Source organism: Streptomyces sp. B6B3 (genome assembly GCF_039871525.1).
GTDB lineage: Bacteria > Actinomycetota > Actinomycetes > Streptomycetales > Streptomycetaceae > Streptomyces.
This window is the reverse complement of record NZ_JBDPLU010000018.1, coordinates 115,344-204,376: the sequence shown is the minus strand read 5'-3', so window position 1 is coordinate 204,376 and position 89,033 is coordinate 115,344. Positions and strand designations below refer to the sequence as shown.

The following is an 89,033-nucleotide window of genomic DNA, read 5'->3' as shown; positions in this document are numbered from 1 at the left end:
GGGGGGGGCCCCGCGGGCCGGCGCCCCACCACCCACCCGTACTACTTCGAGTAGAGCTCCACGATGAGCTGCTCCTGCACCTGGGTGTCGATCACCTGGCGCTCGGGCAGCGAGTGGACCAGGATCCGCAGCTGGGTCGGGATGGACTCCAGCCACGCCGGCACCGTCTTGTCCCCGGCCTCCGCCGACGCCACCTGGAAGGGGGTGAGGTTACGGGAGGACTCGCGGACCTCGACGATGTCGTTCGGCGTCAGCCGCGCCGACGGGATGTCGGTCTTCCGGCCGTTGACCAGGATGTGGCCGTGCCGGACCAGCTGACGGGCGTGGTCGCGGGACTTGGCGAAGCCGGCCCGGTAGACCACGTTGTCGAGCCGCGACTCGAGGATCCGGAGCAGGTTCTCGCCGGTCTTGCCCTGCTGGCGGTTGGCCTCGTTGTAGTAGCCGCGGAACTGCTTCTCGAGCACGCCGTAGATGCGCGCGCACTTCTGCTTCTCGCGCTTCTGCAGCAGGTACTCGCTGTCCTTGGTGCGCCCGCGTCCGTGCTCACCCGGGGGGTAAGGACGGATCTCGATCGGGCACTTAGCGCTCTCGCACTTGGCTCCCTTGAGGAAGAGCTTCTGCTTCTCCCGACGGCAACGCTTGCAGTCGGCCCCGGTGTAACGCGCCATAGTTCTGTCTCGTCTCCTACTTCACCTGGTCGTCAGACGCGCCGGCGCTTGGGCGGGCGGCAGCCGTTGTGCGGGGTCGGGGTGACGTCCTGGATCGAGCCGACCTCGAGCCCGGTCGCCTGCAGCGAACGAATCGCGGTCTCCCGGCCGGAGCCGGGGCCCTTCACGAACACGTCCACCTTGCGCATGCCGTGCTCCTGCGCCCGGCGGGCCGCGTTCTCGGCGGCCATCTGCGCGGCGAAGGGGGTCGACTTCCGGGAACCCTTGAAACCGACGTGGCCGGCGGAGGCCCAGGAGATCACGTTCCCGCTCGGGTCGGTGATCGAGACGATGGTGTTGTTGAACGTGCTCTTGATGTGAGCGTGCCCGTGGGCGACGTTCTTCTTCTCTTTGCGGCGCACCTTCTTGGCGCCCGCGGTGCGTCCCTTAGGAGGCATCTGGTCAGTACTCCCTGGAGGTGGTCGGTCCTACTACTCGGACCCTGACGTGAGGACGGTGGTCCGAGCGGACTACTTCTTGCCCGGCTTCTTCTTGCCGGCGATCGCGCGACGCGGGCCCTTACGGGTGCGCGCGTTGGTCTTGGTGCGCTGGCCGTGCACCGGCAGGCCGCGGCGGTGGCGCAGACCCTCGTAGCAGCCGATCTCGACCTTGCGGCGGATGTCGGCCTGGATCTCGCGGCGGAGGTCACCCTCCGTGCGGAAGTTGTTGTCCACGTACTCGCGGAGCTTGACGAGGTCCTCCTCGCCAAGGTCGCGGACGCGGGTGTCCGGGTTCACCCCGGTGCTGGCCAGGGTCTGCTTGGCAAGGGTGCGCCCGATGCCGAAGACGTAGGTGAGTGCGACCTCCACGCGCTTCTCGCGCGGGAGGTCAACGCCTGCGAGGCGTGCCACAGTGTCCTTCTCTCGATTCTGTCGGGGAGGTCTGCCGCAGCACCGTTCCCGAGGCTCCGCGGATCGCTCCGTGGAAGCCGCTCGGGTCCCCGGCCTCCCGCCGGGGGTGTCGTCCCCGCGCCGCGTCGTGCGTGCGGTACGCGAGGGGTCGGGTGACTGCGATATCTACTTGTCGCGCGGTGAAGCTGCGAAGTGCGGAAACGTGGAAGCTGCGGTCAGCCCTGGCGCTGCTTGTGGCGCAGGTTCTCGCAGATGACCATGACCCGGCCGTGGCGGCGGATCACCTTGCACTTGTCGCAGATCTTCTTGACGCTCGGCCTGACCTTCATGGGCTTAAAGGGTTCTCCGGGTCGGTCGGTCTGCTGTATCTACTTGTGGTCCTACTTGTAGCGGTAGACGATCCGCCCGCGGGTCAGGTCGTAGGGAGACAGCTCCACCACAACCCGGTCGTCGGGGAGGATGCGAATGTAGTGCATCCGCATCTTGCCGCTGATGTGCGCGAGGACCTGGTGCCCGTTCTGGAGCTCCACTCTGAACATCGCGTTCGGGAGAGACTCGACGACGGTGCCCTCGATCTCGATGGCCCCTTGTTTTTTGGCCATGCCTGAGCGCTTCACCTTCCGGGATCGGCTACCTGGACAGCCCTGACACGCAGGTGCACCAGGACCGACGCACCAGTCTACGGCACCCCACCCGAAAAGACGAATCCATGATGTTTTCCCCGGTTGGAAGATCGTTATTCCCCAGGGATGCCGCGGAGCTTCGGCCAGGGCCGCGGGAGGGTCCTCAGGCGAGCGGGTCGGGGGCCGTCGTGACCCCGAGCTGAGCCAGTCGGGCGGCGCCGCCGTCGGGGGCGGTGAGCACCAGCGGGCCCTCCTCGGTGAGGGCCACCGAATGCTCCCAGTGCGCCGCCCAGGTGCCGTCGTCGGTCTTCACGGTCCACTCGTCCGGCAGCACGTGGGTGTGCGGCGTGCCCAGCGACACCATGGGCTCGATGGCCAGGCAGAGCCCCGGCACCAGCTTCGGGCCCCGGCCGCGCCGGCGCTCGACGTAGTTCAGCAGGTGCGGGTCCATGTGCATCTCGCTGCCGATGCCGTGTCCGCCGTACTGCTCGACGATCCCGTACTTGCCCGACGGGGGCAGCGGCTGCCGCCGGATGTACTGCTCGATGGCGCGCGAGACGTCGACCAGCCGGTTGCCCTTGCGGACCGCGGCGATGCCGGCCCACAGCGCCTCCTCGGTCACCCGGCTGAGCTCGCGCACTTCGGGCGGGTGCCCTTCGCCGACGAAGACGGTGATCGCGGCGTCCCCGTGCCAGCCGTCCACGATGGCGCCGGCGTCGATCGAGATGATGTCGCCCGAGGCGAGGACCGTGGTCCGGTCGGGGATGCCGTGCACCACGACGTCGTTCACCGAGGTGCAGATGGTCGCGGGGAAGCCGCCGTAGCCCAGGAAGTTCGGCTTGGCGCCGTGCTCGGCGAGCACCTTGGCGGCGACCTCGTCCAGGTCCTTGGTGGTGGCGCCGGGCACCGCGGCCGCGGCGCAGGCGCGGTGCACCTCGGCCACCACCAGGCCGGCCGCGCGCATCCTGGCGATCTGCGCGGGGGTCTTGATCTCCACCATCGGGTGTTCCCTCTAGCCTTCGAATATCCGTGCGGTGCTGGTCGGCGCGCGCGCCGGAGCGGGACGGCTAGGCGTCCCGCTCCGGCAGCGCGGCCATGGCCCGCTGGGTCACCTGGGGAACGGTGCCGAGCGCCGAGATCGTCACCACCAGGCCCTGGGCCCGGTAGTAGTCGATGATCGGCTCCGTCTCCTCGTGGTAGACGGCCAGACGCTTACGCACGGTTTCTTCCCGGTCGTCCTCGCGCTGATACAGCTCGCCGCCGCAGAGGTCGCAGACGCCCTCGCGTCGCGGCGGATTGTTCGGCACCGCGAAGATGTGCTTGTTGTCCTTCCGGCAGGTGCGCCGCCCCGCGATGCGCCTGACCACCTCGTCCTCGGGCACCTCGAGGTCGAGCACCGCGTCGAGCTTGTGCCCCCAGTCGCGCAGCATCGCGTCCAGCGCCTCCGACTGCGCGATGTTGCGGGGGAAGCCGTCCAGCAGGAAACCGTCCAGCGCGTCGGGCTGCTGCATCCGCTCCGCCGCCATCGCGATGGTGATCTCGTCCGGCACCAGGCCGCCCTCGCGCATGATCGACTCGACCTGCCGACCCAGCTCCGTGCCCTGATCCTTGTGGGCCCGGAAGAGGTCGCCGGTCGAGATGTGCGGGATGGCCAGTCGTTCGGCGAGCAGCGCGGCCTGCGTGCCCTTGCCCGCGCCGGGGGGTCCGGTGAGGACGATTCGCATCAGCGGAGGAACCCTTCGTAGTTTCGCTGGTGGAGCTGGCTCTCAATCTGCCGCACAGTCTCCAGGCCGACGCCCACGATGATCAGGATGGATGTGCCTCCGAACGGGAAGTCCTGTTGCGCGTCGAACATCACGAGGGCGACCGTGGGCACCAGGGCGATCAGACCCAGGTAGAGCGAACCCGGCCAGGTGATGCGGTTCAGCACGTAGCTCAGGTACTCGACCGTGGGTCGGCCCGCCCGGATACCCGGGATGAATCCACCGTACTTCTTCATGTTCTCGGCCACGTCCTCGGGGTTGAACGTGATGGCCACGTAGAAGAACGCGAAGAAGACGATGAGCAGGAAGTACGTGATGATGTAGTACGGGTGGTCGCCCCCGGAGAAGTACCGGTTGATCCAGTCCGCCCAGCCCGCGTCGGAACCGGCGAACTGCACCAGCAGCTGCGGGATGTACAGCAGCGACGAGGCGAAGATGACCGGGATCACGCCCGCCTGGTTCACCTTGAGGGGGATGTACGTCGAGGTGCCGCCGTACGAGCGACGGCCGATCATCCGCTTCGCGTACTGCACCGGGATCCGCCGCTGGGCCAGCTCGACGAACACCACGAGGCCGACCATGGCCAGGCCGCAGGCCACGACGACGCCGAACTCGATCCAGCCGTCGGCCAGCGTGCCCTGGGTCTTGATCTGCCACAGGGCGGCCGGGAAGCCCGCCGCGATCGAGATGAACATCAGCATGGACATGCCGTTGCCGATGCCGCGGTCGGTGATCAGCTCACCCATCCACATGATCAGCATCGTGGCGGAGGTCAGGGCGATGACCATGACGACCGTCGTCCAGATGGAGTCGTTCGGGATGATCTCGCTGTTGACACTGCACTGCGGGAAGAGGGTGCCACTGCGGGCGGTCGCCACCAGGCCGGTGGCCTGGAGCACCGCGAGCGCCAGCGTGAGATACCGCGTGTACTGGGTGATCTTCGCCTGCCCGGCCTGCCCCTCCTTCTTCAGGGCCTCCAGGCGCGGGATCACGACGACGAGCAGCTGCAGGATGATGCTCGCGGTGATGTACGGCATGATCCCGAGCGCGAAGACAGTCAGCTGCAGCAGCGCCCCACCGCTGAACATGTTGACCAGCCCGAAGAGGCCGGAGCCGGCCCCCTGCTCATTCATCTCGTCGACGCACTGATTGACGTTCGGAAAGCTGACGCCTGGCACCGGTACGTGCTGTCCAACGCGGAACAGCACCACGATGCCGAGGGTGAAGACCAGCTTCTTACGCAGGTCAGGCGTCTGGAACGCCCGGGCGAACGCGGTGAGCACGGCTCCTCCTGCGACCCCCGCGTCGCGCGCGAGAGGTGACGGTCTTGTGGTTCAACGGATACGGTTCAAAGCCTTACGGTGGCGACGGCCCTGGCCACGATACCGGCGTTATCGCCGGGCGGGAATGACCGGCCTTCACCCCCTGGCCCCGGCGGGATCAACCCGCCGGGGCCAGGAACTCACGAGCGACCGCTCAGGACTCCGTGATGGTGCCGCCGGCGGCCGTGATCTTCTCGCGTGCGGAGCCGGAGACGGCGTCCACCGTCACCGTCAGCGCCACGGAGATCTCACCGCTGCCGAGCACCTTCACCAGCTCGTTCTTGCGCACCGCGCCCTTGGCCACCAGGTCGGCCTTGGTCACCTCGCCACCCTCGGGGTAGAGGGAGGCCAGGCGGTCCAGGTTGACGACCTGGTACTGCTTGTGGGCGGGGTTGTTGAAACCCTTCAGCTTCGGCAGCCGCATGTGCAGCGGCAGCTGACCGCCCTCGAAGCCGGCCTTGACCTGGCGCCGGGCCTTGGTGCCCTTGGTGCCTCGGCCGGCCGTCTTGCCCTTGGACGCCTCGCCACGACCCACACGGATCTTGGCCTTCTTGGCGCCCGGCGCGGGCCTGAGGTCATGGAGCTTGATCGGGCCCGCGGCAGTGCCCTGCTCGCCGGCGCCCTCCTTGTCGAACTCCACCATCTCAGTCCACCTCCTCGACCTTCACCAGATGCCGCACGGTGTTCGCCATGCCGCGGATCTCCGGCCGGTCCTCCTTGATGACCGACTGGTTGATCTTCCGCAGGCCCAGCGAGCGCAGCGTCTCGCGGTGGTTCTGCTTCGTCCCGATACGGGACTTGAGTTGGGTGATCTTCAGCCGTGCCATCACGCACCCACTCCGGCGCGGGCCCGCAGCAGCGCGGCGGGAGCCACCTCTTCCAGCGGCAGGCCGCGGCGGGCGGCGATCTCCTCGGGGCGCTGAAGGCCCTTCAGAGCGGCCACCGTGGCGTGCACGATGTTGATCGGGTTGGAGGAGCCGAGTGACTTGCTCAGCACGTCGTGGATGCCCGCGCACTCCAGCACGGCGCGCACCGGGCCACCGGCGATCACACCGGTACCGGGCGAGGCCGGCTTCAGCAGCACGATGCCCGCGGCCTCCTCACCCTGGATCGGGTGCGGGATGGTGCCCTGGATGCGGGGGACCTTGAAGAAGTGCTTCTTGGCCTCCTCCACACCCTTGGCGATGGCGGCCGGCACCTCCTTGGCCTTGCCGTAGCCGACACCCACGGTGCCGTCACCGTCGCCCACCACGACCAGCGCGGTGAAGCTGAAGCGACGACCACCCTTCACTACCTTGGCGACGCGATTGATCGCGACGACGCGTTCGACGAATGCGGTCTTCTCGGCGGCACCGCCGCCGTCCCGGCCCTTGCGGTCCCGACGCTCGCCGCCACCCGCGCCGCCACCGCGGCGCTGTGGTCCAGCCATGGGTCTACCTTTCTCGATTCGTGTGACGGGACCGGCTCAGAACGTGAGCCCCGCCTCGCGGGCGGCGTCCGCCAGAGCGGCGACGCGCCCGGCGTACTTGCTACCGCCGCGGTCGAAGACGACGGTCTGGATGCCGGCGGCCTTGGCCCGCTCGGCGACCAGGGCGCCGACCTGCTTGGCCTTCGCGCTCTTGTCGCCGTCGACGCCACGGATGGACGCGTCGAGCGAGGACGCCGAGGCCAGGGTGTGGCCCTGCACGTCGTCGATGACCTGCGCCACCATGTGCCGGTTGGACCGGGTCACCACCAGCCGCGGACGCTCGGGCGTGCCCGAGACCTTCTTGCGGACGCGGAGGTGACGACGCTTCGCGGCGACCCGCTTGCGCGCGTCGCCCTTGGCGATCTTCACACCGTATGCCATGGCTTACTTGCCCGCCTTTCCGACCTTGCGGCGGATGACTTCGCCCTCGTACTTCACGCCCTTGGCCTTGTACGGGTCGGGCTTGCGCAGCTTGCGGATCTGCGCCGCGATCTCGCCGACCTTCTGCTTGTCGATGCCCTCGACCGTGAACCGGGTCGGGGTCTCCACCCGGAAGGTGATGCCCTCCGGCGGCTCGACCAGGATCGGGTGGCTGTAGCCGAGGGAGAACTCCAGGTTGGAGCCCTTGGCCTGGACGCGGTACCCGACGCCGTTGATCTCCATCCGCTTCACGTAGCCCTCGGTGACACCGGTGACCATGTTGGCCACCAGCGAGCGGGAGAGACCGTGCAGGGCGCGGTTCTTGTTCTCGTCGTTCGGACGGGTCACCAGGATGGCGCCCTCCTCATCGCGGTTCACCTCGATGGGCGTGGCCACGGTGTGCGAGAGCGAGCCCTTCGGGCCCTTCACGGCGACCGTGCGGCCGTCGATGGTGACGTCCACGCCCGAGGGAATCTGGATGGGCTGCTTGCCGATGCGCGACATGGCTTATCCTCCGTTCCCTGCCGTCACCAGACGTAGGCGAGGACTTCCCCGCCCACGTTCTTCTTCTGCGCCTGCTTGTCGGTCAGCAGGCCGTGGGAGGTGGAGATGATCGCCACTCCCAGGCCGCCGAGCACCCGCGGCAGGCTCGTGGACTTCGCGTACACCCGCAGTCCCGGCTTGGAGATCCGCTTGATGCCGGCGATGGAACGCTCGCGGTTGGGGCCGTACTTCAGCTCCAGCACGAGGCTCTTGCCGACCTGGGCCTCCTCGGTCCGCCATCCGGTGATGTAGCCCTCCTGCTGGAGGATCTCCGCGATGTGCGACTTGATCTTGCTGTGCGGCATCACGACGGCGTCGTGATACGCGGAGTTCGCGTTCCGCAGACGGGTCAGCATGTCCGCGATCGGATCGGTCATGGTCATGAAATGGCCTTCGGCCTCTCTCGCCGGGGTTTCCTCGCCCGGCACTCGGTGCGGGCGGGACCTACGGCGTAGTCAGGGTTACCAGGAGCTCTTGGTGACGCCCGGCAGCTCGCCGCGGTGCGCCATCTCACGCAGGCACACGCGGCACAGGCCGAACTTGCGGTACACGGAGTGCGGCCGGCCGCAGCGCTGGCAGCGCGTGTAGCCACGGACCGCGAACTTCGGCTTGCGGCTCGCCTTGGCGATCAGGGCCTTCTTCGCCACTGCTCACGCCTCCTTGAACGGGAATCCGAGGTGGCGCAGCAGGGCGCGGCCCTCATCATCGGTCTTGGCCGTGGTGACCACGGTGATGTCCATGCCGCGCACCCGGTCGATCGCGTCCGGGTCGATCTCGTGGAACATCAGCTGCTCGGTCAGGCCGAAGGTGTAGTTGCCCCGGCCGTCGAACTGCTTCGGCGACAGGCCGCGGAAGTCACGGATCCGCGGCAGCGCCAGCGACAGCAGTCGGTCGAGGAACTCCCACATCCGGTCGCCGCGCAGCGTGGTGTGCGCGCCGATCGGCTGGCCCTCGCGCAGCTTGAACTGCGCGATGGACTTCCGGGCACGGGTCACGGTCGGCTTCTGGCCGGTGATCGTGGCGAGGTCGCGCACGGCGCCCTCGATCAGCTTGGAGTCGCGGGCGGCGTCGCCCACGCCCATGTTGACCACGATCTTGGTCAGGCCGGGCACCTGCATGATGTTGGCGTACGAGAAGTCGTCACGCAGGCGGCCGACGATCTCCTCGCGGTACCGCGTCTTCAGCCGCGGCGCGGCCGTGGCGGTCTCTGGCTTGGTGGCAGTGGTCATCAGATGTCCTCACCGGTCCGCCGGGCAACGCGGATCTTGTTGCCGTTGTCGTCGAAGCGGTAGCCAACACGGGTGGTGACCTTCTTGCCGTCCTTCTCCACCACGAGCGCCACGTTGCTCACGTGAATCGGCGCCTCGGTCGTGATGATGCCACCGGTCTTCGAGCCGCGCTGGGTCTGACCGGCCTTGATGTGCTTCTTGACCCGGTTGACACCCTCGACCAGGACCCGGTCCTCGCGGGGGTAGGCCACGATGACCTTGCCCTGCTTGCCGCGGTCCTTGCCGGTGATGACCTGAACCAGATCACCCTTCTTGATCTTCATGGCTCTACAGCACCTCCGGCGCGAGAGAGATGATCTTCATGAACCTCTTCTCGCGCAGTTCACGACCCACGGGGCCGAAAATGCGGGTGCCGCGGGGGTCGCCGTCGTTCCTGAGCAGCACGGCGGCGTTCTCGTCGAAGCGGATGTACGAGCCGTCGGGACGCCTGCGCTCCTTCACGGCACGCACGATGACGGCCTTGACGACGTCACCCTTCTTGACGTTGCCACCGGGGATCGCGTCCTTGACGGTGGCCACGATGACGTCGCCGATGCCCGCGTAGCGGCGACCGGACCCGCCGAGAACGCGGATGCAGAGAATCTCCTTCGCACCCGTGTTGTCGGCGACCCGCAGTCGCGACTCCTGCTGGATCATTGGTTACTTCGCCCTCTCCAGAATCTCCACGACGCGCCAGCGCTTGGTCGCGGACAACGGACGGGTCTCCATCAGCAGCACGCGGTCGCCCACGCCGGCGGAGTTCTGCTCGTCGTGCGCCTTGAGCTTGCTGGTGCGGCGAATGATCTTGCCGTACAGGGCGTGCTTGACCCGGTCCTCGACAGCGACGACGACGGTCTTGTCCATCTTGTCGCTGACGACGAGACCTTCGCGGGTCTTGCGCCTGCCGCGCCCCGTCGAGTGCGCGTTCGTCTCGGTCACAGTCTTCTCACTCATCAGGCGTTCTCCACCGCCTCGGCCTGGTCGGCCTCGGCGGCCGCGTCGGACTCACCAACCGGCACCACCGTCTCGATGCCGAGCTCGCGCTCCCGCATCAGGGTGTAGACCCGGGCGATGTCCTTGCGAACGGCCCGCAGCCGGCTGTTGTTCTCCAGCTGTCCTGTGGCCGCCTGGAAGCGGAGCCGGAACAGCTCCTCCTTGGCCTCGCGCAGCTTCACGACGAGCTCCTCGTCGTTCAGCTCGCGCAGCTCGGAAACCTTGGTGCCCACGGCCATCAGGACTCACCTGCCTCGCGCCGGACGATCCGGCACTTCATCGGAAGCTTGTGAGCGGCGCGGGTAAGCGCCTCACGAGCGGTCTTCTCGTTGGGGTAGGAGAGCTCGAACATCACCCGACCCGGCTTGACGTTCGCCACCCACCACTCGGGCGAGCCCTTACCCGAGCCCATGCGGGTCTCGGCGGGCTTCTTGGTCAGCGGGCGGTCCGGGTAGATGTTGATCCAGACCTTGCCGCCGCGCTTGATGTGGCGGGTCATCGAGATACGCGCGGCCTCGATCTGCCGGTTGGTGACGTAGGCGCCGGTGACGGCCTGGATGCCGTACTCACCGAAGGCGACCTCGGTCCCGCCCTTGGCCATGCCGCGGCGCTTCGGGTGGTGCTGCTTGCGGTACTTCACCTTGCGAGGGATCAGCATGGTTCAGCTCTCCCCTCCGGCGGAGCCGGACTCGTTGGACCCCGCGGCCGGAGCCTCGGTGGCCGGCGCGGCGGGCGCCTCGGCGGCCCGCGCCTCGGCACCCCTGGACTCGGCGCCCCGCTCGGCGCGCCCCTCGCCGCCCTGCGGACGACGGCCACGGCCGCCGCGCTCGCCACGGCCACGAGCCGGACGGTCGCCGCCGGCGCCACCACCGCGCGCGGGACGGTTGCCCGCCCGGGCGGCCGCGTTCTCCGCGCGGACCTCGGCGATGTTCTTCACGTCGCCCTTGTAGATCCACACCTTCACGCCGATGCGGCCGAAGGTGGTGCGGGCCTCGAAGAAGCCGTAGTCCACGTTGGCGCGCAGCGTGTGCAGCGGCACCCGGCCCTCGCGGTAGAACTCGGAGCGGGACATCTCGGCGCCGCCGAGGCGGCCACCGCACTGGATCTTGATGCCCTTGGCGCCGGCCTTCATCGTGCTCTGCATCGACTTGCGCATGGCACGACGGAAGGAGACCCGGGAGGACAGCTGCTCGGCGACCGCCTGGGCCACCAGCTGGGCGTCCAGCTCCGGGTTCTTCACCTCGAGGATGTTGAACTGGATCTGCTTGCCGGTCAGCCGCTCCAGGTTGCTGCGGAGCCGGTCGGCCTCCGCGCCACGCCGGCCGATGACGATGCCGGGGCGGGCGGTGTGCACGTCCACGCGGACCCGGTCCCGGGTGCGCTCGATCTCCACCTTGGAGATGCCGGCCCGCTCCATGCCCTGGGTGAGCATGCGCCGGATCGCGACGTCTTCCTTGATGTAGTCCTTGTAGAGCTTGTCGGCATACCAGCGCGACTTGAAGTCGGTCGTGATGCCGAGCCGGAACCCGTGCGGGTTTACCTTCTGGCCCATTACCGGGTTCCTTCCTTGCTGCTGACGACCACCGTGATGTGGCTGGTCCGCTTGCGGATCCGATACGCGCGGCCCTGCGCGCGCGGCTGGAACCGCTTCAGGGTCGGACCCTCGTCGACGTACGCCTCCTTGACGTAGAGGTCGTCGATGTCCGTGTGGTCGTAGTTGTGTGCGGCGTTGGCGATGGCGCTGTCCAGCACCTTGCCCACCGGAACGCTCGCGGCCTGCGGGGCGAAACGCAGGACCGCCTGAGCCTCCGTGGCGTCCTTGCCACGGATGAGGTCCACCACGCGGCGGGCCTTCATGGGCGTGACGCGGAGATACCGCGCGCGGGCCCTGGCTTCCATGGTTGTCCCCTTGGTCTCTGTCAGAGAGTCGGTCATGGTGTCGTACGCACCCGCCTCAGCGGCGGCGCGCCTTCCGGTCGTCCTTCACGTGTCCGCGGAAGGTGCGGGTCGGCGCGAACTCGCCGAGCTTGTGGCCGACCATCGACTCGGAGACGAAGACCGGGACGTGCTTGCGGCCGTCGTGCACCGCGATCGTGTGGCCCAGCATCGCCGGGACGATCATGGAGCGGCGAGACCAGGTCTTGATGACGTTCTTGGTGCCGGCGTCGTTCTGCGCGTCCACCTTCTTCATCAGGTGGTCGTCGACGAACGGCCCCTTCTTCAGACTGCGCGGCATCGTGTCCTGCTCCTAGCGCTTCTTGTTCGTCTTGCGGCGGCGGACGATGTACTTGTTGCTCGCCTTCTTGGGCGAACGGGTGCGGCCTTCCTTCTTGCCCCACGGCGAGACGGGGTGACGGCCACCGGAGGTGCGGCCCTCGCCACCGCCGTGCGGGTGGTCGACCGGGTTCATCACGACGCCACGGACGCTCGGGCGGACACCCTTCCAGCGCATCCGGCCGGCCTTGCCCCAGTTGATGTTCGCCTGCTCGGCGTTGCCGACCTCGCCGACGGTGGCCCGGCAGCGCACGTCCACCAGCCGGATCTCGCCGGACGGCATGCGCAGGTGCGCCATCCGGCCCTCCTTGGCCAGCAGCTGCACCGAGGCCCCGGCCGAGCGGGCGAACTTCGCGCCGCCGCCCGGCTTCAGCTCGATGGCGTGGATGACGGTACCCACCGGGATGTTGCGCAGCGGCAGGTTGTTGCCGGGCTTGATGTCGGCGGAGGGGCCGTTCTCGATCCGGTCGCCCTGCTTGAGGGTGGCCGGGCAGAGGATGTAGCGCTTCTCGCCGTCGACGTAGTGCAGCAGCGCGATGCGCGCCGTGCGGTTGGGGTCGTACTCGATGTGCGCGACCTTGGCCGGCACGCCGTCCTTGTCGTGCCGACGGAAGTCGATCAGCCGGTAGGCGCGCTTGTGCCCACCGCCCTGGTGACGCACGGCCACCCGGCCGGAGTTGTCCCGACCGCCCTTGCTGTGCAGCGGGCGGACCAGCGACTTCTCCGGCGTGGACCGCGTGATCTCGACGAAGTCGGCGACGGAGGAGCCTCGGCGGCCCGGCGTCGTCGGCTTGTACTTGCGGATTCCCATTGTCTCGTCCTCGTCCGGTTCCGGACGATCCGGCGTCTCCTAGGAGACGTACGGACCGCCGAAGATGTCGATGCTGTCGCCCTCGGCAAGGGTCACGATGGCGCGCTTGGTGTTGGCGCGCCGGCCGTAACCGGTGCGGGTGCGCTTGCGCTTGCCCTGCCGGTTGATCGTGTGCACGCTGCTGACCTTGACCGAGAAGATGGCCTGCACGGCCTGCTTGATCTGGGTCTTGTTGGCGCGCGGGTCCACGATGAACGTGTACTTGTTCTCGTCGAGGAGCGCGTAGCTCTTCTCCGAGACGACCGGCTTGATCAGGATGTCGCGGGGGTCGGTGAACTCCTTGCTGGAGATCACCTCGGCGACGGAGGCGTCCGTCATCAGGCGTCGCTCCCTTCCGTCTCGGCCGCGCCCGTGGCCCGGGACACGAAGCTGTCGAAGGCGGCCTTCGTGAAGATCACGTCGTCCGACTCCAGCACGTCGTACGTGTTGAGCTGGCCCGGGTCCAGCAGGTGCACCTGCGGCAGGTTGCGCGCCGACAGCCACGCGGTCTCGTCGGAGCGCTCGGCGACCAGCAGCACCTTCTTGCGGTCGCTGATCTGGCCCAGCAGCGTCCTGGCGGCCCTGGTGGAAACGTCGCCGTCCACCACGCCGCTGATCACGTGGATGCGCTCGTTGCGCGCCCGGTCGGAGAGGGCACCGCGCAGCGCGGCGGCCTTCATCTTCTTCGGGGTGCGCTGCGAGTAGTCGCGCGGCACGGGGCCGTGGACCACGCCACCGCCGGTGAACTGCGGAGCGCGGATCGAGCCCTGCCGGGCACGCCCGGTGCCCTTCTGGCGGTAGGGCTTCTTGCCACCGCCGCGGACCTCGCCGCGCGTCTTGACCTTGTGCGTGCCCTGCCGGGCGGCGGCCAGCTGGGCGACGACGACCTGGTGCATCAGCGGAATGCTGACCCTGGCGTCGAAGATCTCCGGCGGCAGCTCGACCGTGCCGGTCTTCTCACCGGCGGGCGAAAGAATGTCGATGGTCTGTGGGGTACTCATGGTTAACCTCAGGCCCCCTTGGCCGCGGTGCGGACCAGGACGAGGCCGCCGTTGGGACCGGGGACCGAGCCCTTGATGAGCAGCAGGCCCTGCTCGGCGTCCACTGCGTGCACGGTCAGGTTCTGGGTGGTGACCCGCTCGTTGCCCATCCGGCCAGCCATCCGCAGGCCCTTGAACACGCGGCCGGGAGTGGCACAGCCGCCGATGGAGCCGGGCGAGCGGTGCTTGCGCTGGGTGCCGTGCGAGGCGCCGAGGCCCTTGAAGCCGTGGCGCTTCATGACGCCCGCGGTGCCCTTGCCCTTGCTCTTGCCGGTGACGTCGACCTTGACACCGGAGTCGAACACCTCGGCCGTGATCTCCTGGCCGAGGGTGTACTCGCTGGCGTCGGCGGTCCGGATCTCCACCAGGTGGCGGCGGGGGGTGACGTCCGCCTTGGAGAAGTGGCCCTTCATGGGCTTGTTCACCTTGCGCGGGTCGATCTCGCCGAAGGCGATCTGGACGGACTCGTAGCCGTCGCGGTCGTTCGTGCGCACCTGGGTCACGATGCAGGGGCCGGCCTTGACCACGGTGACCGGGACGATGCGGTTGTTCTCGTCCCAGACCTGGGTCATGCCGAGCTTCTCGCCCAGGACGCCCTTGATCTGCTTAGCCATGTCTCTTCCGCGCCTCTCAGAGCTTGATCTCGATGTCGACGCCGGCCGGAAGGTCCAGGCGCATCAGCGAGTCAACGGTCTTGGGGGTCGGGTCGAGGATGTCGATCAGGCGCTTGTGGGTGCGCATCTCGAAGTGCTCGCGCGAGTCCTTGTACTTGTGCGGCGACTTGATGACGCAGTACACGTTCTTCTCTGTGGGCAGCGGCACCGGGCCCGCGACCGACGCTCCCGTACGGGTCACCGTCTCGACGATCTTCTTCGCCGAGTTGTCGATGACCTCGTGGTCGTAGGCCTTGAGCCGGATGCGGATCTTCTGTCCCGCCATGGCTGCTTCGTGTTCCTGTCTCTTGGTGTCACGCTCTGGACCCGGTGGCCGCTCTCGTCCCGCTCCGTGCGGCTCCACCTCCGACCCACGCGGTCGGGCGTGTCGCGCGCCGCCCCGGATTTCACCGCAGGGGTTTCCTCGGGGAGGACTGAGGGGAGAACTTCCACCAGGTGCCTGGCCGGAGCCCCGCCCACGCTTCCCGGAAGATCCCGGTATTTCCGCCCCTCATCAGGGACGACGAATACAGTGAGACTCGCTTCCGGTCCTCCCGGCGGGAGGCGCGCAGCATCGGCTCTCAACCGAGCAACCTGGTTAGTGTGCCATACGCTGCGCTGTGCGTGCCAATCGGGACAGGTCAGCCACACCAGGCCCCTGCCACGGTTCCCATGCCCGCGTCAACCGGGCAGGTGCAGGCGGAGCACCGCGCGCCCCCCTTGCCGGGCCGACGCCACCGTACCGCCCTCTCCCCCGCGTCAACCGGGCAGGTGCAGGCGGAGCACCGCGCGCCCCCCTTGCCGGGCCGACGCCACCGTACCGCCCTCTCCCCCGCGTCAACCGGGCAGGTGCAGGCGGAGCACCGCGCGTTCTGACCAGTCGGGTGGGGTGCCGAGGCGGGAGACGCCCGCCATCACCAGGAAGGCCAGTGGCACCGTCCACGCCGCGGGCTGGGCCAGCAGCACCACCAGCCAGCCGGCTCCCGGGTCGGTCAACACCGAGGCCAGCGCGGCTCCGGTGGCCGCGCACACCCCCGTGGCGAGCCCGGCCGCCGCGCCCGCGACCGTCAGGCCCGACCACCAGATGCCGAGCACCAGCAGCGGGCAGAACGTCGAGGCGGCGACCGCGAACGCCCAGCCCACCAGCACGTTGATGTCCACGCCCTGGGCGGGCAGCGAGAGCACAACGGCGACCAGCGCACCGGCCGCGACCGCCTTGCGCAGCCGCGGCACGCTGGCCCGTGACAGGTCGTGGGACAGGCCGCCGGCCAACGCCATCAGCAGCCCGGAGGAGGTGGACAGGAAGGCGGCGAACGCGCCGGCCGCGACGATGGCGGTGAGCACCTCGCCCCCGCCGCCGCCCACGATGTGCTCCGGCAGCACCACCGTCACCGTGTCGGTGTCGCCCTCGTCCTCCAGGCTCGGCGTGAACACCCGGCCGAGCAGCCCGTAGACCGCGGGAAAGAGGTAGAAGATGCCGAGCAGCACGATGACGCCGACCGCCACCCGGCGGGCCATGAACGCGGTGGCGCTGGTGTGGAAGCGCATGATCACGTGCGGCAGGCCGACCGCCCCCAGCGTGGTGGCGAGCAGCACCGACCACGTGGCGAGCAGCGGCTGGCCCGAGTTGCTGAGGTCGAGCAGCGGACGGGTGAGCTCGTCGGCCTCCACCCGCAGCGCGGCCGCCCGCTTCTCCTCGCCGGCGTGCACCATCAGGAAGATCGCGGGGATCGCGATGAACAGCAGCTTGACCAGGTAGTGGAAGGCCTGCACGTAGGTGGCCGAGCGCATCCCGCCGACCGCGATGGACACGCTGACCACCGCCCCGGCGAGCACCACGCCGACCCAGTACGGGGTGCCGCTGACCAGGTGCAGCACCACGCCGGCGCCCTTGAACTGCGGCACCAGGTAGAGCCACATGATCACCAGCACGATGACGGCGCACAGCTTGCGGATGGTCTGCGAGCCGAGCCGGTAGTCGGCGAAGTCCGGCACCGTGTACGCGCCGGAGCGCCGCATCGGTCCGGCCACCAGGGTGGCGACGGCGACGTAGCCGGCGGTGAAGCCCACCGCGTACCAGAGGCTGCCGATGCCGTCCTTCAGCATCAGGCCGGCGAGGCCCAGCACCGAGGCGGCCGAGACGTACTCGCCGGCGATGGCCATCGCGTTCCAGCCGGGGCCCACCCGCTGGGAGGCGACCAGGAAGTCGGGGGTGGTGCGGGCGGCCGCGCGCACCCCGTAGACGCCGATGGCCATGCTCGCCGCCAGCAGGAGTCCGATCGCGAGCAGTCCGGTCACCGCTCGGCGCTCACGGTGCTCACGGCTTGGGCCCCCGCTCGATGCGCTCCGCGGCGCGGACGTGCAGCACCGCGATGAGCAGCAGCAGCGGGTAGCTGGCGGTCATCAGCAGCAGCCAGGAGGCGGGGATGTCCAGCACGGTCACGTCGTCCAGCGCCGGCAGGACGCCGAGCAGGCCGCTGAGGCCGAAGAGCAGCAGGCCGAGCACGGACAGCGTGCGCAACGCCAGCCGGCGCTGCCGGGCGAACAGGGCGCGCGCCGCCGCCGTGGTCGCCTCGTCGTCCGCCGAGCCGTCCCCGTTGCCGCTCCAGGCGCCGGGCAGCGGCGGCGGTCGCAGGTGCTGGGCCGGGCGGTGCCGCCGGGCGAGGGCGATCCGGGTCTGCGGGGAGGTGATCCGCACCCGGCGCGGCTGGCTCATCTCGCCTCGTCCCCGAGGCCGTCCCGCACGCCGTCGCGCACCGCCGCCATCAGCCGTTCCTTCAGCTCGCGGGCGTGCCGGCGGCTGACCGGCACGTCGCCGGCCGGGGTGCGGGCCAGCAGCCCGGCCGAGCTCGACACCCGCAGGTCGCGGATCCAGCGGACGGCGACCAGGTAGCCGCGGTGCGCGCGGACGAAGCCGGCCGGCGCCCACACCTCCTCCAGATAGGACAGGGACAGCCGGATCAGGTGGTTGCCGGCCGCGGTGTGCAGCCGCACGTAGTCGCCGTGCGCCTCGGCGTACTGGATGTCGTCGCGGTGCACGAAGAGGGTGTGCCGCCCGGTCTCGATCTGCACCACCGACAGCTCGTCCGCGGCCACCGCGCGCGGCGTCGGCGCCGGGCGGCGCAGCGCCCGCACCCGGGACACGGCCTCGGCCAGCCGCTCCGGGCGCACCGGCTTGAGCAGGTAGTCGGCGGCGCCGACGCCGAACGCCTCGACCGCGTGGTGCTCGGACGCGGTGACGAACACGATGGCCGGCGGCGCGGAGAGCATGCTGAGCACCCGCGCCACCTCCATGCCGTCGAGGCCCGGCATGGAGATGTCCAGGAAGACCGCGTCGAAGGTCTCGGTGCCGAGCCGGCGCACGGCGGCCTCGCCGCTGTCCGCCTCGTCCACGTCGCCGACCTCGGCGAGCGCGCCGAGCATGGCCGCGAGCTCCTGGCGGGTGGACGCCTCGTCCTCCACCACCAGGGCGCGCAGGCCCGCGGCCGTCGCTTCCGACGTCAACTCGCGACCACCCCTCGCATGAACCGGGGCACCCGGATGACCACCCGGGTCCCGCTGCCCGGCGCGGTCTCTATCACCAGGCCGTACTCGGGCCCGTAGACCGTGCGCAGCCGCTGGTCGACGTTGGCCAGGCCGACCCGCCCCCGGCCGCCGTCCGCCCGGGACCCCGGCGCGGGTGGTCTCTTGCCCGAGAGGAGGGCCCGGGCGAACTCCGGTTCCATGCCGACGCCGTCGTCCTCGATCTCGATCACGCAGAGCGGGCCCTCGCCGTATCCGGAGACGCTGATCGATCCCGCCCCCGGCTTCGGCTCCAGGCCGTGCCGTACCGCATTCTCCACGATGGGCTGGATGACGAGGAAGGGGATGACGACCGGGAGAATCTCCGGCGCCATCCGGACGGTGAGCTCCATCCGGTCGTCGAAGCGGGCCCGCTGGAGCTCCAGGTAGGTCTGGATGGCCTGGAGCTCGTCGGAGACGGTGGCGTAGTCGCCCTTGCTGGAGAAGCTGTAGCGGAGGTAGTCCGCGAAGTCGTGGAGCAGGGTGCGGGCCCGGTCCGGATCGGTGCGTATCCGGGCGCCGATCACGGACAGCGCGTTGTGCAGGAAGTGCGGCGATATCTGGGCGCGCAGGGTGCGCAGGTCGGCCTGGGCGATCCGGGTCCTGGCGCGGCGCAGCGCGGCGTGGTCCAGCGACCGGGCGACCTGGGCGGCCACCGCCTCCAGCTCCGCGTCGTCGCAGCCGGCCTCGTCGGCGCAGCGGACGGCCAGCGCGCCGGACAGCTCGCCGGCGACGATCAGCGGCACGGCCGACCAGGGCGGGCGGTGGGCGGTCACGGCGTTCTCGTAGGCGCGGCCGAGCAGCTCGGTCAGCTCGTCCTCGTCGGGCGCGGGTCCGGCGACGGCCACCGCGCCGTCCAGGTCCGCGAGCACCACGGTCTCGGCCCGCAGCAGCCGGCGCAGGCGCCGCGCGGCCTGCGCGCCGCCTCGTCCGTCGAGGCCGTCGTGCAGTGCGGCGTCGATCTGCTGAACAGCGGTGAGCACCCGCACGGTCTGCCCCGCGTCGGGCCGACCGTTGGCGCGCCGCCCGTGTCTTCGGTCCAGCATGGCCCGCACGCTAGCCCAGCAGGCGGCAGGGCTGTAGGGCCTGAACGCCTGCGGCACGATCAGTTGCCGTCCCGTCGCCATCGGTCGACGATTCCCGGCTCGATCACGGGATCAGTTGCCCTCGGCCGACGGTCCCCGGCAGGTGCACGGGATCAGTTGCCCTCGGTCGACGGTTCGTGTCCCTGGCGGGCGCACTGCGGGTCGTCGTCCGCTCCGCTCTCGCGCCGTTCGCGCTCCTCGCGCTCCTCCACCTCGGCCAGCGGCGGGTGCAGCCGCATCGGCCCGTACGGATCGGTGTCGGTGGTCCGGGGCGGCTCGGGGCCGTCGGGGCCGATGCGCATCAGCCGCTCGACCCGGATGATCTGGAAGCGTCGGCCGAGCACCCGCAGCTCGTCCCGCGGCGGCCCGGCCCGGTACTGCTCGGCCGCGGTGGCGTATACCTCGGCCTCTGCGTCGGAGATGTCCTGCTCCAGCTTCGGCAGGAATTCGGCCAGGTAGTTGTAGAGGGTCGCGCGGGCGTCCTGTGGGCTCGGGTGCAGGCCGGCCATGGGCTCCCAGGACGCCTGCTTGCGCTCGGCGAAGGTGAAGGTGGCGGGCAGCAGCACCACGCCCGGATGGGTCTGCAGGGCGCGCACCGAGTCCTCCCTGACGTCCCGGGGGATCCGCTCGGCCTGGTAGCGCAGCGGCAGCAGCTCCATGCGCTGGATGCTCTCCATGATCCCGGTGGCCCTGGCGTGGTCGATCACGAAGCCGGTGGTGCGGCAGGCGGAGTTGCGCCCGCGGTCGCCGATGTCCCGGCGGGAGTCGTCGGGGTCGGTGGGGCGCGGACCCTCGATGCCGTCGGCGCCCGTCCTGGCGAACTCGTCGCCCCGGACGATCCGGTACCGGGTGTCCCCCACCATCAGCTCGTCGACCGGTTCGGTCTCCAGGCGGGCGACGGCGGCGAGCAGCTCGTCGCGCAGCGGCTGGCCCGGCCGGGTCTCGTTCTTCGCGCGGAACCACAGATGGGAGTTAAGCCCGTCCCTGGAATGCTGAGGGAAGCCGTCGGATACATCGCTGAGCAGCCGCCAGCTCTCCCCGTCGTCCGGGGACTGGGTGGCGAACCCGAAGACGGGGCCGCGGATCACGACGTTGGGGAAGCGCTCGGCGGCGCGCATCGTGTCCTGCTCGGTGACCTCGGAGACCGGATCGTCCCGATGGGTGACCCTGATGGTCAGGTGATGCGGTGGATTCTTCCGGTGATCCTTCATGCGCCCAGTGTGACGGTAACGACCGCACCGGTCAGCTGTTTGCCGGATTCTCCGCCCCCGTACGCTCCCTGTGCGCCGGTGGTGCGCCCTCTCCCGCCCGGTCGACCGGAGGACGGGAAGGGCCCGGGGTCCTGAGGGGGCCGTCTCAGGACCCCGGGCTGGGGGCGCCGGGTTGAGGGAAGGCTTCCCGGCGGGCAGGGGACGGGGGTACGGGTCGGTGGGTGCGGTCAGTGCGGTCCGTGGGTCAGTGCTGGCTGGCCTTCTCGGCTCCCGCACCGGTGAGGGCCCGGACCTGGAGCCGGGCGAACCGGTCGGCGTCGCTCTCCTTCGACATCAGGGTCCCGACGATGGCGCACAGCAGGCCCAGCGGGATGGACACCAGGCCCGGGTTCTCCAGCGGGAACCAGGAGAAGTCCACGCTCTTCGGGAAGAGCGCCTGGTTGGCGCCCGTCTCCGGGTGCACCTTGCCGGACACCACGGGCGAGAAGAACACCAGGCCGACGGCGCTGATCAGGCCGCCGTAGATGCCGGCCACCGCGCCCTGCGTGTTGAACCGCTTCCAGAAGAGGCTGAGCAGCAGCGTCGGCACGTTGGCCGAGGCGGCTATGGCGAAGGCGAGGGCGACCAGGAAGGCGACGTTGAGGTTCTGCGCGAAGATCGCGAGCACGATGGCCACCGCACCGACTCCGATGGCGGCGAAGCGGGCCACCCGCACCTCCTCCTCGCCGGTCGCCTTCCCGTGCCGGAGCACGCTGTTGTAGAAGTCGTGCGCCAGCGAGGACGACGAGGCGATGGTGAGTCCGGCGACGGTGGCCAGGATGGTGGCGAAGGCGACCGCGGCGATGAAGGCGAGGAGGACGGCGCCGAGGAAGTCGCCACCCCAGTAGTCGCCGACCGCCTCCGCGAGCTGGGGTGCCGCGGTGTTGCCCGCCGGATCCTGGGCCGTGATGGCGTCCCTGCCGACGAGGACGGCGGCGCCGAAGCCGAGCACCAGGGTCATCAGGTAGAAGGTGCCGATCAGGCCGATGCCCCAGTTGACCGACTTCCGGGCGGCCTTGGAGTCCGGCACGGTGTAGAAGCGGATCAGGATGTGCGGCAGGCCCGCGGTGCCGAGGACCAGGGCGAGGCCGAGGCTGATCAGGTCCAGCTTGTTGACCAGCGTCTGCCAGGCGTCGCCCGGGACTTCGACGCCGTAGCGCAGTCCGGGTTCCAGGAAGGCGCCGCCGGCCCCGCTGGCGTCGGCCGCGTCGTTCATCAGCGAGCCGAGGTTGAAGTCGAAGATGGCCAGCGCCATGACCGTGATCAGTATGGCGCCGCTCATCAGCATCGCGGCCTTGATGACCTGCACCCAGGTGGTGCCCTTCATCCCGCCGTAGGAGACGTAGACGATCATCAGGATGCCGACCACGACGATGCCGACGATCTTGGCGGTGTCGGCGTCCATGCCGAGGAAGGTCTCCCCCTCCTCGATGCCGAGCAGCAGCGACACCAGAGCGCCCGCGCCCACCATCTGCGCCAGCAGGTAGAAGATCGACACCACCATGGTGGAGATCGAGGCGGCGGTCCGCACCGGACGCTGTTTCATCCGGTACGAGACCACGTCGGCCATGGTGTAGCGGCCCGAGTTCCGCAGGAGCTCGGCGACCAGCAGCAGCGCGACCAGCCAGGCGACCAGGAAGCCGATCGAGTAGAGGAAGCCGTCGTAGCCGTAGAGGGCGATGAGGCCGGCGATGCCCAGGAAGGAGGCGGCCGACATGTAGTCGCCGCCGATGGCGAACCCGTTCTGGACGCCGGAGAAGCCGCGGCCGCCGGAGTGGAAGTCGGCGGCGGTGCGGGTCTGGCGACTCGCCCACACCGTGATGCCGATGGTGACCGCGATCAGCAGCGTGAACAGGATGATCGTGATCGCCCGTTCCTGCCCGGTGGTCTCCTGTGCCAGCGTGATCATGCCGTGTCCCCTCCCTCGGACCTCGCCGGGCCCTCCAGTTCCGTGCGCAGCTCGTCGGCGAGCGGGTCGAGGCGGCGGCCCGCGAAGCGGGAGTACAGGATCGCGATGCCGAAGGTGGTGACGAACTGCAGCACGCCGAAGATCAGCGCGACGTTGGCGTCGCCGACCACGTCGGTGGCCATGAAGTCCCGCGCGTACACGGACATCACCACGTACAGCAGGTACCAGACGAAGAACCCGATGCTCATCGGCACCACGAAGCGCAACAGCCGGCCGCGCAGCTCGCGGAAGCGAGGGTCGTCGTGCATGACGACCGAGCGGGCCTCCAGATCGCCGTCTGGCGGCGTCCCGCTGGCGTCGGAGGATTTGTGCGTTGTGGACATCAGGGCTCCCGTCAGGTGGTCGCTGCGGGAAATGTAAGGAGCGTCACACCCACTGGGGCAGGGCACGGACCCGGCCACGCGGTGAACGCGGGAAAGCGGCGCCGAACGGTCGCCCGACCCGCGCCGAGCGGTCGATATCCACGACGAGCGGACGGCCCGGACCGCTCACGGCCGCCGGCGGGCATGCGAAAAGGGGCCCCGCGCCCGCCAGGTGACTGGCGGGAACGAGGCCCCTTCGGTGCGCTTGGCTGCGCTCCGGCCGCGTCAGATCAGTTGAGGATCTTGGTGACCTGGCCGGCGCCCACGGTCCGGCCACCCTCGCGGATGGCGAACTTCAGGCCCTCCTCCATGGCGACGGACTGGATCAGCTCGACGCGCATCTCGGTGTTGTCGCCCGGCATGACCATCTCGGTGCCGTCGGGCAGGTGCACCACGCCGGTCACGTCCGTGGTACGGAAGTAGAACTGCGGGCGGTAGTTGTTGAAGAACGGGGTGTGCCGACCGCCCTCGTCCTTCGACAGGATGTACGCCGTGGCCTCGAACTCCGTGTGCGGAGTGACCGAGCCCGGCTTGATGACGACCTGGCCGCGCTCGACGTCCTCGCGCTTGATACCACGCAGCAGCAGGCCGACGTTCTCACCGGCCCGACCCTCGTCGAGCAGCTTGCGGAACATCTCGATGCCGGTGACGGTGGTCGTCGCCTTCTCGTCCTTGATGCCGATGATGTCGACGGTCTCGTTGACCTTCAGCACACCGCGCTCGATACGGCCGGTGACGACCGTGCCGCGGCCGGTGATGGTGAAGACGTCCTCGATCGGCATCAGGAACGGCTTGTCGACGTCACGCTCCGGCTGCGGGATGGACTCGTCCACGGCCTTCATGAGCTCCAGGACGGTCTTCGCCCACTCCGGGTCGCCCTCCAGCGCCTTCAGCGCGGAGACCTTGACCACCGGAACGTCGTCGCCGGGGAACTCGTACTCGGTGAGGAGCTCACGGACCTCGAGCTCGACGAGCTCCATGATCTCCTCGTCGTCCACCATGTCGGCCTTGTTCAGGGCGACGACGATGTACGGCACGCCGACCTGGCGGGCCAGCAGCACGTGCTCCTTGGTCTGCGGCATCGGACCATCGGTCGCGGCGACCACCAGGATCGCGCCGTCCATCTGGGCGGCACCGGTGATCATGTTCTTGATGTAGTCCGCGTGACCCGGGCAGTCGACGTGGGCGTAGTGACGGTTGTCCGTCTGGTACTCCACATGCGCGATGGAGATCGTGATGCCGCGCTGCTTCTCCTCGGGGGCCTTGTCGATGCTGTCGAAGGCCCACGCCTCGTTGAGGTCGGGGAAGTTGTCGTGCAGCACCTTGGTGATCGCCGCGGTAAGCGTCGTCTTGCCGTGGTCAATGTGACCGATGGTGCCAATGTTGACGTGCGGCTTAGTCCGCTCGAACTTCGCCTTCGCCACTGGGGTCCTCCTGTGGACTGTGCTGTACGCCCCCCGCCTCTTGCGGGAGGTTTTCAGGTGGGTGACCGAACCGGTCAGGACCCCAAGGGGACGCCCTTGACCGTTTCGCTGTTAAGGGCCCGGCACCGGGGGCTTGACGCCCCCAGTGCCGCTGTGCTCCAGCCTAGGGCTACTCGCCCTTGGCCTTCGCGACGATCTCCTCCGAGACGTTCTTGGGAACCTCACCGTAGGAATCGAACTGCATGCTGTAGCTCGCGCGACCCGAGGTCTTGCTGCGCAGGTCGCCGACGTAGCCGAACATCTCGGACAGCGGAACCAGGGCCTTCACGACCTTGGCACCACTCCGGTCCTCCATGGCCTGGATCTGGCCACGGCGGGAGTTGATGTCGCCGATCACGTCACCCATGTAGTCCTCGGGTGTCGTGACCTCGACGGCCATCAACGGCTCCAGCAGAACCGGTGCGGCCCGCCGGGCGGCCTCCTTGAACGCCATCGAGCCGGCGATCTTGAACGCCATCTCGGAGGAGTCCACGTCGTGGTACGCGCCGTCGAGCAGGGTCACCTTGACGCCGGTCAGCGGGTAGCCGGCGAGCACGCCGAACTCCATCGCCTCCTGGCAGCCCGCGTCCACCGAGGGGATGTACTCCCTGGGGATGCGACCACCGGTGATCTTGTTCTCGAACTCGTACCCGTCGCCTTCCAGCGGCTCCAGGGCGATCTGCACCTTGGCGAACTGGCCGGAGCCACCGGTCTGCTTCTTGTGCGTGTAGTCGACCTTGTCGACCGCACGACGCAGCGTCTCCCGGTAGGCCACCTGCGGCTTGCCGACGTTGGCCTCGACCTTGAACTCGCGCTTCATCCGGTCGACCAGGATGTCCAGGTGCAGCTCGCCCATCCCGGAGATGATCGTCTGACCGGTCTCCTGGTCGGCCTTGACCTGGAAGGACGGGTCCTCCTCGGCCAGCCGCTGGATCGCGATGCCCAGCTTCTCCTGGTCGCCCTTCGACTTGGGCTCGATGGCGACCTCGATCACCGGGGCCGGGAAGTCCATCGACTCCAGGATCACCGGCTGGGCCGGGTCGGCCAGGGTCTCGCCCGTCGTGGTCTGCTTCAGACCCATGACGGCGACGATGTCGCCGGCGCCGACGCGCTCGATCTCCTCACGCTTGTTGGCGTGCATCCGGTAGATCTTGCCGATGCGCTCCTTCTTGTCCTTCACCGCGTTCTGCACCTGCGCGCCGGCCCGCAGCACGCCGGAGTAGATCCGGATGAAGGTGAGCTTGCCGAGGTGCGGGTCGCTCGCGATCTTGAAGGCGAGGGCGGCCAGCGGCTCTTCCTCGGACGGCTTGCGGGTGATGACCTGCTCGGGGTCGCGGGGGGAGTGACCCTCCACGGCCTCGACGTCGAGCGGCGACGGAAGGTACCGCACGACGGCGTCGAGCAGCGGCTGCACGCCCTTGTTCTTGAACGCGGTGCCGCAGAAGACCGGGGTGATCGTGGTGTCGGTCGTCCCGGTGGAGGCCAGGGTGACGCGGCGGATGGCCGCGTACAGCTGCTCCTCGGTGGGCGATTCGCCCTCCAGGTACAGCTCCATGACCTCCTCGTCGTTCTCCGCGACGGCCTCGACCAGCTTGCCGTGCCACTCCTCGGCCTGGGCCCTGAGGTCCTCGGGGATGTCGACGGTGTCGTACATCTCACCGAGCTTGGTCTCCTCGGACCACACCAGGGCCTTCATCCGGACCAGGTCGATGACGCCCTTGAATCCGGCCTCGGCGCCGATCGGCAGCTGCATGACCAGCGGGGTCGCCTTCAGGCGGTCGACGATCATGTCGACGCAGCGGAAGAAGTCAGCCCCCGTGCGGTCCAGCTTGTTCACGAAGCAGATACGCGGCACACCGTAACGGTCCGCCTGACGCCAGACCGTCTCCGACTGGGGCTCGACGCCGGCCACACCATCGAACACCGTGACGGCACCGTCCAGGACGCGCAGCGAGCGCTCCACCTCGATCGTGAAGTCGACGTGGCCCGGGGTGTCGATGATGTTGATGGTGTTCTCGACGTTGCCGACCTGCCAATTACAGGTCACCGCGGCGGAGGTGATGGTGATGCCGCGCTCCTGCTCCTGGGCCATCCAGTCGGTGGTGGCGGCGCCGTCGTGAACCTCACCGATCTTGTAGCTCATGCCGGTGTAGTACAGGATCCGCTCGGTGGTCGTCGTCTTGCCCGCGTCGATGTGGGCCATGATCCCGATGTTCCGGACCTTGGCCAGGTCAAGTGAAGTGGTAGCCATCTGGCTTCATCTTTCCCAGGTCTCGAGGGGGTAGCGACTACCAGCGGTAGTGCGCGAATGCCTTGTTGGACTCGGCCATCTTGTGGGTGTCCTCGCGCTTCTTCACGGAGGCACCGAGCCCGTTGGAGGCGTCGAGCAGCTCGTTCATCAGCCGCTCGGTCATGGTCTTCTCGCGGCGGGCGCGGGAGTATCCCACCAGCCAGCGCAGCGCGAGGGTGGAGGAACGTCCGGGACGGACCTCGACCGGCACCTGGTAGGTGGCGCCACCGACGCGGCGGGAGCGCACCTCAAGGGTGGGCTTGACGTTCTCCAGCGCACGCTTGAGCGTGATCACCGGGTCGTTGCCGGTCTTCTCCCGCAGGCCCTCCATGGCGCCGTACACGATGCGCTCGGCGGTGGAGCGCTTGCCGTGCAGCAGCACCTTGTTGATCAGCGAGGTCACCAGAGGAGAGCCGTACACCGGGTCGATGTGCACCGGGCGCTTCGGGGCAGGGCCCTTGCGAGGCATGCTTACTTCTCCTTCTTGGCGCCGTAGCGGCTGCGGGCCTGCTTGCGGTTCTTGACGCCCTGGGTGTCGAGGGAGCCACGGATGATCTTGTACCGGACGCCCGGCAGATCCTTCACACGGCCGCCACGCACCAGCACGATGGAGTGCTCCTGGAGGTTGTGGTTCTCTCCAGGGATGTAGGCGGTGACCTCGATCCCGTTGCTCAGCCGCACACGCGCGACCTTGCGCAGCGCGGAGTTCGGCTTCTTCGGCGTGGTGGTGAACACACGCGTGCAGACGCCACGGCGCTGGGGAGATCCCTCGAGCGCGGGCGTCTTGTTCTTCTCGACCTTGTCCTGCCGGCCCTTGCGGACCAGCTGCTGGATCGTTGGCACCGTTTCTCCGGTTTCTCTGTGCCGATCTCGGTAAGACTAACCTGGGACACTCCCCGACCCACGCGGTCGGGTGTGTCGGCGACTGCAAGGCTCCCGAACCGCGAAGATCTCGCGCGATCCGGTGAAAGATGCAGATCCCGGAGTCCCGGTCCGACGCTGAAAGAGCGCAGGGGACACCCCAGGCACAAGGTCAGAGCGTACCCAGCGCACGGGCTCCGGTCAAAACGGCCACCGGATCGCACACCTGCGCGCAGAATGGGCCGATGAGTAGCGAAGCGGACGAACCCCCGGCCGACACCGACGCGCCCACTCCCCGTCGCCGACGACGCCGCTGGCCGCGCGTCGTGCTGGGTTCGTTCGCCGGACTGCTGGTGCTGCTGCTGGCCGCCGGCGGATGGCTGTACTGGCGCACCGACCAGGCGCTCGACGCCATCCCGCGCATCCCCGACGCGCTGCCCTCGATGCCCGAGAACGAACAGCCGCCGCGCGCCGAGGGCGACGCCCTGGTCTTCCTGCTGGTCGGGCTCGACGCCGACGACACCGCCGCCTCCGGCGGGGACTGGGAGGCGGGAGCGGCGCGCAGCGACACCATGATGCTGCTGCAGATCTCCGGCGACCGGGAGACCGCGTCGCTGGTCTCGCTCCCCCGCGACACCTGGGTGCCGGTGCCGGGACACGGCGACGCGAAGCTGAACGCGGCGTACTCCTGGGGCGGTCCGGCGCTGATGGTCGAGACGGTGCAGGACCTCACGGAGATCCGGGTCGACCATGTGGCGCTCATGGACTGGACCGGGTTCCGGGCGCTGACCGACGCGGTCGGCGGCGTGGACCTGGCCGGCCAGCACATGAACGGCGAGCAGGCGCTCGAGTACGTGCGGGAGCGCACGTCCCTGCCCGGCGGCGACTTCGACCGGACCCGGCGGCAGCAGGCGTTCCTGCGGGCCCTGATGCGCCAGACGCTCAGCGCCGGCACGCTCACCAACCCGGGCCGGCTGACCGGGCTGCTCGACACGGTGGACGACGTGATCAGCGTGGACGACCAGCTCGGGAACGGCGAGCTGCGCGGGCTGGCCTGGGACCTGGGCGGGATGGGTGCGTCCGGGGTGCACTTCATGAACGCGCCGGTGGCCGGCACGGACTACGTCGAGGGGCAGTCGATCGTGCGGCTCGACGAGGCGGCGGCGGAGCCGCTGTGGGCGGCGATGCGGGAGGACCGGATGGCCGCGTTCCTGGACAGCGACCGGGCCCCGGAGGAGTTGGGCACCGACGTGCGCTGAACTCCGCTGGCACCCGGAGATGCCGCTGGGCGGCCCTCCCGAAGGAGAGACCGCCCAGCGGATGGAACGGACGGGACCGCGACTCAGCCCTGGTAGGGGCCGTAGTCGTAGTCCTCCAGGGGAACCGCCTGGCCGGAGCCCGTGCCGAAGGGCGAGTAGTCGATGTCGTCGTAGCCGACGGTCGAGTACATCGCGGCCTTCGCCTCCTCGGTGGGCTCGACCCGGATGTTCCGGTAGCGGGACAGGCCCGTGCCGGCCGGGATGAGCTTGCCGATGATCACGTTCTCCTTGAGGCCGATCAGGGAGTCCGACTTGGCGTTGATCGCCGCGTCGGTGAGCACCCGGGTCGTCTCCTGGAAGGACGCCGCCGACAGCCACGACTCGGTGGCCAGCGACGCCTTGGTGATGCCCATCAGCTGCGGCCGGCCGGAGGCCGGGTGACCGCCCTCCGCCACGACGCGGCGGTTCTCGCTCTCGAACTTCGAGCGCTCCACCAGCTCGCCCGGCAGCAGTTCCGCGTCGCCGGACTCGATGATCGTCACCCGGCGCAGCATCTGCCGGACGATGATCTCGATGTGCTTGTCGTGGATGGCCACACCCTGGGAGTTGTAGACCTTCTGGACCTCGCCCACCAGGTAGACCTGCACCGCCCGCTGGCCGAGGATCCGCAGCACGTCGTGCGGGTTGGCCGCGCCGACCGTCAGCGGCTGGCCGACGGTGACGTGGTCGCCCTCGCCCACCAGCAGCCGGGACCGCTTGGAGACCGGGTAGGAGGTCTCGTCGGAGCCGTCGTCCGGGGTGACCACGACCTTCTTGGTCTTCTCGGTCTCCTCGATCCGCACCCGGCCTGCCGATTCGGAGATCGGCGCGACGCCCTTCGGGGTACGGGCCTCGAAGAGCTCAACCACACGCGGCAGACCCTGCGTGATGTCCTCACCGGCGACGCCGCCGGTGTGGAACGTGCGCATGGTCAGCTGGGTGCCGGGCTCACCGATGGACTGGGCCGCGATGATGCCGACCGCCTCGCCGATGTCCACCAGCTTGCCGGTGGCCAGCGAACGCCCGTAGCACATGGCGCACGTGCCGACCGCGGACTCGCAGGTGAGCACCGAGCGGGTCTTGACGGTCTCCACGCCGTGGCCGACCAGCTCGTCGATGAGCACGTCGCCCAGGTCGGTGCCGGCCGGGGCCAGCACCTTGCCGTCGACGACGATGTCCTCGGCGAGGCAGCGGGCGTAGACGCTGGACTCGACGTCCTCCGCCTTCCGCAGCACACCGTCGGCGCCCCGGGCGGCGATCACCAGCTTCAGGCCGCGGTCGGTGCCGCAGTCCTCCTCGCGGATGATCACGTCCTGGGAGACGTCCACCAGACGCCGGGTGAGGTACCCGGAGTCGGCGGTCCGCAGCGCGGTGTCGGCCAGACCCTTGCGGGCGCCGTGCGTGGAGATGAAGTACTCCAGCACGGACAGGCCCTCACGGAACGACGCCTTGATCGGCCGCGGGATGGTCTCGTTCTTCGCGTTCGAGACCAGGCCGCGCATACCCGCGATCTGACGCATCTGCATCATGTTTCCGCGGGCCCCGGAGTCCACCATCATGAAGATCGGGTTGGTCTTCGGGAAGTTGTCGTTCATGGTCTCGGCGACCTCGTTGGTCGCCTTGGTCCAGACCGCGATCAGCTCCTGCGTCCGCTCGTCCTTGGTGATCAGGCCGCGCTCGTACTGCTTCTGGACCTTCTCGTCCTGCGCCTCGTAGTTGGCGAGGATCTGCCGCTTGGCGTCGGGGACCACGATGTCGGAGACCGCGATGGTCACACCGGACCGGGTGGCCCAGAAGTAACCGGCCGACTTGAGGTTGTCCAGCGTGGCGGCGACGATCACCTTCGGGTACCGCTCGGCCAGGTCGTTGACGATCTGCGAGAGCTGCCGCTTGCCGACCGACTGGTCGACGAACGGGTAGTCCTCCGGGAGCAGCTCGTTGAACAGCGCCCGGCCCAGCGTGGTGCGCATCCGGAAGCTGTCACCCGGCTGGTACTCCGCCTCGCCCTCGACGGGCTCCGGCGGGGTCCAGCCACGGGGCGGGATGGAGCCCACGGGGAAGCGGATGTCGACCTTCGCCTGGAGCGACAGCTCGCCCGCGTCGAAGGCCATGATCGCCTCGGCCGTGGAGGAGAACGACCGGCCCTCGCCGATCACCTCCCGCTCCTCCTCGTCGGTGGTCAGGAAGAACAGCCCGAGCACCATGTCCTGGGTGGGCATGGTGACCGGCCGGCCGTCGGCCGGCTTCAGGATGTTGTTCGAGGACAGCATCAGGATGCGGGCCTCGGCCTGCGCCTCCGCGGAGAGCGGCAGGTGCACGGCCATCTGGTCGCCGTCGAAGTCCGCGTTGAACGCGGTGCAGACGAGCGGGTGGATCTGGATGGCCTTGCCCTCGACCAGCTGCGGCTCGAACGCCTGGATGCCCAGTCGGTGCAGCGTCGGCGCGCGGTTGAGCAGCACCGGGTGCTCGGCGATGACCTCTTCGAGGACGTCGTACACCACGGTGCGCTGCCGCTCGACCATGCGCTTGGCCGACTTGATGTTCTGCGCGTGGTTCAGGTCCACCAGGCGCTTCATCACGAACGGCTTGAACAGCTCCAGCGCCATGGCCTTGGGCAGGCCGCACTGGTGCAGCTTCAGCTGCGGGCCGACGACGATCACCGAACGGGCCGAGTAGTCGACGCGCTTGCCCAGCAGGTTCTGCCGGAAGCGGCCCTGCTTGCCCTTGAGCATGTCGGACAGCGACTTCAGCGGCCGGTTGCCCGGACCGGTCACCGGGCGACCCCGGCGGCCGTTGTCGAACAGCGCGTCCACGGCCTCCTGGAGCATCCGCTTCTCGTTGTTCACGATGATCTCGGGGGCGCCGAGGTCGAGCAGTCGCTTCAGGCGGTTGTTCCGGTTGATGACGCGGCGGTACAGGTCGTTCAGGTCGGAGGTGGCGAACCGGCCACCGTCCAGCTGCACCATCGGGCGCAGGTCCGGCGGGATCACCGGGACGCAGTCGAGGACCATGCCGCGCGGGCTGTTGGAGGTCTGCAGGAACGCGGAGACCACCTTGAGCCGCTTCAGGGCACGGGTCTTCTTCTGGCCCTTGCCGGTGCGGATGATCTCCCGCAGCCGGGCGGCCTCCTCGTCCAGGTCGAAGTTCTCCAGACGCTTCTGGAGCGCGGCGGCGCCCATCGAACCGTCGAAGTACGTCCCGAAGCGGTCGCGCAGCTCGCGGTAGAGCAGCTCGTCGCCCTCCAGGTCCTGCACCTTGAGGTTCTTGAAGCGGGTCCAGACCTCTTCCAGGCGGTCCAGCTCGCGCTGGGCCCGGTCGCGGAGCTGCTTCATCTCCCGCTCGGCGCCCTCGCGCACCTTGCGGCGGACGTCGGCCTTCGCGCCCTCGGCCTCCAGCTCGGCCAGGTCGGCCTCCTGCTTCTTGGCGCGGGCCTCCAGGTCGGCGTCGCGGCGCTGCTCGACCTGCTGGCGCTCCACGGAGATGTGGGCCTCCAGCGACGGCAGGTCGCGGGTGCGACGCTCCTCGTCCACGTACGTGATCATGTACGCGGCGAAGTAGATGACCTTCTCCAGGTCCTTGGGCGCCAGGTCGAGCAGGTACCCCAGCCGGGACGGGACGCCCTTGAAGTACCAGATGTGGGTCACCGGCGCGGCGAGCTCGATGTGGCCCATCCGCTCGCGACGCACCTTGGCGCGGGTCACCTCGACGCCGCAGCGCTCACAGATGATGCCCTTGAAGCGGACGCGCTTGTACTTGCCGCAGTAGCACTCCCAGTCCCGGGTGGGCCCGAAGATCTTCTCGCAGAAGAGTCCGTCCTTCTCGGGCTTGAGCGTGCGGTAGTTGATGGTCTCCGGCTTCTTGACCTCGCCGTGGGACCACTGACGGATGTCGTCCGCCGTGGCCAGGCCAATCCGCAGTTCGTCGAAGAAGTTGACGTCGAGCACTCTCGTCAATCCCTCTCAGGGTCGTGTCAATCGATGGTCTGATCGGGGTCCGGGGACTATGCCGGGGACGGTGGAAACCCGTCCCCGGCCAGACCCGTCAGACCTCTTCGACGCTGCTCGGCTCGCGCCGGGACAGGTCGATTCCGAGCTCCTCCGCCGCGCGGAAGACGTCCTCGTCGGTGTCACGCATCTCGATGGACATGCCGTCACTGGACAGCACCTCCACGTTGAGGCAGAGCGACTGCATTTCCTTGATGAGCACCTTGAAGGACTCCGGAATGCCGGGCTCCGGGATGTTCTCGCCCTTGACGATGGCCTCGTAGACCTTCACGCGGCCGGTGACGTCGTCGGACTTGATGGTCAGCAGCTCCTGCAGCGCGTAGGCCGCGCCGTACGCCTCCAGCGCCCAGACCTCCATCTCGCCGAAGCGCTGGCCACCGAACTGGGCCTTACCGCCGAGCGGCTGCTGGGTGATCATGGAGTACGGGCCGGTCGAGCGGGCGTGCAGCTTGTCGTCGACCAGGTGGTGGAGCTTCAGGATGTACATGTACCCGACGGAGATCGGGTCGGGGAACGGTTCGCCGGAGCGCCCGTCGAACATCCGCGCCTTGCCGGACGGCATCACCATCCGCTCGCCGTCACGGTTCGGGATGGTGGACTCGAAGAGGCCGGTGAGCTCGTCCTCCCGGGCGCCGTCGAACACCGGGGTGGCGACGTTGGTGCCGGCCGCGACGTCGTCCGCGCCGATGGCCGCCAGCCGCTCCTTCCACTCCGCGTCCAGGCCCTCGACCTTCCAGCCCTGGGAGGCGAGCCAGCCCAGGTGGATCTCCAGGACCTGCCCCGGGTTCATCCGGGAGGGGACGCCCAGCGGATTCAGGATGATGTCCACCGGGGTGCCGTCCTCCATGAACGGCATGTCCTCCACGGGCAGGATCTTGGAGATGACGCCCTTGTTGCCGTGCCGGCCGGCGAGCTTGTCGCCGTCGGTGATCTTGCGCTTCTGCGCCACGTAGACGCGGACCAGCTGGTTCACGCCGGGCGGCAGCTCGTCGCCCTCCTCGCGGTCGAAGACCCGGACGCCGATGACCTTGCCGGTCTCGCCGTGCGGCACCTTCAGCGAGGTGTCGCGGACCTCCCTGGCCTTCTCGCCGAAGATCGCGCGCAGCAGCCGCTCCTCGGGGGTCAGCTCGGTCTCGCCCTTCGGGGTGACCTTGCCCACCAGGATGTCGCCGGCCTCGACCTCGGCGCCGATCCGGATGATGCCGCGGTCGTCGAGGTCGGCGAGGACCTCCTCGGAGACGTTCGGGATGTCGCGGGTGATCTCCTCCGGGCCCAGCTTGGTGTCCCGGGCGTCGACCTCGTGCTCCTCGATGTGGATCGAGGAGAGGACGTCGTCCTGGACGAGACGCTGGGAGAGGATGATCGCGTCCTCGTAGTTGTAGCCCTCCCAGGGCATGAAGGCGACCAGCAGGTTCTTGCCGAGCGCCATCTCGCCGCGCTGGGTGGAGGGGCCGTCGGCGATGACCTGCCCGGCCACCACCTGCTCGCCCTCCTCGACCAGCACCTTCTGGTTGTACGAGGTGCCCTGGTTGGAGCGGTGGAACTTGGCCAGCCGGTACGTCACGTGGGTGCCGTCGGCGTTCTGCATGGAGATGTAGTCGGCCGACACGTCGGTGATGACGCCGTCCTGGTCGGCCTTGATCACGTCTCCCGCGTCCACCGCGGAGCGGTACTCCATGCCCGTGCCCACCAGCGGGGACTCGGCCTGGATCAGCGGCACGGCCTGGCGCATCATGTTGGAGCCCATGAGCGCGCGGTTCGCGTCGTCGTGCTCCAGGAACGGGATCATGGCGGTCGCCACCGACACCATCTGGCGCGGCGAGACGTCCATGTAGTCCACCTCGGAGCCGGCCACGTAGTCGATCTCACCGCCACGGCGGCGGACCAGCACCCGGCCCTCGGCGAAGTGGTAGTCCGGGGTCAGCTTGGCGTTGGCCTGCGCGATGACGTACCGGTCCTCCTCGTCGGCGGTGAGGTAGTGCACCTCGTCCGTGACGACGCCGTCGGTCACCTTGCGGTACGGGGTCTCCACGAAGCCGAACGCGTTCAGCCGGCCGAAGGCGGCGAGCGAGCCGATGAGGCCGATGTTCGGACCCTCGGGAGTCTCGATCGGACACATCCGGCCGTAGTGCGACGGGTGCACGTCACGCACTTCGAGGCCGGCCCGCTCCCGGCTGAGGCCGCCGGGGCCCAGCGCGTTCAGGCGGCGCTTGTGGGTGAGCCCGGAGATCGGGTTCGTCTGGTCCATGAACTGGGAGAGCTGGCTGGTGCCGAAGAACTCCTTGATGGACGCGACCACCGGACGGATGTTGATCAGGGTCTGCGGCGTGATCGCCTCGACGTCCTGGGTCGTCATCCGCTCCCTGACGACGCGCTCCATCCTGGCCAGACCCGTGCGGACCTGGTTCTGGATGAGCTCGCCGACGTTGCGCAGGCGGCGGTTGCCGAAGTGGTCGATGTCGTCGGTCTCGACGACGATGGTGCGACCGCCGGCGACGGGCGTCTCGGTCTCGCCCGCGTGCAGCTTCACCAGGTACTTGATGGTGGCGACGATGTCCTCGACCGTGAGCACGCCGGCGTCCAGCGGCTCGGCCCCGCCCAGCTTCTTGTTGATCTTGTAACGGCCGACCTTGGCCAGGTCGTACCGCTTGGGGTTGAAGTACAGGTTCTCCAGCAGGGTCTGCGCGGCCTCGCGGGTCGGCGGCTCGCCGGGGCGCAGCTTGCGGTAGATGTCGAGCAGCGCGTCGTCCTGGCCCTGGGTGTGGTCCTTCTCCAGGGTGGCCCGCATCGACTCGTACTCCCCGAACTCCTCGAGGATCTGGTCGGAGGTCCAGCCCAGCGCCTTGAGCAGCACGGTCACGGACTGCTTGCGCTTACGGTCGATGCGCACGCCGACCATGTCGCGCTTGTCGATCTCCATCTCCAGCCAGGCACCCCGGGACGGGATGATCTTGGCGGAGAAGAGGTCCTTGTCGGACGTCTTGTCGATGGTGCTGTCGAAGTAGACGCCCGGCGAACGGACCAGCTGGGAGACCACGACACGCTCGGTGCCGTTGATCACGAAGGTGCCCTTGTCCGTCATGAGCGGGAAGTCGCCCATGAAGACGGTCTGGGACTTGATCTCACCGGTCTCGTTGTTGGTGAACTCGGCGGTGACGAAGAGCGGAGCGGCGTAGGTGAAGTCACGCTCCTTGCACTCGTCGATCGAGTTCTTCGGCGGCTCGAAGCGGTGGTCGCGGAAGGTCAGCGACATGGAGCCGGAGAAGTCCTCGATCGGGGAGATCTCCTCGAAGATCTCCTCCAAGCCGGACTTCGTGGGTACGTCTTGTCCGCTCTCCAGCGCTGCCTCGACACGGGCCTTCCAGGCGTCGTTGCCGAGCAGCCAGTCAAAGCTCTCAGTTTGCAGCGCTAGGAGGTTCGGGACCTCAAGGGGCTCTTTGATCTTCGCGAAGGAGACACGCAGGGGTGCGGTGCTGGTGCCGTTGTTGATGCTGGTATTCGAGGCGTTGCGCGAGGCGGCCAAGAGGGGGTCCTTCCGAGGGCTCGGACTCTCTGCGCGCGTACCGGCCCCCCTGGTGACGGGCAGGGGACAGCTAATAGGCAGCGCAAAGGGTCAGTGTAGCCACAAGACCCACTGATGTCCAATGCCGCTATCAAGCATCGAGGAGCCACCCTCGGTGTTCGTGCGGTCCGCTCCCGGTCGCCTCGAAACCGGACGCGGGCCCGTCTGCCGCATCACTTCCCGCATCGTCGCGAATCCATGCCTCGGTTCATGAATCGATCTGCGACGGACCTGAGAATCGCGCGCCTCGCGGCGATTCGTCAAGGCCCCGGCCTCTTCACCACCCGTCCCGGGGAGTGGCGGCCGTGGTTCACCATACCCGCCCGCGGCACCGCCGGGTCAGACGGTCACCACCCAGTGGGGGGCGACCACCCGACTGGGTGATCGCCCCCTCAGGCCGCGCTGAGCGGCGGGCTCGCGCTGGTCAGCTCGTGCCGATCGACCTGGGCCGATCCGCCTGGGCCGGTCAGCGGGTCACTTGACCTCGACGCCGGCGCCGACGCCCTCGAGCTTCTCCTTGGCCTGGTCGGCGGCCTCCTTGTTGACCTTCTCCAGGACCGGCTTCGGGGTGTTGTCGACCAGCTCCTTGGCCTCCTTCAGACCCAGCGAGGTCAGCTCGCGCACGACCTTGATGACCTGGATCTTCTTGTCACCGGCGCCGGTCAGGACGACGTCGAACTCGTCCTTCTCCTCCTCGGCCTCGGCGGCGGCGGCGCCACTACCCTGGGCCGGCATCGCCACGGCGGCGGGCGCCGCGGCCTTGACGTCGAACCTCTCCTCGAACTTCTTCACGAAGTCGGAGAGCTCGATCAGGGTCATCTCGTCGAACTGCGCGAGCAGGTCGTCCTGGCTCAGCTTCGCCATGGTGGCGGTCCTTCCACTTGGTGCGTGCGTCTGGGGTGTGATCTGGTCTGGGGCGGAGCGTCAGGGCGCGGGCGCGCTATTCGGCGTCGGCCGGCGCGGCCTCCGCGCCACCCTGCTGCTCGACCTTCTGGCGCAGCGCGTCCGCGGTGCGGGCGAACTGGCTGAGCGGAGCCTGGAAGGTCGCCGCGGCCTTGGCCATGGACGCCTTCATGCCGCCGGCCAGCTTGGCCAGCAGCACCTCGCGGGGCTCCAGATCCGCGAGCTTCTCGATCTCCTCGGCGGTCAGCGCCTTGCCGTCCAGGACGCCGCCCTTGATGACCAGGGCGGGGTTGTCCTTGGCGAAGTTGCGCAGGCCCTTCGCCGCCTCGACCGGGTCGCCGGTCACGAAGGCCACGGCCGTGGAGCCCGTGAGGAACGGGTCCAGCGCGGTGTAGCCGGTCTCGTTGGCGGCGATCTTGGTCAGCGTGTTCTTCGCCACACGGTAATGGGCGTTCTCACCGAGCGAACGACGCAGGTCCTTCATCTGCGCCACGGTGAGACCGGTGTACGCGGTGACGAGCGCGGCGGAGGAGGCCTCGAACTTCTCCTTGATCTCCGCGACGGCCGCGATCTTGTCGGGACTCGCCATACCTCGTGCCCTCCTTCCGGTTCCGGGGGTTTCCGGTGCGTGCGGACCGCACGGAAGGAGCCGAACACGACAAACGCCCTGGCGCGGGCGCACAGGGCGGACGGACCCGAGGGTCCACGTCTTCCTTGTCACCTGCGCAGGTCGCCCGCGAGCGGCGGATCCTTCGGTCGCCACGGCTCCGAGAAGGGCCACGGCGACGACCAGCGGTCTCTGGCTTCACCGGGAGCGTACGGGAACCGCTTCCCCGCAGGCAAATCGGGGCGCCGGCGGGGCCAGGGAGGGGCCTCGGCGGGGCGGCGGAAGGGCGTCGGGAGGAGCCTAGAAACCGGACTCCATCGCGCCGAGCAGGTCCATGAAGTCGATGACCGAGTCCTCCGGCGGCGGCTCGACGGCGACCTCGCTGCCGAGGTTGCGATAGGTCACCTCGGACTCGACGGGCCCCTCGTCGGTCTCGTACGACTGGTGGATCCGCACCGGGAAGTCGTCCTCGTCGACCCACACGTCGATCAGGTACTCCTCGGTGCCGGACGGGGCGTCCTCGGGGGCTATCGTGCCGCGGTAGTGCTCGACCGTGGCCCCGTCCAGGGTCTCCTCGCCGATCCGCTCCAGATCGGGGGACCCGAGCAGCAGGTCGAGCTGCTCGCGGGGGTCCTGGTCGGCCCGTTCCAGGCCGAAGGACATGACGTCCACGAGCGACTCGTCGCCGGTCTCCCGCGCGATGTTCGCCAGGTCCATCCGCAGCCATTCGCGGCCGTCGAACCCGGCCCCGAAGTCCTCACCCATCTCCAGGTACATCACGCCGTCGAGCCAGACCGCGGAGACCTCGTCGGGCACGCCGGGCGCCGTCGCCTCACCGTCCAGGGTCACGTCCATGGCGAGCTCGTCCGCCCAGGACAGCGAGCCGGTCATGGTGACCTCGCCGCCCGCCGCGTCCGGGGAGCTGACCACGGCGTCGAAGTCGGCCGAGGTGATCTCCTCGGTGCTCTCGGCGGCGGCCCTGACCGCCTCGGCCGCGGCCGGGGACGCCGAGTCGGCCCCGGAGCCGGCCTGCGAGCCCGCGGGGTCCGCCGCCGGGTCGCGAGACCCCGCGGAACCGGCGCAGGCGGCCGTGGCGGCGAGCAGGGCGGCCGTCGCGACGGCCGCCGGCAGGATCCTGGCTGTGGGACGCATGATCCCCCCGAACGGAAGTCTGTCGAACAGAGTTGGGATGTTCGCGGACAACGTCACGGTAACGTGCCGCTTATGCTCCAAAAACGCCTGCCCCCGCTCTGTGACAGAACGGGGACAGGCGAGGCGTGAGCCGGGGGTCGCGGTCAGGCCGCGGCCTCCTCCTCCATCAGGTCGCGGGTGCGGTTGGTGTCGACCGGGATGCCGGGACCCATGGTGGTGGTGATGATGGCCTTCTTCAGGTACCGGCCCTTGGCCGCGGACGGCTTCAGCCGGAGCACCTCCTCCAGCGCGGCGGCGTAGTTCTCCACGAGCTGCTGCTCGCCGAAGGAGACCTTGCCGATCACGAAGTGCAGGTTGGAGTGCTTGTCCACGCGGAACTCGATCTTGCCGCCCTTGATGTCGGTGACGGCCTTGGCGACGTCTGGGGTGACGGTGCCGGTCTTCGGGTTCGGCATCAGGCCGCGCGGGCCGAGCACCCGGCCGAGCCGGCCGACCTTGCCCATCAGGTCGGGCGTGGCCACCACGGCGTCGAAGTCCAGGCGGCCGTCGGCGACCTCCTGGATCAGCTCGTCCGAGCCGACGATGTCGGCGCCCGCGGCCTCGGCGGCGGCGGCACGGTCACCGGTGGCGAAGACCAGGACCCGGGCGGTCTTGCCGGTGCCGTGCGGCAGGTTCACCGTGCCGCGGACCATCTGGTCGGCCTTGCGCGGGTCGACGCCCAGGCGCATGGCGACCTCGACGGTCGCGTCGAACTTGGCGGACGAGGTGTCCTTGGCGAGGCGGACCGCCTCGAGGGGCGCGTAGACGCTGGTCCGGTCGAACTTGGCGTCCGCGCTGCGGAGGTTCTTGCTGCGCTTCACTGCTGCTCCTGCGAATGGGAAGTCGGAGTCGTGGTGCGGGCCAGCGCGTGGCCCTGCCACGGGGGTGGTGCGGGGTGACCTGGGTGCGGTCAGCCCTCGACGGTGACGCCCATGGAGCGGGCGGTGCCGGCGATGATCTTCTCGGCGGCGTCGAGGTCGTTCGCGTTCAGGTCGGGCATCTTGGTGGTGGCGATCTCGCGCACCTGGGCGCGGGTGATCTTCGCGACCTTCTTCGTGTGCGGCTCGCCCGAGCCCTTCTCCACGCCCGCGGCCTTCAGGATCATCTTGGCGGCCGGCGGGGTCTTGGTGATGAAGGTGAACGAACGGTCCTCGTAGACCGTGATCTCCACCGGGATGACCCAGCCGCGCTGCGACTCGGTCGCCGCGTTGTACGCCTTGCAGAACTCCATGATGTTGACGCCGTGCTGGCCGAGCGCCGGGCCGACGGGCGGCGCCGGGTTGGCGGCACCCGCCTGGATCTGGAGCTTGATCAGCCCTGCGACCTTCTTCTTGGGAGGCATGAGTCCCCGGGTCCTTACTTCGAAGAGGATGGTGAGCCCCGCGGCCCTCGCGGTGACCTGGCGGTCGGCGCGCGTCAGCCGGATGGAGGCATACCGCCCCACGGTAGCGGGTGCGTCGGGCTCCGCCCAAATCCGGCCAGCCGAACGTCGAGCGGGTCGACCGGCCACGGCGCGCGGCCGTCCGGGACAACGGGCGTCCGCTCCGACCGAGCCCGCGGCCCGGGAGTGGTGTGCCGCACGGCGGCGCGCCTCAGCGGTGCACGGCCTCGGCGCCGTCGGCGAGGGTGGCCAGGGCGCGTTCCAGGCCGGCCCGGTCGGGCAGTCCGTCGGTGTCGGTCGGGCACTGCACCACCAGGGCGGCCACGGCGGCGGCCTCGGCCAGCGCCCGCGCGGGCGCGATCCCGCGCAACCAGCCGGAGAGGAAGCCGGCGGCGAAGGCGTCGCCGGCGCCGACCGGGTCGGCGACCGGCACGGCGAAGGCCGGCTGCGTCGCGGTGGCTCCCGCGGTGGCTCCCGTGGTGTGGCAGCTGGCCGACTTGTCGGGGTGCTTGACCACGACGGTCTGCGCCGCGGCCGGGGTGGCCGGGGCCAGCAGGTCCAGTTCGTCGGCGCCGGCGAGGACGATGTCGGCCCGCTCCAGCAGCGGCCCGACGACCTCGCGCCAGCGCTCCCGGTCGCCGAGCTTGAGCCGCACGTTCGGGTCCAGGGAGATCGTCACGCCCTGTTCCGCGGCCAGCGTCAGCAGCCGGTCGGTGGCGGCCCTGGCCGTGTCGGAGAGCATCGGGGTGATGCCGGTCAGGTGCAGCAGCCGCGCGCCGGCCAGCTGCTCGGCGCCGAACTCCTCGGGGCGCAGCCGGGAGGCCGCGGAGCCGGCGCGGTGGTACTGCACGTCCACGGGGCGGGCGGCGTGGCAGTCGCGCAGCAGCAGCCCGGTGGGGGCCGCGGGGTCGACGACGGCGTGCGAGACGTCGAGGGCGTCGGCGCGGAGCCGGGAGAGCACGAAACGGCCCGAGGGGTCGTCGCCGACCCGGCCGAGCCAGCGGACGGCGTGCCCGAGCCGGGCCAGGCCGGCGGCGACGTTGCTCTCGGCGCCGGCGATCGAGCGGCGGAAGGTGGTGGCCTGGGCCAGCGGCACCCCGGGCTCGGCCAGCAGCAGCTCCATGGTCTCGCCGCAGACCACGACCTCGGGCGCGCCCGCACCGGTCACGGTGTGCCTCCCCCGACGAGCTCCAGGTAGGTCTGGGCGCGGTCGCGGAGCGCGGCCTGGTCGCCTCCGTCGGCGGCGTCGCCGACCAGGGGCGAGCCGACTCCGACGGCGGTGGCGCCGTCGGCGAGGTAGCGCCGGGCGGCGTCCGCGTCCACGCCGCCCACCGGCACGAGCGGCAGGTCGGGGAACGGGCCGCGGAGCGCGCGCAGGTAGTCGGGGCCGCCGACGGCGGCGGCCGGGAAGATCTTGACGGCCGAGGCGCCCGACCTGACGGCGGCGATGATCTCGCTCGGCGTGAGGGCGCCGACGAGCGTGGGCAGGCCGATGGCGTGCGCCTCGACCACGCCCTCGCCGAGTCCCGGGGTGACGACGAAGTCGGCCCCGGCGCGCTGCGCGGCGCGAGCCTGGTCGGCGGTCAGCACGGTGCCGGCGCCGAGCGGGGCGTTCGGGCCCAGCTCCGCCCGGGCCCGGGTGATCACCTCCAGGGCGTCCCGGCCGCTCAGCGACACCTCGACCAGTTCGACACCCGCCTCGACGAGGGTGAGGACGGTGCGCAGGGACGCCTCGGGGTCGGCGCCGCGCACGACGGCGACCAGCCGACGGGTGCGCAGCAGGTCGAGCAGGTCTGGCATGGCTCAGCCTTCCTGGGATGCGGGCGGACGGGAGGTGGTGATCGTAAGGCGGCGCCAACGGACCTCGCGGCCGGCCTTGCCGGCCGGGTCACCGGGCGTCCGGACCTCGCGGGTGAGGGTGCGGTCTGGACAGTGGACGGTGGGGATTCTGTCGAGGACGGTGCCCTGCCAGGCCCAGGCGCCGACCCGGGCGCCGCCGTGGCCGGGCAGGCCACGCAGGGAGGGCACCCGCCGGTGCCCGGGCCTCTGCCGGGGCCGGGCGCGGGGACAGGTGTCGCCGTGGCCGGGCAGGCCGCGCAGGGAAGGCACCCGCCGGTGCCCGGGCCTCTGCCGGGGACAGGTACGGGGACAGGTGTCGCCGTGGCCGGGCAGGCCGCGCAGGGAAGGCACCCGCCGGTGCCCGGGCCTCTGCCGGGGCCGGGCGCGGGGACAGGTGTCGTCGTCGGTGGGCAGGGCGCGCGACGGGGTGCGGCGCCCGCCGTGGGGTGGGGCCGTGTGGGCGACGAGCCCGGGTGTCGCGTTGCCCGGTGCGTGGGAACGTGCGGCTGCCGGACCGGGAAGGGACCCGTTCACCATTCGGCGAAGGAGCCGTCGGGGTGACGCCACACCGGGTTGCGCCAGGCGTGGCCGCTCCGGTCGGCGGCGCGGACGGCCGCCTCGTCCACGGAGACGCCGAGGCCCGGGCGGTCGTTGCGCACGGCGTGTCCGTCCTGGAATCGGAACGGCTCGGGGTCGAGCACGTAGGACAGCAGGTCGGCCTCCCGGTTGTAGTGGATGCCGAGGCTCTGCTCCTGGATCAGGAAGTTCGGCGTGGCGAAGACGACCTGGAGGCTGGCGGCGAGGGCGATCGGCCCGAGCGGGCAGTGCGGGGCGAGATGGGCGCCGAAGGTCTCGGCGAGCGCGGCGATGCGGCGCACCTCGGAGATGCCGCCGGCGTGCGAGAGGTCGGGCTGCGCGACGGCGATGCCGGCCTGCAGCGCGGGCAGGAAGTCGGCGCGGCCGTAGAGCCGCTCGCCGGTGGCGATCGGCACCGGGCTGGCGGCGACCACCGCCGGCAGCAGGTGTGTGTGTTCGGGCAGCACCGGTTCCTCGACGAACAGCGGGTGCAGCGGGGCGAGGGCGGGCAGCAGGCGGCGGGCGCCGGCCGGGCCGAGCCGGCCGTGGCAGTCGATCGCCACGTCCCGGTGCGGGCCCAGCACCTCCCGTGCGGTGGCCAGCCGGCTGACGACGCCGTCGATCTCGCCGGGGGTGGGGTGCGGCGAGACGCGGCCGGTCGCGTTCATCTTGACGGCGGTGAACCCGGCCTCGACCTGGGCGGTCACCTCGTCCGCGAGTTGGTCGGGATCGTCGCCGCCGACCCAGGCGTAGACCCGGGCCCGGTCCCGCACCGGGCCGCCGAGCAGGGCGTGCACGGGCGCGCCGTACGCCTGCCCCGCGATGTCCCAGAGTGCCTGGTCGAGGCCGGCGACGGCGCTGGAGAGCACCGGGCCGCCGCGGTAGAAGCCGCCCTTGGTGAGCACCTGCCAGTGGTCCTCGACGCGCAGCGGGTCCTGTCCGACGAGGTACTCGGCGAGCACCTCGACGGCGGCCCTGACCACCTCGGCTCGGCCCTCGACCACGGGTTCGCCCCAGCCGGCGATGCCCTCGTCGGTCTCGACGCGGCAGAACAGCCAGCGCGGCGGCACCTGAAACGTCTCGACACGGGTGATCTTCACGCCGTGGTTCCCTTCTGCGCTGGTTCCCCGACGGTCGCCCCGTCGGTGGTCGGGTGGGTGGGGGCGCGTCGGGCCTCGTCGAGGTCGAGCAGCGCCTGGTCCAGCAGCGCGCGCATGGCCGCCTCGGCGGCGTCCGGGTCCCGGTCGTGGATCGCGTCGCGCACCGCCCGGTGGCTCGGCACCGGGTCGCCGGGGTGTTCGGTGCTGTGCACCAGTTGGTCGCGCCGGGCGAGTCCGGACTCCAGGACGATCTCCATCCGGGTCAGCAGCTCGTTGTGGGCGGCGCCCAGCAGGGCGCGGTGGAAGGCGAGGTCGGCGGCGACCGCGTCGGCGGGCCCGCCGCCCCCGCTCATGGCGGCCAGCGCGGCGTCGAGGGCGGCCAGGTCGGCGGCGTCGCGGCGTTCGGCGGCCAGCCGGGCGGCGGCGGGCTCGACGATGCCGCGCACCTCGCCGAGGTCCCGGAGCAGGCCGTCGCCGGTTTCGGTGCCGGCGCCCGAGTCGAACTGCCAGCGCAGGACGTCCGCGTCGAGGAGGTTCCAGTCGGAACGGTCGCGGACGAACGTGCCGCGCTTCTGCCGGGCGTCGACCATGCCCTTGGCGGCCAGCACCTTGAGCGACTCGCGCAGCGCGGTGAGGCTGACGCCGAGCTCCGCCTGGAGCGCGACGAGGTCCAGGGTGGCGCCCCCCGCGAGCTCTCCGCTGAGCACCCGGCGCGCGATGGCCTCGACGGTCTGGCCGTGAACCCCGCGACGCGCGTACGGCGTCACGCTGAGTCCTTGACGACGGACCAGCCGCCGTCCACGCGCAGGCTCGCGCCGGTGACGTACGAGGCGTCGTCCGAGGCGAGGAAGGCGACGACGGCGGCGACCTCCTCCGGGCGGCCCAGGCGCCGGGCCGCCGTGGAGTCGGCGCTGCGCTCCCGGTCGGCGGCCGGTATCCCGTCCCAGGCCTGGGTGAGGATCGGGCCCGGCAGCACCGCGTTGACCCGCACCTCGGGTCCGTACTCGACGGCGAGCTGGTTGCTGAGGGAGACCTGTCCGCCCTTGGTCGCGGCGTACGCGGGGCGCCCTGGCAGGCCCATCTCCGCGTGCACGGAGGAGATGATCACCACGGCGCCGCGACGGGCGCGGAGGTCGTCGAGGGTGGCGCGGACCCCGAGGAACGCGCCCCCGAGGTTGACGCGGAGCTGGTGCTCCCAGGAGGCGAGGCTGGTCTCGTGCAGCGGGACGACGTCGACGGCGTGGGCGTTGGAGACCAGCACGTCCACCGGGCCGAAGGCGTGCGCCGTCGCCATGACGTCCGCCCAGTCGGCCTCGTCGGCGACGTCGGCGCGTGCGAACGCCGCCCGGCCGCCGCCTTGCCGGATCTCCGCGCACACCGCCTCCCCCGCCGCCTCGGCGAGGTCGGTGACGACGACGGCCGCGCCCTCGTCGGCGAGGCGGCGGGCGGTGGCGGCGCCGATGCCCGCGGCGCCGCCGGTCACGATGGCCACGCGGTCGGCGAAGCGTCGCGGTCCGCTCATGGAGGATGCCCCTGACTTTAATTACGAATTTATCCGTGCGCGATCGAGGATAACGACCTCCCCTCGTGCTCGGGCGTCCGGGGGCGTACGGCCGGTATGGGCCGCGTGGCCGGGGCGGGCGGCGGGTTCACTGGTCCCGGCGGTGCACCGTGGCCACGACCAGGACGGCGGCGACCAGGCCCCAGACGGCGTAGACGGTCCACGCTCCGGTGATCGTCCACGGGTAGGCGGCCTGGTCCGCGTCGATCTGGGTCAGCCGGTTCCACGCGGAGAAGAGCAGGGAATGGTGGAGGACCGCCCCCCAGTGACGGTCCTCGTCGAACACCAGCGGCAGCAGCAGGAAGACCAGGAACGTGACCACCAGGGTGGTCGCCGTGTGACGCAGGACGGCGCCGAGCGCCATCCCCACCAGCGCGGCCAGCGGGGCCAGCAGCGCGGACGCGACGAGGAGGCGCAGCGCGTCCGGGTCGCCGATCGGGATGGCTGCGCCCCGCTGGTCGAGCAGGGCCTGGGTCAGCACGAACGACACCAGGGCCACCAGCGCGCCGAACACCGTGGTGACCGCCGCCACGACGGTCATCTTGGCCGCCAGCAGCGAGCGCCGGGCCGGGACGGCCGCGAACGTCGTCCGGATCAGCCCCGAGCCGTACTCGCCGACCACGGTGAGGGCGCCGACGGCGCTGACCGTGAGCAGCAGCAGGAGCGCGGCGTTGGCGGTGAAGGCGTGCTGCAGCGCCATCTCGTCGCGGACGAACGCCGCGCGGTCCGCGGCGGCGTAGCGGGGCCAGGCCTGGTACTGGTCGTAGGCGGTCACCACGCTGACGGCGATGACGGCCAGCGCGCTGGCCGCGAGGGTCCAGCCGGTCGAGCGCAGCGACCACAGCTTGAGCCACTCGGCGGCGATCAGGTCGCGCTGCCGGGCGCGGGGTTCGTCGCCGGTGCCGGCGGGCGGGGCCGGCCGGTGCGTCGTGAAGGGCGTCGTCGTGGGCGGGGTCGTGGGCGGGGTCGTCATCGGGTCTCCCCCGTCGGGAACTCGACGCTGCTCGCGGTGATCCTCATGAAGGCCTCCTCCAGGGACGCGGTGCGGGTGGTCAGCTCGTGCAGGGGGATGCGGTGTTCCAGCGCGAGCTCGCTGATCACCTCGGCGGGCAGGCCGGTCACCGAGAGCCGGCCCGCGTCGTCGCGGCGCACCGCGCCGCCCGCGGTGGTCAGCAGGGGCGCCAGCGCCTCCGGCTCGGGGGTGCGCACCGTCACGCTCAGCCGGGAGCCGCGGGCGGCGAACTCCGGCAGGCTCTCGGCGGCGATCAGCCGGCCCCGGCCGACCACCACGAGATGGTCCGCGGTGTGCTCCATCTCGGACATCAGGTGGCTGGAGACGAAGACGGTGCGACCCTCGCCGGCGAGCCGGCGGAACAGGCCGCGGACCCAGCGCACGCCCTCCGGGTCGAGGCCGTTCAGCGGCTCGTCGAACAGCAGCACCGGCGGGTCGCCGAGCAGCGCGGCGGCGATGCCGAGGCGTTGCCGCATCCCGAGCGAGAACCCGCTGATGCGGCGGCGCGCCGCGCCCGTCAGCCCCACCTCGTCCAGCACCTCGGCCACCCGGCGGCGCGGGATCCGGTTGCTCCTGGCGAGCATCGCCAGGTGCGCCGCGGCGCCGCGCCCGCCGTGCACGTCGCCGGCGTCCAGCAGCGCGCCGACGTGCCGCAGGCCCCGCGGGCGGTCGCGGAAGCGGTGTCCGGCCACGGTGACGCTGCCGCTGGTGGGCTCGTGCAGGCCCAGGATCAGCCGCAGCGTGGTGCTCTTGCCGGCACCGTTCGGTCCGAGGAAGCCGGTGACCCGGCCCGGGCGCACGGTGAAGGTCAGGTCGTCGACGGCGGTGGTTCCGCCGTAGCGCTTGGTGAGTGCGTTCACTTCGATCACCCCACCGACGGTGCCGCCGGCCACCCCCGGGCGTCATCGGCCCTTCGCTGACAATCCCCCGGTGGCACTGTCGACCGTGGCTGTACACCCCTGGTCCGATGCTGGTCCGATGCCCGGGACACCAGCCGCGCCGCGCCGCTGTCGACCGTGGCTGTACACCCCTGGTCCGATGCCGGGGGCGGCCGGCCGTGCCTACGATCGGCGGCATGCGTGACGAATCGTCCCCACCCTCGCTCAAGCGGGTGCCGCCGGGCGTCTGGGTGGCCCTGGCCTGGGTCGCGGGCACGGTGTTCACGTTCCTGGCCCGGGTCACCCTGCCGGGCCAGGACGAGCCCGACGTGATCGCCGGGGAGCTGTACTACCGGTGGGACGGCCTGCTGATGCTGGCGGTCGCCACCGCGCTGACGTTCGCCGGCTGCCGCCTGCTGCCGCGCCGGCCGTTGAGGGCGCTGGGCCTGCTGCTCGCCGGCTCGGCCCTGGCGTCGACGATGCTGAGCGTCGCGGAGATCCCGCTGCCGCAGTTCCTGGCCGTCGAGGTGGCGCTGTACTTCGTCGCCGCCAACGGGCCGCGACGGACCGGAATCGTCGGCGTCGTCATGGCGCTCGCCGTGCTCGTCGGCTACCTGGCCTACCGGCTCGTGGCGGGCTGGACCGTGGGCACCTCGGCCGAGCTGGCGGTGGCGCTGACCACCGTCATCGCCTGGCTGCTCGGCCACTCCACCCGCCAGGCCCGCGACCAGGCCGAGCAGACCCGGGCCCAGGCCGCCGCGCGGGCCGTCACGGCGGAGCGGCTGCGGATCGCCCGCGAGCTGCACGACATGGTGGCGCACAGCATCGGGGTCATCGCGCTCCAGGCCGGGGCGGCCGGCCGGGTCATCGAGACCCAGCCGGCGGGCGCGCGCGAGGCGTTGCGCAGCATCGAGGCCACCGGCCGGGAGACGCTGTCCGGGCTCCGCCGGATGCTGGGCGCGCTCCGCCGTCCCGAACCGGGGCAGGCGGCGGAGGCGGCGCCGCTGGACCCGGGGCTCGGCCTGGGGCACGACGTGGACCGGCTGGCCGCCACCACCACGGCCGCCGGCGTCCGCGTCGACGTCCGGTGGCGCGGGGAACGCGGCCCGCTGCCGCCCGAGGTCGACCGGGCGGCCTACCGGATCGTCCAGGAGGCGGTGACGAACGTGGTGCGGCACGCGGGCACCGGATCCTGCCGGGTGTCGATCGACCGCCGGGACGCGGAGCTGACCGTCGAGGTGGTCGACCGCGGCAACGGCGGCACCGGCCGGGGACAGGCCAACGGTCCCGGGCCCGGGTTCGGGTTGCTGGGGATGCGGGAGCGGGTGGACCTGCTGGGCGGGGAGTTCGCCGCGGCGCCGCGCCCCGGCGGCGGCTTCCGCGTCGCCGCCCGGCTGCCCGTGCCGGCCGGGACGCTGCCGGCGGAGGCGCTCCCGACCGCGCGGGCCGCGGCCGCGGAACCCCCTGCCACCGAGAACCCGGGCGCACGGCCCTCCGCCGAAGAGCCCTCCGCCGAAGGGTCCTCGGGCGAAGGGCCCTCGGCCGGCAAGGCCCCCGCCGAGGGGTCGGGGGCCCGATGACCGTCCGCGTCGTTCTGGCCGACGACCAGCCGCTGGTGCGCACCGCGCTGCGGATGGTCATCGCCGACGCCCCCGACCTGACCGTGGTGGGCGAGGCGGGCACCGGCGCCGAGGCGGTCGGCGTGGTCGAGGAGGCCCGCCCCGACGTGGTGGTGATGGACATCCGGATGCCGGATCTGGACGGCATCGAGGCCACTCGGCGGATCGTCGCCGGACCCAGCGGAACGCACGTCGTCGTGCTCACCACCTTCGACGACGACGAGTACGTCTACGGCGCGCTGCGGGCGGGCGCGGCCGGTTTCCTGGTCAAGGACATGGCGCTGGACGACATCCTGGCGGCCGTCCGGGTCGTCGCGGCCGGGGACGGTCTGATCGCGCCGAGCGTGACCCGGCGACTGATCAGGGAGTTCGCCGGCCGCCCCGCGGCCCGGCCGGTCCGGGAGCTCACCGGCATCACGGGCCGGGAGCGCGAGGTGCTGACCCTGGTGGGCCGTGGCCTGTCCAACGCCGAGATCGCCGACCGGCTCTGCATCACCGTCGCCACCGCGAAGACCTACCTGACCCGGCTGCTGGCCAAGCTCGACGCCAGGGACCGGGTGCAACTCGTGATCCTCGCCTACGAGTCGGGGTTGGTCGCGACCGGCGAATGAGCTCGCGCCCGCGCGGGCCGCGTCGCAACGAACGTCCCGGCTACTTCCGGGTTCGGGAACAGACGGTTGTGGAGCCAACCGCAGCGGCGCCGGTCGAGGGGGGAGTTGCTAGCCTGGCTGGAGCACGACAATCGTCGGCAATCACCTGACAATCGCACGGCAACCGTACGTCTCGGGGGAACGATGAGCAGCATGCAGGGTTGGCCGGGCGCGGGACCGACGCCGGGTCCGCCGGGACCCGGCCAGGGCGCCAACGACAGTCGGCGGATCGGCATCGTGGCCGTGGTCGTCGTGGCCGTGGTGGTCCTGTCGTTCGGGATCGCGAAGGCCACCGGCGCCGACACCCGGGACGACGGAGCGATGGCCGGGCCCGCGCCCACGTTGCCCACGGACCTCGGCGACCTGGAGGGTTCCGACCTCGGCGCCTCCGGCGGCAGCGGCGGCGACACGGGCGGTGACACCGGCGGCGGTGGCGAACTCGGGGGCAGCGGCGGCGACTCGGGCGGCAGCGGCGGCGTGACGCCGACCCCGACGCCCACCCCGGACCCCACGCCGACCGACCCGATGCTCGACGAGTACCTGGCGGTCCAGTCGGGCGACTGCCTGGGCAACTGGATGATCAACGACTACGACTGGGCCAGTGACTATCCCGAGGTCACCGGCTGCGGCGCGGACAACGCGGGCGTCTACGTCTCGCAGACCTCGGGCTCGACCAGCGACTGCCCCGTGGACTCGGGCCGTTCCTACCTCTCCTACACGGGCACCTCCGAGACCGTGGCCCTCTGCGTCACCCGCCAGTTCGCCGTCGGCCAGTGCTTCCTCGGGATGGACGACAACAGCGCCAACCTGATGAGCTGGTTCGACTGCGAGGCGTCCAACCTGCCGGATCCCTACAGCAAGTTGTTCAACGTCACCGGCGTCTACTCGGCCCCCGCGAACGTCACCGGCAACGAGTGCTCCCGGGTCCAGGGCGACACCACCGAGTACTGGTGGTGGCTCATCGACGGCGAGTCGACCCTGCTCTGCGCGGTGGTGTACTGACGATGCGCGCGACGCCGACAGCGACCCCGTCGCTATCCCAGGGGGAATGATGAGCCAGCAACAGCCATGGCAGCAGCCGACCCAGGCGGCGATGCCCGCCTACGGGCAGCCCCAGTCGCCGGGTGGCGGCCCACCCCCGCCCCCACCCGGACCGCAGGGCGGCCAGCCGGGCCAGCCCGGCTACGGCTACCCCCAGCAGCCGCAGCAGCCACAGCAACCCGGTTACGGCTACCCCCAGCAGTCCCAGCAGCCCGGCTACGGATACCCGCAGCAGCCCGGCATGGGCATGCCGATGCCGCCGCCGCCCGTCAGGAACGGCAACCCCGGCCTCGGCATAGCCCTGGGCTTCGTCGCCATGCTCGTGCTGATGGTCCTCTACGGCTTCCTGACCGGGATGGTCGCCGACGTCGAGGGCCAGATGCAGGACGCGATGGAGAGCGGCGACGCCGAGATCGAGATCGCCCAGCTCACCTGGCTGGCGGCCCTGATCGGCGCGCTGGTCGGCCTCCCCGCGGCGAAGCTCGCGCCGGGGCAGGTGTGGGCCTACTGGGTCGCCGGCGGGCTGGCGGCGATCACCATGCTGCTGGGCGAGACGTTCGCCACCGCCGTGCTGGTCTCCGACTCCACGGACGGGGCGAAGAGCGCGTTCGAGTACTTCTTCGAGGACTTCTCCGACTGCTGGGAGAGCTGGACCGAGTCCGCGCACGGCCTCACCTGGCTCTTCCTGCCCCTGGCCCCGGCCGCCGCGATCTTCACCGGCTACCTGCTGGGCCGCACCGGGCCGACCGCCCCTGGCGCCCCGGGCGCTCCGGGGATGGGCCCGCAGCCGTACCCCATGCGCTGAGCTCCCCCGGCGCCCCCGCGGAGACACCGAGCAGACACCGACAGACGCGACAGACGCCCCCGCTCAGCTCACCGGTTCCGATCGGTGGGCGCCAGCGGGGGCGTCATCGCGTCGGTGATGGCGTGGCTGGTGCGGTGCATGCGGATGGCGATCAACGGGATGCGCGCGGGCTGGAGGCGTTCGGCCGGGGCGGCCACGGCGAGGGCGGCGACCGGGGCCCGCGCGGGGTTGCGGATCACCACGCCCACGGCCGCCACGTCGTCGGCGCTCTCCCGGTGGTTGGTGGCGTGGCCGGCGCGGGCCACCCCGGTCAGGTGGCGCTGGATGTCCTCCAGCGTTCGCAGCGTGCGTCCGGTGAGCGCCTGCACGCCCCTCGGATACAGGTCGCGCACCTGCTCGGGCGGCAGCGCCGCCAGTATCGCCTTGCCGGCGGCCGTGGCGTGCGCCGGCAGCACCATGCCGATACGCAGGCCCACCCGCAGCGGCTGGGTGCTCTCCACACCGTCGACGAACCGCGCGCCGTTGCCCTCCAGCACCACCAGGTGGACCGTCTCCCCGGTCTCCTCGGACAGGGTGCGCAGCTGCGGGCGGGCGACCTGGCGCAGGTCGAGGCGGGAGATCGCCCGCAGGCCCGCCTCGGCCAGGGCCGGTCCCGGACGGTAGACGTGGCTGCCGTCGCGCTGCTCGGCGAAGCCGCGGAAGGCCAACGTGGACAGCAGCCGGTGGGCGGTCGAACGGGCCACGCCCAGCAGTTCGGCCGCCTCGTAGACGCGCAGCTCGCCGTGCTCGTCGAGGGCGCGGATCAGCCGCAGGGCGTTGTCGACCGAGCCCAGGGAGTACGGCGGGGCGGCGCCCCAGCCGTGATCCGGCTCGGCCCCGGGCTCACGGGGTTCGGTTGACGCGGTCTCGGTCATAGGCGGCGACCCTCTGGTAGCTGCGGGAGATCTCGGCCATCTCCTCCGTGCTGATGACATCCTCGACGCGTGCGAACGGACGGTCGCCGGTCCGTTCGTACACCTCCTTGAGGATCGTATCCGGCGGCCGTATCCGGTTGGTCTCGACGACCGAGGTGGTGGCGGGCAGCCGCTCGGCCTCGTAGCGCAGCAGCGCCCGGCGCGGATCGGCGGACTCCGCGAGCGCCACCCGCAGGGCGTGGGCGTCCAGGATCGCCTGCCCGGCGCCGTTCGAACCGCGCGGCACCATCGGGTGGGCGGCGTCGCCGAGCAGCGTCACGCCGCCGAAGGTCCAGCGCGGCAGCGGGTCCTGGTCGACCATGGGGTACTCCAGGATCGTCTCCGCGCCACGGATCAGGGCGGGCACGTCGAGCCAGTCGAAGCGCCAGTCCGCGAAGACGTCGACGAAGTCCTCCAGCCGTCCGGCGCGGTTCCAGTCGCGGCGGGGCGAGCGGGGGCGTTCGACCTCGGCGACCCAGTTGACGAGCTGGCGTCCCGCGGCGTCCACGCGGTCGCGCACCGGGTAGATCACCATCTTCCCGGAGGCAAGCCAGCCGGCCCGCACCATGCTGGCGCCGCTGAGGAACGGCTCCCACGGCGTCACGCCGCGCCACATCGTGACGCCGGAGTACCGCGGCTCGCCCTCGTCCGGGTACAGCCGCGCGCGGAGCGCCGAATGGATGCCGTCGCAGCCGACGACGACGGTGGCGCGCTCCTCGGTGACGGTGCCGGTCGCGGCGTCCGCAACCGTCACCCGCACGTGGTCGCCCGCGTCCTCGGCGGACAGCACCCGCCGCCCCAGCGCGACCGCGTCCTCGCCGAGCCGCTCCCGCACCACGTCGAGCAGGGTCAGCTGCACGTCGGCGCGGTGCAGCGAGAGCTGCGGGCGGTCGTATCCGGCGTGCCGGCCGAGCGGCTCGCGGTAGACGAGCTGGCCGAAGCGGTTGAAGAACACCGCCTCCCGCGTCTCGACGCCCGCCGCGGCCAGGCGGTCCTCGACGCCGAGGTCGTCCAGGACGCGCATGGCGTGCGGCAGGAGGTTGATGCCGGCGCCGACCGGTTCGAGGCGCGGCGCCGCCTCCAGGACGCGGCAGGGGATGCCGGCCTGGTGGAGTTCCAGCGCGAGAGTCAGGCCCCCGACTCCCGCGCCCGCGATGACGACGTTCGTCTGCGCTGTCATAGGTGCTGCCCTCGATTCTTGTCTACGGAACGCTAGTGGAAGCTGCGGAGTGGCGCTATCAGTGCTCTGACAGTAGGGAACGCTCGGACCCCGCGATCCGCCTGCACACAAGATTCGTCATGGAAGAATTTCATTGACCGGAATCCCCCGCCCTGGCGCCGGCCACCTACGTTGCACACACCCGGGCCGACAGCGAAGGGACAACGATGATGTTTCGGGCGAGCGGCGCTGCCGCACTGAGCGCGGTGCTCGCCGCGGTGCTGTTCGGCGCCACGGGATGCGGTGCGGCGGCCGGCGGCGACTCCGGCACCGACGGCACCGACGTGGTCCGGGTCGGCGAGACCGACGGGATGCCGGCGGCGTTCCTCCGCTTCGGCGAGGAACAGGGCATCTTCGCCGAGCACGGCATCCGGCTGGAGATCGACGCCTCCGCCGGCGGCGCCGCGGCCGTCCCGGCCCTGGTCGGCGGCAATCTCGACGTCGCCGGGTCGAACGTCGTCAGCGGCCTGCTCGCCGGCCACCAGGGCCTGCCGGTGCGGATCATCGCGCCCGGCACCTTCGCCACCGAGGACCCGGAACGCGACTTCTCCGCCGTCGTGGTCTCCGAGGGCTCCGGCATCGACGGGCCCGAGGACCTGGCCGGCGCCTCGATCGCCGTCAACACGCTCCAGAACATCGGCGACATCAGCATCGTCGCCGCCCTCCAGGAGCAGGGCGTGGACACCTCGGACATCGACTTCACCGAGATCGGCTTCCCGCAGATGCTGCCCGCCGTGCAGAGCGGGCGGGTGGACGCCGCCTGGGTCATCGAGCCGTTCCTGTCCATCGGCCAGCAGCAGGGCCTGCGCCCGGTGCTGCGGCCCTACGCCGAGGCGCGCGAGGGCCTGCAGGTCGGCTGCTTCCTGACGACCGAGGACTTCCTGGCGGAGAACCCCGAGAAGGCCGCGGCCTTCCGCGAGGCCGTGGCCGACGTGGCCGCGTTCGTCACCGAGCATCCGGAGGAGTTCCGGGCGGCGCTGCCGGAGCTGGAGGAGATGGACCCGGCCCTCGCCGACGCGATGGTGCTGCCCTCCTACCGCGACCGCGTGGACCCGGACTCGCTGCGGTTCGTCGCCGACCGGATGCTCGCCAGCGGCTTCACCGACGAGGAGATCGATGTGGATTCCCTGATCGCCACCCCACGGTCCACGCCCGGCAGAGGAGACGAGTGATGCGCAAGGTGCTGCTCGGGCTCGGTGGCGTGGCCGCGTTCCTGGTCCTGCTGGAGCTCGTCCCGCGCGCCGGCCTGGTCGACGACCGCTACCTGCCGCCGTTCTCCGAGATGGCCGGCGCCCTCGGGGACAGCGCGGGCACCGGCGAGTTCTGGCAGGCGCTGGGCGACACCCTGCGGACCTGGGGCACCGGGCTGGCGCTCGCCTTCGCCGCCGGGACCGCGGCCGGCATGGTCATCGGCTCGGTGCCCGCGCTGCGCGACGCCACCACCTCGACCATCGAGTTCCTGCGGCCCATCCCGGCCGTGGCGCTCATCCCGCTGGCCGTGCTGCTGTACGGCACGGGCCGGGAGGCCACGCTGATCCTCGTCGTCTACTCCGCCTTCTGGCAGGTCCTGATGCAGGTGCTCGCCGGCGTCGGGGACGTCGATCCGGTGGCCAGGGACACCGCCAGGTCGTTCCGCTTCCGGCACCGCACCCGGGCCCTGCGCGTGGTGTGGCCCACCACCCTGCCGTACGCCGTGACCGGCTTCCGGCTGGCCGCGAGCGTGGCGCTGATCCTCACCATCACCGGCGAGCTGATCATCGGCACGCCGGGGCTGGGGCGGCTCATCGCCGTCGCCCAGTCCTCCGGCGCGGTCGCGCCCATGTACGCCCTGGTCATCGTCACCGGCCTGCTCGGCGTGACGGTCAACCTGCTGGCCCGGCTGCTCGAACGCCGGGTGCTGCACTGGCATCCCTCCGTCCGACAAGAGGAGGCCGTCTGATGGCATCGCTCAGCGCCCCCGGCGCCCCCAGCGCGCCCGCGGCCGCCGCCCCAACGCCCCGCTCCCCGGCGCCCGGCGCGGCGCCCGCCGCCCGGTTCGGCCGCTACGGCAGGCGGCTGGCGCTGGTGTTCGGCCTGCCGGCCGTGCTGGTCGCCGCCTGGTGGATCGTCTCCGAGAGCGCGGACAACCTCTTCTTCCCGCCGCTCAGCGAGATCCTGTCCGAGTTCGGCCCGACCTGGTTCGACGGCCGGCTCGTCGACGACGTGCTGCCCTCGCTGGGCCGGCTGGCCGCCGGCTACGCGCTGGCGCTGGTGCTCGGCGTCGCCCTCGGCATCCTCATCGGCACCTGGCCCTCGCTACGCGCGCTCGCCGAGCCGGTGCTGGAGTTCTTCCGGGCCATCCCGCCGCCGGTGCTGGTGCCGATCCTCATGCTCTTCCTCGGCATCGACACCACGATGAAGGTCGTCGTCATCGCCTCCGGAGCCGTCTGGCCGGTCCTGCTCAACACCGTCGAGGGCGTGCGCGGCATCGACGGCCTGCTCCGCGACACCGCCCGCGTCTACCGGCTGCGCCCGCTGACCCGGCTGCGCACCGTGGTGCTGCGCGGCGCCAGCCCGCAGATCGTCACCGGCGCCCGGCAGGCCCTGTCCATCGCGATCGTGCTGATGGTCATCTCGGAGATGTTCGCCGCCAACAACGGCCTCGGCTTCTCCATCGTGCAGTTCCAGCGTGGCTTCGCCCTGCCCGAGATGTGGACCGGGATCATCCTGCTCGGGCTGGTCGGGCTGCTGCTGTCCCTGATCTTCCGCGCCGTCGAGCGCGCCGTCCTGGCCTGGTACCGCGGGCAGCGCCAGGCGCAACGAGGAGGTAACCGATGACCGCCCCCACCACCACGGGCACCACGACGGGCGCCGCCACCGGCGAACTGCTCCGCGTGCGCGCCCTGCGCAAGGTCTACGGCTCCGGCGGCGGCGCCACCGAGGCCGTGCGCGACCTGACGTTCGACACCAGCTCTGGCGAGATGCTCTGCATCGTCGGCCCGTCCGGCGCCGGCAAGACCACGCTGCTGCGCTGCATCGCCGGGCTGCTGCCGCCGACCTCGGGCGAGGTGGTGCTGCAGGACCGGCCGGTGGCGGGACCGCCCGAGGGCATGGCCGTCGTCTTCCAGGACTACGCCCGCAGCCTCTTCCCCTGGCTGACCGTCGCGCAGAACGTCGAGCTGCCGCTGCGCGAGAAGGGCGTCGCCAGGGCCGAACGCCGGCGGCTGGTCGCCGAGTCGCTGGCGGCCGTCGGGCTGGCCGACGTGCCGGGCTCGTATCCGTGGCAGCTCTCCGGCGGCATGCAGCAGCGGGTCGCCATCGCCCGCGCCGTGGCGTACGAGCCGCGCATCCTGCTCATGGACGAGCCGTTCGCCGCCGTGGACGCGCAGACCCGCGCCGACCTGGAGGACCTGGTCCGCGCCCTGTGGACCCGCCTCGGCATCACGCTGCTGTTCGTCACCCACGACATCGACGAGGCCATCTACCTGGGCCAGCGCGTCCTGGTGCTGTCCTCCCGGCCCACGGTCGTCCTGGAGGACGTCGTCGTGGACCTGCCCGACGAGCGCGACCAGCTCACCACCCGCAACGACCCGCGCTTCCACGAGCTTCGCACCCGCGTCTACGAGCTGGTGCAGCGCGCCAAGCGCGGCCACCGCCCCGCCCAGGAGGTGACCCCCGCATGAGCACCACGGCATCCGACAATGCCGCATCCGAGAACGCCGCATCCGAGAACGCCGTGTCCGGACACAACCAGATGACCGGCGACGACGGCCCCGAACTGCGCGAGCTCCACGACGGCTTCGCGGCCGAGCACCTCACCCCGCTGTGGACCCAGCGCGACGACCTGATGCCGCTGACGCCCGCGCCCCGCGCCGCCGCGCACGTGTGGCGTTGGCGCTCCCTGTACCGGCTCGCCCAACGCGCCGGGGACCTGGTGCCCGTGGGACGCGGCGGCGAGCGCCGCGCCATCGCCCTGGCCAACCCGGGCCTGGGCGGCGCCGCGTACGCCACCCCCACCCTGTGGGCCGCCATCCAGTACCTCGGCCCGAAGGAGACCGCCCCCGAACACCGGCACGCGCAGAACGCGTTCCGCTTCGTCGTCGAAGGCGAGGGGGTGTGGACCGTGGTCAACGGCGACCCCGTCCGGATGAGCCGCGGCGACCTGCTGCTCACCCCCGGCTGGCACTTCCACGGCCACCACAACGAGACCGACCAGCCCATGGCCTGGCTCGACGGCCTGGACATCCCGTTCTCGCACTACGCCGACACCGGCTTCTTCGAGTTCGGCTCGGACCGCGTCACCGACTACGCCACGCCGAACCTCTCCCGCTCCGAACGCCTCTGGGGCCACCCCGGGCTGCGCCCGCTCAGCGGCCTGCGCGACACGGTGTCCTCGCCGATCGCCGCCTACCGCTGGGAGCACACCGACCGGGCGCTCACCGACCAGCTGCTGCTGGAGGAGGAGGGCCAGCCGGCCACCGTCGAACAGGGCCACGCCGCCGTCCGCTACGTCAACCCCACCACCGGCGGCGACGTGATGCCGACGATCCGCGCCGAGTTCCACCGGCTGCGCCCCGGCACCGCGACCGCCACCCGCCGCGAGGTCGGCTCCAGCGTCTTCCAGGTGTTCGACGGCGAGGGCTCCGTCACGCTCGCCGGGCAGCGGCACGCACTGCGCGCCGGCGACCTGTTCACCGTGCCGTCCTGGGTGCCCTGGTCGCTGCGGGCCGAGGGCGGCTTCGACCTGTTCCGCTTCTCCGACGCGCCGGTGATGGAACGCCTGCACTTCGCCCGCACCCACATCGAAACGCCCGACGAGACCGCGACAGCACAACCGGCAGCACAACCGGCAGCACACGCACCCCAAGGAGAATCCCGATGAGACTGGCGACGATCCGGCTGGCCGACGGCAGCACCGAGGCCGCCCGGGTGGACGGGGAGAGCGCCGTCCTCCTCGGCCACCCCGACGTCGGCGCCCTGCTGCGCGACGGCGGCCTCGGCGCCGCCGCCCGCGCGGTCGAGGGCGCCACCGTGCCGCTGGCCGGCGCGGACCTGGCGCCCGTCGTGCCCACGCCCGGCAAGATCCTCTGCGTCGGCCTCAACTACCGGAACCACATCCTGGAGATGGGCCGCGACCTGCCCGAGTTCCCGACGCTCTTCGCCAAGTACCCGGAGGCGCTGATCGGCGCGCGCGACGCCATCCGGCTGCCCGCCGAGACCGAGAAGCTGGACTGGGAGGGCGAGCTGGCCATCGTCATCGGGAGTGCCGTGCGTCGGGCCGGACCCACCGAGGCGCGTGCCGCCATCGCCGGATACGCGGTGCTCAACGACATCACCGCCAGGGACTGGCAGTACCGCAGCCCGCAGTGGCTGCAGGGCAAGACGTTCGAGGCCACCACCCCGTTCGGCCCGCAGCTCGTCACGCCCGACGAGTGGCAGCCAGGCGCCGACCTCATCACCCTGGTGAACGGCGAGGAGGTGCAGCGCGCCGGCACCGGCGACCTCGTCTTCGACCCGGCCGAACTCGTCGCCTACGCCTCCACCATCCTCACCCTCCGGCCCGGCGACGTCATCGCGACCGGCACGCCGGGCGGCGTCGGCCACGCCCGTAAGCCCCCGCGGTACCTGGGCGACGGGCAGACCGTCACCACCACCATCGAGGGCCTGGGCACCCTGACCAACCTCGTGCTGGCGGACGGGCGATGACGGAAGCCACCACCGGCGAGTACCTGGCGCGGGCGCGCGCGGAGCTGCGCGCCCGCCAGGGCCGCGGCGCCCGCGAGGACGCGCCCAACGCCCCACACGCCGAGCTGTTCTGGGCCAGGACCGGCACCGCCTACTTCGCCAGGAAGCTCGGTGAACTGGCCGACGCGGGACCCGAGGGCCTGGACGGGCCGAGCCTGCTGCCCGGCTGGGACCGCCGCGCCCTGACCGCGCATGTCGGCTACAACGCCCGCGCCCTGACCCGGCTCTGCGCCTGGGCCAGGACGGGCGTGGTCACCCCGATGTACGCCACGCCCGAACGACGCGCCGCCGAGATCGCCGAGGGCGCCTCGTTGCCCGCCCGCGCGCTGCGTCACCTCGTCGCCCACGCGGAGGTGCACCTGAACGTCGAATGGCGCGACCTGCCGCCGGCCGCCTGGGACGCCGAGATCAGGACCGCACAGGGGCGCACCGTTCCGGCGCGCGAGACGGCGTGGATGCGGGCGCGCGAGGTGTGGGTGCACGCCGTCGACCTCGGCAACGGCGGCACGTTCCGCGATGTGCCGCCCGCGATGCTGGACCGGCTGGCGGCCGACGTGCTGGCGGCCTGGCGGCGCCGCGGCGAGGACGCGCCGGCGCTCGTGCTCGCCCCGACCGACCGCGACGACGCGCTCACCACCCAGGGCCGCGACCCGTTGACCGTCACCGGCACCATGGCCGACCTGGTCCGCTGGCTGACCGGCCGGGGCACCGGCGGCCTCACCGCCCCGGCGCCACTGCCCGCGCTGCCCCGCTGGTTCTGACCGGGCGCTGGACCACCCACCCCGACCCGCCCGGTCAGCCAGGTCAGCCCGCCAGGGCGACCGGCACGGCGGAGGGCGGGCCCGCGGCGGACGCGTGCAGCAGCACGTCGGTGTCGCCGACGCCGGCCCAGCCGAGCAGGTAGCCCAGCAGGGACGAGCGGCCCGCGACCCCGGTGTGGAAGCCGCGGGTCCTGGCCACCCCGAGGACGCGCTCCTGGTACGCCCGCGCCAGGTCGGACAGCGAGGCGTCGTCGACGAGATGAGCGGTGGCCAGCAGCGACTGGACCACGCCGCTGGTGCCGTGGCAGACGGACAGGTCCACCGGCCCCTCGTCGGGCAGCCGGGTGGCCAGGGCCAGCAGGGTCCCCAGCCAGTCGCCGGCCAACCGGTCCCGGCGTCCCGCGGCGTTAAGGATCTCCGCCGAGGCCAGCAGGAGGCCGGCCGCGCCCTTGCACCAGCCGGCCCGCGGCGGCCGCATGTCCTCCGGAGGGTTCTCGGCCAGCCTGGCCAGCAGCCAGTCCGCCGACTCCCGCACCAGCCGTGGATCGCCGAGCACCCGCCCGGCGCGGGCGCAGGCCCAGCGCAGCCCCAGCTCTCCGTGGGCCACGTCCCACCACTCGGCCGCGGGCGCCCCGCCGAGCCCGGCGACGACCAGATCGCGCAGCCGGACCAGCCGCGCCTCGTCGCACCGCGCGCCCGGCGCGCCGGACTCGGCCCGGGCGAGCAGGACCATCAGCGGTCCCGCCGGCCCCATGGAAAGGTCGCGGCCCGCCTCGCCCGCCGCCGCCCGTGCGTCGATCGTGTCGAGCAGCCCGGTCAGCCAGTCCGCGGTCACCAGGGACGGCGCCGACAGCAGCCGGGACGCGGTGCCCGAGAACACCGACTCGGGCGCCTGCGCCAGCCCTTCGCGGTACTCGGCCAGCAGCGTCCCGAGGCCGCGCCAGGCGCTCCGGTACGCGGTCCGCAGCGCGGGGTCGTGCCGCGCGGCCCGTTCGAGGAACGTGACGATGCCGCCCGCATCGTGGAAGCCGACGAAGTTCCCCGGGGCGAGGGTGGGCGTGTCGCCGGGGCCGACGCCGCAGATCCAGCCGGTCTCCGGGCCCGCGGGGCCCTCAACCGTGGTCCCGAGGTCCGCGAGCGTGGCCGCGACGGAACGCCACCAGGTGCCGGCGGAGGCGATCCGGAGGCCGTCCCCGCTGAAGACGCTCTGCGCGGAGAGGCCCTCGGGACGCTCCTCGCCGACGAGTTCGCCGAGGGTCTCCTCCAGCAGGAACTGGTGGGCGCGGTCGCTGCACGCGGCGTTGACCGCGACGCCCGCGCGGGCGAACTCCAGGGGCGCCCGGCGGTAGACGTCCGCGCAGCCGGCGTGCGCCGTCGCGATCTCCCGGCTGCCGGCGCGGGTGGTGAAGTACGGGACGTTGCCGACGGCGAGCGAGGCACGCTCCGCCGTGCCGATGAAGCCGGCGGCCTCGGCCGGGATGTGGTCGGGGAAGCTGTCCATCAGCCGGAAGAGCCGGTCGGCCTCCTCGGCCCTGGTCAGGTAGGCCGGGTGGGTGGCGGCGTCGAGGTACCGGCTGTAGACCGAGGTCGACCGGATCAGGCAGCGGACGGGAAGGTCGGGGTGGGCGTCGAGCACCTTGCCCGGGCCGTCGCCGCGGACGAACGCGAGCGCGTCGAGGTATCCGGCGCGCACGTCGGCGTAGTGGTCGGTGACGCGCAGCGGCGCCTCGCCGAGCCGCGGCACGTTGCCCCCGTGCTGGTAGGTGACGGTGTCCCAGCCGACGGCGAGGGCGTCGGTGCCGGCGTGGCGGATGACCGGCCGTCGCATGTCGGAGGACTGCTGTTCGGCGATGCCGACGCCGGCCATCAGCACGTCGACATGGGGCGCCGGGTTGGTCATGGGGACCAGCATCGTGGTGGCGACGGAGAGCTGGAGGCGCTCCACCAGCGCGGTGGGCAGGGTGTCGGCGGCGCCGTGCGGGTCGGGGCGCAGCACCGTCTCGGTGTCCACCACGCAGGGGTGCTCGCCGCGCGCGATGAGGTTCTCGTGGTGCAGGTCGCAGGCGCCGATGGCCCCGAAGACGGCGCAGAGCGCGCCGAACCGGTAGAAGTAGCGGGCGGCCTGTTCGGGTGCGGCCATGGGCTCGGGGACGACGAACTGCTGCCACCCGTGGCCGCCGCGGGTGACCGACGCGGGCAGGCACGCGCGCAGCGAGTGCCGCAGGTACGGGTCGGCCGCGGCGTACAGGTCCCGGACGAACGTGTCGGGAGTCAGCGGGCGCGGCTTGAAGACCAGCCGGGTGCCGCCGGCCAGCCGCACGCCGACGACCTGCCGGCTCTCGTTGTGCAGGTCGGAGCCGGCGAGGGAGACGGACCTCAGCCGCTCGTCCTCGCCGGCGGGCAGCAGCCCGGTGGCCCGCAGGGCGGGCAGGTCGGCCGCGTACGCCCGGAACACCTCGGCGTACGCGGCCAGCGAGTCGCGCAGGACCGTCCCGACCCGCTCGGCGAACACGGGGTGGTCGGCGAGGATCCGGCGGCACGCGGCCGGGTCCTCCAGGGTCCGGGAGAACCGCCGGAGGGCCTCGTCGCTGTCGGCGGACGCGGGCAGTCCGAACCTGCCGCGGAAGTCGTGGAACGCGCCGATCAGCATGCGGTAGGCGTGTCCCTCCACGGCGCGGGTCAGCGCGTCGTGGAGGGAGTCGAGCACCTCGTCGAGCCGGTCGGGGTGCACGACGGGTGCGGCGGCGGCGCGCACGGCGGCCCGTACGGTGTGCTCGGCCACGAGGTGCCGGTAGAACGGAAGAAACGCCGTGAGCGACACACGTGGTGCGCTCGGTGTGGTCGGTGTGGTCGGTGTGGTCGGTGTGGTCACTGTCATTCGCCTCCCACCAGGGCTTCGGGGTGATGGTCCAGGTACAGGTCGCGGTAGACGGGGCCGTTCCTGAGCAGCTCGGTGTGGCTGCCCTGCTCGACGACGCGGCCGCGGTGGAGCACGTGGATGCGGTCGGCGGACCTGATGGTCGCCAGGCGGTGCGCGATGATCACCTGGGTCACGCCCAGTTCCTCGGTGATCCGCGCCACCCGCCGTTCGTTGACGGTGTCGAGCGCGGCGGTCGCCTCGTCGAGGAGGAGGATCGAGGGACGCCGCAGGAGCGCCCGGACGATGGCGAGCCGCTGGCGCTGGCCGCCGGAGAAGTTGACGCCCATCTCCGACACCAGGGTGTTGAGCCCCATGGGCAGGTCGTCGACGAAGTCGAGGATGCCGGCGCGGTCGCAGAACTCCCGCACCTCCCCGGGCGAGAGGTCGGCGCCCAGGGTCAGGTTCTCCAGGATGGTGCGGTTGTGCAGGTGCACCTCCTGCGGGATGTAGCCGATCTGCCGCCGCAGCGCGTCACGTTGGTACTCGCGCAGGTCCCGGCCGCCGAACCTGACCGTTCCGCCGGACGGTTCGTACAGGCCGCAGATGATCCGGCCCAGGGTGCTCTTGCCGGATCCGGAGGCGCCGACGAGGGCGACGCGGGAGCCGGCGTCGATGTCCAGCGAGACGTCCCGGACGACGTCCTCGCCGTCCCGGGTGTAGCGGAAGCTGACGTGCTCCAGGCGGATGGCCGTCGACGGCAGGCGGGTCAGGGAGCCGCCGGCGGACTCGGGCGGGGTGTCGTTGATGTCGTTCAGCCGGGCCATGTGCCGGGACGCCTCGGCGAACTCGGTCCAGGTCCGGAAGACCGAGCTGGCCAGCGCGAAGTAGGTGGCCGAGGCGGCCTGGACGGCGATGGCCGCGCCGATGGACACCTGCCCGCGGCTGACCAGGTGCAGGCCCGCCAGCAGCATCAGGATCGGACCGAACATCTGGGTGGTGCCGGTGACCCCGGCGATCCAGCCCTGCTGGAGCCGCATCCGGGTCCGCATCGCGTCGAGCGAGGCGGCGTACACCGTTCCCCAGTTGGCCAGGAACTGCTGGGCGTAGCCGCCCATCTTGATGGTCGGGATGGAGACGATCGCGTCGAGCTGGGTCGACTGGCTCTTGCTCAGCTGGCTGATCTCCGCGTCGACCGCCTCGGCCACCCGGGTGCGGGTCGCCACCAGATAGGCGGCGTTGAGCAGGAACAGCGCCATCACGAGGAGCCCGAGGCGCCACTCCACGGTGAGCAGATAGCCGGAGAGGAAGACCAGCGTGCCCAGGTCGAGGATGCCCTGGGCCACCCGGGTGGACAGCAGGTCCCGCACCATGTTGACGCTGCCGAGCCGGTACAGGAGCTCGCCCGGTGGTCGGGTGCCGAAGAACGCGTAGGGCAGCGCGAGCAGTCTGCCGAAGGTGTGGGTCATCAGATGCTCGCCCAGGAGCGCCACCACCGACGACAGGACGATCGTCCTGACGAGCTGGACGGCGAAGTAGGCGGCGGCGACCGCGGCCACCAGGGAGACCACGAACGCCAGATCGGCCGCCCCGTACCAGCGGGCGTACCGGTCGACGGCCCACTGGGTCAGCACCGGGATGCCGAGCACGGTGGCGTAGCCGCTGCAGGAGAGCAGCCCCACCAGGGCGAGGCGGCCGCGCGCGCCCTCCGCGAAGAGCGGCACGCGCCGCCACTCCTCCAGGAACCGGCGCCGCACTCGCAGGAATCCGGGGCCCGGCACGGCGTGGATGGCCACTCCCCCGAAACCGGCCGCCAGTTCGGCCGCGTCGAGCCGCCGCCGGCCGACCGCCGGGTCCATGACGACCGCGCGCCGGCCGTCGAAGTCCTCCAGGACGACGAAGTGGTGGTTCTCCCAGTAGAGGATGACGGGCTCCGTGAAACGGGCCAGCGCCCGCACGTTCCGGGCGCGGTACAGCTTCACCTCCATGCCGCGCAGGCGCAGGAAGCGGACGAGCTGTTCGGCGCTCAGCCCGTCCCGCCCGGCGTCCATGTCGCGGCGCGCGCTGGACACGTCCTCGGCGCGGCCGTGGTACCGCAGCAGGGAGACACAGCAGCACAGGCCGCATTCGGTCTGTGCCACCTGGGTGGTCGTCGGCACGCGGCGCGCGCTGGCGCGGCCGCCGAGCAGAGTTCTCATGTCATTGACTCGCAGAAGCGTCGTGGCCGGACGGGGCGGCGCGGCGGGACGGGGGCCCGGGCGGGCCCCCGTCGTCTGTCGTGCCGTGGGTCAGTCGCACCAGACCGGGGCGGTGGGGCAGGCCGCGTTGCTGATCGTCGCGGTGATGCCCGGGGTGGCCGGGGTCCAGGGCGTGGTGCCGCCGTGGGTGTCGGCCTCGCCCAGCTCGATGAGCTCCAGCTCGTCGTAGCGGCCGAGAAGGTCCTCGGTGACGTTCTCCTGCATGATCCAGCCTTCTTTCGCTGTCGGTTGACGGTGTCGTTTGACGCTGTCGGTTGGCGGCTGCCTGTTGACGGCTGTCGGTTGACGGCGTCGCACAGGGCACACCCTGGCGCGGCGGCCTTGACGGCCGGCTTGAGAAGGACGGAAGGCGACCATGAATCCGCAGCTCGGAGGGGTGTCGCGGGGGTGTCCGGGCTGTCCGGACTGTCCGGGACACCCGGTGCGGGCCCAGGAATCTTGAACCGCCAGGTCAGGGCTGTTAGGGCTGTAAGGGCGGTGCGGGAGAACGCACACGAGTGGGACGGGGGTCGCCGCCTTGGCAACCGAGTTCGGGGTACTGGGCGCCGTGGAGGCGCGGATCGACGGCCGGCGGGTGGACATCGGGCACGCCCGGCAGCGGCACGTGCTGGCGGCGCTGCTGGTGGACGCCAACCGCACGGTCGGCATAGGGCAGTTGGCCGAGCGGGTGTGGGGCAGCCGGCTGCCGCAGCGGGCCGAGACCACGCTCTACTCCTACGTGTCGCGGCTGCGCCGGGCGCTGGTCGCGGCCGAGGACACCGCCATCGGACGGCGGGAGCGCGGCTACGTGCTGTCCGTGGACGAACGGGCCGTGGACCTGCACCGGTTCCGCGCCCTGGTGGCGACGGCCCGGGCGGCCGACACCGCGGAACGCTCGGCGGCCGGCTTCCGGGAGGCCCTCGGCCTCTGGGACGGGGACACGGTCCCCGCGCCCGACACCCCCTGGTTCAACGCGCTGTGCGACAGCCTGGCCGCCGAGCGGCTCGCCGCCGAACTGGACCTGTGCGACGCCCAGCTGGAGCTCGGCAGGCACGCCGACCTGCTGCCTGGCCTGCTCGCGAGGCGCCGGGAGCACCCGCTGGACGAGCGGGTGGCCCGGCAGGTGATGCTCGCGCTCTACCGCAGCGGGCGGGCCGGGGACGCGCTGGCCGAGTACCGGACGGTGCGCGGGCAACTCGCCGAGGCGCTGGGCGCCGATCCGGGCGAGCGGCTGCGGCGGCTGCACCAGCGGATCCTCACCGCGGACCCGGCCCTGGAGGCGCCCGCTCCCCGCGCCGTCCGGACGGCGGCTCCCACGGTGCCGCCCACCCCCGGCGTGCCGCGTCAACTTCCGGCGATGCCTGCGCTGTTCACCGGGCGGGAACGGGAGCTGGCCGAGCTCGGGCCGCTGCTCAGCTCCGAACCAGCCGCCGAATCCGGCGCCGAACCGGGAACCGAACCAGGCGCCGATCCGGGACCGGCGGCGGCGGTGATCTCCGGCGCCGGCGGGGTCGGCAAGACCTGGCTGGCCCTGTGCTGGGCCCACCGCAACCAGGAGCGTTTCGCCGACGGGGTGCTGTACGCGGACCTGAACGGCTTCCACGCCGCCGAGGAACCGACGGACCCCGCGGTGGTGCTGCGCGGTTTCCTCGGCGCGCTCGGCGCGGAGGACGGCGCGACGCCGGCCGACCTCAACGGCCTGGCCGCGCTCTACCGCGGCCTGACCGCGGGACGCCGGCTGCTGGTGCTGCTCGACAACGCCCGCGACGTCGCGCAGGTGACGCCGCTGCTGCCGGGCGGCTCGGCGTCGGTGGCGCTGGTCACCAGCCGCCACCAGCTCGTCGGCCTCGCCACCACGCACGGCGCCCGGCTGCTCGGCCTCGACGCGCTGCCCGAGGCGGAGGCCCGCGCCCTGCTCGGCCGCCACCTCGGCGCGGCACGCCTCGCCGCCGAACCGGACAGCGCCGCCGCGCTCCTGGCGCGCTGCGCCGGCCTGCCGCTGGCGATCGGCATCCTCGCCGCGCGGGCGCTGGCGGAGCCGGGCGCCTCACTCGCCGACCTCGCCGAGGAACTGCGCGAGTCCGGCGGACAGTTGGACGCGCTCGACTCGGGCGACATCAGCCTGGACCTGCGCACCGTGCTCGCCGCCTCGCACCGCGCCCTCCGCCCCGACCAGGCCCGGGCGTTCGCGCTGCTCGGCCTCGCCCCGGGCCCGGACATCGGGCTGCCGGCCGCCGCCGCGCTGCTCGGCGTGCCGCCCTCGCGGGCCCGGGCGCTGCTGCGTTCCCTGCGGACCGCCCATCTGGTCGCCGAGCACCTCCCCGGCCGGTACCGGATGCACGACCTGACCCGGCTGTACGCGGCGGAGCGCGGCGCCGGGCTGCCCGCCGAGGTCGGCGAGCCGGCGCTGCGGCGGCTCACCGACCACCATCTGTTCACCGCGTACCGGGCCGACGCGCTGCTCGACCCGTACCCGACGCCGTTCGAGCCCGGCGAGCCGGCGCCGGACAGCCTGCCCCTGCGGCCGACCGACGCCGAGGCGGCGCTCGTGTGGTTCCGGGCCGAACACGAGGTGCTGCGCGCGGTGCTCCAGGCCGCCCAGGGCCGCGGCTGGCACCTCAGCGCCTGGCGGCTCGCCTGGTCCCTGGACACCTACCAGCTGCGGTGGGGCCTGGTGCACGAGCACATCGCCACCTGGCGGGCGGCGTTGGCGAGCGCCGAATCGCTCGACGACCCCCTGCCCCGCGCCCTGGCCCGGCAGCGGCTGGGGCACGCGCTGGGCTACTCCGGGCAGCTCACCGACGCGTTTCGCCATCTCGACCTGGGACTCGTGGAGTTGGAACGGCTCGGCGAGGTCCGCGGCCAGGCCGCCGCCCACTACGCCCTGGCCAACGCCTGGCACGAGCACGGCGACGACGAACGGGCCCTGCGCCACTTCCGCCGGGCCCGCGACCTGCACCGGACCCTCGGCGACCCGGTCCGGGAGGCGAACACGTGCAACGCGCTGGGCTGGGTGGAGGCCACCCTCGGCCGCCTGGACGCGGCGTCGGCCCACTGCGAGGAGGCGCTGCGGCTCTTCGGCGAGCACGACAACCACTTCGGCGTCGCCGCCACCCTGGACAGCCTCGGCTACATCGAGCAGTGCGCCGACCGGCACGACCGGGCCGCGGATTACTACCGGCGGTCCCTGGCGCTCAGCCTCGACCGGCTCGGCGACCGGTACGCCGCGGCCGACACGCTGATCCGCCTCGCCGAGTCCCACGACGCCCTCGGCCACCCCGCGGAGGCCCGCGAGGCCAGGCACCGCGCGCTCGCCCTCTACGAGGCGCAGTGGCGCACCGCCAGGGCGGCCGACGTCCGCGCCCTGCTCGCCGCGCCCTGAAGCCGTTCCGGAGCTCCGGGGCTCAGCGGTCGTAGGCGCGCAGCTGGAACTCCCGCTCGACGTTCCCGGCGAAGTAGAGGCGGTCCTCGTCGAAGGCGACGAGGGCCGTCGGGTCGTCGCCGCCCTCCAGCGGGAACGGCACCGTCCCGAACTCCCGCGTCGCGCCGTCCGACAGGTCCAGCCAGGTCAGCGTCATCCGCCCGCCGTCGTCGCGGTCGAACGCGTACGCGCCGAGCAGCGCCTGTCCCGTGTCGCCGGCCACGCCGAGGAACTCGGACGACTCGGGGACCCGGGTCCGCCACCGCCGCTCGCCGCTGCCCAGGTCGTAGCCGGCGAATTCGCCCCGCCGGTCGCCCTCCTCCGTGAGCGTCTCCTGGACCAGCACGCCGTCCGCCAGCGCCTGCACGACGCGTTGCCCCCCGCTGTCGGCATCCTCCCGGTCGAGCCGCCAGAGCGGCTCGCCCGTGTCCGAGTACGCCGCCAGACGCCCGCCCAGCAGCTCGCCCGTCGTCGGGGACACCGAGCGCAGGCCCTCGTGCAGGATCAGCGGCTCCCCCGAAACGACGCCCAGGACCGGCTCGGTGACGGGTTGTTCCCGGGTCCACAGCAACTCGCCGCTGTCCGCGTCGAACACGCTCGTCCACGAGGCCACCGACTCCCCGTCCGTCCAGGGCTCGCAGCTGGTCACCACGACGACGCGCGCGTCGTCGTGGCCGACGAGGTCGTTCGGGACCGCGTCCCCCGGGCAGTCCGTGTCCGGCAGTTCGAGCGCGGGCGCCTCGTCGCCCGTCGCGAGGTCGTAGCGGCGGAAGCTGTCGAAGCCGGTGAACGGGACGGCGGACACGGAGACCGTGCTCTCGGTCACCGTCACCGCGGAGTCGCCGCCCGTCCACCACGACTCGTCGACGTCGTCCGTGCTGTCGCGGAGATCCGTCGACCACAGCAACGAGCCGCCGTTCCGGGTGTCGATGACGCCGAGCCGGCGGCACTCCTCGTCGTCGCCGTCGAAGGTGTAGAGCACCGCGCCGATGCCGTCGTCGTTGGTCCCCTCGCTCGCCGCGCAGACCGCGCGCGTCTCCGCCGGCTCGTCGGCCTCCCACAGCCGGCCGCCCTCGGCGGCGTCGAACCCGGTGACATGGGTCGGGGTGACGCGGGTGAGCACCGAACCGTCGAGCCACAGCGCGAGATCCGCGTCACGGCCCACGTCCGCGTCGGTGGCCGGCGTCCGCCACACCTCCGCCGGCCCGCTGCCGCCCCGATCGACCACCAGCAGCGTCGTGGCCACCAGCGCCAGCAGCGCCGCCCCGCCCAGCATCGTCATCCGGGACGGGCCCCCGGCTCGCCGCCCCGCGCCCACTCCAGCCACCACGTCCCGCGCCCCCGTTCCCCGTTCCCCGTCGTGGCACGAGACGCCCGCCTCGGCCTCACCGGTTCCGGGACCGCCCGCCCTGCCGAGCCCAGCGTGCGAAAGCGCGGAGGCGGACGTCCCGTTCCTCCCCTCCGGCGAGGTACGGGTGGTCCTCGTCGAAGACGGCGAGGACCCGGCGTCCTGCGAGCGGTGTGACGGCCCGGAGACGGCCCGCTGACGCGGAAGCGCCCCTGTCCCACGGCGGAAACCGTGGGACAGGGGCGCTTCCGGCGCCGTTGGGCGGCTAGTTCTTCTGGATCTGGTCGAAGCTGAGCTCGACCGGGGTCTCGCGGCCGAAGATCTCGACGAGGCCCTTGACCTTCTTGGAGTCGGGGTTGATCTCGTTGATCGTCGCCTGGAGGGTGGCGAACGGGCCGTCGGTGACGGTCACGGAGTCGCCGACCTCGAAGTCCAGGACCTGGACCTCGACCTTGCGGCCGGCGGTCGGGGCGCCGCCCTCGGCCGCCTCGGCGGCGGCCTTCTGCTCGGCCTCGGGGGCGAGCATCTTGACGATCTCGTCCAGGGTCAGCGGGTACGGGTCGTAGGCGTTGCCGACGAAGCCCGTGACGCCCGGAGTGTTCCGCACCACGCCCCAGGACTCGTTCGTCAGGTCCATGCGAACCAGCACGTAGCTGGGGAGCTTGTTCTGCTTGATGGTGCGGCGGTCGCCGTTCTTGATCTGGACGACCTCCTCCTGCGGCACCTCGACCTGGAAGATGTAGTCCTCGACGTTGAGCGAGACGGCCCGCTGCTCCAGGTTGGTCTTGACGCGGTTCTCGTACCCGGCGTACGTGTGCACGACGTACCACTCGCCGGGCAGCACCCGCAGCTCGTCGCGGAGCTGGGCCACCGGGTCGACCGGCTCCTCGGGCTCCTCCGCGGCGGCGGCCTCCTCGGCGTCCTCGGCTTCCTCAGCCTCGTCGGCGTCCTCAGCCTCGTCCTCGGCCTCGTCGGCGTCCTCGGGCGTCGCCTCACCCAGCACGTTCTCCACGTGCAGGGCTTCCTCCTCGGCGGGCTGACCCGCCGCGGCGTCGGCAGCTTCGGCCTGGTCAACGGTGTCCGCTGCCTCGACAATGTCGCTCGCGGTGTCGTCGCCCTCGGCGGCGGGAGCGGCGTCGTTCTGGTTCGGCTCAGACGGGTCAGACACGGTAGCTGCTTCTTCCTGACTTTCCGGTTCGGGGGTGGAACGTGATCAGCCGAAGATCCACTCGACGCCTCGGCTGAATCCCCAGTCAAGCACGGTCAGGATGCAGATGACGATGATCACGAAGACGATCACCGCGGTGGTGTAGGTGGACAACTGGCGACGCGAGGGCCAGACGACCTTGCGGAGCTCGGCGATGACCTGCCGGTAGAACAGGCCGAGCCTGCCCAGCGGTCCGCGCTTCGCCCGCCTGCCTCGGCGACCGGCCTTGTCTCCGCGGGGCTCTGGCGCCTCAACGGAGTCCGTGATCCCAGCCACTCGTCCTCACCTGATCCCGGTCATGGTCATAAGCCGCCCGGCCACCCGGACGGCTTGCATGGCAGTACGTACTACGCGTGCAGCAGGGCCGGAGGGACTTGAACCCCCAACCGCTGGTTTTGGAGACCAGTGCTCTACCAATTGAGCTACGACCCTAGGTGTGAACCCTCAACCTACCCTATCCAATGATGCCGACATCCGGGGAGCCGGACGACAACGGTGGGTGAGGGACCAACGAGGCACGAGTGTACGTGCTCGGGGCACGCGCGTCGATCTCGTTGTCGATCTCGTTCGTCGGAACACCCGTGCCGGCCCGTGGCGGATTCTGGGACGATGCCCCTATGAGTGCCGCAATTCCCTCCCCCGCTGAGTCCGCACCCACCGCGCGCCGGGTCTCGACCCGGGTCGGCGCCATCTCCGAGTCCGCGACCCTCGCCGTGGACGCCAAGGCGAAGGCGCTGCGCGCCGCCGGCCGCCCCGTGGTCGGCTTCGGCGCGGGCGAGCCGGACTTCCCCACCCCCGACTACATCGTCGAGGCTGCGGTGGCGGCCTGCCGGGAGCCCCGGTTCCACCGGTACACGCCGGCGGGCGGCCTGCCCGAGTTGCGGGAGGCGGTCGCCGCCAAGACGCTGCGCGACTCCGGCTATCGGGTCGAGCCCGCCCAGGTGTTGATCACCAACGGCGGCAAGCAGGCGATCTACGAGGCGTTCGCCGCGCTGCTCGACCCGGGCGACGAGGTGATCGTGCCCGCTCCGTACTGGACCACCTACCCCGAGTCGATCCGGCTGGCCGGCGGCGTCCCCGTCGAGGTGGTCACCGACGAGACCACCGGCTACCTGGCCTCCGTGGAGCAGCTGGAGGCGGCCCGCACCGAGCGCACCAAGGTGCTGCTCTTCGTGTCGCCGTCGAACCCCACGGGCGCGGTGTACCCGCGCGAGCAGGTCGAGGCGATCGGCCGCTGGGCCGTGGAGCACGGGCTGTGGGTGCTGACCGACGAGATCTACGAGCACCTGGTGTACGGCGACGCGCGGTTCTCCTCGATGCCCGAGGCGGTGCCGGAGCTGGCCGAGCGCTGCGTCGTGGTCAACGGCGTCGCCAAGACGTACGCGATGACCGGCTGGCGGGTGGGTTGGCTGATCGGTCCCAAGGACGTGGTGAAGGCGGCGGCGAACCTCCAGTCGCACGCCACCTCCAACGTCAGCAACGTCGCCCAGGCCGCCGCGCTGTCCGCCGTCACCGGCGATCTGGAGGCGGTGGCGGCGATGCGCGAGGCGTTCGACCGCCGGCGCCGGACGATCGTGCGGATGCTGAACGAGATCGACGGCGTGACCTGCCCGGAGCCGGAGGGCGCGTTCTACGCCTACCCGTCGGTCCGCGGCCTGCTGGGCCGGGAGATCCGCGGCCGGCGCCCGGCCACCAGCATGGAGCTGGCCGGCCTGCTGCTGGAGGAGGCGGAGGTCGCGGTGGTGCCGGGCGAGGCGTTCGGCACCGAGGGATACCTGCGGCTGTCCTACGCGCTGGGCGACGACGACCTGGTCGAGGGCGTCTCCCGGATGCAGAAGCTGCTCGGCTAGCAGCAGGGCGCGCAGAACGCACGGCAGAGCGCGCGGCGTGGGCCGCGCGCGGGGCGCACGCGGGAGGGTGGGTGATTACCCACCCTCCCGCGTCATGCGGCACTATCTGCGGATGGCACGTGCTCGCGACATCAGGCTGCTGCCCAAGGCCCATCTCCACCTGCACTTCACGGGCTCGATGCGGCCCGGCACGCTCCTCGAACTGGCGGACAGGTACGGCGTGCGGCTGCCGGAGGCGCTGACCGGCGGCGAGCCGCCCCGGCTGCGCGCCACGGACGAACGCGGCTGGTTCCGCTTCCAGCGGCTCTACGACCTCGCGCGATCCTGCCTGCGCGCCCCGGAGGACATCCAGCGCCTGGTCCGCGAGGCGGCCGAGGAGGACCTACGGGACGGCTCGCGCTGGCTGGAGATCCAGGTCGACCCGACGTCGTACGCCCCCCGGCTCGGCGGGCTGATCCCGGCCCTGGAGATCATCCTGGACGCGGTGGACACCACGATGCGGGAGACGGGTCTGGGCATGCGGGTGCTGGTCGCGGCCAGCCGGATCAAGCATCCGCTGGACGCCCGCACGCTGGCCCGGCTGGCGGTCCGCTACCGGGACCGCGGCATCGTCGGGTTCGGCCTGTCCAACGACGAACGCCGCGGTTTCGCCCGGGACTTCGACCGGGCCTTCGCGATCGCCAGGGACGGCGGGCTGCTGGCGGCGCCGCACGGCGGCGAGTTGTCGGGCCCGATCAGCGTCCGGGACTGCCTGGACGACCTGCGGGCCAGCCGGATCGGGCACGGCGTGCGGGCGGCCGAGGACCCCGTGCTGCTGACCCGGCTGGCCGAGGCCGGGGTGACCTGCGAGGTGTGCCCGGCCTCGAACGTCGCCCTCGGGGTGTACCAGAGCCTGCCCGAGGTGCCGCTGCGGACGCTGTGGGAGGCGGGCGTGCCGATGGCGCTGGGGGCGGACGACCCGCTGTTGTTCGGCTCCCGGCTGGCGGCGCAGTACGAGATCGCCCGGGAGCACCACGGGTTCACGGACGCGGAGCTGGCGGAGCTGGCCCGGCAGTCGGTGCGGGGTTCGGCGGCGCCGCAGGAGGTGCGCGAGAAGCTGCTGGTGGAGATCGACGCCTGGCTGTCGAGCTGAGCCCACCCGGTCCCGGCTAGAGCTCGACGCCGACCAGCACCGGCTCGTTGACCAGGGTGATGCGCCCTTGCGAACCCCAACCCGCCCGGGCGCCGCCGGCGGGGCTAGAGCTCGACGCCGACCAGCACCGGCTCGTTGACCAGGGTGATGCCGAAGGCGTCCCGGACGCCGTCCCTGACCTCCCGGGCCAGTGCGAGCAGGTCGGCGGTGCGGGCGCCGCCGCGGTTGGTGAGCGCCAGGGTGTGCTTGCCGGAGATGCGGGCGGGTCCGGTGCCGTGGCCCTTGGGGAAACCGGCCCGGTCGATCAGCCAGGCCGCGGAGGTCTTCACCCGGCCCTCGCCCGCGGGGTAGCTGGGCGGCGCCGTGTCCGGGCCGAGGCGCCGCTCGACGCGGGCCAGGAAGGCGGCGTACCCGGCCTCGTCGAGCACCGGATTGGTGAAGAAGGAGCCGGCGGACCAGGTGTCGTGGTCCTCCGGGTCGAGGACCATGCCCTTGCCACTGCGCAGCTTCAGCACCGTCTCCCGGGCGTCGGCCACCGGCACCCGTCCGCCGGGGCGCACGCCGAGCGCGCGGGCGGTCTCGGCGTAGCGCACGGGCGCGGACAGCCCGTCGGCGTCCTCCAGCGCGAACCGGACCCGCAGCACCACGAAGCGCTCGGGGTCGGCCTTGAAGCGGCTGTGCCGGTAGGCGAGGCCGCAGTCGGCCGCCGGCAGGGTGACGGTGCGGTCGGCGGTCCGGTCGTAGGCCACCACCTCGGTGAGGACGCCTGACACCTCCTGGCCGTAGGCGCCGACGTTCTGGATCGGCGTGGCGCCGGCGCTGCCGGGGATGCCGGCCAGGCACTCGACGCCGGCGAGGCCGGCCTCGACGGTGCGGGCGACGGCGGCCGACCAGTTCTCGCCGGCGGCGAGCTCCAGGTGGTTGCCGTCCAGCCGGAAACCGGCGGTGGCGATGCGGAGGGCGGTGCCGGAGAAGCCGGCGTCGGCGACGACGAGGTTGCTGCCGCCGCCGACGAGGAGCAGCGGCCGTCGCTCGGCGTCGGCCGCGCGGACGGTCTCGACGACCTCCTCGTCGGTCTCGGCGACGACGAGCCGTCGCGCGGGGCCGCCGAGCCGCAGCGTGGTCAGCGGCGCGAGCGGGGCATCGGGGATCACCTGCACCCGCCCAGCTTACGACCGCACCGGGCCGCTCTCCGCCCGTCAGCCCCGTCGGCCAGGTCAGTCCCGCACCGCCGTCCCGGTCGCCGCCGTGCAACCCGGTGGGCGGGTCCGGAGTGTAGTCAGCGGAGACGCGGACGCGTCACGCCGCGCGCCGGCGTGCGCCGGATGAGGGAGGGCCGTCGTGGGGACTGTCCACGGGGACCGACGGTGACCCGGATCCTCGTCGTCGACGACGACGAGCCGATCCGCGAGGTGCTGGAGCTCGTGCTGCGCGCGGAGGCGTTCGAGGTGCGCACGGCGGGCACCGCGCGGGCCGGCCTGGAGGAGCTGGAGCGTTCGGGCGCCGATCTGGTCCTCCTCGACCTCACGCTGCCGGACCGGTCGGGCATCGAGGTGTGCCGGCAGCTGCGGAGCCGTTCCCGGGTCGCGGTCATCATCGTGTCCGCCAGGGACAGCGAGACCGACCGGGTCGTGGGTCTGGAGGTGGGCGCCGACGACTACGTGACCAAGCCGTTCTCCCCGCGGGAGCTGGTGGCGCGGATCCGCGCGGTGCTTCGCCGCCGGGGCGAGTGGTGGGAGGAGGAGGACCCGTCCACGCTGGAGGCGGGCCCGGTGCGGATGGACGTGGAGCGGCACGAGGTCGCGGTGGGCGGCCGCCCGGTCGAGCTGCCGCTGCGGGAGTTCGACCTGCTCGCGGTGCTGCTGCGGAACGCCGGCCGGGTGCTGACCCGGCTGCAGCTGATCGACCGGGTCTGGGGCGCGGACTACGTCGGCGACACCAAGACGCTGGACGTGCACGTCAAGCGGCTGCGGGAGAAGATCGAGCCGGACTCGGCGAACCCCCGCTGGCTGGTGACGGTGCGCGGCGTGGGGTACAAGTTCGTGCGCTAGGCGGCTGGTTGTGGCGAGCGGGCGGAGCCGGATGGCGCCGGGATGGAGCCGGAATGGAGATGGCGGCCCGTCCCGGGACGGGCCGCCACAGGTTGAACGCTATACCTTCACCGGAACGCGTTCGTCGGCGGCCGGAGCGCTGACGGCGTCGGGCACACCGGCCGCCGCGACCTGCCGGGTGCGCCCGGGGCCGAGCAGGATCACGAGGCCCGCGGTGACGAGCGCCACGACCCCCACCCACAGCGCCGGGACCAGGCCGTCGGTGAACGCCTGCGGCGTCTCGTAGCCGCCCTGGGCGGTGAAGACCGAGGCCAGCACCGCCACCCCGAGGGCGCCGCCCACCTCGCGCAGCGCGTTGTTGACCCCGGAGGCGATGCCCTGTTCGCTCTCGGCCACCGAGGCCATCACCATCGCCCCGGTCGGGGCGAAGAACATCGCCATCCCGGTGCCGCCGAGCACGAAGGCCGGTATCTGGCTGGCGTAGCTCACGTCCGGCTCGGCGAGCAGCGCGAGCCAGCCGAGCGCGACGGCCATCAGCAGCAGTCCGGTGGCGACGATGGGCCGGCCGCCGATGCGGTCGGTGAGCGCCCCGGCGAGGGGCGCGACCAGCATCGGCATGGCGGTCCAGGGCAGCATCCGCAGCCCGGCCTCGGAGGGCGAGTATCCCTGGATCAGCTGGAGGAACTGGGTCAGCAGGAAGATCGAGCCGAACATCCCGGCGAACATCAGCAGGCTCGCCGCGTTGACCGTGGTGAACGCGCGGGACCGGAAGAACCGCATGGGCAGCATCGGCGTCCTCGCGCGCAGTTCCCAGCCGACGAACGCGACCAGCAGCAGGCCGCCGAGCACGAAGCCGGCGAGCACCGAGGGCGACGTCCAGCCGTGCTCGTTGCCCCGGACGATGGACAGCACCACGCCGAACAGGCCGGCGCTCGCCAGCGCGGTGCCGGGCAGGTCGAGGCGGTTGTTGGAGCCGCGGCTCTCGACGAGCCGGGTGCGGACCAGCGGCAGCAGCGCGAGGCCGATCGGCACGTTCAGCCAGAAGATCCACTCCCAGGCCAGGTGTTCGGTGATGGCGCCGCCGACCAGCGGGCCGCCGGCGACCGCGACACCCTGCACCGCGCCCCAGATGCCGAACGCGGCGCCGCGCCGCTCCGCGGGGACCGCGGCGGAGATGAGGGTGAGGCTGATCGGCATCAGGATGGCGGCGCCCGCGCCCTGGGCCGCGCGGGCGGCGATCAGTTCGCCGGGGGACCCGGCCACCGCCGCGGCCGCCGAGGCGAGGGTGAAGAGCAGGACGCCGAGGCCGAAGAGCCGGCGGCGGCCGAAGCGGTCGCCGAGCGCGGCGCCGAGCAGCAGCAGGCAGGCGAACGGCAGGGTGTAGCCGTTGACGATCCACTCCAGGTCGGCGATGTCCCCGCCGATGTCGTCGCGGATCACGGGCAGCGCGGTGGTGACCACCAGGTTGTCGAGCGCCGCCATGAAGGTGGCGGCACCGGTGATCAGCAGTGTCCACACCACGACGGCGCGTTGGGCCGGCGCGGTGGGCGGCGGTGATGTCCGGTCGGTCATGGCCCCTCCCGGGGTCGCTAAGTAGTGATTACTCAATAACTTTCGGGTGCGCACGTGTGCGCGGTCAGTGAACGGGCGAGTTCAGGCGTGCCGCTTCGGGCGGTGGTCGGAGTGCGGGTCCGGGGACTGCCCGGGCGGGTGCTCGGCCGGATGTTCGGCGTAGATGTCGCAGGACTGCCAGGCCCGGTGGCCGGCGGGTACGCCGAGCGCCAGCAGGACGTTGATCAACATGCCGGTGCCGAAGAACGACCCCGTCTCCTCGTCGTCGGCGCCGAGCGCGAGGTGGGACGAGTCCCACAGCTCCACCCAGGCGTCGCGCAACCGGGCGCCGAACTCGTGGTCGCCGGCCGCCTCGGCCGCGGCCACCGCGACGTACATCTGCATCTGGAACAGCAGCCGGTCCCGGTCGGCGATGAGCTCCACGTAGGCGTGCGACATCGCGTCCCTGGCCGCCTCCGGGTCCAGCCCGTCGGCGGCCCGCTCGAACGCCTCCCGGATCTCGTCGGTGCAGCGCCGGGCGGCGGCCAGGAAGAGGGCGCGCTTGTCGGGGAAGAGCCGGAACAGGTACGGCTGCGAGACCCCCACCCGGCGCGCGATCGCGGCGGTGGAGGTGCCCGAGTACCCGCCCTTGGCGAACTCGGTGATGGCGGCGCGCACCACGCTCTCGCGCCGCTCCTCCGCGCTCATCCGAGCGCTCTCCCTGGCCATGCCGACAAAGTTAGTGGCCAATCACTAACTAAGTCAAGTGCCGGGCCGGTCCCCGGTCTCAGGCGAGCCTGACCACCGCGCGGGACATGCCGAGCACCTTCTGGCCGGCGCTGTGCGCGGTGAGGTCCACCCGCACCGTGCGCGCCTCGTCGTCCAGCTTGGCCGCGACCTTGCCGGTGACGTCGATCACCGCGCCGGCGTCGTCGTTGGGCACCACCACGGGCTTGGTGAAGCGCACCCCGTACTCCAGCACCGCGCCGGGGTCGCCGGTCCAGTCGGTCACCACCCGCAGCGCCTCGGCCATCGTGAACATGCCGTGCGCGATGACGTCGGGCAGGCCGACCTCGCGGGCGAACCGCTCGTTCCAGTGGATGGGGTTGAAGTCCCCGGAGGCGCCCGCGTATCGCACGAGCGTGGCCCGGGTGACGGGGAAGCTCTGGGCGGGCAGCTCGGTGCCGGCCGCCACCTCCGCGTAGGCGATCCGCGCGGTCACGCCGCACCCCCCTGGTCTGTCGATTGCTCCGTCTCGTCGTCCTCGCGCCGGCGGGCCACGAGCTTGGTGAAGGCGGTCACCACGTGCTCGCCCGACTCGTCGTGCACCTCGCCGCGCACCTCCAGGATCTCGTTCCCCGCGAGCGACTTGATGGAGTCGATGGTGGAGGTGACCGTCAGCCGGTCACCGGCCCGCACCGGGCGGGAGTACGCGAAACGCTGGTCGCCGTGCACCACCCGGCGGTAGTCGAGGCCCAGCAGCGGGTCCTGGATGACCTGCCCGGCGGCCCGGTAGGTGATCGCGAAGACGAAGGTCGGCGGCGCGACGACGTCGGGGTAGCCGAGCTCCTTGGCCGCGTCCTGGTCGGTGTAGACGGCGCTGGTGTCGCCGATCGCCTCGGCGAACTCGCGGATCTTCTCCCGTCCCACCTCGTACGGCTCGGTGGGCGGATAGCTCCGCCCGACGAAGGACTGATCGAGCGGCATCGGTGTCCTGACCTTCCCCTTCCGGCCCCGTCCGGGGGTCCAGGGCCCCAATGTAGTGAGGCCGCTCCCTGGATCGGGAGCGGCCTCGTACAACTTCAGCTCTGGTGTCGTTGGCGTGTCCGGCTATCGCGTCTCGCGGTGCACCGTGTGCGCGTTGCAGCGCGGGCAGTGCTTCTTCATCTCCATGCGGTCCGGGTCGTTACGCCGGTTCTTCTTGGTGATGTAGTTCCGCTCCTTGCACTCCACGCAGGCCAGCGTGATCTTCGGGCGGACGTCGGTGGCAGCCACGTGAGTGCTCCTTGACGGACGGTGGACAGTCGAACACGGTTGAACACAGAGAGAGTAGCCGATCGGAGGATCGACCCCACAATCGGCTACTGTGCGTAGCGGCGACCGGACTCGAACCGGTGACACAACGATTATGAGCCGTTTGCTCTACCGACTGAGCTACGCCGCCACGAGGTGGGAGCCTCCCACGCATCGCGAGAGACCTCGCACCCCAGAGCCCCAAAACGGAATCGAACCGTTGACCTTCTCCTTACCATGGAGACGCTCTGCCGACTGAGCTATTGGGGCGAGCGCTGAAGAGATTACACGCTCTGGCGTCGAAGGCGAAATCCATAACCCCGCCCCGCCCCTCGGCCACTTCCGGAGCGCACCACGGCAGCACCACGGCGGTACGACTAATCCTTCCCTCCCCACCCGTACCGCGCCGTCGCCGTACGCTCCCTTCCGTGCCCGACCGCAGCCTGGCCAACGACCCCGGCGACGCCGCCGTCCTCGTTCTCAGCGGACCCCGGCTCGCCGACGGCCGCACCGTCGACGTCCGGCTCAGCGGCGGACGGATCGAGGCCGTGGGCACCCCGGGCAGCCTCTCGGCGCCGCCCGGGCAGCCCGCGCCCGGCGCCCGGGGCACCGGCCAGGCCGCGCGTCTCGACCTCACCGGCTACCTGCTGCTGCCCTCCCCCGCCGAGCCGCACGCGCACCACGAGAGCGCCCTCACCGACGCCCCCAGGCCGCCGGGGGCCTGGGAGGTGCCCCCGCCGCTCGCCGGCGCCCCCAGGCCCCCAGGCCCCGGGGGAGCGCCGCCCGACGCCTCTCCGGCCCGGCTGCGGCGGCGCATCACGGAGGCGGCGTTGGTGCAACTCGGGCACGGCGCCACCGTCCAGCGCAGCCACGTCCGGATCGGCGACGTGCACGGGCTCGCCGGGCTCGAAGCGGCGCTCGCGGCCGGGCGGGCGCTGCGCGGTCTCGCCGAGCTCACCACGGTGGCCGTGCCGCGGCTGCTGACCGGCCGGGCGGGCGCCGACGGCCGGGCGCTGCTGGCCGAGGCGGCGCAGCGGGGCGCCGGCGCGGTGGGCGGCGCGCCCGACCTCGACCCGGACCCGGCCGGCTTCCTCGACGCGGTGCTCCGGGTCGCGGAGGCGCACGGCAGCGCCGTGGACCTGCACACCGACGCCGACGATCCGGCCCGGCTGGCCCGGCTCACCTCGGCGGTGGCGGCCTTCCCGTCCCGGGTCACGGTCGGCCCGTGCACCGGCCTGTCCCGGCTGCCGCCGGACGCCGCCGCCCGGGCCGCGGACCAACTCGCCGCCGCCGACGTCACGGTCTGCCTGCTGCCGCAGGGGCGGTGCGGGCTGCTCTGCCCGGGCGGCCTCGCCGGGGCGCGGTCCGGGCCGCCCGCGGGACCGCCGGGCCTGGCGGCCCTGCCGAGCGCCCAGGTCCCGGCCGGCCCGGTCGGTGCTGGTCCGGCCGGTTCCGGGCCGGCCGGTTCCGGTTTGGTCGGTGGCGGTTTGGTCAGTGGCGGTTTGGTCGGGCCGGCGGGTGGTGGGGGCGAGGCCGCCCCGCCCGTACGGCTGTTGACCGCCGCCGGGGTGCGGGTGGCCGCGGGCAGCGGCACGCTGCGGGACGCCGCCAACCCGGTGGGCCGCGGCGACCCGTTGGAGGCCGCGTACCTGCTCGCCTCGCTCGGCGGTCTGGACCCGCACGACGCCTACCAGGCCGTCAGCGCCGGCGCCCGGGCCGCGCTCGGCCGGCCCGAGGTGCGCATCGAGGCCGGCTTCCCCGCCGAGTTGCTCGCCGTGCGCGGCGAGTCGGTGGCCGGCGCGCTGTCCCTGGCCTACAGCCGTCTGGTCATCCACCGCGGCCGGATCGTGGCGCGGACCAGCGCGGTGCGCGAGTACGGCGGCGCGCTGGCGTCCGGCCCCGGCAGGACCGGGCGGGGCCGCGCGGGTCAGGCGCTGCCCCGGCAGGCCACCGGCGAGTTCACCTGACGGCGGCACGCTGGTCTCCGAACCTGATCGGCTCCCCGGTGCTCGTTCGGTGCGGTCCCGTGCGGCCTCGGTGCGGCGCGGGCCCCGTTGTCCCGCTCGCGGGCGTACGGTCGCGGGTATGCGTATCGTCATCGCCGGCGGACACGGCAAGATCGCCCGGCGCCTGGAGATCCTGCTGGCCGGGCGCGGCGACCACGTCACGGGGCTGGTGCGGCGCCCCGAACAGGCGGACGCCCTGCGGGCCGCGGGCGCCGAGGGGGTGCTCTGCGATCTGGAGGCGGCCGGCCCGGAGGAGGTCGCCCGGCACCTGCGCGGCGCTGACGCCGCCGTCTTCGCGGCCGGCGCCGGGCCGGGGAGCGGGGCCGCCAGGAAGGACACGGTGGACCGGGACGCGGCCATACTCCTCGCGGACGCGGCCGAGTTCGCCGGGGTGCGGCGTTTCCTGACGGTCTCGGCGATGGGCGTGGACGCCGAGCCGCCGCCCGGCACCGACCCGGTGTTCGCCGCCTACCTGCGCGCCAAGGGCGCCGCCGACGTCGACCTCAGGGCCCGCGCCAATCTCGACTGGACGATCCTGCGCCCCGGTCGCCTCACCGACGCGACCGGCACCGGCCGGGTGCGGCTGGCGCCCTCGACCGGCCGCGACGAGGTGCCGCGGGACGACGTGGCCGAGGTGCTGCTGGCGCTGCTCGACGAGCCGCGCACGGCCGGCCTGACGCTCGAACTCGTGGGCGGCGAAACGCCGGTGGCCGACGCGGTAGCCAACGCGGCGGCCGGGCAGCCTTCCTGAGCGAGAAGCACCACGGGAAGCGCGTCCGGCACCGGAGACGGCACAGAAAGGTGCCGCACACATCCTTGTCGACGATGCCCCGTCCGCTTATGGTCAGACGTCCCACCTCCTACGTCCCATGTCCGGGAAAGACCAGGCCAGAAAGACTCAGGAGAGACCAGGAGAGAGAGCGATGCCCAAACCCGTCCCTGTCCTCAGCCGCCGCAGTCTCATCGTGACCACGACCGCCACCCTGGCGGTGCTCGCCTCCGCCCTCCCGGCCGCGGCCGCCTCCGGCACCTCCGGCGTGACCGGCGCGACCGGCGCCGGGGCCACGGCGCGCCGGCGTGGCGCCTCCGAGCCCTTCGTCTCCGGCACGGAGGGCTACGACACCTTCCGCATCCCCGCCGTGCTCACCACCCCCTCCGGCACGGTGCTCGCCTTCGCCGAGGGCCGGGTCGGCGGCTCCTCCGACACCGGCGACATCGACGTGGTGGTCCGGCGGTCCCGGGACGGCGGCCGGACCTGGGGCCCGCTGATCCTGGTCGCCAAGGGCGACGGCGACGTCCGGGGCAACCCGGCGCCGGTGATCGACCCGGCGACCGGCCGACTGGTGCTGCTCACCTGCTACAACGCCGGCGACGCCACGGAGGCCGAGATCACCGCCGGTCTCGTCCCGGCGGAGGACAGCCGCCGGGTCTTCGTGCAGTTCAGCGAGGACGACGGCCGGACGTTCAGCGAGCCGCGGGAGATCACCGCCGACGTGAAGCGGCCCGACTGGCGCTGGTACGCGACCGGGCCCTGCCACGCCATCGCGCTCACCCACGGCCGGTACGCCGGCCGGCTGGTCGTCCCGGCCAATCACTCGGCGGCGCCGCCCGAGGGCTCGACCGACACGGGCGGCGAGCACAAGTACCTCGGTGCGCACTGCCTGATCAGCGACAACGGCGGCGAGGACTGGCGGATCGGCTTCGTCGACAACTCCTACGAGGGCGTGCTCAACGGCAACGAGTCGGTCGCCGCCGAACTGCCCGACGGCCGGATCTACTTCAACACCCGCGACCACAACGGCACCTCCACCGGCGCCCGGGCGGACGCCGTCTCCAGCGACGGCGGCGAGACCCTGGACGCGCCGTACGCGATGCAGCCGAGCCTCGACGACGCCCCGGTGGTCCAGTGCAGCGCGCTGCAACTGGAGGGCAGGAAGGCGCCGCTGCTGTTCTCCGGCCCCTCCGTCCCGACCGCCAGGCGGGCGCTGGCGCTGTGGCGCAGCGACGACGACGGCGGATCGTTCCGGAAGGTGGAGACGCTCTCGGAGGACCCGGCGGCCTACTCCGACCTGGTGCAGCTGGACCGGCACACGCTGGGCGTGCTGTACGAGACGGGCGCGGAAGGCCCGTACGAGAAGATCGAGTTCCGGCGGATCCCGATCGCGGAGCTGCGCGACTGAGCGGAGCCGGCCACGGGCCGCCTCCCGGCCCGGTGGCGGGCCGGGAGGCGGCCGCCACGCCACCCGATCGGGCCCGCGCGCCGGGCCGGGTTCGCCCGCCGACCGGCCGATCATGAAAGGCATGGTGCCTGAGCCTCCGCAGCCTCCCGAGCCTCCGCGGGACGCGCCGAACGCGGACGGTCCGTTGGACCACGCCGTGCTCGACGCGTTGTTCGGCCAGTCGCCGACGGGGCTGCACGTGCTCGACCCCGACCTGCGGGTGCTGCGGGTGAACACCGCGGCCCGGGGCATGCTGGGCGTCGACCCGTCCACGGTGCTGGGCCGGCGCTGGCACGAGATCGATCCCTCGTTCGGCGAGGTCTCGGAGCGGGTGCGGGAGGTGCTGGTCACCGGGCGGCCGATGCTGGACATGCCGTGGACCGGGCGGCTGCTCAGCGGCGTGGGCGGCGAACGGACGCTGTCCGTCTCGGCGTTCCGGCTCACCGGCCCGGACGGCGCGACGCTCGGCGTCGCCGTCTCCGTGGTGGACGTCACCGAGCGCCGCCGGGCCCAGGAACACGTGGACCTCATGCTGCGGGCCGGAGAGCGCCTGGGCAGCACCCTGGAGGTGGTCCGCACCGCGGCCGAACTGGCCGACGTGGCGGTCCAGGGATTCGCCGACCTGGTGGCCGTGGAGGTGCTGGAGTCCGTGCTGCGCGGCGAGGCCCCGGCGCCTGGCGGGCTGATGGACCAGGCCGCGGTCCGCCGCGCGGGCTTCGCCACGGCCCCGGGCCGGGAGGTGAAGGAGATCTTCCCACTCGGTGAGGTGCGGCTGATCCGTTCCGGGACGCCCTACGCCATGGCGCTGGGCGACCTGCGTCCCCGGCTGATCCGGCGGCTCGCCGAGAACGAGCCGTGGCTGGTGCGGGACCGAACTCGGGCCCAACTGCTGCTGGACGCCGGGGTGTACTCGCTGCTCGCCGTGCCGCTGACCGCGCGCGGGGTGGTGCTCGGCCTGGCCTCGTTCTACCGGATGGTGGACTCGGAACAGTTCGACGAGGCCGACCTCGCGGTGGCCAGCGAACTGGCCAGCCGGGCCGCGGTGTGCGTGGACAACGCGCGCCGCTACACCCGGGAGAACACCCTGGCCTCCCTGGTCCGGCGCAGCCTGGTGCCCAGCCGGGCGCCCCGGCAGTCGGCGGTGGCGGCCGCCCACACCTACCTGCCGGTGGTCTCCGGCGGCTCGTGGTTCGACGTCATCCCGTTGTCCTCGGCCCGGGTGGCCCTGGTGGTGGGCGAGGTGACAGGACACCACGGCGTTCCGGCCGCGACCACCATGGGCCGGCTGCGGACGGCGCTCGGCACGCTCGCGGCCATGGACGTCCCGCCCGACGAGCTGTTCGAGCGGCTGCACGAGCTGACCGGGCAGCTCGCCGACGAGCGGCCCACGGCGTTCGCGGACCAGCCGCCGTTGAGCGCCACCTGCCTGCTCGCCACCTACGACCCGGTCACCGGACGCTGCGTGCTGGTCGCGGCCGGACGCCCCGGGCCCCTGACGGTGGTGTCACCGGACGGCCAGCCCCGGGAGGTGGCCATGACTCCCGGTCCCCCGCTGGGCCGGGGCGTGGCCGACTACTCGCCGACCCGCCTCGACCTGCCGGAGGGCAGCCTGCTGGCCCTGCACAACGTGGGTCTGACTCCCACCGCCGACGCCCGCCAGACCCTACTCACCGAGCTCGGCCGCCCCGCGTCGACGGACCTTCAGGAGCGCTGCGACGCGCTGGTGCGCGCCGTCCTCCCGCAGGAACCCGACGACGACGCGCTGCTGCTCCTGCTCCGCACCCGCCTCCTGGGTCCGGACCGGGTCGCGTCCTGGACGCTGGCCGGCGAGCCCCGGAGCGCCGGCACCGCCCGCAGGGCCGTCGGCCGGCAGCTCGCCGACTGGGGCCTCGACGACCTGGCCCCGGCCACGGAGCTCGTCGCGAGCGAACTGGTCACCAACGCGGTGCGCTACACCGTCGGCCAGATCCGCCTGCGGCTGATCCGCGACCGCGGGCTGGTCTGCGAGATCTCCGACGACAGCAGCTCGGCCCCGCATCTGCGGCATGCCGAGGACGACGACGAGGGCGGCCGGGGCCTGTACCTGGTGTCCCAGTTGACCGACCGCTGGGGCGCCCGGCACGACGAGCACGGCAAGACCATCTGGACGGAACAGGAGCTGCCCTGACGGGCTTTCCGGTGCGGGCCTCAGAGCAGTCCGGCGGCGGCCAGATGCTTGGCGACCCGCGCCACCTCGTCCTCGGACAGCGGGATCTGCGGTTCCGCGGTGGTGGCGTGCCGGACGACGCCGCGCAGCCGGAGCGCCGCCTTGAACGCCCCGATGCTCGACGAGCCGCGCCCCATCCGGGCCGGGCTGCCGACCCCGACCATGCTGAACAGCGCGAGCAGCCGCTCCTGCTCCGCCCTGGCCCGCTGCCAGTCGCCGGCCGCGCACAGGCCCACCAGCCGCACGTAGCCGTGCGGGTCGACGTTGCCCAGGCCCGGCACCACCCCGTCGGCGCCCATCAGCAGCGCGGTGTCCACGCTGGTCTCCGAACCGGTGAGCACGGTGAAGTCGCGGATGCCCGGATCGCTCCTGGCGGCCAGGATGACCTCGCGCAGGTTCGTCTGGTCCGCGCTGGAGTCCTTGAGCCCGGAGAGCACGCCGTCGGCGGCCAGCGCCAGCACCAGTTCCGCGTCGAGCGCGACGTGCACCGAGGTCGGCAGGTTGTAGGCGAAGAGCGGGGCGCCGGAACGCTCGGCGAGCAGGCGGAAGTGCCGCTCGATCTCGGCCGGGTGGGTGCGGGCGTAGAACGGGGCGGTGGCGACGATGCCGTCCGCGCCGGACGCCAGGGCGGCCCTGGCGTGGTCCAGCGCGCGGGGCGTGGTCATGTCGATCGCGCCGGCCAGCACCGGCAGCGCGCCGTCCAGGTGCGCGGCGACGGTCTCCACCACGGTCCGGCGCTGCCGGTCGGTGAGGTAGGCCGCCTCCGAGGTCGAGCCGAGCACGAACAGGCCGTCCACCCCGGCCTCGGCGAGGAAGTCCGCCAGGTCCCGCAGCGAGTCGACGTCCACCTCCCCGTCCGGCGTGAGCGGCGTGCAGATCGGCGGGATGACTCCGCCGAGACGGGCGGGCAGGGCCATGGCGTTCCTGTGCCTTTCGCGCTGTCAGCGCAGTGTGTACCGAGGGAAGTGCTGTCTGTTCTGTTATGCCTGCATTGCTGTATATGCCCGTTAGATCATTTCTCTATGTCCACGGTGGCCCGGGCGTCGGGGGCGTCCGCGGTGGCAGGGGCGTCCGCGGTGTCGCGGCGGGCCTGCAGCACCAGCTCGTGCGTGGTCTCGTCACCGCCCACGGGGTGGTGGCAGCGGTACCGGTGCGCGCCGTGCTCGTGGGTGTCCGTGTCCGTGTCCGTGTGAGCGTCCGTGCCGTTCGCCGAGAAGTCCGGCATCGACTCGGCGCAGACCTCGTCCGCCTTCCAGCACCGGGTGCGGAACGGGCACCCGCTGGGCGGCCTGGTCGCCGACGGCACCGGGCCGACCAGCGGGATCGGGTCGATCGGGTCGAGCAGCCCGGGGGTCGCCGAGAAGAGCGCCCGGGTGTACGGGTGCCGGGCGTGTCCGGTGACCTCGGCGGCCGGCGACTCCTCCACGATCCGGCCCAGGTACATGGTGATCACCCGGTCGCTCATCCGGCGCACCGTCTGGATGTCGTGCGAGATGAAGACCAGCGCCAGGCCGAGGCGGTCTCGCAGGTCGAGCAGGAGGTTGAGGATCTGCGCCCGGACCGAGACGTCCAGCGCGCTGGTCGGCTCGTCCGCGATGACCAGCTCCGGCTCCAGGGCCAGCGCCCGGGCGATCGCGACCCGCTGCCGCTGGCCGCCGGACAGCTGCCCCGGCAGCACGTCCGCCAGCTGCGCCGGCAGACCCACCAGCGACATCAGCTCGCGCACCCGCGCATCGCGCTGCTGCGGCGTGCCCTGGCGGTGCACGTCCAGCGGGTCGCGGAGCACCCGACGCACCGGCAGGCGCCGGTTCAGCGCCGTGGACGGGTCCTGGAAGATCATGCCGAGATGCCGGCCGATGGTGGCCCGGCGCTCGGCGTGCGGCATCTCCCAGAGATCACGACCCCGGTAGCTGACCGCGCCGCGGGTGGGCCGCTCCAGGCCGACCAGCACCCGGGCCAGGGTCGACTTGCCGCAGCCGGACTCGCCGACCACGCCGACCGTCTCACCCGGGCGGATGGCCAGATCGGCGCCCGTCAGCGCGTACACCCGGTCGGGGCGGAACAGCTTCCCGCCGCGGGCCGGATAGACCACGTGCGCGTCGGCCAGCCGCAGCAGCGCCGAACTCCGCGTCTCCGCCCCGGCCGGCGGGGTCGGTTCCGTCGTGTCTGTCGCCCGAGTCACCGGGTGCCCTCGCTTTCCAGTAGCGCGTCCGCGGCCGAGTCGCCGGAGTCGGCGGTGACCGCGGGGTGGTGGCAGGCGGCCACGTGCTGCCGGCCCGGCGCGGCCACGACGGGCACCTCCGTCGCGCACACCTCGGTGGCCATCGGGCAGCGGTCGGCGAACCGGCACCCCGGCGGGAAGTCGGCGGGCGACGGCACCACGCCGCGGATCTGCGTCAAACTCCCCCGGTGCCTAGCGGCACCGGGAGGTGCCCCCATGGCCGCCGCCTCCAGGGACAGCACCGAGCCCAGCAGGCCCCGCGTGTAGTGGTGCGCCGGGGCGCCCACCAGATCGGCGGTGGCGCCGGTCTCGGCGATCTGGCCGCCGTACATCACGGCCACCCGGTCGGTGACGTCCGCGACCAGCGCCAGGTCGTGCGAGACCAGGATCAGCGCGAAGCCCAGCTCGGCGCGG

General features: G+C 71.9%; 91 protein-coding genes and 3 tRNA genes (1 of these 94 only partly in view). 20 read left to right on the top strand and 74 right to left on the bottom strand.

Annotated elements, in window-relative coordinates; all coding sequences use genetic code 11:
- Nucleotides 1–41 precede the first annotated feature (41 nt).
- The 40 genes from rpsD to rpsL all read right to left on the bottom strand — a co-directional run bounded on the left by rpsD (nt 42) and on the right by rpsL (nt 27,598).
- Nucleotides 42–668 (bottom strand): 30S ribosomal protein S4, encoded by a 627-nt coding sequence (gene rpsD / locus ABGB06_RS30100; RefSeq protein ID WP_347595247.1) that lies wholly within the window; start codon nt 666–668, stop codon nt 42–44.
- Nucleotides 669–700: 32 nt separating this feature from the next.
- Nucleotides 701–1,105: a 30S ribosomal protein S11 gene (gene rpsK, locus ABGB06_RS30095; RefSeq protein WP_019433438.1), complete on the bottom strand. Its 405-nt coding sequence runs from the start codon at nt 1,103–1,105 to the stop codon at nt 701–703.
- 72 nt (nt 1,106–1,177) lie between these two features.
- Nucleotides 1,178–1,558 (bottom strand): 30S ribosomal protein S13, encoded by a 381-nt coding sequence (gene rpsM, locus ABGB06_RS30090; RefSeq protein WP_347595243.1) that lies wholly within the window; start codon nt 1,556–1,558, stop codon nt 1,178–1,180.
- 215 nt (nt 1,559–1,773) lie between these two features.
- Nucleotides 1,774–1,887 (bottom strand): 50S ribosomal protein L36, encoded by a 114-nt coding sequence (gene rpmJ / locus ABGB06_RS30085; RefSeq protein WP_049567412.1) that lies wholly within the window; start codon nt 1,885–1,887, stop codon nt 1,774–1,776.
- Between the two features lie 51 nt (nt 1,888–1,938).
- Nucleotides 1,939–2,160 carry a translation initiation factor IF-1 gene (gene infA / locus ABGB06_RS30080; protein ID WP_004927214.1) on the bottom strand — a complete coding sequence of 74 codons (222 nt, stop codon included), beginning with the start codon at nt 2,158–2,160 and terminating at the stop codon, nt 1,939–1,941.
- Between the two features lie 184 nt (nt 2,161–2,344).
- Complete coding sequence (map, locus tag ABGB06_RS30075; RefSeq protein ID WP_347595237.1) at nt 2,345–3,181, bottom strand: type I methionyl aminopeptidase; 837 nt, start codon at nt 3,179–3,181, stop codon at nt 2,345–2,347.
- A 67-nt stretch (nt 3,182–3,248) separates the two neighbouring features.
- Nucleotides 3,249–3,905: an adenylate kinase gene (locus ABGB06_RS30070; RefSeq protein WP_347595234.1), complete on the bottom strand. Its 657-nt coding sequence runs from the start codon at nt 3,903–3,905 to the stop codon at nt 3,249–3,251.
- Nucleotides 3,905–5,227 (bottom strand): preprotein translocase subunit SecY, encoded by a 1,323-nt coding sequence (secY, locus tag ABGB06_RS30065; protein WP_347595231.1) that lies wholly within the window; start codon nt 5,225–5,227, stop codon nt 3,905–3,907. The genes ABGB06_RS30070 and secY overlap by 1 nt, the downstream gene beginning before the upstream one ends.
- A gap of 193 nt (nt 5,228–5,420) precedes the next feature.
- Nucleotides 5,421–5,909 carry a 50S ribosomal protein L15 gene (gene rplO / locus ABGB06_RS30060; RefSeq protein WP_347595228.1) on the bottom strand — a complete coding sequence of 163 codons (489 nt, stop codon included), beginning with the start codon at nt 5,907–5,909 and terminating at the stop codon, nt 5,421–5,423.
- 1 nt (nt 5,910) lies between these two features.
- Nucleotides 5,911–6,093, bottom strand: coding sequence for a 50S ribosomal protein L30 (gene rpmD / locus ABGB06_RS30055; protein WP_347595225.1), 183 nt, complete (start codon nt 6,091–6,093; stop codon nt 5,911–5,913).
- On the bottom strand, nt 6,093–6,695 hold the full coding sequence (rpsE, locus tag ABGB06_RS30050; RefSeq protein ID WP_347595222.1) for a 30S ribosomal protein S5: 603 nt from the start codon (nt 6,693–6,695) through the stop codon (nt 6,093–6,095). The genes rpmD and rpsE overlap by 1 nt, the downstream gene beginning before the upstream one ends.
- 36 nt (nt 6,696–6,731) lie before the next feature.
- Nucleotides 6,732–7,115, bottom strand: a complete 384-nt coding sequence (gene rplR, locus ABGB06_RS30045; RefSeq protein ID WP_347595219.1) for a 50S ribosomal protein L18 — start codon at nt 7,113–7,115, stop codon at nt 6,732–6,734.
- Nucleotides 7,116–7,118: 3 nt separating this feature from the next.
- A complete protein-coding gene (gene rplF / locus ABGB06_RS30040) occupies nt 7,119–7,658 on the bottom strand; it encodes a 50S ribosomal protein L6 (RefSeq protein WP_347595216.1) in 540 nt (179 codons plus the stop codon).
- 23 nt (nt 7,659–7,681) lie between these two features.
- Nucleotides 7,682–8,080: a 30S ribosomal protein S8 gene (gene rpsH, locus ABGB06_RS30035; RefSeq protein ID WP_347595213.1), complete on the bottom strand. Its 399-nt coding sequence runs from the start codon at nt 8,078–8,080 to the stop codon at nt 7,682–7,684.
- A gap of 78 nt (nt 8,081–8,158) precedes the next feature.
- Nucleotides 8,159–8,344: a type Z 30S ribosomal protein S14 gene (locus ABGB06_RS30030; protein ID WP_059013617.1), complete on the bottom strand. Its 186-nt coding sequence runs from the start codon at nt 8,342–8,344 to the stop codon at nt 8,159–8,161.
- Nucleotides 8,345–8,347: 3 nt separating this feature from the next.
- The gene (rplE, locus tag ABGB06_RS30025) at nt 8,348–8,926 is read right to left on the bottom strand and encodes a 50S ribosomal protein L5 (protein WP_347595209.1); all 579 of its coding nucleotides are present in this window, start codon (nt 8,924–8,926) and stop codon (nt 8,348–8,350) included.
- Nucleotides 8,926–9,249: a 50S ribosomal protein L24 gene (gene rplX, locus ABGB06_RS30020; RefSeq protein ID WP_347595206.1), complete on the bottom strand. Its 324-nt coding sequence runs from the start codon at nt 9,247–9,249 to the stop codon at nt 8,926–8,928. Before rplX ends, rplE begins: the two co-directional genes overlap by 1 nt.
- A 4-nt stretch (nt 9,250–9,253) precedes the next feature.
- Nucleotides 9,254–9,622, bottom strand: coding sequence for a 50S ribosomal protein L14 (gene rplN, locus ABGB06_RS30015; RefSeq protein WP_347595203.1), 369 nt, complete (start codon nt 9,620–9,622; stop codon nt 9,254–9,256).
- Nucleotides 9,623–9,625: 3 nt separating this feature from the next.
- A complete protein-coding gene (gene rpsQ / locus ABGB06_RS30010) occupies nt 9,626–9,919 on the bottom strand; it encodes a 30S ribosomal protein S17 (protein ID WP_347595200.1) in 294 nt (97 codons plus the stop codon).
- A complete protein-coding gene (rpmC, locus tag ABGB06_RS30005) occupies nt 9,919–10,197 on the bottom strand; it encodes a 50S ribosomal protein L29 (protein ID WP_347595197.1) in 279 nt (92 codons plus the stop codon). Before rpmC ends, rpsQ begins: the two co-directional genes overlap by 1 nt.
- Nucleotides 10,197–10,616, bottom strand: a complete 420-nt coding sequence (rplP, locus tag ABGB06_RS30000) for a 50S ribosomal protein L16 (protein ID WP_347595194.1) — start codon at nt 10,614–10,616, stop codon at nt 10,197–10,199. Before rplP ends, rpmC begins: the two co-directional genes overlap by 1 nt.
- 3 nt (nt 10,617–10,619) lie before the next feature.
- Nucleotides 10,620–11,510: a 30S ribosomal protein S3 gene (gene rpsC, locus ABGB06_RS29995; protein WP_347595191.1), complete on the bottom strand. Its 891-nt coding sequence runs from the start codon at nt 11,508–11,510 to the stop codon at nt 10,620–10,622.
- Entirely contained in the window at nt 11,510–11,857 is a 348-nt protein-coding gene (gene rplV / locus ABGB06_RS29990) for a 50S ribosomal protein L22 (RefSeq protein WP_347595188.1), read from the bottom strand. Before rplV ends, rpsC begins: the two co-directional genes overlap by 1 nt.
- Before the next feature lie 55 nt (nt 11,858–11,912).
- Nucleotides 11,913–12,194: a 30S ribosomal protein S19 gene (gene rpsS, locus ABGB06_RS29985; RefSeq protein WP_347595186.1), complete on the bottom strand. Its 282-nt coding sequence runs from the start codon at nt 12,192–12,194 to the stop codon at nt 11,913–11,915.
- Nucleotides 12,195–12,206: 12 nt separating this feature from the next.
- Complete coding sequence (gene rplB / locus ABGB06_RS29980) at nt 12,207–13,043, bottom strand: 50S ribosomal protein L2 (protein WP_347595183.1); 837 nt, start codon at nt 13,041–13,043, stop codon at nt 12,207–12,209.
- A gap of 39 nt (nt 13,044–13,082) precedes the next feature.
- Nucleotides 13,083–13,421 (bottom strand): 50S ribosomal protein L23, encoded by a 339-nt coding sequence (gene rplW / locus ABGB06_RS29975; RefSeq protein WP_347595180.1) that lies wholly within the window; start codon nt 13,419–13,421, stop codon nt 13,083–13,085.
- Nucleotides 13,421–14,083 (bottom strand): 50S ribosomal protein L4, encoded by a 663-nt coding sequence (gene rplD / locus ABGB06_RS29970; protein ID WP_347595177.1) that lies wholly within the window; start codon nt 14,081–14,083, stop codon nt 13,421–13,423. Before rplD ends, rplW begins: the two co-directional genes overlap by 1 nt.
- An 8-nt stretch (nt 14,084–14,091) precedes the next feature.
- On the bottom strand, nt 14,092–14,736 hold the full coding sequence (gene rplC, locus ABGB06_RS29965; protein WP_347595174.1) for a 50S ribosomal protein L3: 645 nt from the start codon (nt 14,734–14,736) through the stop codon (nt 14,092–14,094).
- Nucleotides 14,737–14,752: 16 nt separating this feature from the next.
- Complete coding sequence (gene rpsJ / locus ABGB06_RS29960) at nt 14,753–15,061, bottom strand: 30S ribosomal protein S10 (protein ID WP_016473429.1); 309 nt, start codon at nt 15,059–15,061, stop codon at nt 14,753–14,755.
- A 551-nt stretch (nt 15,062–15,612) separates the two neighbouring features.
- On the bottom strand, nt 15,613–17,073 hold the full coding sequence (locus ABGB06_RS29955; protein ID WP_347595169.1) for a cation acetate symporter: 1,461 nt from the start codon (nt 17,071–17,073) through the stop codon (nt 15,613–15,615).
- A 19-nt stretch (nt 17,074–17,092) separates the two neighbouring features.
- Nucleotides 17,093–17,491 carry a hypothetical protein gene (locus ABGB06_RS29950; protein ID WP_347595166.1) on the bottom strand — a complete coding sequence of 133 codons (399 nt, stop codon included), beginning with the start codon at nt 17,489–17,491 and terminating at the stop codon, nt 17,093–17,095.
- A complete protein-coding gene (locus tag ABGB06_RS29945; RefSeq protein ID WP_347595163.1) occupies nt 17,488–18,279 on the bottom strand; it encodes a LytTR family DNA-binding domain-containing protein in 792 nt (263 codons plus the stop codon). The genes ABGB06_RS29950 and ABGB06_RS29945 overlap by 4 nt, the downstream gene beginning before the upstream one ends.
- Nucleotides 18,276–19,382, bottom strand: a complete 1,107-nt coding sequence (locus ABGB06_RS29940; RefSeq protein ID WP_347595160.1) for a histidine kinase — start codon at nt 19,380–19,382, stop codon at nt 18,276–18,278. Before ABGB06_RS29940 ends, ABGB06_RS29945 begins: the two co-directional genes overlap by 4 nt.
- Nucleotides 19,383–19,534: 152 nt before the next feature.
- Complete coding sequence (locus ABGB06_RS29935; RefSeq protein WP_347595157.1) at nt 19,535–20,632, bottom strand: DUF5954 family protein; 1,098 nt, start codon at nt 20,630–20,632, stop codon at nt 19,535–19,537.
- A 244-nt stretch (nt 20,633–20,876) separates the two neighbouring features.
- Nucleotides 20,877–22,580: a cation acetate symporter gene (locus ABGB06_RS29930; protein WP_347595154.1), complete on the bottom strand. Its 1,704-nt coding sequence runs from the start codon at nt 22,578–22,580 to the stop codon at nt 20,877–20,879.
- Entirely contained in the window at nt 22,577–22,963 is a 387-nt protein-coding gene (locus ABGB06_RS29925) for a DUF485 domain-containing protein (RefSeq protein ID WP_347595151.1), read from the bottom strand. Before ABGB06_RS29925 ends, ABGB06_RS29930 begins: the two co-directional genes overlap by 4 nt.
- A 269-nt stretch (nt 22,964–23,232) precedes the next feature.
- Nucleotides 23,233–24,426, bottom strand: a complete 1,194-nt coding sequence (gene tuf, locus ABGB06_RS29920) for an elongation factor Tu (protein ID WP_347595148.1) — start codon at nt 24,424–24,426, stop codon at nt 23,233–23,235.
- 169 nt (nt 24,427–24,595) lie between these two features.
- Nucleotides 24,596–26,716, bottom strand: a complete 2,121-nt coding sequence (gene fusA, locus ABGB06_RS29915; RefSeq protein WP_347595145.1) for an elongation factor G — start codon at nt 26,714–26,716, stop codon at nt 24,596–24,598.
- Between the two features lie 37 nt (nt 26,717–26,753).
- Nucleotides 26,754–27,224, bottom strand: a complete 471-nt coding sequence (gene rpsG / locus ABGB06_RS29910) for a 30S ribosomal protein S7 (protein ID WP_347595142.1) — start codon at nt 27,222–27,224, stop codon at nt 26,754–26,756.
- A 2-nt stretch (nt 27,225–27,226) separates the two neighbouring features.
- Nucleotides 27,227–27,598, bottom strand: a complete 372-nt coding sequence (gene rpsL, locus ABGB06_RS29905) for a 30S ribosomal protein S12 (RefSeq protein WP_049572471.1) — start codon at nt 27,596–27,598, stop codon at nt 27,227–27,229.
- Nucleotides 27,599–27,861: 263 nt separating this feature from the next.
- Here rpsL and ABGB06_RS29900 point away from each other — a divergent pair, with 263 nt between their 5' ends.
- Nucleotides 27,862–28,875 carry an LCP family protein gene (locus ABGB06_RS29900; RefSeq protein ID WP_347595138.1) on the top strand — a complete coding sequence of 338 codons (1,014 nt, stop codon included), beginning with the start codon at nt 27,862–27,864 and terminating at the stop codon, nt 28,873–28,875.
- A gap of 83 nt (nt 28,876–28,958) precedes the next feature.
- Here the strand turns inward: ABGB06_RS29900 and ABGB06_RS29895 are convergent, their stop codons facing one another.
- The 14 genes from ABGB06_RS29895 to ABGB06_RS29830 form a co-directional block, all read right to left on the bottom strand.
- Nucleotides 28,959–32,858, bottom strand: coding sequence for a DNA-directed RNA polymerase subunit beta' (locus ABGB06_RS29895; protein ID WP_347595135.1), 3,900 nt, complete (start codon nt 32,856–32,858; stop codon nt 28,959–28,961).
- Nucleotides 32,859–32,955: 97 nt separating this feature from the next.
- Nucleotides 32,956–36,441, bottom strand: a complete 3,486-nt coding sequence (gene rpoB, locus ABGB06_RS29890) for a DNA-directed RNA polymerase subunit beta (protein WP_347595132.1) — start codon at nt 36,439–36,441, stop codon at nt 32,956–32,958.
- Between the two features lie 513 nt (nt 36,442–36,954).
- Nucleotides 36,955–37,344: a 50S ribosomal protein L7/L12 gene (gene rplL / locus ABGB06_RS29885; protein WP_347595129.1), complete on the bottom strand. Its 390-nt coding sequence runs from the start codon at nt 37,342–37,344 to the stop codon at nt 36,955–36,957.
- Between the two features lie 76 nt (nt 37,345–37,420).
- A complete protein-coding gene (gene rplJ / locus ABGB06_RS29880; protein ID WP_347595126.1) occupies nt 37,421–37,972 on the bottom strand; it encodes a 50S ribosomal protein L10 in 552 nt (183 codons plus the stop codon).
- 318 nt (nt 37,973–38,290) lie between these two features.
- On the bottom strand, nt 38,291–39,142 hold the full coding sequence (locus tag ABGB06_RS29875; RefSeq protein ID WP_347595124.1) for a hypothetical protein: 852 nt from the start codon (nt 39,140–39,142) through the stop codon (nt 38,291–38,293).
- A 143-nt stretch (nt 39,143–39,285) separates the two neighbouring features.
- Nucleotides 39,286–40,002, bottom strand: coding sequence for a 50S ribosomal protein L1 (gene rplA / locus ABGB06_RS29870; RefSeq protein ID WP_347595121.1), 717 nt, complete (start codon nt 40,000–40,002; stop codon nt 39,286–39,288).
- 89 nt (nt 40,003–40,091) lie between these two features.
- Entirely contained in the window at nt 40,092–40,523 is a 432-nt protein-coding gene (gene rplK / locus ABGB06_RS29865) for a 50S ribosomal protein L11 (protein WP_347595118.1), read from the bottom strand.
- Nucleotides 40,524–40,773: 250 nt separating this feature from the next.
- Entirely contained in the window at nt 40,774–41,730 is a 957-nt protein-coding gene (locus tag ABGB06_RS29860; protein ID WP_347595115.1) for a sugar kinase, read from the bottom strand.
- The gene (locus ABGB06_RS29855) at nt 41,727–42,362 is read right to left on the bottom strand and encodes a bifunctional 4-hydroxy-2-oxoglutarate aldolase/2-dehydro-3-deoxy-phosphogluconate aldolase (protein ID WP_347595112.1); all 636 of its coding nucleotides are present in this window, start codon (nt 42,360–42,362) and stop codon (nt 41,727–41,729) included. Before ABGB06_RS29855 ends, ABGB06_RS29860 begins: the two co-directional genes overlap by 4 nt.
- A gap of 569 nt (nt 42,363–42,931) precedes the next feature.
- Complete coding sequence (gene dgoD, locus ABGB06_RS29850) at nt 42,932–44,077, bottom strand: galactonate dehydratase (protein WP_347595109.1); 1,146 nt, start codon at nt 44,075–44,077, stop codon at nt 42,932–42,934.
- Nucleotides 44,074–44,844 (bottom strand): FCD domain-containing protein, encoded by a 771-nt coding sequence (locus ABGB06_RS29845; RefSeq protein ID WP_347595106.1) that lies wholly within the window; start codon nt 44,842–44,844, stop codon nt 44,074–44,076. Before ABGB06_RS29845 ends, dgoD begins: the two co-directional genes overlap by 4 nt.
- Complete coding sequence (locus tag ABGB06_RS29840) at nt 44,841–45,599, bottom strand: SDR family NAD(P)-dependent oxidoreductase (RefSeq protein ID WP_347595103.1); 759 nt, start codon at nt 45,597–45,599, stop codon at nt 44,841–44,843. Before ABGB06_RS29840 ends, ABGB06_RS29845 begins: the two co-directional genes overlap by 4 nt.
- A gap of 127 nt (nt 45,600–45,726) precedes the next feature.
- Nucleotides 45,727–46,611: an ABC transporter permease gene (locus ABGB06_RS29835; protein WP_347595100.1), complete on the bottom strand. Its 885-nt coding sequence runs from the start codon at nt 46,609–46,611 to the stop codon at nt 45,727–45,729.
- Nucleotides 46,608–47,519 (bottom strand): ATP-binding cassette domain-containing protein, encoded by a 912-nt coding sequence (locus tag ABGB06_RS29830; RefSeq protein WP_347595097.1) that lies wholly within the window; start codon nt 47,517–47,519, stop codon nt 46,608–46,610. The genes ABGB06_RS29835 and ABGB06_RS29830 overlap by 4 nt, the downstream gene beginning before the upstream one ends.
- Nucleotides 47,520–47,725: 206 nt before the next feature.
- Between ABGB06_RS29830 and ABGB06_RS29825 the strand changes: the two genes are divergently transcribed.
- From ABGB06_RS29825 to ABGB06_RS29810, 4 genes are all read left to right on the top strand, one after another.
- A complete protein-coding gene (locus ABGB06_RS29825; RefSeq protein ID WP_347595094.1) occupies nt 47,726–49,108 on the top strand; it encodes a sensor histidine kinase in 1,383 nt (460 codons plus the stop codon).
- Nucleotides 49,105–49,758 carry a response regulator transcription factor gene (locus tag ABGB06_RS29820; RefSeq protein WP_347595091.1) on the top strand — a complete coding sequence of 218 codons (654 nt, stop codon included), beginning with the start codon at nt 49,105–49,107 and terminating at the stop codon, nt 49,756–49,758. The genes ABGB06_RS29825 and ABGB06_RS29820 overlap by 4 nt, the downstream gene beginning before the upstream one ends.
- Nucleotides 49,759–49,941: 183 nt before the next feature.
- Nucleotides 49,942–50,799 carry a hypothetical protein gene (locus tag ABGB06_RS29815; RefSeq protein WP_347595088.1) on the top strand — a complete coding sequence of 286 codons (858 nt, stop codon included), beginning with the start codon at nt 49,942–49,944 and terminating at the stop codon, nt 50,797–50,799.
- 46 nt (nt 50,800–50,845) lie between these two features.
- On the top strand, nt 50,846–51,643 hold the full coding sequence (locus tag ABGB06_RS29810) for a hypothetical protein (RefSeq protein WP_347595085.1): 798 nt from the start codon (nt 50,846–50,848) through the stop codon (nt 51,641–51,643).
- Between the two features lie 68 nt (nt 51,644–51,711).
- On the opposite strand, the gene ABGB06_RS29805 is transcribed toward ABGB06_RS29810, so the two are convergent.
- Nucleotides 51,712–52,557 (bottom strand): IclR family transcriptional regulator, encoded by an 846-nt coding sequence (locus ABGB06_RS29805; RefSeq protein WP_347595082.1) that lies wholly within the window; start codon nt 52,555–52,557, stop codon nt 51,712–51,714.
- Nucleotides 52,526–53,776, bottom strand: coding sequence for a flavin-dependent oxidoreductase (locus tag ABGB06_RS29800; protein WP_347595079.1), 1,251 nt, complete (start codon nt 53,774–53,776; stop codon nt 52,526–52,528). Before ABGB06_RS29800 ends, ABGB06_RS29805 begins: the two co-directional genes overlap by 32 nt.
- Before the next feature lie 206 nt (nt 53,777–53,982).
- Between ABGB06_RS29800 and ABGB06_RS29795 the strand changes: the two genes are divergently transcribed.
- From ABGB06_RS29795 to ABGB06_RS29765, 7 genes are all read left to right on the top strand, one after another.
- Nucleotides 53,983–54,987 carry an ABC transporter substrate-binding protein gene (locus ABGB06_RS29795; RefSeq protein ID WP_347595076.1) on the top strand — a complete coding sequence of 335 codons (1,005 nt, stop codon included), beginning with the start codon at nt 53,983–53,985 and terminating at the stop codon, nt 54,985–54,987.
- Nucleotides 54,987–55,754: an ABC transporter permease gene (locus ABGB06_RS29790; protein WP_347595073.1), complete on the top strand. Its 768-nt coding sequence runs from the start codon at nt 54,987–54,989 to the stop codon at nt 55,752–55,754. The genes ABGB06_RS29795 and ABGB06_RS29790 overlap by 1 nt, the downstream gene beginning before the upstream one ends.
- On the top strand, nt 55,754–56,632 hold the full coding sequence (locus tag ABGB06_RS29785; protein WP_347595070.1) for an ABC transporter permease: 879 nt from the start codon (nt 55,754–55,756) through the stop codon (nt 56,630–56,632). The genes ABGB06_RS29790 and ABGB06_RS29785 overlap by 1 nt, the downstream gene beginning before the upstream one ends.
- Nucleotides 56,629–57,477 (top strand): ABC transporter ATP-binding protein, encoded by an 849-nt coding sequence (locus tag ABGB06_RS29780; RefSeq protein WP_347595067.1) that lies wholly within the window; start codon nt 56,629–56,631, stop codon nt 57,475–57,477. The genes ABGB06_RS29785 and ABGB06_RS29780 overlap by 4 nt, the downstream gene beginning before the upstream one ends.
- A 71-nt stretch (nt 57,478–57,548) precedes the next feature.
- Nucleotides 57,549–58,676, top strand: a complete 1,128-nt coding sequence (locus ABGB06_RS29775) for a cupin domain-containing protein (protein ID WP_347595259.1) — start codon at nt 57,549–57,551, stop codon at nt 58,674–58,676.
- Complete coding sequence (locus ABGB06_RS29770) at nt 58,673–59,500, top strand: fumarylacetoacetate hydrolase family protein (protein ID WP_347595064.1); 828 nt, start codon at nt 58,673–58,675, stop codon at nt 59,498–59,500. Before ABGB06_RS29775 ends, ABGB06_RS29770 begins: the two co-directional genes overlap by 4 nt.
- On the top strand, nt 59,497–60,300 hold the full coding sequence (locus tag ABGB06_RS29765; RefSeq protein ID WP_347595061.1) for a maleylpyruvate isomerase family mycothiol-dependent enzyme: 804 nt from the start codon (nt 59,497–59,499) through the stop codon (nt 60,298–60,300). Before ABGB06_RS29770 ends, ABGB06_RS29765 begins: the two co-directional genes overlap by 4 nt.
- A gap of 43 nt (nt 60,301–60,343) precedes the next feature.
- On the opposite strand, the gene ABGB06_RS29760 is transcribed toward ABGB06_RS29765, so the two are convergent.
- The 3 genes from ABGB06_RS29760 to ABGB06_RS29750 form a co-directional block, all read right to left on the bottom strand.
- Complete coding sequence (locus tag ABGB06_RS29760) at nt 60,344–63,082, bottom strand: DUF4135 domain-containing protein (RefSeq protein ID WP_347595059.1); 2,739 nt, start codon at nt 63,080–63,082, stop codon at nt 60,344–60,346.
- Nucleotides 63,083–63,174: 92 nt separating this feature from the next.
- On the bottom strand, nt 63,175–65,355 hold the full coding sequence (locus ABGB06_RS29755) for a peptidase domain-containing ABC transporter (protein ID WP_347595056.1): 2,181 nt from the start codon (nt 65,353–65,355) through the stop codon (nt 63,175–63,177).
- Nucleotides 65,356–65,445: 90 nt separating this feature from the next.
- Nucleotides 65,446–65,619 (bottom strand): class II lanthipeptide, LchA2/BrtA2 family, encoded by a 174-nt coding sequence (locus ABGB06_RS29750; RefSeq protein WP_347595053.1) that lies wholly within the window; start codon nt 65,617–65,619, stop codon nt 65,446–65,448.
- A 313-nt stretch (nt 65,620–65,932) separates the two neighbouring features.
- On the opposite strand from ABGB06_RS29750, the gene ABGB06_RS29745 reads away from it, so the two are divergent.
- Nucleotides 65,933–68,776 carry a BTAD domain-containing putative transcriptional regulator gene (locus tag ABGB06_RS29745; protein WP_347595051.1) on the top strand — a complete coding sequence of 948 codons (2,844 nt, stop codon included), beginning with the start codon at nt 65,933–65,935 and terminating at the stop codon, nt 68,774–68,776.
- 22 nt (nt 68,777–68,798) lie between these two features.
- Here the strand turns inward: ABGB06_RS29745 and ABGB06_RS29740 are convergent, their stop codons facing one another.
- From ABGB06_RS29740 to ABGB06_RS29725, 4 genes are all read right to left on the bottom strand, one after another.
- Complete coding sequence (locus tag ABGB06_RS29740; protein ID WP_347595048.1) at nt 68,799–70,097, bottom strand: PQQ-binding-like beta-propeller repeat protein; 1,299 nt, start codon at nt 70,095–70,097, stop codon at nt 68,799–68,801.
- Nucleotides 70,098–70,428: 331 nt separating this feature from the next.
- A complete protein-coding gene (nusG, locus tag ABGB06_RS29735; protein ID WP_347595045.1) occupies nt 70,429–71,331 on the bottom strand; it encodes a transcription termination/antitermination protein NusG in 903 nt (300 codons plus the stop codon).
- A gap of 45 nt (nt 71,332–71,376) precedes the next feature.
- Nucleotides 71,377–71,637 (bottom strand): preprotein translocase subunit SecE, encoded by a 261-nt coding sequence (secE, locus tag ABGB06_RS29730; protein ID WP_347595257.1) that lies wholly within the window; start codon nt 71,635–71,637, stop codon nt 71,377–71,379.
- A 92-nt stretch (nt 71,638–71,729) separates the two neighbouring features.
- Nucleotides 71,730–71,802 (bottom strand) — tRNA-Trp (locus ABGB06_RS29725).
- 185 nt (nt 71,803–71,987) lie between these two features.
- Between ABGB06_RS29725 and ABGB06_RS29720 the strand changes: the two genes are divergently transcribed.
- Both ABGB06_RS29720 and ABGB06_RS29715 read left to right on the top strand, forming a co-directional pair.
- Nucleotides 71,988–73,220 carry a pyridoxal phosphate-dependent aminotransferase gene (locus ABGB06_RS29720; protein ID WP_347595042.1) on the top strand — a complete coding sequence of 411 codons (1,233 nt, stop codon included), beginning with the start codon at nt 71,988–71,990 and terminating at the stop codon, nt 73,218–73,220.
- A 112-nt stretch (nt 73,221–73,332) separates the two neighbouring features.
- Nucleotides 73,333–74,352, top strand: a complete 1,020-nt coding sequence (locus ABGB06_RS29715; protein ID WP_347595039.1) for an adenosine deaminase — start codon at nt 73,333–73,335, stop codon at nt 74,350–74,352.
- Nucleotides 74,353–74,456: 104 nt separating this feature from the next.
- On the opposite strand, the gene ABGB06_RS29710 is transcribed toward ABGB06_RS29715, so the two are convergent.
- Nucleotides 74,457–75,512, bottom strand: a complete 1,056-nt coding sequence (locus tag ABGB06_RS29710) for a UDP-N-acetylmuramate dehydrogenase (protein WP_347595036.1) — start codon at nt 75,510–75,512, stop codon at nt 74,457–74,459.
- Nucleotides 75,513–75,719: 207 nt separating this feature from the next.
- Between ABGB06_RS29710 and ABGB06_RS29705 the strand changes: the two genes are divergently transcribed.
- Nucleotides 75,720–76,403, top strand: a complete 684-nt coding sequence (locus ABGB06_RS29705; protein WP_347595033.1) for a response regulator transcription factor — start codon at nt 75,720–75,722, stop codon at nt 76,401–76,403.
- Nucleotides 76,404–76,502: 99 nt separating this feature from the next.
- Here the strand turns inward: ABGB06_RS29705 and ABGB06_RS29700 are convergent, their stop codons facing one another.
- The 7 genes from ABGB06_RS29700 to ABGB06_RS29670 form a co-directional block, all read right to left on the bottom strand.
- The gene (locus tag ABGB06_RS29700) at nt 76,503–77,975 is read right to left on the bottom strand and encodes a DHA2 family efflux MFS transporter permease subunit (RefSeq protein WP_347595030.1); all 1,473 of its coding nucleotides are present in this window, start codon (nt 77,973–77,975) and stop codon (nt 76,503–76,505) included.
- Between the two features lie 81 nt (nt 77,976–78,056).
- Nucleotides 78,057–78,662 carry a TetR/AcrR family transcriptional regulator gene (locus ABGB06_RS29695; RefSeq protein ID WP_347595254.1) on the bottom strand — a complete coding sequence of 202 codons (606 nt, stop codon included), beginning with the start codon at nt 78,660–78,662 and terminating at the stop codon, nt 78,057–78,059.
- Between the two features lie 79 nt (nt 78,663–78,741).
- Complete coding sequence (locus ABGB06_RS29690; RefSeq protein WP_347595028.1) at nt 78,742–79,176, bottom strand: MaoC family dehydratase; 435 nt, start codon at nt 79,174–79,176, stop codon at nt 78,742–78,744.
- Nucleotides 79,173–79,661 carry a MaoC family dehydratase N-terminal domain-containing protein gene (locus ABGB06_RS29685; RefSeq protein WP_347595025.1) on the bottom strand — a complete coding sequence of 163 codons (489 nt, stop codon included), beginning with the start codon at nt 79,659–79,661 and terminating at the stop codon, nt 79,173–79,175. The genes ABGB06_RS29690 and ABGB06_RS29685 overlap by 4 nt, the downstream gene beginning before the upstream one ends.
- A 123-nt stretch (nt 79,662–79,784) precedes the next feature.
- The gene (rpmG, locus tag ABGB06_RS29680; RefSeq protein ID WP_347595022.1) at nt 79,785–79,949 is read right to left on the bottom strand and encodes a 50S ribosomal protein L33; all 165 of its coding nucleotides are present in this window, start codon (nt 79,947–79,949) and stop codon (nt 79,785–79,787) included.
- A 96-nt stretch (nt 79,950–80,045) separates the two neighbouring features.
- Nucleotides 80,046–80,118 (bottom strand) — tRNA-Met (locus tag ABGB06_RS29675).
- Between the two features lie 46 nt (nt 80,119–80,164).
- Nucleotides 80,165–80,237 (bottom strand) — tRNA-Thr (locus tag ABGB06_RS29670).
- Nucleotides 80,238–80,395: 158 nt separating this feature from the next.
- On the opposite strand from ABGB06_RS29670, the gene ABGB06_RS29665 reads away from it, so the two are divergent.
- The 4 genes from ABGB06_RS29665 (at nt 80,396) to ABGB06_RS29650 (ending at nt 86,359) form a co-directional block, all read left to right on the top strand.
- A complete protein-coding gene (locus ABGB06_RS29665) occupies nt 80,396–81,934 on the top strand; it encodes a hydrolase (RefSeq protein WP_347595019.1) in 1,539 nt (512 codons plus the stop codon).
- Between the two features lie 118 nt (nt 81,935–82,052).
- Nucleotides 82,053–82,724 (top strand): NAD(P)H-binding protein, encoded by a 672-nt coding sequence (locus ABGB06_RS29660; protein ID WP_347595016.1) that lies wholly within the window; start codon nt 82,053–82,055, stop codon nt 82,722–82,724.
- A 172-nt stretch (nt 82,725–82,896) separates the two neighbouring features.
- Nucleotides 82,897–84,153: a sialidase family protein gene (locus tag ABGB06_RS29655; RefSeq protein WP_347595013.1), complete on the top strand. Its 1,257-nt coding sequence runs from the start codon at nt 82,897–82,899 to the stop codon at nt 84,151–84,153.
- Between the two features lie 121 nt (nt 84,154–84,274).
- Nucleotides 84,275–86,359 (top strand): SpoIIE family protein phosphatase, encoded by a 2,085-nt coding sequence (locus tag ABGB06_RS29650; protein WP_347595010.1) that lies wholly within the window; start codon nt 84,275–84,277, stop codon nt 86,357–86,359.
- Between the two features lie 20 nt (nt 86,360–86,379).
- Here ABGB06_RS29650 and ABGB06_RS29645 read toward each other — a convergent pair whose 3' ends face one another.
- The 3 genes from ABGB06_RS29645 to ABGB06_RS29635 all read right to left on the bottom strand — a co-directional run.
- Nucleotides 86,380–87,315, bottom strand: coding sequence for a dihydrodipicolinate synthase family protein (locus ABGB06_RS29645; RefSeq protein WP_347595007.1), 936 nt, complete (start codon nt 87,313–87,315; stop codon nt 86,380–86,382).
- Nucleotides 87,316–87,410: 95 nt separating this feature from the next.
- Nucleotides 87,411–88,511, bottom strand: coding sequence for an ABC transporter ATP-binding protein (locus ABGB06_RS29640; RefSeq protein ID WP_347595251.1), 1,101 nt, complete (start codon nt 88,509–88,511; stop codon nt 87,411–87,413).
- Between the two features lie 65 nt (nt 88,512–88,576).
- A protein-coding gene (locus ABGB06_RS29635; protein WP_347595004.1) for an oligopeptide/dipeptide ABC transporter ATP-binding protein crosses the window boundary here: on the bottom strand, nt 88,577–89,033 show its final stretch. It continues 1,757 nt past the right edge of the window; 457 of the gene's 2,214 nt are visible here — the last part of the coding sequence; the start codon falls outside the window, past its right edge; its stop codon occupies nt 88,577–88,579.

Excerpts from the sequence above, each read along its gene's own strand:
- rpsD (WP_347595247.1), bottom strand. The coding sequence starts at position 668 with ATGGCGCGTTACACCGGGGCCGACTGCAAGCGTTGCCGTCGGGAGAAG.
- rpsK (WP_019433438.1), bottom strand. The coding sequence starts at position 1,105 with ATGCCTCCTAAGGGACGCACCGCGGGCGCCAAGAAGGTGCGCCGCAAA.
- rpmJ (WP_049567412.1), bottom strand. The coding sequence starts at position 1,887 with ATGAAGGTCAGGCCGAGCGTCAAGAAGATCTGCGACAAGTGCAAGGTG.
- infA (WP_004927214.1), bottom strand. The coding sequence starts at position 2,160 with ATGGCCAAAAAACAAGGGGCCATCGAGATCGAGGGCACCGTCGTCGAG.
- map (WP_347595237.1), bottom strand. The coding sequence starts at position 3,181 with ATGGTGGAGATCAAGACCCCCGCGCAGATCGCCAGGATGCGCGCGGCC.
- ABGB06_RS30070 (WP_347595234.1), bottom strand. The coding sequence starts at position 3,905 with ATGCGAATCGTCCTCACCGGACCCCCCGGCGCGGGCAAGGGCACGCAG.
- rplO (WP_347595228.1), bottom strand. The coding sequence starts at position 5,909 with ATGGTGGAGTTCGACAAGGAGGGCGCCGGCGAGCAGGGCACTGCCGCG.
- rpmD (WP_347595225.1), bottom strand. The coding sequence starts at position 6,093 with ATGGCACGGCTGAAGATCACCCAACTCAAGTCCCGTATCGGGACGAAG.
- rpsE (WP_347595222.1), bottom strand. The coding sequence starts at position 6,695 with ATGGCTGGACCACAGCGCCGCGGTGGCGGCGCGGGTGGCGGCGAGCGT.
- rplR (WP_347595219.1), bottom strand. The coding sequence starts at position 7,115 with ATGGCATACGGTGTGAAGATCGCCAAGGGCGACGCGCGCAAGCGGGTC.
- rplF (WP_347595216.1), bottom strand. The coding sequence starts at position 7,658 with ATGTCGCGCATCGGCAAGCAGCCCATCCAGATTCCCTCGGGCGTGGAC.
- rpsH (WP_347595213.1), bottom strand. The coding sequence starts at position 8,080 with ATGACCATGACCGATCCGATCGCGGACATGCTGACCCGTCTGCGGAAC.
- rplE (WP_347595209.1), bottom strand. The coding sequence starts at position 8,926 with ATGACCACTGCCACCAAGCCAGAGACCGCCACGGCCGCGCCGCGGCTG.
- rplX (WP_347595206.1), bottom strand. The coding sequence starts at position 9,249 with ATGAAGATCAAGAAGGGTGATCTGGTTCAGGTCATCACCGGCAAGGAC.
- rplN (WP_347595203.1), bottom strand. The coding sequence starts at position 9,622 with ATGATCCAGCAGGAGTCGCGACTGCGGGTCGCCGACAACACGGGTGCG.
- rpsQ (WP_347595200.1), bottom strand. The coding sequence starts at position 9,919 with ATGAGTGAGAAGACTGTGACCGAGACGAACGCGCACTCGACGGGGCGC.
- rpmC (WP_347595197.1), bottom strand. The coding sequence starts at position 10,197 with ATGGCCGTGGGCACCAAGGTTTCCGAGCTGCGCGAGCTGAACGACGAG.
- rplP (WP_347595194.1), bottom strand. The coding sequence starts at position 10,616 with ATGCTGATCCCTCGCAAGGTGAAGTACCGCAAGCAGCACCACCCGAAG.
- rpsC (WP_347595191.1), bottom strand. The coding sequence starts at position 11,510 with ATGGGCCAGAAGGTAAACCCGCACGGGTTCCGGCTCGGCATCACGACC.
- rplV (WP_347595188.1), bottom strand. The coding sequence starts at position 11,857 with ATGGAAGCCAGGGCCCGCGCGCGGTATCTCCGCGTCACGCCCATGAAG.
- rpsS (WP_347595186.1), bottom strand. The coding sequence starts at position 12,194 with ATGCCGCGCAGTCTGAAGAAGGGGCCGTTCGTCGACGACCACCTGATG.
- rplB (WP_347595183.1), bottom strand. The coding sequence starts at position 13,043 with ATGGGAATCCGCAAGTACAAGCCGACGACGCCGGGCCGCCGAGGCTCC.
- rplW (WP_347595180.1), bottom strand. The coding sequence starts at position 13,421 with ATGACGGACGCCTCCGTCGCCGAGGTGATCTCCAGCAAGGAGTTCACC.
- rplD (WP_347595177.1), bottom strand. The coding sequence starts at position 14,083 with ATGAGTACCCCACAGACCATCGACATTCTTTCGCCCGCCGGTGAGAAG.
- rplC (WP_347595174.1), bottom strand. The coding sequence starts at position 14,736 with ATGGCTAAGCAGATCAAGGGCGTCCTGGGCGAGAAGCTCGGCATGACC.
- rpsJ (WP_016473429.1), bottom strand. The coding sequence starts at position 15,061 with ATGGCGGGACAGAAGATCCGCATCCGGCTCAAGGCCTACGACCACGAG.
- ABGB06_RS29950 (WP_347595166.1), bottom strand. The coding sequence starts at position 17,491 with ATGAGCCAGCCGCGCCGGGTGCGGATCACCTCCCCGCAGACCCGGATC.
- ABGB06_RS29940 (WP_347595160.1), bottom strand. The coding sequence starts at position 19,382 with ATGCTGGACCGAAGACACGGGCGGCGCGCCAACGGTCGGCCCGACGCG.
- ABGB06_RS29935 (WP_347595157.1), bottom strand. The coding sequence starts at position 20,632 with ATGAAGGATCACCGGAAGAATCCACCGCATCACCTGACCATCAGGGTC.
- ABGB06_RS29930 (WP_347595154.1), bottom strand. The coding sequence starts at position 22,580 with ATGATCACGCTGGCACAGGAGACCACCGGGCAGGAACGGGCGATCACG.
- ABGB06_RS29925 (WP_347595151.1), bottom strand. The coding sequence starts at position 22,963 with ATGTCCACAACGCACAAATCCTCCGACGCCAGCGGGACGCCGCCAGAC.
- fusA (WP_347595145.1), bottom strand. The coding sequence starts at position 26,716 with ATGGCTACCACTTCACTTGACCTGGCCAAGGTCCGGAACATCGGGATC.
- rpsG (WP_347595142.1), bottom strand. The coding sequence starts at position 27,224 with ATGCCTCGCAAGGGCCCTGCCCCGAAGCGCCCGGTGCACATCGACCCG.
- ABGB06_RS29900 (WP_347595138.1), top strand. The coding sequence starts at position 27,862 with ATGAGTAGCGAAGCGGACGAACCCCCGGCCGACACCGACGCGCCCACT.
- rplL (WP_347595129.1), bottom strand. The coding sequence starts at position 37,344 with ATGGCGAAGCTGAGCCAGGACGACCTGCTCGCGCAGTTCGACGAGATG.
- rplJ (WP_347595126.1), bottom strand. The coding sequence starts at position 37,972 with ATGGCGAGTCCCGACAAGATCGCGGCCGTCGCGGAGATCAAGGAGAAG.
- ABGB06_RS29875 (WP_347595124.1), bottom strand. The coding sequence starts at position 39,142 with ATGCGTCCCACAGCCAGGATCCTGCCGGCGGCCGTCGCGACGGCCGCC.
- rplK (WP_347595118.1), bottom strand. The coding sequence starts at position 40,523 with ATGCCTCCCAAGAAGAAGGTCGCAGGGCTGATCAAGCTCCAGATCCAG.
- ABGB06_RS29855 (WP_347595112.1), bottom strand. The coding sequence starts at position 42,362 with ATGCCAGACCTGCTCGACCTGCTGCGCACCCGTCGGCTGGTCGCCGTC.
- ABGB06_RS29840 (WP_347595103.1), bottom strand. The coding sequence starts at position 45,599 with ATGAGCGGACCGCGACGCTTCGCCGACCGCGTGGCCATCGTGACCGGC.
- ABGB06_RS29835 (WP_347595100.1), bottom strand. The coding sequence starts at position 46,611 with ATGACGACCCCGCCCACGACCCCGCCCACGACGACGCCCTTCACGACG.
- ABGB06_RS29825 (WP_347595094.1), top strand. The coding sequence starts at position 47,726 with ATGCGTGACGAATCGTCCCCACCCTCGCTCAAGCGGGTGCCGCCGGGC.
- ABGB06_RS29820 (WP_347595091.1), top strand. The coding sequence starts at position 49,105 with ATGACCGTCCGCGTCGTTCTGGCCGACGACCAGCCGCTGGTGCGCACC.
- ABGB06_RS29815 (WP_347595088.1), top strand. The coding sequence starts at position 49,942 with ATGAGCAGCATGCAGGGTTGGCCGGGCGCGGGACCGACGCCGGGTCCG.
- ABGB06_RS29810 (WP_347595085.1), top strand. The coding sequence starts at position 50,846 with ATGATGAGCCAGCAACAGCCATGGCAGCAGCCGACCCAGGCGGCGATG.
- ABGB06_RS29805 (WP_347595082.1), bottom strand. The coding sequence starts at position 52,557 with ATGACCGAGACCGCGTCAACCGAACCCCGTGAGCCCGGGGCCGAGCCG.
- ABGB06_RS29800 (WP_347595079.1), bottom strand. The coding sequence starts at position 53,776 with ATGACAGCGCAGACGAACGTCGTCATCGCGGGCGCGGGAGTCGGGGGC.
- ABGB06_RS29795 (WP_347595076.1), top strand. The coding sequence starts at position 53,983 with ATGATGTTTCGGGCGAGCGGCGCTGCCGCACTGAGCGCGGTGCTCGCC.
- ABGB06_RS29790 (WP_347595073.1), top strand. The coding sequence starts at position 54,987 with ATGCGCAAGGTGCTGCTCGGGCTCGGTGGCGTGGCCGCGTTCCTGGTC.
- ABGB06_RS29785 (WP_347595070.1), top strand. The coding sequence starts at position 55,754 with ATGGCATCGCTCAGCGCCCCCGGCGCCCCCAGCGCGCCCGCGGCCGCC.
- ABGB06_RS29780 (WP_347595067.1), top strand. The coding sequence starts at position 56,629 with ATGACCGCCCCCACCACCACGGGCACCACGACGGGCGCCGCCACCGGC.
- ABGB06_RS29775 (WP_347595259.1), top strand. The coding sequence starts at position 57,549 with ATGACCGGCGACGACGGCCCCGAACTGCGCGAGCTCCACGACGGCTTC.
- ABGB06_RS29770 (WP_347595064.1), top strand. The coding sequence starts at position 58,673 with ATGAGACTGGCGACGATCCGGCTGGCCGACGGCAGCACCGAGGCCGCC.
- ABGB06_RS29765 (WP_347595061.1), top strand. The coding sequence starts at position 59,497 with ATGACGGAAGCCACCACCGGCGAGTACCTGGCGCGGGCGCGCGCGGAG.
- ABGB06_RS29755 (WP_347595056.1), bottom strand. The coding sequence starts at position 65,355 with ATGAGAACTCTGCTCGGCGGCCGCGCCAGCGCGCGCCGCGTGCCGACG.
- ABGB06_RS29750 (WP_347595053.1), bottom strand. The coding sequence starts at position 65,619 with ATGCAGGAGAACGTCACCGAGGACCTTCTCGGCCGCTACGACGAGCTG.
- ABGB06_RS29740 (WP_347595048.1), bottom strand. The coding sequence starts at position 70,097 with ATGACGATGCTGGGCGGGGCGGCGCTGCTGGCGCTGGTGGCCACGACG.
- ABGB06_RS29720 (WP_347595042.1), top strand. The coding sequence starts at position 71,988 with ATGAGTGCCGCAATTCCCTCCCCCGCTGAGTCCGCACCCACCGCGCGC.
- ABGB06_RS29715 (WP_347595039.1), top strand. The coding sequence starts at position 73,333 with ATGGCACGTGCTCGCGACATCAGGCTGCTGCCCAAGGCCCATCTCCAC.
- ABGB06_RS29700 (WP_347595030.1), bottom strand. The coding sequence starts at position 77,975 with ATGACCGACCGGACATCACCGCCGCCCACCGCGCCGGCCCAACGCGCC.
- ABGB06_RS29695 (WP_347595254.1), bottom strand. The coding sequence starts at position 78,662 with ATGAGCGCGGAGGAGCGGCGCGAGAGCGTGGTGCGCGCCGCCATCACC.
- ABGB06_RS29685 (WP_347595025.1), bottom strand. The coding sequence starts at position 79,661 with ATGCCGCTCGATCAGTCCTTCGTCGGGCGGAGCTATCCGCCCACCGAG.
- ABGB06_RS29660 (WP_347595016.1), top strand. The coding sequence starts at position 82,053 with ATGCGTATCGTCATCGCCGGCGGACACGGCAAGATCGCCCGGCGCCTG.
- ABGB06_RS29655 (WP_347595013.1), top strand. The coding sequence starts at position 82,897 with ATGCCCAAACCCGTCCCTGTCCTCAGCCGCCGCAGTCTCATCGTGACC.
- ABGB06_RS29650 (WP_347595010.1), top strand. The coding sequence starts at position 84,275 with ATGGTGCCTGAGCCTCCGCAGCCTCCCGAGCCTCCGCGGGACGCGCCG.
- ABGB06_RS29645 (WP_347595007.1), bottom strand. The coding sequence starts at position 87,315 with ATGGCCCTGCCCGCCCGTCTCGGCGGAGTCATCCCGCCGATCTGCACG.